The sequence below is a fragment of the Janthinobacterium sp. 78 genome, from assembly GCF_003096775.1.
GTDB lineage: Bacteria > Pseudomonadota > Gammaproteobacteria > Burkholderiales > Burkholderiaceae_D > Janthinobacterium > Janthinobacterium tructae.
In genome coordinates this window covers 4,242,639-4,355,676 of sequence record NZ_QENT01000001.1, presented here as the reverse complement: position 1 = coordinate 4,355,676, position 113,038 = coordinate 4,242,639, and the positions used below count along the sequence as shown (strand labels likewise).

At 62.6% G+C, this 113,038-nt stretch carries 105 protein-coding genes and 4 tRNA genes (1 of these 109 running past the window's edge); 67 read left to right on the top strand and 42 right to left on the bottom strand.

Annotated elements, in window-relative coordinates; genetic code table 11:
* Positions 1-7, bottom strand: the beginning of a protein-coding gene (locus tag C8C92_RS19120) for a MarR family transcriptional regulator (RefSeq protein WP_099763193.1). 497 nt of this gene lie to the left of the window's left edge; the window shows 7 of its 504 coding nt (coding positions 1-7); it begins with the start codon at positions 5-7; the stop codon falls past the left edge of the window.
* Between the two features lie 309 nt (positions 8-316).
* Complete coding sequence (locus C8C92_RS19115; protein ID WP_096236294.1) at positions 317-1,075, bottom strand: DeoR/GlpR family DNA-binding transcription regulator; 759 nt, start codon at positions 1,073-1,075, stop codon at positions 317-319.
* Positions 1,076-1,269: 194 nt separating this feature from the next.
* On the opposite strand from C8C92_RS19115, the gene glpD reads away from it, so the two are divergent.
* The 8 genes from glpD to glpK all read left to right on the top strand — a co-directional run bounded on the left by glpD (position 1,270) and on the right by glpK (position 10,459).
* The gene (gene glpD, locus C8C92_RS19110) at positions 1,270-2,832 is read left to right on the top strand and encodes a glycerol-3-phosphate dehydrogenase (RefSeq protein ID WP_243420285.1); all 1,563 of its coding nucleotides are present in this window, start codon (positions 1,270-1,272) and stop codon (positions 2,830-2,832) included.
* 74 nt (positions 2,833-2,906) lie between these two features.
* On the top strand, positions 2,907-4,001 hold the full coding sequence (locus tag C8C92_RS19105) for an ABC transporter ATP-binding protein (RefSeq protein WP_099763194.1): 1,095 nt from the start codon (positions 2,907-2,909) through the stop codon (positions 3,999-4,001).
* 1 nt (position 4,002) lies between these two features.
* Positions 4,003-5,094: an ABC transporter ATP-binding protein gene (locus C8C92_RS19100; protein WP_116744962.1), complete on the top strand. Its 1,092-nt coding sequence runs from the start codon at positions 4,003-4,005 to the stop codon at positions 5,092-5,094.
* Positions 5,094-5,978, top strand: coding sequence for a sugar ABC transporter permease (locus C8C92_RS19095; protein WP_071076566.1), 885 nt, complete (start codon positions 5,094-5,096; stop codon positions 5,976-5,978). The genes C8C92_RS19100 and C8C92_RS19095 overlap by 1 nt, the downstream gene beginning before the upstream one ends.
* Positions 5,978-6,781, top strand: a complete 804-nt coding sequence (locus tag C8C92_RS19090; protein WP_180288016.1) for a carbohydrate ABC transporter permease — start codon at positions 5,978-5,980, stop codon at positions 6,779-6,781. Before C8C92_RS19095 ends, C8C92_RS19090 begins: the two co-directional genes overlap by 1 nt.
* A gap of 28 nt (positions 6,782-6,809) precedes the next feature.
* Positions 6,810-7,085 carry a DUF2160 domain-containing protein gene (locus tag C8C92_RS19085; RefSeq protein WP_099764528.1) on the top strand — a complete coding sequence of 92 codons (276 nt, stop codon included), beginning with the start codon at positions 6,810-6,812 and terminating at the stop codon, positions 7,083-7,085.
* Positions 7,086-7,157: 72 nt separating this feature from the next.
* Complete coding sequence (locus C8C92_RS19080; RefSeq protein WP_099763197.1) at positions 7,158-8,885, top strand: extracellular solute-binding protein; 1,728 nt, start codon at positions 7,158-7,160, stop codon at positions 8,883-8,885.
* A gap of 80 nt (positions 8,886-8,965) precedes the next feature.
* On the top strand, positions 8,966-10,459 hold the full coding sequence (gene glpK, locus C8C92_RS19075) for a glycerol kinase GlpK (RefSeq protein ID WP_116744961.1): 1,494 nt from the start codon (positions 8,966-8,968) through the stop codon (positions 10,457-10,459).
* A gap of 4 nt (positions 10,460-10,463) precedes the next feature.
* On the opposite strand, the gene C8C92_RS19070 is transcribed toward glpK, so the two are convergent.
* Genes C8C92_RS19070 through C8C92_RS19060 form a run of 3 tightly spaced genes read right to left on the bottom strand, consistent with a single transcriptional unit; the run spans position 10,464 to position 12,082 of the window.
* Positions 10,464-10,826, bottom strand: a complete 363-nt coding sequence (locus tag C8C92_RS19070; protein WP_099763199.1) for a hypothetical protein — start codon at positions 10,824-10,826, stop codon at positions 10,464-10,466.
* Entirely contained in the window at positions 10,823-11,389 is a 567-nt protein-coding gene (locus C8C92_RS19065; RefSeq protein WP_243420284.1) for a YdcF family protein, read from the bottom strand. Before C8C92_RS19065 ends, C8C92_RS19070 begins: the two co-directional genes overlap by 4 nt.
* A gap of 54 nt (positions 11,390-11,443) precedes the next feature.
* Entirely contained in the window at positions 11,444-12,082 is a 639-nt protein-coding gene (locus C8C92_RS19060; RefSeq protein WP_116744960.1) for a cysteine hydrolase family protein, read from the bottom strand.
* Between the two features lie 112 nt (positions 12,083-12,194).
* Here C8C92_RS19060 and C8C92_RS19055 point away from each other — a divergent pair, with 112 nt between their 5' ends.
* Complete coding sequence (locus C8C92_RS19055) at positions 12,195-13,190, top strand: helix-turn-helix domain-containing protein (RefSeq protein ID WP_165829498.1); 996 nt, start codon at positions 12,195-12,197, stop codon at positions 13,188-13,190.
* 2 nt (positions 13,191-13,192) lie between these two features.
* On the opposite strand, the gene C8C92_RS19050 is transcribed toward C8C92_RS19055, so the two are convergent.
* From C8C92_RS19050 to C8C92_RS19030, 5 genes are all read right to left on the bottom strand, one after another.
* A complete protein-coding gene (locus C8C92_RS19050; RefSeq protein WP_116744958.1) occupies positions 13,193-14,584 on the bottom strand; it encodes a chemotaxis protein CheW in 1,392 nt (463 codons plus the stop codon).
* 2 nt (positions 14,585-14,586) lie between these two features.
* Positions 14,587-16,308: a PAS domain-containing methyl-accepting chemotaxis protein gene (locus C8C92_RS19045; RefSeq protein ID WP_165829497.1), complete on the bottom strand. Its 1,722-nt coding sequence runs from the start codon at positions 16,306-16,308 to the stop codon at positions 14,587-14,589.
* A 326-nt stretch (positions 16,309-16,634) separates the two neighbouring features.
* Positions 16,635-17,495: a tetratricopeptide repeat protein gene (locus C8C92_RS19040; protein ID WP_116744957.1), complete on the bottom strand. Its 861-nt coding sequence runs from the start codon at positions 17,493-17,495 to the stop codon at positions 16,635-16,637.
* 77 nt (positions 17,496-17,572) lie between these two features.
* Positions 17,573-17,920 (bottom strand): hypothetical protein, encoded by a 348-nt coding sequence (locus C8C92_RS19035; RefSeq protein ID WP_096236270.1) that lies wholly within the window; start codon positions 17,918-17,920, stop codon positions 17,573-17,575.
* Positions 17,921-18,067: 147 nt separating this feature from the next.
* A complete protein-coding gene (locus C8C92_RS19030; RefSeq protein ID WP_034754979.1) occupies positions 18,068-18,568 on the bottom strand; it encodes an Lrp/AsnC ligand binding domain-containing protein in 501 nt (166 codons plus the stop codon).
* 105 nt (positions 18,569-18,673) lie between these two features.
* On the opposite strand from C8C92_RS19030, the gene C8C92_RS19025 reads away from it, so the two are divergent.
* The 14 genes from C8C92_RS19025 to C8C92_RS18955 all read left to right on the top strand — a co-directional run bounded on the left by C8C92_RS19025 (position 18,674) and on the right by C8C92_RS18955 (position 34,427).
* Positions 18,674-19,963, top strand: coding sequence for a D-amino acid dehydrogenase (locus C8C92_RS19025; protein ID WP_099763206.1), 1,290 nt, complete (start codon positions 18,674-18,676; stop codon positions 19,961-19,963).
* Between the two features lie 13 nt (positions 19,964-19,976).
* Positions 19,977-21,086 carry an alanine racemase gene (alr, locus tag C8C92_RS19020; protein WP_243420283.1) on the top strand — a complete coding sequence of 370 codons (1,110 nt, stop codon included), beginning with the start codon at positions 19,977-19,979 and terminating at the stop codon, positions 21,084-21,086.
* A gap of 206 nt (positions 21,087-21,292) precedes the next feature.
* Positions 21,293-21,850, top strand: a complete 558-nt coding sequence (locus C8C92_RS19015; RefSeq protein WP_116744955.1) for an NAD(P)H-dependent oxidoreductase — start codon at positions 21,293-21,295, stop codon at positions 21,848-21,850.
* A gap of 127 nt (positions 21,851-21,977) precedes the next feature.
* The gene (locus C8C92_RS19010; protein ID WP_116744954.1) at positions 21,978-23,570 is read left to right on the top strand and encodes a sensor domain-containing diguanylate cyclase; all 1,593 of its coding nucleotides are present in this window, start codon (positions 21,978-21,980) and stop codon (positions 23,568-23,570) included.
* Positions 23,571-23,724: 154 nt separating this feature from the next.
* On the top strand, positions 23,725-25,140 hold the full coding sequence (locus C8C92_RS19005) for a cytochrome ubiquinol oxidase subunit I (protein ID WP_116744953.1): 1,416 nt from the start codon (positions 23,725-23,727) through the stop codon (positions 25,138-25,140).
* On the top strand, positions 25,130-26,137 hold the full coding sequence (cydB, locus tag C8C92_RS19000; RefSeq protein WP_116744952.1) for a cytochrome d ubiquinol oxidase subunit II: 1,008 nt from the start codon (positions 25,130-25,132) through the stop codon (positions 26,135-26,137). Before C8C92_RS19005 ends, cydB begins: the two co-directional genes overlap by 11 nt.
* Positions 26,137-26,280 carry a DUF2474 domain-containing protein gene (locus C8C92_RS18995; protein WP_099763212.1) on the top strand — a complete coding sequence of 48 codons (144 nt, stop codon included), beginning with the start codon at positions 26,137-26,139 and terminating at the stop codon, positions 26,278-26,280. Before cydB ends, C8C92_RS18995 begins: the two co-directional genes overlap by 1 nt.
* 559 nt (positions 26,281-26,839) lie before the next feature.
* Entirely contained in the window at positions 26,840-27,262 is a 423-nt protein-coding gene (locus tag C8C92_RS18985; protein ID WP_099763214.1) for a hypothetical protein, read from the top strand.
* Between the two features lie 115 nt (positions 27,263-27,377).
* Entirely contained in the window at positions 27,378-27,716 is a 339-nt protein-coding gene (locus tag C8C92_RS18980; RefSeq protein WP_099763215.1) for a hypothetical protein, read from the top strand.
* A gap of 1 nt (position 27,717) precedes the next feature.
* The gene (locus C8C92_RS18975) at positions 27,718-29,076 is read left to right on the top strand and encodes a TolC family protein (RefSeq protein WP_243420282.1); all 1,359 of its coding nucleotides are present in this window, start codon (positions 27,718-27,720) and stop codon (positions 29,074-29,076) included.
* A gap of 2 nt (positions 29,077-29,078) precedes the next feature.
* Positions 29,079-30,458 carry a copper oxidase gene (locus tag C8C92_RS18970; protein WP_116744950.1) on the top strand — a complete coding sequence of 460 codons (1,380 nt, stop codon included), beginning with the start codon at positions 29,079-29,081 and terminating at the stop codon, positions 30,456-30,458.
* 192 nt (positions 30,459-30,650) lie between these two features.
* On the top strand, positions 30,651-32,306 hold the full coding sequence (locus C8C92_RS28000; RefSeq protein ID WP_116744949.1) for a methyl-accepting chemotaxis protein: 1,656 nt from the start codon (positions 30,651-30,653) through the stop codon (positions 32,304-32,306).
* A 289-nt stretch (positions 32,307-32,595) separates the two neighbouring features.
* Positions 32,596-33,108: a hypothetical protein gene (locus C8C92_RS18960; RefSeq protein ID WP_116744948.1), complete on the top strand. Its 513-nt coding sequence runs from the start codon at positions 32,596-32,598 to the stop codon at positions 33,106-33,108.
* 20 nt (positions 33,109-33,128) lie between these two features.
* Positions 33,129-34,427: an NAD(P)/FAD-dependent oxidoreductase gene (locus C8C92_RS18955; RefSeq protein ID WP_099763219.1), complete on the top strand. Its 1,299-nt coding sequence runs from the start codon at positions 33,129-33,131 to the stop codon at positions 34,425-34,427.
* A gap of 44 nt (positions 34,428-34,471) precedes the next feature.
* Here the strand turns inward: C8C92_RS18955 and C8C92_RS18950 are convergent, their stop codons facing one another.
* Together C8C92_RS18950 and C8C92_RS18945 are read right to left on the bottom strand one after the other, a co-directional pair.
* Entirely contained in the window at positions 34,472-34,987 is a 516-nt protein-coding gene (locus C8C92_RS18950; protein WP_133250799.1) for a DUF6265 family protein, read from the bottom strand.
* A 50-nt stretch (positions 34,988-35,037) separates the two neighbouring features.
* Positions 35,038-35,751 (bottom strand): ATP-binding protein, encoded by a 714-nt coding sequence (locus C8C92_RS18945; RefSeq protein WP_116744946.1) that lies wholly within the window; start codon positions 35,749-35,751, stop codon positions 35,038-35,040.
* 310 nt (positions 35,752-36,061) lie between these two features.
* On the opposite strand from C8C92_RS18945, the gene C8C92_RS18940 reads away from it, so the two are divergent.
* Positions 36,062-36,457: a hypothetical protein gene (locus C8C92_RS18940; RefSeq protein ID WP_116744945.1), complete on the top strand. Its 396-nt coding sequence runs from the start codon at positions 36,062-36,064 to the stop codon at positions 36,455-36,457.
* A gap of 72 nt (positions 36,458-36,529) precedes the next feature.
* Here the strand turns inward: C8C92_RS18940 and C8C92_RS18935 are convergent, their stop codons facing one another.
* Together C8C92_RS18935 and C8C92_RS18930 are read right to left on the bottom strand one after the other, a co-directional pair.
* Positions 36,530-37,513, bottom strand: coding sequence for a diguanylate cyclase (locus C8C92_RS18935; protein WP_096236234.1), 984 nt, complete (start codon positions 37,511-37,513; stop codon positions 36,530-36,532).
* Positions 37,514-37,822: 309 nt separating this feature from the next.
* Positions 37,823-40,303, bottom strand: a complete 2,481-nt coding sequence (locus C8C92_RS18930; RefSeq protein WP_116744944.1) for an ATP-binding protein — start codon at positions 40,301-40,303, stop codon at positions 37,823-37,825.
* 426 nt (positions 40,304-40,729) lie between these two features.
* On the opposite strand from C8C92_RS18930, the gene C8C92_RS18925 reads away from it, so the two are divergent.
* From C8C92_RS18925 to C8C92_RS18910, 4 genes are all read left to right on the top strand, one after another.
* A tRNA-Arg gene (locus C8C92_RS18925) sits at positions 40,730-40,806 on the top strand.
* Between the two features lie 82 nt (positions 40,807-40,888).
* Positions 40,889-40,965: transfer RNA gene (locus C8C92_RS18920), tRNA-Arg, on the top strand.
* A gap of 78 nt (positions 40,966-41,043) precedes the next feature.
* Positions 41,044-41,120: transfer RNA gene (locus tag C8C92_RS18915), tRNA-Arg, on the top strand.
* Between the two features lie 161 nt (positions 41,121-41,281).
* Positions 41,282-41,358: transfer RNA gene (locus C8C92_RS18910), tRNA-Arg, on the top strand.
* Positions 41,359-41,413: 55 nt separating this feature from the next.
* On the opposite strand, the gene C8C92_RS18905 is transcribed toward C8C92_RS18910, so the two are convergent.
* Positions 41,414-42,286 carry an AraC family transcriptional regulator gene (locus C8C92_RS18905; protein ID WP_116744943.1) on the bottom strand — a complete coding sequence of 291 codons (873 nt, stop codon included), beginning with the start codon at positions 42,284-42,286 and terminating at the stop codon, positions 41,414-41,416.
* Positions 42,287-42,401: 115 nt separating this feature from the next.
* Here C8C92_RS18905 and C8C92_RS18900 point away from each other — a divergent pair, with 115 nt between their 5' ends.
* The 7 genes from C8C92_RS18900 to C8C92_RS18870 all read left to right on the top strand — a co-directional run bounded on the left by C8C92_RS18900 (position 42,402) and on the right by C8C92_RS18870 (position 52,051).
* Complete coding sequence (locus C8C92_RS18900) at positions 42,402-43,358, top strand: phytanoyl-CoA dioxygenase family protein (protein WP_116744942.1); 957 nt, start codon at positions 42,402-42,404, stop codon at positions 43,356-43,358.
* Positions 43,359-43,450: 92 nt separating this feature from the next.
* Entirely contained in the window at positions 43,451-44,596 is a 1,146-nt protein-coding gene (locus C8C92_RS18895; protein ID WP_116744941.1) for an alpha-hydroxy acid oxidase, read from the top strand.
* A 141-nt stretch (positions 44,597-44,737) separates the two neighbouring features.
* On the top strand, positions 44,738-45,121 hold the full coding sequence (locus C8C92_RS18890; RefSeq protein WP_099763228.1) for a DUF2946 domain-containing protein: 384 nt from the start codon (positions 44,738-44,740) through the stop codon (positions 45,119-45,121).
* 246 nt (positions 45,122-45,367) lie between these two features.
* Entirely contained in the window at positions 45,368-47,068 is a 1,701-nt protein-coding gene (locus C8C92_RS18885; protein WP_099763229.1) for an MbnP family copper-binding protein, read from the top strand.
* Between the two features lie 118 nt (positions 47,069-47,186).
* Positions 47,187-48,344 carry a methanobactin export MATE transporter MbnM gene (locus C8C92_RS18880; RefSeq protein ID WP_099763230.1) on the top strand — a complete coding sequence of 386 codons (1,158 nt, stop codon included), beginning with the start codon at positions 47,187-47,189 and terminating at the stop codon, positions 48,342-48,344.
* An 11-nt stretch (positions 48,345-48,355) separates the two neighbouring features.
* Entirely contained in the window at positions 48,356-50,557 is a 2,202-nt protein-coding gene (locus C8C92_RS18875; protein WP_116744940.1) for a TonB-dependent receptor plug domain-containing protein, read from the top strand.
* 18 nt (positions 50,558-50,575) lie between these two features.
* Positions 50,576-52,051: a fibronectin type III domain-containing protein gene (locus tag C8C92_RS18870; RefSeq protein WP_116744939.1), complete on the top strand. Its 1,476-nt coding sequence runs from the start codon at positions 50,576-50,578 to the stop codon at positions 52,049-52,051.
* A 29-nt stretch (positions 52,052-52,080) separates the two neighbouring features.
* On the opposite strand, the gene C8C92_RS18865 is transcribed toward C8C92_RS18870, so the two are convergent.
* From C8C92_RS18865 to C8C92_RS18855, 3 genes are read right to left on the bottom strand one after another with little or no spacing between them, the layout of a single operon-like run.
* The gene (locus C8C92_RS18865) at positions 52,081-52,731 is read right to left on the bottom strand and encodes a hypothetical protein (RefSeq protein ID WP_116744938.1); all 651 of its coding nucleotides are present in this window, start codon (positions 52,729-52,731) and stop codon (positions 52,081-52,083) included.
* Positions 52,732-52,740: 9 nt separating this feature from the next.
* Positions 52,741-53,508, bottom strand: a complete 768-nt coding sequence (locus C8C92_RS18860; RefSeq protein ID WP_165829496.1) for a CPBP family intramembrane glutamic endopeptidase — start codon at positions 53,506-53,508, stop codon at positions 52,741-52,743.
* 8 nt (positions 53,509-53,516) lie between these two features.
* Positions 53,517-55,100 (bottom strand): sensor domain-containing diguanylate cyclase, encoded by a 1,584-nt coding sequence (locus tag C8C92_RS18855; protein WP_165829495.1) that lies wholly within the window; start codon positions 55,098-55,100, stop codon positions 53,517-53,519.
* 141 nt (positions 55,101-55,241) lie between these two features.
* On the opposite strand from C8C92_RS18855, the gene C8C92_RS18850 reads away from it, so the two are divergent.
* From C8C92_RS18850 to C8C92_RS18820, 7 genes are all read left to right on the top strand, one after another.
* Positions 55,242-55,805, top strand: a complete 564-nt coding sequence (locus C8C92_RS18850; RefSeq protein ID WP_116744935.1) for a GNAT family N-acetyltransferase — start codon at positions 55,242-55,244, stop codon at positions 55,803-55,805.
* A 20-nt stretch (positions 55,806-55,825) separates the two neighbouring features.
* A complete protein-coding gene (locus C8C92_RS18845; protein ID WP_116744934.1) occupies positions 55,826-56,350 on the top strand; it encodes a GNAT family protein in 525 nt (174 codons plus the stop codon).
* Positions 56,347-57,051 (top strand): response regulator transcription factor, encoded by a 705-nt coding sequence (locus tag C8C92_RS18840; protein WP_099763238.1) that lies wholly within the window; start codon positions 56,347-56,349, stop codon positions 57,049-57,051. The genes C8C92_RS18845 and C8C92_RS18840 overlap by 4 nt, the downstream gene beginning before the upstream one ends.
* Positions 57,044-58,267: a HAMP domain-containing sensor histidine kinase gene (locus tag C8C92_RS18835; RefSeq protein WP_116744933.1), complete on the top strand. Its 1,224-nt coding sequence runs from the start codon at positions 57,044-57,046 to the stop codon at positions 58,265-58,267. The genes C8C92_RS18840 and C8C92_RS18835 overlap by 8 nt, the downstream gene beginning before the upstream one ends.
* 73 nt (positions 58,268-58,340) lie before the next feature.
* On the top strand, positions 58,341-59,216 hold the full coding sequence (locus C8C92_RS18830) for a PHB depolymerase family esterase (protein ID WP_116746032.1): 876 nt from the start codon (positions 58,341-58,343) through the stop codon (positions 59,214-59,216).
* A gap of 70 nt (positions 59,217-59,286) precedes the next feature.
* Positions 59,287-59,790, top strand: coding sequence for a hypothetical protein (locus C8C92_RS18825; protein WP_133250798.1), 504 nt, complete (start codon positions 59,287-59,289; stop codon positions 59,788-59,790).
* Entirely contained in the window at positions 59,787-60,299 is a 513-nt protein-coding gene (locus tag C8C92_RS18820) for a DUF1993 domain-containing protein (RefSeq protein ID WP_243420281.1), read from the top strand. Before C8C92_RS18825 ends, C8C92_RS18820 begins: the two co-directional genes overlap by 4 nt.
* Before the next feature lie 3 nt (positions 60,300-60,302).
* On the opposite strand, the gene C8C92_RS18815 is transcribed toward C8C92_RS18820, so the two are convergent.
* From C8C92_RS18815 to C8C92_RS18805, 3 genes are read right to left on the bottom strand one after another with little or no spacing between them, the layout of a single operon-like run.
* On the bottom strand, positions 60,303-60,758 hold the full coding sequence (locus tag C8C92_RS18815; RefSeq protein ID WP_116744931.1) for a hypothetical protein: 456 nt from the start codon (positions 60,756-60,758) through the stop codon (positions 60,303-60,305).
* Positions 60,755-61,738: a D-2-hydroxyacid dehydrogenase gene (locus tag C8C92_RS18810; RefSeq protein ID WP_116744930.1), complete on the bottom strand. Its 984-nt coding sequence runs from the start codon at positions 61,736-61,738 to the stop codon at positions 60,755-60,757. Before C8C92_RS18810 ends, C8C92_RS18815 begins: the two co-directional genes overlap by 4 nt.
* Entirely contained in the window at positions 61,735-62,694 is a 960-nt protein-coding gene (locus C8C92_RS18805; protein WP_116744929.1) for a LysR family transcriptional regulator, read from the bottom strand. The genes C8C92_RS18810 and C8C92_RS18805 overlap by 4 nt, the downstream gene beginning before the upstream one ends.
* A 175-nt stretch (positions 62,695-62,869) precedes the next feature.
* On the opposite strand from C8C92_RS18805, the gene C8C92_RS27315 reads away from it, so the two are divergent.
* The 6 genes from C8C92_RS27315 to C8C92_RS18775 all read left to right on the top strand — a co-directional run bounded on the left by C8C92_RS27315 (position 62,870) and on the right by C8C92_RS18775 (position 70,890).
* Complete coding sequence (locus tag C8C92_RS27315) at positions 62,870-63,055, top strand: hypothetical protein (RefSeq protein ID WP_133250797.1); 186 nt, start codon at positions 62,870-62,872, stop codon at positions 63,053-63,055.
* On the top strand, positions 63,052-63,912 hold the full coding sequence (locus tag C8C92_RS18800) for an alpha/beta hydrolase (protein ID WP_116744928.1): 861 nt from the start codon (positions 63,052-63,054) through the stop codon (positions 63,910-63,912). The genes C8C92_RS27315 and C8C92_RS18800 overlap by 4 nt, the downstream gene beginning before the upstream one ends.
* 271 nt (positions 63,913-64,183) lie before the next feature.
* Positions 64,184-65,428: an efflux RND transporter periplasmic adaptor subunit gene (locus tag C8C92_RS18795; RefSeq protein ID WP_116744927.1), complete on the top strand. Its 1,245-nt coding sequence runs from the start codon at positions 64,184-64,186 to the stop codon at positions 65,426-65,428.
* A 2-nt stretch (positions 65,429-65,430) separates the two neighbouring features.
* A complete protein-coding gene (locus C8C92_RS18790) occupies positions 65,431-68,628 on the top strand; it encodes an efflux RND transporter permease subunit (RefSeq protein ID WP_116744926.1) in 3,198 nt (1,065 codons plus the stop codon).
* Between the two features lie 44 nt (positions 68,629-68,672).
* Positions 68,673-70,118, top strand: a complete 1,446-nt coding sequence (locus tag C8C92_RS18785; RefSeq protein WP_116746030.1) for an efflux transporter outer membrane subunit — start codon at positions 68,673-68,675, stop codon at positions 70,116-70,118.
* Positions 70,119-70,332: 214 nt separating this feature from the next.
* On the top strand, positions 70,333-70,890 hold the full coding sequence (locus tag C8C92_RS18775) for a fasciclin domain-containing protein (RefSeq protein ID WP_207781023.1): 558 nt from the start codon (positions 70,333-70,335) through the stop codon (positions 70,888-70,890).
* Between the two features lie 60 nt (positions 70,891-70,950).
* Here the strand turns inward: C8C92_RS18775 and C8C92_RS18770 are convergent, their stop codons facing one another.
* The 8 genes from C8C92_RS18770 to C8C92_RS18735 form a co-directional block, all read right to left on the bottom strand.
* On the bottom strand, positions 70,951-71,211 hold the full coding sequence (locus C8C92_RS18770; protein WP_116744924.1) for a hypothetical protein: 261 nt from the start codon (positions 71,209-71,211) through the stop codon (positions 70,951-70,953).
* 42 nt (positions 71,212-71,253) lie between these two features.
* On the bottom strand, positions 71,254-71,613 hold the full coding sequence (locus C8C92_RS18765; protein ID WP_071076628.1) for a hypothetical protein: 360 nt from the start codon (positions 71,611-71,613) through the stop codon (positions 71,254-71,256).
* Between the two features lie 115 nt (positions 71,614-71,728).
* Positions 71,729-72,751 carry a serine hydrolase domain-containing protein gene (locus tag C8C92_RS18760; protein WP_116744923.1) on the bottom strand — a complete coding sequence of 341 codons (1,023 nt, stop codon included), beginning with the start codon at positions 72,749-72,751 and terminating at the stop codon, positions 71,729-71,731.
* Between the two features lie 72 nt (positions 72,752-72,823).
* Complete coding sequence (locus C8C92_RS18755) at positions 72,824-74,056, bottom strand: PepSY-associated TM helix domain-containing protein (protein WP_243420421.1); 1,233 nt, start codon at positions 74,054-74,056, stop codon at positions 72,824-72,826.
* Between the two features lie 15 nt (positions 74,057-74,071).
* A complete protein-coding gene (locus tag C8C92_RS18750; RefSeq protein WP_116744921.1) occupies positions 74,072-76,231 on the bottom strand; it encodes a TonB-dependent siderophore receptor in 2,160 nt (719 codons plus the stop codon).
* Positions 76,232-76,480: 249 nt separating this feature from the next.
* Positions 76,481-76,813 carry a hypothetical protein gene (locus C8C92_RS18745; protein WP_116744920.1) on the bottom strand — a complete coding sequence of 111 codons (333 nt, stop codon included), beginning with the start codon at positions 76,811-76,813 and terminating at the stop codon, positions 76,481-76,483.
* A 41-nt stretch (positions 76,814-76,854) separates the two neighbouring features.
* Complete coding sequence (locus tag C8C92_RS18740; RefSeq protein WP_116744919.1) at positions 76,855-77,199, bottom strand: hypothetical protein; 345 nt, start codon at positions 77,197-77,199, stop codon at positions 76,855-76,857.
* A gap of 221 nt (positions 77,200-77,420) precedes the next feature.
* Positions 77,421-77,750 (bottom strand): hypothetical protein, encoded by a 330-nt coding sequence (locus C8C92_RS18735; protein WP_116744918.1) that lies wholly within the window; start codon positions 77,748-77,750, stop codon positions 77,421-77,423.
* Between the two features lie 120 nt (positions 77,751-77,870).
* Here C8C92_RS18735 and ligD point away from each other — a divergent pair, with 120 nt between their 5' ends.
* Positions 77,871-78,881 carry a non-homologous end-joining DNA ligase gene (ligD, locus tag C8C92_RS18730; protein ID WP_347708475.1) on the top strand — a complete coding sequence of 337 codons (1,011 nt, stop codon included), beginning with the start codon at positions 77,871-77,873 and terminating at the stop codon, positions 78,879-78,881.
* On the opposite strand, the gene C8C92_RS18725 is transcribed toward ligD, so the two are convergent.
* Both C8C92_RS18725 and C8C92_RS18720 read right to left on the bottom strand, forming a co-directional pair.
* Positions 78,865-81,177 (bottom strand): PAS domain S-box protein, encoded by a 2,313-nt coding sequence (locus C8C92_RS18725; RefSeq protein WP_165829494.1) that lies wholly within the window; start codon positions 81,175-81,177, stop codon positions 78,865-78,867. The genes ligD and C8C92_RS18725 overlap by 17 nt on opposite strands.
* Positions 81,178-81,523: 346 nt before the next feature.
* Positions 81,524-82,501: an SDR family oxidoreductase gene (locus C8C92_RS18720; protein WP_116744917.1), complete on the bottom strand. Its 978-nt coding sequence runs from the start codon at positions 82,499-82,501 to the stop codon at positions 81,524-81,526.
* Between the two features lie 125 nt (positions 82,502-82,626).
* Between C8C92_RS18720 and C8C92_RS18715 the strand changes: the two genes are divergently transcribed.
* The 5 genes from C8C92_RS18715 to C8C92_RS27560 all read left to right on the top strand — a co-directional run bounded on the left by C8C92_RS18715 (position 82,627) and on the right by C8C92_RS27560 (position 85,598).
* Positions 82,627-83,196: a TetR/AcrR family transcriptional regulator gene (locus tag C8C92_RS18715; RefSeq protein ID WP_116744916.1), complete on the top strand. Its 570-nt coding sequence runs from the start codon at positions 82,627-82,629 to the stop codon at positions 83,194-83,196.
* A gap of 66 nt (positions 83,197-83,262) precedes the next feature.
* Positions 83,263-84,903 carry a sulfate permease gene (gene sulP / locus C8C92_RS18710; RefSeq protein ID WP_116744915.1) on the top strand — a complete coding sequence of 547 codons (1,641 nt, stop codon included), beginning with the start codon at positions 83,263-83,265 and terminating at the stop codon, positions 84,901-84,903.
* Between the two features lie 2 nt (positions 84,904-84,905).
* Positions 84,906-85,289: an Imm1 family immunity protein gene (locus C8C92_RS18705; protein WP_099763258.1), complete on the top strand. Its 384-nt coding sequence runs from the start codon at positions 84,906-84,908 to the stop codon at positions 85,287-85,289.
* Between the two features lies 1 nt (position 85,290).
* A complete protein-coding gene (locus C8C92_RS27565) occupies positions 85,291-85,428 on the top strand; it encodes a hypothetical protein (RefSeq protein WP_165829493.1) in 138 nt (45 codons plus the stop codon).
* Positions 85,425-85,598, top strand: coding sequence for a hypothetical protein (locus C8C92_RS27560; RefSeq protein ID WP_165829492.1), 174 nt, complete (start codon positions 85,425-85,427; stop codon positions 85,596-85,598). The genes C8C92_RS27565 and C8C92_RS27560 overlap by 4 nt, the downstream gene beginning before the upstream one ends.
* A gap of 4 nt (positions 85,599-85,602) precedes the next feature.
* Here the strand turns inward: C8C92_RS27560 and C8C92_RS18700 are convergent, their stop codons facing one another.
* From C8C92_RS18700 to tssF, 7 genes are all read right to left on the bottom strand, one after another.
* On the bottom strand, positions 85,603-86,082 hold the full coding sequence (locus tag C8C92_RS18700; RefSeq protein ID WP_116744914.1) for a GNAT family N-acetyltransferase: 480 nt from the start codon (positions 86,080-86,082) through the stop codon (positions 85,603-85,605).
* Positions 86,083-86,151: 69 nt separating this feature from the next.
* Positions 86,152-87,279 (bottom strand): T6SS immunity protein Tli4 family protein, encoded by a 1,128-nt coding sequence (locus C8C92_RS27555; protein WP_243420280.1) that lies wholly within the window; start codon positions 87,277-87,279, stop codon positions 86,152-86,154.
* A 3-nt stretch (positions 87,280-87,282) separates the two neighbouring features.
* Positions 87,283-89,136 (bottom strand): hypothetical protein, encoded by a 1,854-nt coding sequence (locus tag C8C92_RS18690; protein WP_116744913.1) that lies wholly within the window; start codon positions 89,134-89,136, stop codon positions 87,283-87,285.
* Positions 89,133-91,727, bottom strand: coding sequence for a type VI secretion system Vgr family protein (locus C8C92_RS18685; protein ID WP_116744912.1), 2,595 nt, complete (start codon positions 91,725-91,727; stop codon positions 89,133-89,135). The genes C8C92_RS18690 and C8C92_RS18685 overlap by 4 nt, the downstream gene beginning before the upstream one ends.
* A gap of 12 nt (positions 91,728-91,739) precedes the next feature.
* Positions 91,740-91,994, bottom strand: a complete 255-nt coding sequence (locus C8C92_RS18680; protein ID WP_116746026.1) for a PAAR domain-containing protein — start codon at positions 91,992-91,994, stop codon at positions 91,740-91,742.
* A gap of 29 nt (positions 91,995-92,023) precedes the next feature.
* The gene (gene tssG / locus C8C92_RS18675; RefSeq protein ID WP_243420420.1) at positions 92,024-93,013 is read right to left on the bottom strand and encodes a type VI secretion system baseplate subunit TssG; all 990 of its coding nucleotides are present in this window, start codon (positions 93,011-93,013) and stop codon (positions 92,024-92,026) included.
* Positions 93,013-94,818 (bottom strand): type VI secretion system baseplate subunit TssF, encoded by a 1,806-nt coding sequence (gene tssF, locus C8C92_RS18670; protein ID WP_116744910.1) that lies wholly within the window; start codon positions 94,816-94,818, stop codon positions 93,013-93,015. Before tssF ends, tssG begins: the two co-directional genes overlap by 1 nt.
* Positions 94,819-94,932: 114 nt before the next feature.
* On the opposite strand from tssF, the gene tssK reads away from it, so the two are divergent.
* From tssK to C8C92_RS18610, 12 genes are all read left to right on the top strand, one after another.
* Entirely contained in the window at positions 94,933-96,339 is a 1,407-nt protein-coding gene (gene tssK / locus C8C92_RS18665) for a type VI secretion system baseplate subunit TssK (RefSeq protein ID WP_347708474.1), read from the top strand.
* Positions 96,340-96,501: 162 nt separating this feature from the next.
* On the top strand, positions 96,502-99,582 hold the full coding sequence (locus C8C92_RS18660; RefSeq protein WP_116744908.1) for a PAS domain-containing hybrid sensor histidine kinase/response regulator: 3,081 nt from the start codon (positions 96,502-96,504) through the stop codon (positions 99,580-99,582).
* Positions 99,579-101,744, top strand: a complete 2,166-nt coding sequence (locus C8C92_RS18655) for an ATP-binding protein (RefSeq protein WP_116744907.1) — start codon at positions 99,579-99,581, stop codon at positions 101,742-101,744. Before C8C92_RS18660 ends, C8C92_RS18655 begins: the two co-directional genes overlap by 4 nt.
* A 174-nt stretch (positions 101,745-101,918) precedes the next feature.
* Positions 101,919-104,129 (top strand): GGDEF domain-containing response regulator, encoded by a 2,211-nt coding sequence (locus C8C92_RS18650; RefSeq protein ID WP_116744906.1) that lies wholly within the window; start codon positions 101,919-101,921, stop codon positions 104,127-104,129.
* 154 nt (positions 104,130-104,283) lie between these two features.
* Entirely contained in the window at positions 104,284-105,126 is an 843-nt protein-coding gene (locus C8C92_RS18645) for an urease accessory protein UreD (RefSeq protein WP_243420279.1), read from the top strand.
* 21 nt (positions 105,127-105,147) lie between these two features.
* On the top strand, positions 105,148-105,450 hold the full coding sequence (locus C8C92_RS18640) for an urease subunit gamma (protein ID WP_034751936.1): 303 nt from the start codon (positions 105,148-105,150) through the stop codon (positions 105,448-105,450).
* Between the two features lie 21 nt (positions 105,451-105,471).
* Positions 105,472-105,801: an urease subunit beta gene (locus C8C92_RS18635; RefSeq protein WP_116744905.1), complete on the top strand. Its 330-nt coding sequence runs from the start codon at positions 105,472-105,474 to the stop codon at positions 105,799-105,801.
* A gap of 1 nt (position 105,802) precedes the next feature.
* On the top strand, positions 105,803-107,503 hold the full coding sequence (gene ureC / locus C8C92_RS18630) for an urease subunit alpha (RefSeq protein ID WP_096236148.1): 1,701 nt from the start codon (positions 105,803-105,805) through the stop codon (positions 107,501-107,503).
* A 13-nt stretch (positions 107,504-107,516) separates the two neighbouring features.
* Positions 107,517-108,041 (top strand): urease accessory protein UreE, encoded by a 525-nt coding sequence (gene ureE / locus C8C92_RS18625; RefSeq protein ID WP_116744904.1) that lies wholly within the window; start codon positions 107,517-107,519, stop codon positions 108,039-108,041.
* Positions 108,041-108,721 (top strand): urease accessory protein UreF, encoded by a 681-nt coding sequence (locus C8C92_RS18620; protein ID WP_116746024.1) that lies wholly within the window; start codon positions 108,041-108,043, stop codon positions 108,719-108,721. The genes ureE and C8C92_RS18620 overlap by 1 nt, the downstream gene beginning before the upstream one ends.
* Before the next feature lie 22 nt (positions 108,722-108,743).
* Positions 108,744-109,382, top strand: coding sequence for an urease accessory protein UreG (gene ureG / locus C8C92_RS18615; RefSeq protein ID WP_096236144.1), 639 nt, complete (start codon positions 108,744-108,746; stop codon positions 109,380-109,382).
* On the top strand, positions 109,379-109,939 hold the full coding sequence (locus C8C92_RS18610) for a HupE/UreJ family protein (protein ID WP_243420278.1): 561 nt from the start codon (positions 109,379-109,381) through the stop codon (positions 109,937-109,939). The genes ureG and C8C92_RS18610 overlap by 4 nt, the downstream gene beginning before the upstream one ends.
* Before the next feature lie 4 nt (positions 109,940-109,943).
* Here C8C92_RS18610 and C8C92_RS18605 read toward each other — a convergent pair whose 3' ends face one another.
* The gene (locus C8C92_RS18605) at positions 109,944-110,555 is read right to left on the bottom strand and encodes a 1-acyl-sn-glycerol-3-phosphate acyltransferase (protein ID WP_116744902.1); all 612 of its coding nucleotides are present in this window, start codon (positions 110,553-110,555) and stop codon (positions 109,944-109,946) included.
* Positions 110,556-110,805: 250 nt separating this feature from the next.
* Between C8C92_RS18605 and C8C92_RS18600 the strand changes: the two genes are divergently transcribed.
* Positions 110,806-111,027, top strand: coding sequence for a hypothetical protein (locus tag C8C92_RS18600; protein WP_099763274.1), 222 nt, complete (start codon positions 110,806-110,808; stop codon positions 111,025-111,027).
* Between the two features lie 48 nt (positions 111,028-111,075).
* On the opposite strand, the gene C8C92_RS18595 is transcribed toward C8C92_RS18600, so the two are convergent.
* The 3 genes from C8C92_RS18595 to C8C92_RS18585 form a co-directional block, all read right to left on the bottom strand.
* Positions 111,076-112,140: an alkene reductase gene (locus C8C92_RS18595; RefSeq protein ID WP_099763275.1), complete on the bottom strand. Its 1,065-nt coding sequence runs from the start codon at positions 112,138-112,140 to the stop codon at positions 111,076-111,078.
* Between the two features lie 56 nt (positions 112,141-112,196).
* Positions 112,197-112,493 (bottom strand): helix-turn-helix transcriptional regulator, encoded by a 297-nt coding sequence (locus tag C8C92_RS18590; RefSeq protein WP_099763276.1) that lies wholly within the window; start codon positions 112,491-112,493, stop codon positions 112,197-112,199.
* A 137-nt stretch (positions 112,494-112,630) separates the two neighbouring features.
* Positions 112,631-112,990 carry a DUF1304 domain-containing protein gene (locus C8C92_RS18585; RefSeq protein ID WP_099764538.1) on the bottom strand — a complete coding sequence of 120 codons (360 nt, stop codon included), beginning with the start codon at positions 112,988-112,990 and terminating at the stop codon, positions 112,631-112,633.
* Positions 112,991-113,038 lie beyond the last annotated feature (48 nt).

Below are 113,038 nucleotides of genomic sequence, written 5' to 3'. Positions count from 1 at the left end.
GGCTCATTTCTTTTCCTTCACTGGGCGGCGTTGTCGGCATGGTTAGGGCCTTGACGCTGGCTGTCGAGTGGTTTGTTTGGGAATAATCATCGTGCTTGAGGTCGTTTTAACACTGTTTTCACAGGAAATCACTGAGCGACAAAGAGTTTTTCCTTATTTCCTTGCTCTGGATAGATAAAAAGCAATATCAAGCGGCTAATCGTATTGCCGGAGAGGAAGATTAAAAAAATAACTCATGTTGCATCAATGGTAACAGCTTTTTTGCCGAATTGATAAATATTTCATATCATTCGCTGCGCTTGCCCCTACCTGCCGCTCAGGCCACCACCACCTTGACGCCCGCGTCGCGCAGGACGTCGGCAAAGCGGGCCGGCGGCGGCGCATCCGTAAACAAGATATCGATTTGCGCCAGATCTGCCAGGCGCACCAGCGCCTTGCGGCCGAATTTATGCTGATCAGCCACCAGCCACACTTCGCGCGACTGCTCGATGATGGCTTGCGCCACCTTCACTTCACGCGCATCGAAGTCGCGCAGGCTGCCGTCTTCGTCGATGCTGGAAATGCCGATGATGCCGATGTCGACCTTGAACTGGCGGATGAAGTCGATGGTGGCTTCACCCACGATGCCACGGTCGCGTCCGCGCACCACACCGCCGGCCACGATGACTTCGCAGGCGCCGTTGTCGGCCAGGATGGCGGCCACGTTCAGGTTGTTCGTCACCACGTGCAAGCCCGTGTGCTGTCCCAGCGCGCGCGCCACTTCTTCGGTGGTGGTGCCGATATTGATCAGGAGCGAGCAGCCATGCGGCACTTGCGCCGCCACGGCGGTGGCGATGCGCCGCTTGGCGTCGCTGTTGAATACCTGGCGCTGGCTGTAATCGATGTTTTCCACGGACGAGGGCAAGCCCACGCCGCCGTGATAGCGGGCCAGCAGGCGCGCTTCTTCCATCTGTTTGACGTCGCGCCGCACGGTTTGCGGCGTGACGTCGAGTTGCTGGGCCAACTCCTCGACCGACATGGTGACTTTCTGGCGCACCACTTCAAGCAAGCGGCGCTGGCGGGGATTCAAATTCATGGGCGTGTCTCTTTAAAATTGCATAAGCGAACAAAATCGAACAAATTTGGGTGAAAACATGTTGCTATGAGTTCGATTTATGGCGTAATCTTATCCATATTGCATTCGTATGACATCCGTATTGATCTTAACCACAGTCGCCGGGTGTGCCTAGTCTTTCTTGGTCGCTTGTCCTTGATAACGATGGAGTCCCGATGGCCTCAATGCAGCAGGGGATCGCCGCAGTGCCGCAGCCGCAGCCGGCGATGGCATGCGACGTGCTGGTAGTGGGCGGCGGCATCAACGGCGCCGGCATCGCGCGCGACGCGGCGGGCCGCGGCTTGTCCGTGGTGCTGTGCGAAAAAGACGACCTGGCCGCCCACACCTCGTCCGCGTCCACCAAGCTGATACACGGCGGCCTGCGCTACCTCGAATACTATGAGTTCGGCCTCGTGCGCAAGGCGCTGATCGAGCGCGAAGTGCTGCTGCGCTCGGCGCCGCACATCATGTGGCCCTTGCGCTTCGTCATGCCGCATGCGCAAGGCCAGCGCCCCGCCTGGCTGATACGCGCCGGCCTGTTTCTCTACGACATGCTGGCGAAGCGCGAAATCCTGCCTGCCTCACAAGGCATCGACCTTGAGCGCCACGCGGCCGGACAACCGTTAAAACCTGAGTTCAAGCGCGGCTTCGTGTATTCCGATGGCTGGGTCGACGATGCGCGCCTGGTGGTGCTGAACGCCATCGACGCGGCGGACAAGGGCGCCACCATTCTGACGCGCACGCGCTGCACGACGCTGGCGCGCGAAGGCGACGCTTGGCTGGCCACCTTGCAGCACGCCAGCGGCCAGCAGACTACCGTGCGCGCGCGCAGCGTCGTCAATGCGGCCGGGCCGTGGACGGCCGAGTTCCTGCAACAGGCGGCGCCCGGCGGACAGGGCCGGCATTTGCGTTTGATCAAGGGCAGCCATATCGTCGTCAAGCGATTGTTCGAGCATGATCATGCGTATATCTTCCAGCATCCGGACGGACGCATCGTGTTTGCCATTCCATACGAGCACGATTTCACCCTGATCGGCACCACCGATCTCGACTACCAGGGCGAGCGCGGCAAGGTGGAAATCGATGACGCGGAAATTCGTTACTTGTGCGAGCTTTCCAGTTACTATTTCAGCAAGCCCATCAATCCTGCCGACGTGGTCTGGACGTATGCGGGCGTGCGCCCGCTGGTGGAAGACGCGGCGGCCGACGCCAAGGCCGTCACGCGCGATTACCGCTTCGAGTTGGACCAGGAGGGCGCGCCGCTGCTGAGTATCTTCGGCGGCAAGATCACCACCTTTCGCAAGCTGGCTGAGGAAGCGCTGGATTTACTGGCGCCCTTGCTGGGCAATACGCGGCCAGCCTGGACGGCCAGCGCCTGCCTGCCCGGCGGCGACGTGTTCGGCAGTACGCCGCAGAACCGGTCCGTGCGCGAATTCGGCCAGTTCGTGCAAGGCTTGCAGCGCGACTATGCGTGGCTGCCGGCGGCGCTGGTGGCGCGCTATGCGCGCGCCTACGGCACGCGCATCCATCTGCTGCTGGCTGGGCGCAAGGATGTGGCGGCCATGGGCGAGGCAATCGCCGCCGGCCTGTACGGGGCGGAAGTCGACTATTTGCGGCGCCATGAATGGGCCGTCAGCGCGGCCGACATCCTGTGGCGGCGCTCCAAGCTGGGCCTGCACCTGCCGCGCGAGACGGCGGGCAGGCTCGACGCCTGGCTGTTGCAGCACCCTTTGCCGTAAGCAGCACATGTTGGCGACCACGCCCCGCAGAGGGTGCCGCGAAGAATAAGAAACCATCACTGGAGGAGACGCGCGTGCAACTGGTACTGGACAAGATCAGCAGGAAGCAGGGGGCTGACGATTATTTATATCCGATGTCGCTGGCGCTGGTGCCGGGCGCCATCAACGTCTTGCTGGGCACCACGCGTGCCGGCAAGACGACCCTGATGCGCGTGATGGCGGGCCTGGACAAGCCCAGCGGGGGCACAGTGACTGCCGATGGCGTCGACGTGACGGGCGTGCCCGTCAGCAAGCGCAATCTGGCCATGGTGTACCAGCAATTCATCAACTATCCGGCCTTTACCGTGTACGACAATATCGCCTCGCCCTTGCGCTTGCGCAAGGTGCCCGAGGAACAGATCCACGCCAAAGTGCTGGCGCTGGCCGAGCGCCTGCATATCACGCCGTATCTGCAGCGCACGCCCGGCGAACTGTCGGGCGGCCAGCAGCAGCGCACGGCGCTGGGGCGCGCGCTGATCAAGGATGCCTCGCTGTTGCTGCTCGACGAGCCACTGGTGAACCTCGACTACAAATTGCGTGAGGAATTGCGCCGCGAGTTGACGGAACTGTTTTCCAGCGGCAGCACGACGGTCGTGTACGCCACCACGGAACCGCTGGAAGCGCTGCAGCTGGGCGGCCACGTGGCCGTGCTGCACGAGGGACGCTTGCTGCAGCAGGGGCCGACCCTGGACGTCTTCAACGCGCCCAATTCCATCGCCGTGGCGCGTACCTTCAGCGATCCGCCCATCAACCTGATTCCCGCCCGCGTCGATGCGCAGGGCGTGGCGCAGGCGGCGGACGGCCTGGCGATACACCTGAGCGGCGCACAGCGTGCCCGCCTGGGCGACAGCACGCAGGTGATTCTCGGCGTACGCGCGCACAGCCTGCATCTGTCTCCCCAGTCCGAGGGCGACGTGGCCATCGCAGCGACGGTGGACCTGGCGGAAATCAGCGGTTCGGAAACCTATGTGCATGCGCGCCGTGGCGACCTGGCCCTGGTGGCGCAACTGGGCGGCGTGCACAACCTGGAGATCGGCAGCGCCTGCACCGTGTATTGCCAGCCGCATGCGCTGCTGATCTTTGCGGATGACGGCGGCCTGCTGTTTGCCCCTGTGCAAGGAGGAGTGTGACATGGCGCGCATCGAACTGGTCGACCTGGCCCACGCCTACAAACCGAACCCCACGGCACCCGCCGACTATGCGCTGCGGCCCATGAGCATGGCGTGGCATGACGGCGGCGCGTACGCCTTGCTGGGGCCGTCCGGCTGCGGCAAGACGACCTTGCTCAACATTATCTCTGGCCTGGTGAAACCGTCGCATGGCAAAGTGCTGTTCGACGGCAAGGATGTGACGCAGCTACCCACGGAAGCTCGGAATATCGCGCAAGTGTTCCAGTTTCCCGTCATCTACGACACCATGACCGTGCACGACAACCTGGCGTTTCCGCTGCGCAATCGCGGCTGGAGAGAAATCGAGGTGAAAAAGCGCGTGCAGCAGGTGGCGCAGATGCTGGAGCTGACAGGTGACTTGAAGTTGCGCGCCAGCGGCTTGTCCGTGGACGCGAAGCAAAAGATTTCGCTGGGAAGGGGGCTCGTGCGTCCCGACGTGGCGGCCGTGCTGTTCGATGAACCGCTGACGGTGATCGACCCGCATTTGAAATGGCTGTTGCGCAGGAAACTCAAGGAAATCCACCACGAACTGAAATTGTCCCTGATCTACGTCACGCACGACCAGGTGGAAGCGCTGACCTTTGCCGACCAGGTAGTCGTCATGACGCAGGGCGAGGTGGTGCAGACGGGCAGCGCGCAAGCGCTGTTCGAGGAGCCGGAACACACGTTTGTCGGCTATTTCATCGGCAACCCGGGCATGAACTTGCTCGATTGTACTCTGGACGATGGCGGGGCGAGGGTGGCGGGCCAGCCGCTGGCCGTGTCCGCCGCCGCCCGCGCGGCGCTGGCTGGCGCGCAAGGCAAGATCACCTTGGGAGTACGGCCGGAATTCGTCGAATGCCTGACAGCGGGCGAGGGTGGGGAGGATACGCTGGACGCCACGGTGACTGCCGTACGCAACATGGGCACGCATTACCTGGCGGAATTTCAGCTGGGCGGCGCCACGGTGGCGGCCAAGCTGCGCGCCATCGACGCCGTGGCGGGGGAGGCTGTACGGCTGCGCTTTCCGCCGCAACGCACCCTTTTCTATGTCAACGATAAGCGGGTGGCTTGATGATACATAATGGTAAGACCGATAACAACCGCCGCGCCTGGCTGTTGATCCTGCCCGTGCTGCTGTGCGTGGCCTTTTCCGCCATCCTGCCGCTGATGACGGTGGTCAATTATTCCGTGCAAGATATCCTGAGTCCCACGCAAAAGGTGTTTGTGGGCACGGAATGGTTCCGCATGGTCATGCTGGATGGCGACTTGCACAGCGCCTTGCTGCGCCAGTTGCTGTTTTCCGGCTCCGTGCTGGCGATCCAGATTCCGCTCGGTATTTTGATTGCCCTGTGCATGCCGGCCGAGGGCTGGAAAGCCTCGCTGGCGCTGGTGCTGATCGCGCTGCCCCTGCTGATACCGTGGAACGTGGTGGGCACCATCTGGCAAATCTTTGGCCGCGGCGACATCGGCCTGATGGGCTACACCCTGAATCAATTGGGTTTTGACTACAATTACAACGGCAACTCGCTCGACGCCTGGCTGACGGTGATGGTGATGGATATCTGGCACTGGACGCCCTTGGTCGTGCTGCTGTGCTATGCGGGTCTGCGCGCCATTCCCGACGCGTATTACCAGGCGGCGCGCATCGACGGCGCTTCGCGCCTGGCCGTGTTCCGCTACATCCAGCTGCCGAAACTGCGCAATGTGCTGATGATAGCTGTCTTGCTGCGCTTCATGGACAGTTTCATGATCTACACGGAACCGTTCGTGCTGACCGGTGGCGGACCGGGCAATGCCACCACCTTTTTGTCGCAATACCTGACGCAAAAGGCCGTGGGCCAGTTCGACCTGGGGCCGGCCTCGGCGTTCTCATTGATTTACTTCCTGATCATCCTGCTGTTCTGCTTTGTGCTGTACACGTGGATGCAGCGCGTCGGCACGGGAGACCAGAAATGATGCACAAGAAAATCAGCGCCATCATCCTGATCGTCTTCCTGCTGGGTTCGCTATTGCCCATCTACTGGATGCTCAACATGTCGCTCAAGACCAACGAGGAAATCGTCGGCGTGCTGAGCCTGTGGCCCGAACACCTGACGTTCGCCAACTACAAGACCATCTTTACGGACCCATCGTGGTACAGCGGCTACATCAATTCCATGATTTACGTGGCGCTGAACATGGTGATGTCGGTCACCGTGGCCTTGCCGGCCGCGTATGCCTTTTCGCGCTATAACTTTGTCGGCGACAAGCATTTGTTCTTCTGGCTGCTGACCAACCGCATGACGCCGCCCGCCGTCTTCCTCGTGCCCTTCTTCCAGCTGTATTCGACGGTGGGCCTGATGGATACGCATCTGGCCGTGGCGCTGGCGCACATGGTCTTCAACGTGCCGCTGGCCGTGTGGATTTTGGAAGGCTTCATGTCCGGCGTGCCGAAGGAAATCGACGAGACGGCGTATATCGACGGCTACAGCTTCCCCCGCTTCTTCATCCGCATCTTCTTGCCGATGATCAAGTCGGGCGTGGGCGTGACGGCCTTCTTCTGTTTCATGTTCAGCTGGGTGGAACTGTTATTGGCGCGCACCTTGACCTCCGTCAACGCCAAGCCGATTGCCGCCACCATGACGCGCACCGTCTCGGCGGCGGGCATGGACTGGGGCGTGCTGGCGGCGGCGGGAGTCTTGACCATCGTGCCCGGTGCGCTGGTGATCTGGTTCGTGCGCCATTACATCGCCAAGGGTTTTGCGATGGGGAGGGTGTGACATGGAAAATACCGATAGCACAACCAGCCTGTTCGGCTGGATGGCCTGGACGCCGGAAGTGGCCATCTTCTTCATCTGCATCGGCTTGATGCTCGCTGGCATGACGGTGTGGCAAATCCGCTCGCCCAGCATCGCGCGCAAGGGCTTCTTGCCCATGCCGACCACGCGCGGCGACCGTTTGTTCATCGGCTTGCTCACGGCCGCGTATGTCAACCTGGCGTGGGCGGGGTTTACGGAAATGCAGCAAGCGATTGGTGCTGCCATCAGTTTTGTGTTGTTGGTAATAGTGATGCGTTGGGGGTGAGCCGGCTTGCCGGTGTTGATGGAGGCCGGACCGTCAGCAGGCGGCCGGCAATACAATAAAAGGAGATTCACGATGAAATTGAAGTTCACGGTCTTCGCGGCGGTGGCCATGCTCGTGTCGAATGCGGCCCTGGCCGACGCCAAACAGGCGCAAACCTGGATCGACAAGGAATTCCAGCCATCCAGCCTGAGCAAGCAGCAACAGCTTGCTGAAATGCAGTGGTTCATCGATGCGGCGGCCAAGCTGAAAGCCAAGGGCATCAAGGAAATTTCCGTGGTCTCGGAAACCATCGACACCCATGTCTACGAATCGAAGACCCTGGCCAAGGCTTTCGAGGAAATCACCGGCATCAAGGTGCGCCACGACATCATCCAGGAAGGCGACGTGGTGGAAAAGCTGCAAACGTCGATGCAGTCCGGCAAGAGCATCTATGACGGCTGGATTTCCGATTCCGACCTGATCGGCACGCATTACCGCTATGGCGCCGTCGAGCCGCTGTCCGACTACATGGCCGCCAAGGGCAAGGAATTCACCAATCCCGGCCTGGATCTGAAAGATTTCATCGGCATCAGCTTTACCACGGCGCCCGATGGCAAGGTGTACCAGTTGCCCGACCAGCAATTTGCCAACCTGTACTGGTTCCGCGCCGACTGGTTCGCGCGCAAGGATTTGCAAGCCAAGTTCAAGGCCAAGTATGGCTACGAGCTGGGCGTGCCGCAGAACTGGTCCGCGTATGAAGACATCGCCGACTTTTTTACCAATGACGTGAAGGAACTGGACGGCAAGAAAGTGTATGGCCACATGGATTACGGCAAGAAAGATCCCTCCTTGGGCTGGCGCTTTACCGATGCCTGGCTGTCGATGGCTGGCGCGGCCGACAAGGGCATCCCGAATGGCTTGCCCGTCGATGAGTGGGGCATCAAGGTGGCGGCCGACAAGTGCACGCCTGTGGGCGCGTCCGTTTCACGCGGCGGCGCCACCAATTCGCCGGCGGCCGTGTATGCGCTGACGAAATACATCGACTGGATGAAGAAATACGCGCCGCCGCAGGCGAACGGCATGAATTTCTCGGAAGCGGGCCCGGTGCCGGCGCAGGGTGAAATTGCCCAGCAAATCTTTTGGTACACGGCGTTTACGGCTGGCATGACAAAACCGGGCTTGCCAGTGGTCAACAAGGACGGCACGCCGAAATGGCGCATGGCGCCATCGCCGCACGGCCCGTACTGGAAAGAGGGCATGCAGAACGGTTACCAGGATGTCGGTTCCTGGTTCCTGTTCAAGTCCACGCCGGACGACCGCAAGGCCGCCGCCTGGCTGTACGCGCAATTCGTTACATCGAAAACCGTGTCGCTGAAGAAATCCATCGTCGGCCTGACCTTCATCCGCGATTCCGACATCCGCCACGATTATTTCACGAAACATGCGAACGAATACGGCGGCTTGATCGAGTTCTACCGCAGCCCTGCCCGCGTGGCGTGGACGCCGACGGGCAACAACGTACCCGACTATCCGAAGCTGGCCCAGCTGTGGTGGAAGAATGTGGCCACGGCCATTACGGCGGAAAAAACGCCGCAGGCCGCCATGGATAACCTGGCCGAGGAAATGGACCAGGTCATGGCGCGCCTGCAGCGGGCCGGCATGAAGGCGTGCGCACCCAAGCTCAATGCCAAGGGCGATCCGAACCAGTATCTGTCGGACCAGCACGCTCCATGGAAAAAGCTGGCGAATGAAAAGCCGAAGGGCGAAACGATTGCCTACGATAAATTATTGCAGGCTTGGAAAGAGGGCAAGGTAAGGTAGTCGTGTAAACTTCTGCTGCCGCTTTCCCGGGGCACGGGCGTTTGCCCGTGCCCCTTCACTGTATCGACGTAGTAGCGACCATGACCAAATACATACTTGCTTTAGACCAGGGCACCACCAGTTCGCGTGCCATCCTGTTTGACCATGCGGGCCGGCCGCACGCCAGCGCGCAGCGCGAATTTCGCCAGATTTTCCCCCAGCCGGGCTGGGTCGAGCATGACGCGAACGAAATCTGGGCCTCGCAAGAGGGCGTGCTGCAGCAGGTGCTGCGCGACAGCGGCGTGGCGGCAAGCGATGTGGCCGCTATCGGCGTGACCAACCAGCGCGAAACGACGGTGCTGTGGGACCGTGCCACGGGCGAGCCCGTCGCCAACGCCATCGTCTGGCAAGACCGGAGAAATGCGGCTTATTGCGAGCAACTGGTCGGGCAGGGCAAGGCGGACCTGATCCAGCAAAAGACGGGCCTGGTGCTGGACGCCTATTTTTCCGCGACTAAATTGAAATGGCTGCTCGACAACGTTCCCGGCGCCCGCGCGCGCGCCGAGCGGGGAGAACTGGCCTTCGGCACCATCGACAGCTGGCTGATCTACAAGATGAGCGGCGCCCACTTGACGGACACGAGCAACGCGGCGCGCACCATGCTGTTCAACATTCATACTTTGCAATGGGACACGGATCTGCTGGCGCTGCTCGACATTCCCGCCTCCCTGCTGCCCGACGTCGTGCCATCGAGCGGCGTGGGCGCGCACACGCACGTTGACCTGCTGGGTATCTCCGTGCCGATCGCCGGCATCGCGGGAGACCAGCAGGCCGCGACGTTCGGCCAAGTGTGTCTGAAGCCGGGCATGGCGAAAAATACCTACGGCACGGGCTGCTTCATGCTGATGAACGTGGGCAAGCGCCCCTTGCCATCGAAAAACCGGCTGTTGACGACGGTGGGCTGGAGCCTGGGCGCGGGCAGCGACAAGACCGATTACTTGCTCGAAGGCAGCGCCTTCATCGCGGGTGCGGCCGTGCAGTGGATGCGCGATGGGCTGGGCATCATCCGCGACTCGTCCGAAGTGGAAGCGCTGGCCACCAGCGTGCCCGATTCGGGCGGCCTGGTCTTCGTGCCCGCGTTCGCGGGACTCGGCGCGCCGTACTGGGACCCGTATGCGCGCGGCACCCTGATCGGCATCACGCGCGGCACGGGCAAGGCGCATATCGCGCGCGCCGCATTGGAGGGCGTGGCTTACCAGAACGTGGACGTCTTGTCCGCCATGCAGGATGACGCGGGCATCGCCTTGAGCGAGCTGCGCGTCGATGGCGGCGCGGCGCGCAACGACATGCTGATGCAGTTCCAGGCCGACATCTTGAATGTGCCCGTGGTGCGTCCCGTGGTGACGGAAACGACGGCCCTGGGCGCCGCCTACCTGGCGGGTCTGGCCGTGGGTTTCTGGGCATCGCAGGAAGAAATCGCCGCCCAGTGGCAGGTGGGACGCCGCTTCGAACCGGCCATGGCCGCCGACGAACGCCTGACGCGGCTGCACAAATGGCAGCGCGCCGTGGAGCGCTCGCGCGACTGGAGCGAGTGACAGCTTACTGGCGTGCCACGGCTTTTAACAGGCGCGGCAGCAGCAGGGCCGCGCCGGTGGCGCACAGGGCGCTGGCGGCGTAGGCCAGGACCGGCGTGATCGACGGCGTGGCAAATGCCAGCGCGAAACTGCCGTACAGCATTACGCCGCACAGCGCACCGGCGCAGGCCGATGGCAGGCGGCCGATTGTTGCATTTCGGCGCTGCGCCACTGCGCCAAAGGCGGCGATGCATATGCCCAGCACCAGCGCGCCAAATAGATACAGGCTGGCAGCGGCGCCGATCGGCTCCGCATCGGTGGCGGCCATCGACGGAACGGCACAGGCCGCTGCCAGGGCAAAACCGGCGGCAAAGAACAGTGGTCTCATCTTCCTTCTTTCAAATAGTAGACGGCATAGCCGACGGTTTCGCGCGGCACGGAATACAGGTCGCGCAGTTCGAAGTAGGGCGCGTGCACCTGGCCGCTGACGGTGATGCCGGCCCGTTCCAGAGCCAGACGGAAGCGCGGTACATGAAAATACTGCGTGGCGACCATGGCCGTCTGCCAGCCGTGCGTGCGCATCAGAACGGTCGCATTGCGCGCCGTGGCTTCCGTGGTCCAGCCTTGATTGTCCTCAATAATGGCGCTGGCCGGTACGCCGCGCGACCGCAGGTAGCGCGCCATGGAAGCGGCCTCGTCGAACCCTTCCTTGCCCGTCGCCCCGCTGACGAGGATGCGCGGCGCCCTGTGTTCGTGGAACTGTTTGAGCGCCACGTCGAGCCGCGCCTGCAGGCGGGGGCTGGGCGTGCCGTCGGGCAGGATGGTATTGCCGGGCACGACGATCACGTCGGCGGGCGCCAGTTTATCGTGCAGGCCAGCCCCTACCAGCGCGGTCGTGGCCAGCAGGAAAACACCCGCAGTCGTTAAGCCCAGCACAGTTATTTTTCGCATCGTTCATCATCGAGTGGGGAATGGACGCATGATACCCGTCCATTCCCGCCTGCGTCAGTTCGCCTGCGCCTTGCGCGCACGCTGGTTCGACAGATAAATATTGTCTATTTCCAGCGGCTTGCCTTCGCGCACGGCATCGAGCCAGGCCTGCGTGCTGGCTACGGCGGCGAAATTCGAGTGGAACACGGTGCTGAAGACACGGTGGATTTCCTCGGCGCTGGCCGTGCCGCCCGCATTCGCGTAGGGCAGGGTGCCGCTGGCATCTTGCAGGAATTCGACTTGCAAGCCGTCGTGTGCGGCGTGGTAGATGGTGGCGGCATCGCAGTTGTGCGTCATGTAGCCGGTCACCGTCAGGGTGTCGATGTTGCGGCTCTCCAGCCAGGCGCGCAAGTCCGTGCCCGCAAAGGCGCTGCCCATGCTCTTGTTGATGCGGTGGTCGGCAGGGAATGCTGAGACGGCCGGATGCAGCTGCCAGCCGTCGCTGCCCCTGGCGAAGATGGGAGAATTTTCCGGCGCATCGTGCTGGACGACGATCACGGGCACGCCGGCGGCGTGGGCGGCGGCCATGGCGGTGACGATATTCGGCAGCGAGATGTCGACGGACGGATATTCGATGGGCATGTCGCCCGTGAAGTATTCATTTTGTACATCGATGACGAGCAGGGCGCGGCGTGGTGCGGTAGTGTTGGACATGCGTGACTCCTGAATGGTTGAAAGAGGAAGGACTTCCCCGATACAGTCATTTTCAAGCTGCGCGTTACAAACAAAAAGTGGCCCGAAGGCCTATCTGCGATAAAATCGGGCCATGCCTACCATTTCCGCTACTTCCGCTCCCTTGCGCATCGCCGTGATCGCCTTCGATGGCATGACGCCATTTCACTTGTCCGTGCCTTGCCTCGTGTTTGGCGCCCAGACGGACGAGGCCGATCTGCCGCCTTTTCACGTGCGCGTGTGTGCCGCCGATCCCGCACCGTTGCGCACGGCGGCCGGCTTTTGCATCACGCCCGAGTGCGGACTGGAGGGGCTGGAGGGCGCCGATATCGTCATCATGCCGGCCTGGCACGACGATTGCCGCGATGCCGCACCGTCGCTGGTCGCGGCGCTGCAGGCGGCCAGCGCGCGCGGCGCGCGCATGGTGGGCCTGTGCCTGGGCGCGTTTCCGCTGGCGCAGGCGGGCTTGTTGGATGGCAAGCGCGCGGCCACGCACTGGGGCATGGCGCAGCAGCTGGCGGCCCGCTATCCCAGGGTCAGGGTGGACCGCGAAGTGCTGTATGTGGACGATGGCGCCGTGCTGACGTCGGCCGGCGTGGCGGCCGGCCTCGATTGCTGTTTGTACCTGCTGCGCCAGCTGGCCGGTGCCGAGGTGGCGAACCGCGTGGCGCGCCGGCTGCTGGTGGCGCCGCACCGCCAGGGTGGGCAGGCGCAATTCATCGAGCGCCCGCTGCCCGTGTCCGGCAGCGAAGGGCGCTTTGCCGAGGTGCTCGCTGGCGTGACGGCCAACCTGGGCCAGGCGCACAGCATCGACGCGCTGGCCGCACGGGCCGCCATGAGCCGGCGCAACTTTACGCGCCATTTCCGCCAGGCCACGGGTACGTCCTTCAAGCAATGGCTGCTGAACCAGCGTCTTGCGCATGCGCAAGGCATGCTGGAAAAAAGCGCAGCCTCGATCGATGTCGTGGCGCAAGAGGCCGGCTTCGGCACGGCGTTGTCGCTGCGCCAGCATTTCCGGGCCAACTTGCAGACGTCGCCGTCGGCGTACCGCAAGCTGTTCCGCGAGAAGCTGGCGTGCGCGGGGTGCTGAGATCAATGCGCAGGGCTTGTGACGCCTGCCAGTTCCTCTGCTTCCCATACCCGGTAGCTGGCTTTTCCTTCCGGTGAATCGAGTGTGATCATCGTCTGCGCTTGCCCGCCGAACTGGCTGAAGCTGGTTTTGCTCGCCGCGTAGGCGGGTACCAGGGTGACGAGATTACGCACCAGCAAGCCAACATGCCGTGCCGCGTGCTCGATGACGACGATGCGCGCCGTTGGCGCACCCTGGGGGCCGAGCGCGATCAATGGCAGCGTGCGTCCTTGCCAGGTAAAGCTGCCAGGCGGCGCGGCCGGGTCGTCGGGCGAGGGGGCTTGCATGTCCGCAGGCAGGGGCAGGATGGTGACGATGGCGGCCATCGGCAATGCCAGTTCTTCGCCCGCATCGCAGACGATGTAGGCATCGCTGCTGCGCCTGTCTTGCGCCAGCGCCTGCACTTGCGCGCGCGTGTCGCGCGAGGTTTGCGGACATAGGGCCAGCAAGGCCGCGTCGTCGAGCAGCAGTTGTGGCGGGCCCGATTCGGCCGTGATGGTGGCGGCCACCAGTGGGTGGCTGCAAGGCCCGTCCGTCGCGTGCAGCAGCTGGCTGCAGGCGATATCGCGCACGGCCAGCGTCTTGTCGATGCGTATCCCCAGGCAGAGGCCGTCGCGTTCCAGCACGGCCAGCAGGGGCGGCGGCGCTGGCGGTGCCGGCAAGGCTCCGTTGAAAACGGCGCCATTGAGGACGTAGACCTGGCGGCCGCGCCAGCCGGCCACACCGGCCAATGGCCCATTCCAGCCGAATGCCGTGTCCATTGGCGGGCAGGGCAGGACTTCGGCTACCAGCGTCGAGGGCAGTGCCAGCACGCGTCCTGCCAGTTCGAACAGGGCCAGCGATATGGCAGGGCCGGCCTGGGCCAGGTCGGGCGGTGCATCGCCCCCTGCTTGCATGCCCGCCGTACGGCTCCAGGCTTGCGCCCGCAGCATCAGGCGCTGCGGCTCCAGCAAGTTCAGCAGTTCATCATCGCCAGCGGATCGCGCGACGTAACGGAAGAAGTGGTCAGGCTCATCGTCGTGGTACACCTGCTCAATGTGCTCAGGATGAATTTTCTGTGCGCTGGAGACGGCATCGACGGCGAGCCCGGCCAGCAGGCCGTCCGTCGCCAGCACCAGCACGTAAGCGCAGGGCGTATCGGCCGCCATGTGGAGCCAGGGGCGCAAGTCGATCAGGGGAATCACCCGGCCCTGATGTGAAAAAACCCCGGCCAGGGCGCCTGTTGCACCCGGCACGGGAAGCACACCGGCGGGACGCGCCAGCGCCTGGTGCACACAGGAAGATGCAATGCCCACCTGCAGCGAGCCTATCCTGACCCGCACGTAATCCTGTGCCGCCGCTAGCGGGGCCGTCATGCTCAGTGCTCCGCAGCGGTGGTCGCTTGCAGCTCGGTCAGCAGTTGCGCCACGTGCCTGCTGGAGTCGACCTGGGCCGCCGTGGCCTGGTCGATCTGGCCGATCGATTGTGTCGTGTTATGGACGGAATCACGGATCTGTTCGAACGATTGGCGCACCTGTTCTGACAGGGTGCCGCTTTGATCGACGCGGCTGATGGTGCTATCGATCAGGCGCGCGATGTTGCGCGCCGCATCGCCGGATTTTTCGGCCAGTTTGCGTACTTCATCCGCCACGACGGCAAAACCGCGACCGTGCTCCCCGGCGCGGGCCGCCTCGACGGCGGCATTGAAGGCCAGCAGGTTGGTCTGGATCGCAATATCGCTGATCGTGCTGACGATTTCATGGACGTCCTGCGACGATTTCTGGATCTCCAGGATGGAATCGATGGATTGGCCCAGCAGTACGCGCCCCTGCCGGGCATGCTGTTCCGTTTGCTGTGCGATGGTGTTCGCATGCGCTGCGCCCTGGCCGATGCTGTCGATGGCGCCGGCGAGCTCCTGCATGGCATCGCCGATGCCGGCGACGCGGCTGCTGACGGTCTGTTCGCGCTCGACCTGCTGCGTGATGTCCATGGCGAATTTGACGACCTTGAAGGCACGGCCGTTGGTGTCGAGAATCGGATTGTAGGTGGCCTGCAGCCAGATGGCGGCGCCATGCTTGGCAAGCCGGTGAAAACGGGCGCTCTTGAATTTGCCTTCGCCGAGATCGGCCCAGAAGTTACGGTAAGCTTCGCTCTGCACCAGCATGTCGTCGCAAAACATGCTGTGGTGCTGTCCCTGCACTTCTTCCAGCGTGTAGCCGACGGCCCGCAGGAAATTGCTGTTGGCCGTCAGGATATTGCCCCGCATGTCGAATTCGATCACCGCTTGCGAGCGGGCGATGGCATCGATCTTGCCGGCCGTCTCGGAGCTGAGGCGCTTGGCGGCGGTGATGTCGGTGGCAAACTTGATCACTTTGAGCGGCCGGCCATCGATATCGAGGATGGGGTTGTAGGACGCCTGTATCCAGACTTCGCGCCCCAGCTTGTCAAGCCTGCGGAACTCGCCGGACTGGAATTGACCGCGTCCCAGGCCTTCCCACAAGTGCCGGTAGCTGCTCGCCTGCACATCTTCCGCAGTGCAGAACATGCGATGGTGCTGGCCGAGCAGTTCCTGCTCCTGATAGCCGAAGGTGCGCAGAAAGTTGTCGTTGGCGCGCAATACGCGGCCCTGCAGATCAAATTCAATCACGGCCTGGACACGTTCAATGGCCTCGATCTTGCCCGAAAAATCCAGGCGCGAGCGCATCTCGGCCGTGATGTCGTCGAAGAGCGCGATGACGTGGTCGGCTTGTCCGCCATCGTGCGACAGCGGGACATAGCGGGCCTGTATCCAGAGTTCCCGTCCTTGCCTGTCCACGCGATGAAAATCGCCGCACTGTGACTGGCCCTCGGCCAGCAGGCGCCAGAATTCCCGCTCCTCCTGCTGCCGTTCGCGCGTGACCGTGCATAGCAACTGGTGGGGCTGGCCCAGCAATTCATCGCGCTGATAGCCGAACAGATCCAGCGCGATCTGGTTGGCGTTGCTCACGCAGCCGTGCAAATCGAATTGCAGCAGGCCTTGCATCTTGCCCAGCGCGGCTGCCAGGCCAACACCATCGATGCCTTGCTTTGCCTGCTCAGCTTCCATCATCGGGTAGTTCATTGCGATCTCCATGTTCTCAGGCCGGCGCGCGCCGGCACAACGGTACGTGACTGTTTGCGTCGCGTGGCAGTCAGGCTTGCCTCGGCATCCGAAAAAACAAATAAATTAAATATGCCTAATTAAACAAATATTCAACAAATTAGTCAAATAGTATTTGAGATTTTTCTCTGCAGGATGCCGAGTTTTTCCTGTTCTCACACCTATGAACGCTGGATGGCTGGATATGTTTCTTTATGGATACAAGTGCGGCTAGCCGTATGGAAGAAACAAATATGGCAAATATGCCAAATAATCTGGCGCTGATGTCGTCAGCCAGGGGAGGGGGCTTAATCCCTGCCGGGCAGGCATGGCGCTGCCGGGTCGCGGCTGCCGTACGGGAGCCGCGCACTGACGGCGATCTGGCGTGCGATGAAGGCGGCCGGCTCGAAGCCGTAGCGTTCCTGGAAGGACACGGTTTCCGCGCTCATCAGTTCCGCATACGTCTGCATCAGGGTCGAGGCGCGAAGGTAGTTGCCTTGCTCCACATAGGTGGCGATGGCGGCCAGCAGCACGGGATAATCGGCATTTTCCTTGCTGCCGCCAAAGTTGAACGACAACTGCCCGCAGGCGCGCCAGATGGGGTCGGGTTCCCCGTCCGGCACTGGCTGCGTGCGCAGCCATTGCAAGGCCTTGAATGGCGGGCCGCCAAAGGACGGTGGCGAGATGATGGCCTGGATGGCCACCTTGACGGCTTCCCCGATTCTTCCCGCGCGCACATACTGGCCATGCAGCAGCGCCAGGGCGTCCGTATATTCGGGCACGAGGGCCAGCGCCGCTTCCAGCAGCGTAATGGCCGCCTCCGGGTTGCGCTGCGCAATCAATTCCTTGGCTTCCAGAAAGGCGGCGCGCGGCGAAGCGGGATCATCGGCCAGCGAGGGCGTGCCGACATATTCGTCCTGCGCGGCTGCATGGGCTTGCAAAAACGCGGCCAGGCTGGAAAAGTGCGGCTGGAGGCGCCACTCGTCGTGCCAGGTCTCGACGACGATCGGTTCGGACGCTTCGCGCCCGATGGGCCAGTACAGGCCGAAGGTGTCGCCATTGCCCAGCGCGCCTTCTGAGAAGGGCGTGAAGCCGAGCGGCGGATACGCTGTCGTGTGTTGCCAGTCCTGGTCTGTCGAGATGTGCGCGAGGCTTGCGGGTAATTGCATGGTGGCACCGGAGTATAAAACGCCAGTGTAGAACAAGAGGGCGCGGCGGGCGCGTCCCCGTGGATTGCTGGCGCGACCTACTTGCGCGGCTCGTGTATCCGGAATTTCCTGACGACACCCGCCTGGTCGAACATGACGGCCACTTCGCGCGTGCCTTTTTCGCCCAGCAGTGGGAGCAGCCGCGTCACCTTGGGCGCTTGCAACTGGTTCTTGTAGACCCATACTTCATAGCCGGGATCGAAGCTGACCACAGTGGCGCTGCCCAGGGCCGCGTCGAGGTCGAGGCGGGTGGTCTTGCCGACCTGGATGTTCTGATAGATGGCGCCATTGTCGGGCGCGCGGTTGACCTTGTATTCACTGGCGGTGCACATGGCCACGGCCAGGCCCGCGAGGCAGGAAGCTGCCAGTTTTATCAATGTGTTCATACGGACTCCCAGTGTGCATCACTGCTTCCAATCTCAGAGGGGACGGGCGTGATGTCAGGAGGGAGTGTGCTTGGGTCGCGCCGAATGTGCTACAAGATTATACAAAGGCGCACAAAATGATGCCTTTGGTGCCGGCTGGTGCTACCTTTAGCGGCTCTGCAGCACGTCGGTCGAGAGTGCCAGGGTTTCCTTGATTTCTTCCATTACCACATAGCTTTTCGATTGCGCGGCGCCGGGCAGCTGCAGCAGCATGTCGCCCAGCAGTTTGCGGTACTCGGCCATTTCATGGATGCGCGCCTTGATCAGGTAATCGAAGTCGCCCGACACCAGATGGCATTCTTGCACTTCGGGAATCTGCAACACTTCGCGGCGGAATTGCTCGAAGGCGGACGCCGACTTTTGATTGAGAGTAATCTCTACGAAGACGAGCAGCTTGGCGCCCAGCGCGGCCGGGTTCACCTTGGCATGGTAGCCCGTGATGACGCCGTCGCGCTCCATGCGCTTGACCCGCTCGATGCAGGGCGTGATCGACAGGCCCACCTGTTCGCCCAGGTCTTTCATCGAGATGCGGCCATCCTGCTGCAGGATGCGCAGGATGTGGCGGTCCAGCTTGTCGAGGCCACGTGCCGATTCTTTAAGGATTCTCATGATTTATTGCTGAATATCTCGATTTATACGTGAACAAATACTGGCTCTTTCCCAATATGATAGCGGTTAATCTGGCAATAGCCTAAAAAATATAATGAGGAAACTATGCGTATCGTGATTCTGGGTAGCGGCGTCATCGGCGTCACCAGTGCTTACTATCTGGCCAAGGCAGGACATGAGGTGACCGTCATCGACCGCCAGCCGGGCCCGGCACTGGAAACCAGCTTCGCGAATGCGGGGCAAATCTCGCCCGGCTACGCTTCGCCATGGGCCGCGCCCGGTATTCCCCTGAAAGCCGTGAAGTGGATGATGCAGCGCCACGCGCCGCTGGCCATCTCGCTCGACGGCAGCGCCGCCCAGCTCAAATGGATGTGGCAGATGTTGCGTAATTGCACACCGGAAGCGTATGCGGTGAACAAGGAACGCATGGTGCGCCTGGCCGAGTACAGCCGCGACTGCTTCAAGGTCTTGCGCGCCGAAGCGGGCATCACGTATGAAGGCCGCCAGCAAGGCACGATGCAATTGTTCCGCACCGAAAAGCAATACAACGACGCCGCCAAGGATATCGAAGTGTTGAAAGACGCGGGCGTGCCGTATGAAGTGCTGCAGCGCAACGAGCTGTCGCGCGCCGAGCCGGCCCTCGAAGCGGTCAAGGATAAACTGTTCGGCGGCTTGCGTCTGCCCAACGATGAAACGGGCGATTGCCAGCTGTTTACTACACGCCTGTCGGAAATGGCCGTGGCGCTGGGCGTGAAGTTCCGCTATGGCGTGTCCATCGACGCGCTGCTGACCCAAGGTGATGAAATTGCTGGCGTGCAATGTGGCGCGGAAGTCGTCAAGGCCGACTCCTACGTGGTGGCCCTCGGTTCCTACTCGACGGGCTTCATGCAGCCGCTGCTCGACATTCCCGTGTATCCATTGAAGGGCTATTCGATCACCGTGCCTATCGTCAATGCGGCCAAGGCGCCCGTGTCGACCATCCTCGATGAAACCTACAAGATTGCCGTGACGCGTTTTGACGACCGCATTCGCGTGGGCGGCATGGCGGAAATCGCCGGCTACAACCTGGACCTGAACCCGCGCCGCCGCGAAACCCTGGAAATGGTCGTCAACGATCTGTTCCCCGGTGGCGGCAACACGGCCGAAGCCACGTTCTGGACGGGGCTGCGCCCGATGACGCCGGATGGCACGCCGATCGTCGGCCGCACGCCGCTGCGCAACCTGTTCCTCAACACGGGCCACGGCACGCTGGGCTGGACCATGTCCTGCGGTTCGGCGCAATTGCTGGCCGACCTGATGTCGTCGAAACAGCCGGCGATTCTGGCCGACGACCTGTCCGTCAGCCGCTACAGCGGCGCGCAGCGCGGCGGCAAACTGCAATACGCGGGAGCCTGAGATGGCGGCCAGCATGCCTGCAAAGGAACGTAGCGGCGCCATCCTGACGGTAGACCTCGATGCCGTGCGCGCCAACTACCGCTTGCTGCGCGACAAGGCGCACCCGGCCGCCTGCTCGGCCGTCGTCAAATCCGACGCATACGGCCTGGGCGCCGCGCAAGTGGGCGCGGCCCTGTATGAAGAGGGTTGCCGCCATTTCTTCGTGGCGCATCTGGAAGAGGGCATCAGCCTGCGCCCGCATGTGGCGCCGGACGCGGCCATCTTCGTGCTGCACGGCCCGCCCGTCGATACGGAAGGCGAATTCACGGCCCATGGCTTGACGCCAGTGCTCAACAGCGAGCCGCAGGTGGCGGGCTGGCGCGCACACGCCAAGGCATTGGGGAAAACCCTGGACGCCATCGTGCAGGTGGACACGGGCATGTCGCGCATGGGCTTGTCGCCGCAGGAAATCGACGCCTGGCTGCTGGATGCCCACTTTCTTGACGGCATCAAGGTGCGCTACATCATGAGCCACCTGGCGTGCGCCGACGAACGCAGCAACCCCATGAATGGCGAGCAGCTGGCCCGTTTCATCGCCATCCGCGCCCGTTTGCCGCAGTACCGCGCCAGCCTGGCCAATTCCTCGGGCATCTTTTTGTCGCCTGACTATCACTTCGACCTGGTGCGCCCCGGTGCGGCCCTGTACGGCATCGCGCCGCAGGGCGGCGAGCCCAACCCGCTGCGCTCCGTGGTGCGGCTGCAAGGCAAGGTCATGCAGACGCGCACGATTGCCGCCGGCGACCACGTGGGCTACAGCCGCCGCTACACGGCCAGCGAGCCGCGCCAGGTGGCAACGATTTCCGTCGGCTATGCCGATGGCTGGCTGCGCAGCATGAGCAACCAGGGCCTGGCCATCGTCGATGGCGTGAAAGTGCCGCAGATCGGCGCCATCTCGATGGATTCCATCACCCTGGACGTCAGCGCCATCGCGCAGGAACGCATCGTGCCGGGCAGCCTGGTCGACCTGATCTGCGCCGAACACCCGGTCGACGCCGTGGCAGCCATGGCCAATACCATCGGCTATGAGGTCTTGACGAACCTGGGCGGACGTTACTATCGCGAATACCAGGGATTGGCACGTTAGCGCACCTGCCAAAACGCCCATGGCGTTGTTGCCTTGCCTTGCCGTACATTCGTACTGTCTTCGGCAAGGCGCCTAGCCCTGAGCATTTTTTCAGGTGCGCTGGTTTCGCACGCTAAGGCAGCGCAAAAACGATGATTGTGTGGCAAGATAGCCCTGCAGTGAAGTTCACTCCAGGGCTATTTTTTTCACCATCATCGGGGATATATATGAGTCAATATCAAGTCGCAATCATCGTCGGCAGCCTGCGCAAGGATTCCTTCAACCGCAAGCTGGCCGACGCCATCATCAAGCTGGCGCCGCCCGAGTTTTCCTTCAAGCATATCGAGATCGGTGACTTGCCGCTGTACAACCAGGATGACGATGGCGCGCAAGCCGAACAGGTGCTGCGCCTCAAATCCGACATTACCGCATCGCAAGCCTTGCTTTTCCTCACCCCCGAATACAACCGCTCCATCCCCGGCGTGCTGAAAAACGCCCTCGACCACGGCTCGCGCCCATACGGCCAGAGCGTGTGGGGCGGCAAGCCGGGCGCTGTGCTGGGCGTTTCCGTGGGCGCCACGGGCACGGCCCTGGCGCAGCAGCATTTGCGCAATGTGCTCGCTTACCTGGACGTGCCGCTGCTGAACCAGCCCGAGATGTTTATCCAGGCCAAGGAAGGCCTGTTCGACGAGCATGGCGGCATCGGTCCGGCCAGCCTGGGCTTTTTCCAGGGCTGGATGCAGCGCTACGCGGACTGGGTACGCAAGCACGCCGTGCATGCCTGAATGGCCCAGGTTTGTCGGGCGGGGGCAAATGGGGCAATAAACCCTTGTCCATGGTGCTTTGTTGCTGTATGGACATGTATAATGGACGTTTTTTTCAGGCGCAATCCTACGCTGCCCCGTCTCTTCCATGCCGCTTCAACCTGTGGCGCAACCTTTGTTGCGCATCAATCTGCGCCGTCTGATCGTGCTGGTGGCGTTTGCCAGCGCCGTCATCTCCCTGGGTAACAGCTTTTATGCCACGTATCAGGTGCAGCGCCAGCTGCTGATCGATACGACCCTGGAGGGTAACTACGCGTATGCGCTGAAGCTGGCCAGCAGCACCGAGAACTTCCTGCTGGCGGCGCGCCAGCAGCTGGCCTACAGCGCCGGCCAGCTGCCCCGGCATTATGCCGACCCTGCCGCCCTCAAGATGGAAGCCGAACGTTTGCGCGGGCAGACCAACACCTTCAATTCCGTCCTGATCGTCGATGCGCAGGGCAAGGTGCTGGGCGTGTCGCCCGAGACGCTGGCCCTGCAGAACAGCCAGCTGGCCTCGGAAGGGGCGAGCCTGGCGCTGCGCGAACGCCGCCCGCTGATCACCCGGCCGTATATGTCGTCGGTGGGCAACCTGGTGGTCTTCATTTCCCATCCGGTGTTCGATCGCGGCGGACGCTATCTGGGCTATGTGGGCGGTTCGATCTATCTGAAGCACAAAAACATCCTGTTCACCTTGCTGGGACAGCATTATTACCGCGATGGTTCGTATTTATATGTGATCGACCAGAGCCGGCGCCTGCTGTACCACCCCGACCCCTCGCGGGTCGGCGAAGTGGCTGGCAAGAATACCGTGATCGACGCCATCCTGCGCCAGGAAAGCGGCAGCGGAAGCACCGTCAACAGCCGGGGCACGGAGATGCTGGCCGGCTATGCCGTGCTGCCGTCAACGGGCTGGGGCATCGTGGCCCAGCGGCCCAAGGCCGCCACTTTGGCGCCGCTGAACCAGCTGATGCTCAACACCCTGTGGCATTCCTTGCCCATTGCCTTGCTCAGCCTGCCGTTCATCTGGTGGCTGGCGCGCCTTATTTCACGGCCCCTGGTGCAGCTGGCCGAAGGCGCCAGCCGCATGGACGCGCCCGGCATGGCCGAGCGCATCGGCGGCATCCGCGCCTGGTATCTGGAATCGGCGCAGATCAAGCGCGCCTTGCTGGTGGGGATGTCCTTGCTGCAGAAAAAGATCGGCAAGCTGAAATTCGACGTGCAGACGGACCCGCTGACGGGCCTGTCGAACCGGCGCGGCATGGCGGCGGCGCTGGATGCCTGGCAGGCCCAGGCGCGGCCGTTTTCCGTCATCGCCATCGATATCGACCATTTCAAGCAAGTCAACGACCGCTGGGGCCATGCCGTGGGCGATGAAGTCATCCTGCACCTGGCGCAACTGATGCGCGCCTGCTCGCGCGATGCCGACGTGCTGTGCCGCAATGGCGGCGATGAATTCATCATGCTGCTGCCCGAGGCCGACCTCGACGTGGCGCTGCAGGTGGCCGAGCGTCTGCGCGCCCGGGTGGCCGCCGCCGCGATCCCCGGCGCCGGTCCCGTCACGGTGTCGCTGGGCGTCGTGTCGTCGGAGCAGGGGGCGGGCAAGGTGCTCGGTGCGGACGCCGTGCTGCTGGCGGCCGATGCGGCCCTGTATGTGGCCAAGGAAAATGGACGCAACCGCGTGGGCCTCGCCGAGCCCGCCTGAGGCGTTTTTGTGCCGGATCAGATTGACCTTGTCATTCGGCAAACGTCAAACTGATCCTATGTTTTCTCTGATTTCTGAGTCTGTTATGTTTTACTCGAAAAGCCTAGAGTGGAGGCCTGGGTAAAACAGACGTCACACGTCGGGAAGGCAACACATGTCAGGGCTCACTGCATTGGAACTGGCGCGCGTCCAGTTCGGCTTCACCATCTCATTCCACATCATTTTTCCTGCCATCACCATCGGCCTGGCCAGTTACCTGACGGTACTGGAGGCGGCGTGGCTGCGCACGCAGGATGGCGTGTACCGCGATCTGTACCACTTCTGGTCGAAGATTTTCGCCGTCAATTTCGGCATGGGCGTCGTTTCCGGCCTCGTCATGGCTTACCAGTTCGGCACCAACTGGAGTTTCTTTTCCGATTTTGCGGGCAGCATCACGGGTCCGCTGCTGGCCTATGAAGTGCTGACCGCCTTCTTCCTGGAAGCGGGCTTCCTCGGCGTGATGCTGTTCGGCTGGTACCGCGTGGGGCCGGGCCTGCACATGTTCGCCACCGCCATGGTGGCGCTGGGCACCTTGATCTCGGCCACCTGGATCATCGCCTCGAACAGCTGGATGCAGACGCCGCAAGGCCATGAAATCATCGACGGCAGGGTCGTGCCCGTGGACTGGCTGGCCGTCATCTTCAATCCTTCGTTCCCCTACCGGCTGCTGCACATGAGCGTGGCGGCCTTTCTCGCCACGGCCTTGCTGGTGGTGGCGTCGGCCGCCTGGCATTTGCTGCGTGGTAACGACAATGCTGCCATCCGCAAGATGATGACGATGGGCTTGTCGATGCTGCTGATCGTCGCGCCCATCCAGGCCGTGATCGGCGACCTGCATGGCTTGAATACGCTGGAGCACCAGCCGGCCAAGCTGGCCGCCATGGAAGGCCACTGGGAAAACAAAGGGGGAGAGGGCACGCCGCTGATCCTGTTCGGCTGGCCCGACATGGAACGCGAGGAAACCCGCTACAAGGTGGAAATCCCGCGCCTGGGCGGCCTGATCCTCGCGCATGACTGGCATGGCACGATTCCCGCCTTGAAAGAATTCGCACCGCGCGACCGGCCCCCTTCCGCCGTCGTGTTCTGGTCTTTCCGCATCATGGCGGGGCTGGGCATGCTGATGATCGCGCTGGGCATCTGGAGTGCGTGGCTGCGCTGGCGCGGCACCCTGTGGCGCTCGCGCCTGTTCCTGCGCTGCGCCCTGTGGATGGGGCCCAGCGGCCTGCTGGCCATGCTGGCCGGCTGGTACACGACCGAGATCGGCCGCCAGCCGTGGACCGTGTACGGCTTGCTGCGCACGCAAGACGCCGTCTCGGCGCACGGCGCCACGCAGCTGGGCATCACCCTGGTACTGTTCATCGTCATTTATTTTGCCGTCTTCGGCACGGGCATCGGCTACCTGCTGCGTTTGATCCGCGTGGGGCCGCAGCCGCATGAAGGCGAGCGCGTCGAGCACGGCGGACCGGGCCAACAACGTACACCCGCGCGGCCCCTATCTGCAGCACAAGGAGGACATTCTCATGGGCATTGATCTGCCACTACTGTGGGCTATTATTATCTTGTTCAGCATCATGATGTATGTGGTGATGGATGGCTTTGACCTGGGCATCGGCATCCTGTATCCGTTTTTCCAGGAGAAGAGCGAGCGCGACGTGATGATGAATACGGTCGCGCCCGTCTGGGATGGCAATGAAACCTGGCTGGTGCTGGGCGGCGCCGGCATGCTGGCAGCCTTTCCGCTCGCCTATTCCGTGGTGCTGAGCGCCTGCTACCTGCCGCTCAGCTTCATGCTGATGGGCCTGATCTTCCGCGGCGTGGCCTTCGAGTTCCGCTTCAAGGCGCGCGAGCATGAGCGCCATGTGTGGGACAAGGCCTTCATCGGCGGCTCGGTGGCGGCCGCCTTTTTCCAGGGCGTGACTCTGGGCGCCTACATCCAGGGCATGCCGGTAGTCCAGCGCAGCTATGTGGGCGGCGCGCTGGACTGGCTCACGCCGTTCTCGCTGTTCACGGGTGTGGGGCTGGTGGTGGCGTATGCCTTGCTGGGCAGCACCTGGCTGATCATGAAGACGGACGGCAGCCTGCAGGCGCGCGCGGGGCGCATCACGCGCACGCTCGTGTGGCTGCTGCTGGGCGTGATTGCCATCATCAGCGCCTGGACGCCGCTGGTCGATCCGGCCATCGCCGCGCGCTGGTTTGCGCTGCCGCAACTGTTCTGGTTTCTGCCCGTGCCGTTGCTGGTATTGGGCGCGGGCTGGCTGCTGCTGCGCGCCGTGCGGCGGGGGCGGCAGACGGCGCCTTTCCTGCTGACCCTGGCGCTGGTCTTTCTCGGCTACAGCGGCCTGGGCATCAGCGTGTGGCCCAACATTATCCCGCCGTCGGTATCGATATGGGAGGCGTCGTCACCGCCGCAAAGCCAGGGTTTTACCCTGGTGGGGGCGCTGTTCATCATCCCCGTTATCCTGATGTATACGGTGTGGTCATATTATGTGTTTCGTGGCAAAGTCCACCCGGAAGATGGCTATCACTGATGAAACAATTTGAACAGGGACAACAATCATGGTGCAAACGACTGGCGTGGCTGGCCGGCATCTGGCTGGCCAGCGTGACCACCCTGGGCCTGGCCGCCTGGGCGATGCGCCTGCTGATGCGGGCGGCGGGGATGGGCAGCTGACAGGCATCCGCTGCGAGGTCGGTGGCCAGTTGCACCCGCTGGCCTTGCTCGGCTGCCGCGAATTCAACTACGGCCAGCGTAGCGCGCTGCCGCTGCAGCCGTTCCGCCTGAGCGTGCCGGAAGCGGCGCTGGCGGGCTTGCTCGACGAGCCGTTCAACAGTTTTATCCAGACTTGCCGCGAAGACGATTTGCAGTACGAGGAAAGCGACTTGCCCGAACTCAAGGAAGCGGGCTACCCGGACATCACGGCGATGCTGGCGGGCCACCGGCCGCTGCTGGCCGATATGTTGGTCGACTTCATGATCGGCGACCTGCTGGCCGCCATCGGGCGCGCCAGCGGCTACCGGCCACCGCGCGCGCGCCATTGGGGTGACGTCGAGGCGGCCGATGGCCGCGCGTATTTCACCATCAATGAAGTGCAAAAAGTGACTTTTTCCGATGGCCAGGCCGTATTCGAAGGGCAGGGATATTATGGCGAGTACGTCATCTGGCTGACGCATGGCTACATGCGCAAATAGGGACTTGACCTTCCTCGCGTGGGAAGGTTTATAGTCCTGCCATGAACCGTGCCTTTTTCCGCTCACTCGCCCGCTCGCTGCTCTGGCTGCTGGCCGTCACCTTGCCCTTGCAGGGCTTTGCGTCGGCCATGCGCAGCTGCTGCGTGGACGAGCTGGCGGCAGCGGTCACGGTTACTGTTGCCGCCGAGGCTATGCAGGCGCCCCAGTGCCATGACATGGGCGACATGCAGATGCAGGGCCAGCCGATGAAGATGGCCATGGACGATGGCGGCGCCACGCATCACGGCCATGATTGCAGTAACCATGGCGCCTGCACTGTGGGTGCCACGGCGCCGCCCGGCATGCCCGCCTTGCACGCCTTGATCCTGCGCGCGCCGCCCCCTGCGCTGGCGCCCGATTCCCTGTTCGCCGGGCATATCCCGCCTGGTCCCGAACGTCCCCCGAGAAGCACGCACTCCGCCTGACCGCCCGTTGAACCTGGCGGTGTGGTCCTTGCACGTCCATCGCGGCTGTGCTCGCCGCGCCTTCACGTTCCACCTGCGCGCCCGCCGCGCCATACCCTGTCATTCAAGGAATACCATGAAACACCTGTTCAGCCTCGTGCTGGCTGTACTGCCGCTGGCTGCCGCAGCGCAGTCCCAGCCCAAGCCCGCCCCGCAAGAAGCGCAAGCATCCGTGCCGGCCACCGCGTACCGCTCCGCCTTCACCGGCTACCGTCCCGCCGCCGAGGAAGACGCCACGCCCGACCAGACCTGGCGCGCCGTCAACGAGAAAGTCGGCAAGGCGGGCGGCCACATGGGCATGATGAAGATGGACGGCCACACGATGCCGATGCAGCATGCCATGCCCAAGCCGGCGGCGAAGCCGGCCGCCCAGCCGGCCCCGCAACACCAGCCACACCAGCATGAAGGACACTGACATGGCCCGTTTCAGACAATCAACTTGTTTCACGCCGCTGGCGCTGGCGGCCGTCCTGCTGCTCAGTGGCTGCGCCAGCTTCAGCCCCGATGGCGGCATGCGGACGGTATCCACGCTGGCCGATGTCCGCACGGGCGCCCCTGCGGCGCTGGCCGGCGAGGGCGGCGAGGAAAAACTGGCCTCCCTGCTGGCCCAGCCCCTGGACGCTGACAGCGCCGTGCGCATCGCCCTGATGAACAACCACGGCATGAAGGTGGCGCTGGCCGAACTGGGCGCGTCCGAGGCGGACCTGGTGCAGGCGGGGCGCTTGCGCAACCCGGGCCTGTCGTTCGGCCGCTCGCACAGCAGCCATGGCAATGAAATCGACCGCAGCGTCAGCTTCGACCTGGCGGGACTGCTGACCATGCCGATGCGCGTGAACATCGAGCGGGGCCGTTTCGAGCAAGCCAAGCTGCAGGCGGCCAGCAGCGCCGTGCAACTGGCGTTTGATACGCGCCGCGCCTATTTCACTGCCGTGGCCGCCGTGCAGACGGAAGCGTTCATGCAGCGCGCGCTGCTGTCGGCCGAAGCGGGCGCCGAACTGGCCACGCGCTTGCGGCAGGCGGGCAACTGGAGCCGTCTCGACCAGGCGCGCCAGCAAGTGTTTTATGCGGATGCCGTCGGCGACCTGGCCCGCGCGCGCCATCAGGCCACCGCCACGCGCGAGCACCTGACGCGCTTGCTGGGCCTGTGGGGCAAGCAGACGGCTTTCACTTTACCGTCGCGCCTGCCCGACTTGCCGGCCCAGGCGGTGGACGCGGGCAATATCGAGGCGCAGGCGATGGAACAGCGCCTCGACGTGCAAAGAGCGAAACTCGACGCGCATGCCACGGCCAGCGCGCTGGGCCTGTCGAAGGTGACGGGTTTCGTCAATGTGCTCGACGTGGGCTATACCAACAAGAGCAGCAGCGAGGCGCCGCGCGAAAACGGCTACGAAGTGTCGCTGGAATTGCCCCTGTTCGACTGGGGTTCGGCGCGCAATGCGAAGGCGCAAGCGCTGTACGAGCAGTCGCTGCAGCGCACGGCGGGCACGGCGGTACGGGCCCGCTCGGAAGTGCGCGAAGCGTATTCCAGCTACCGCACGGCCTACGACCTGGCGCGCCACTACCGCGATGAAGTCGTGCCGCTGCGCAAGACGATCTCGCATGAAGTATTGCTGCGCTACAACGGCATGCTGGCCAGCGTGTTCGAGTTGCTGGCCGACGCGCGCGAACAGGTGAGCAGCGTGAACAGCGCCATCGAGACCCAGCGCGATTTCTGGATCGCCCAAACAACATTGCAGTCGGCCATCAATGGCAGCGGCCCAGCCGAGAAGGAATAATGATGATTACACGTAGGAACTTTTTCATGAATGCGGGCGCCGTCGCCCTGAGTGCGGCGGCCGTCAGCCGAGTCGGTGCGGCCTCGTTGCCGGAAGCCGTCAGCATGGCCGGTGCGGAAACAAAAGCGCCGCCACCGCCGCCGAACGGGCGTCCTTACAACCCCGTCGTCACCCTGAATGGCTGGTCTTTGCCCTGGCGCATGAACAACAACGTCAAGGAATTTCATCTGGTGGCCGAACCCGTCGTGCGCGAACTGGCACCCGGCATGCAAGCGAACCTGTGGGGCTATAACGGCCAGTCGCCGGGCCCCACCATCGAAGTGGTGGAGGGCGACCGCGTGCGCATCTTTGTCACCAACAAATTGCCGGAACACACGAGCGTGCACTGGCATGGCCAGCGCCTGCCCAACGGCATGGATGGCGTCACGGGCCTGACCCAGCCGGGCATTCCTCCCGGCAAGACTTTCGTGTATGAATTTGTCGCCAAGCGGCCCGGCACCTTCATGTACCACCCGCATGCCGATGAAATGACGCAGATGGCCATGGGCATGATGGGCTTCTGGGTGACGCACCCGAAAGACCCGAATTTCATGAAGGTGGACCGCGATTTCGTCTTCCTGCTCAGCAACTACGATATCGATCCGGGCAGCTACACGCCGAAGATCATGACCATGACGGATTTTAATCTGTTCACGTTTAACAGCCGCGTCTTCCCCGGCATCGATCCCATGGTGGTGCGCCAGGGCGACAAGGTGCGCGTGCGCGTGGGTAATCTGACCATGACCAACCACCCGATTCACATGCATGGCCATGAATTCGAGGTGACGGGCACGGATGGCGGCTGGACCCGGCCCGAGTCGCGCTGGCCCGAGGTCACCACGGACGTGGCCGTGGGGCAGATGCGCGCCGTGGAATTTACGGCCACCGACCTGGGCGACTGGGCTTTCCACTGCCACAAGTCGCACCACACGATGAATGCCATGGGGCATGACGTGCCCACCATGATCGGCGTCGACCACCAGGGCGTGGCGGCGAAGATCAACCAGCTCGTGCCCGGCTACATGGTGATGGGCGAGCGGGGCATGGCCGACATGGGCGAGATGCAGATGCCGATCCCCGACAACACCTTGCCGATGATGGCCGGCGACGGCCCGTTCGGCGCCATCGGCATGGGCGGCATGTTTACCACGGTAAAGGTGCGCAAGGACCAGAAGCCGGGCGACTACCGCGATCCGGGCTGGTACAAGCACCCGGCCGGCAGCGTGGCGTGTGAATGGACGGGCGCCTTGCCGGAACCGGTGCGCAGCCAGGGTACAGGCAAGGCGGCGGCGAAGGGCGGCGTCGAGATGACGGTGCGCAAGCCGCTCAGGCACGATCATTAATGTCTTAATAATATTATTATTTTTAATTTAACATTAAGGGCTTGCCTAGCACGGCAAGCCCTGGTGCATGTTGTTATAGATCAAGCTATTGTCGTTTAGTGACAATGCGCGTATTTCTACCCCACTATTTTCTTTATATTCAAGACATTCCGCTGCTTCTTCGAGCACTGGTGGCCGGACTATGGGGGAATCATGTTGAGTCAAATGACGGTGGGCACGCGCCTGATCGCGGCGTTTTTTTGCGTGGCACTGATGGGGGCCATCGTGGCCGGCATCGGCATCTTTAACATGGGCAAGATCGACGCCATGGCCGGTCAGATGTACCACAATGAGTTGCTGGGTCTGTCCCACATCAAGGAAGCCAATATCGCGCTGATCAAGGTGGGCCGCGCGCGCAGTAATTTCTTGCTGGCCACTACCGCCGAGGAGCGCGCCACGCGCCAGGCCGATATCGCCAGATTCATCGCCGCCAGCAAGGACAGCCTGGCCAAGGCGCAGCCGCTGTTTGTCACGCCGGCCGCCAAGGAGCTGTTCGCCCGCTTCGCGGCCGTCGAGACGCAATACATCACCGTCATGACGCAGGCGCTGTCCCTGGCGGGGACCGAGCCGCTGGCCCAGCGCAGCGCCGAGCTTGTCGGCTTGCTGAACCAGACGCGCCAGCATGCGGACGAACTCGACGGCGTGCTCGATAAATTGTCACTGCAGAAGGAAGAACGCGCCAAGGCGGCGGCCGAGCAGGCGTCTGGCGTGTACCAGGCCAGCCGCAGCTTCATGCTCGCGCTGGTGCTGGGCAGCATGGCGGCAGGCCTGGCGCTGGGCGTGCTGATCACGCGCGGATTGACGCGCCAGCTGGGCGGCGAACCGGCGTATGCCGTCAAGATCGCGGGCGCCATCGCCGAGGGCGACCTGAGCGTGGATATCCGCACGGCCAGCCATGACAACACCAGCCTGTTGTTTGCCATGAAAGCCATGCGCGACAAGCTGGTGGGCATCGTCAGCCAGGTGCGTTCGGGCACGGACACCATCCATACGGCCTCCAGTGAAATCGCCCAGGGCAATCTCGACCTGTCGTCACGCACGGAAGAACAGGCCAGTTCGCTGGAAGAGACGGCATCCTCGATGGAGCAGCTGACCTCGGCCGTGCGGCAGAATGCGGACAATGCTCGCCAGGCCAATGCACTGGCCGGCGCCGCTTCCGACGTGGCCGCCAAGGGCGGCGCCGTGGTGGGGCGGGTGGTGCAGACGATGGAATCGATCAATGCCTCCTCGCGCAAGATCGTCGACATCATCAGCGTCATCGACGGCATCGCCTTCCAGACCAACATCCTCGCCTTGAACGCGGCAGTGGAAGCGGCCAGGGCGGGCGAGGAGGGGCGCGGTTTCGCCGTCGTGGCGTCCGAAGTGCGCAACCTGGCGCAGCGATCAAGCCAAGCCGCCAAGGAAATCAAGACCCTCATCGGCGACTCCGTCGAGCAGGTGGAAATCGGTTCCAGGCTCGTGCATGACGCGGGCAAGACGATGGATGAAGTCGTCACCAGCGTGCGCCAGGTGGCCGACATCATGCAGGAAATCACGGCCGCCAGCGCCGAACAGAGCGCCGGCATCGAGCAAGTCAACCAGGCCATCTTGCAAATGGACCAGGTGACGCAGCAGAACGCGGCCCTGGTGGAAGAGGCGGCCGCAGCGGCCGAATCGCTGCAAGACCAGGCGCAGATCCTGACGGACCTGGTGGGCGTGTTCCGCCTGCATGCCCAGGCCGAGCGCATCGCCGTGGCACCGGCCAGCAATGTCACGCCGCTGCGCCGGCCGGCGCCCGCCGCCAGGCAGAGCGTGCGGCGCCTGGCCTGAGCCCGGCTGGCCCGGCGCAATCGGCACGGCGGTGGCAGGCATGTCGCCATGCCATTCCGTGCTTGCTGCACTCGTTGCCTATCCCAGTAGATGAATACAGCCCCAGCTGGCGGCCCTCGGAAGCGGGGACTGCGTTGATCGTCGTCGTCGCGTGGCTCGCCGCGCATTCTCCTCACGCCATGGCGCGCCACGGCGCAGTTTGCCACGGTGTTCCCTATGTGTCCTTGCGAACAAACAGCGTGGCGCACGAGGTCTACAATTACGGCATAACTGATAAAAGGAGTGTCCCATGAAAACCCTGATTCTTGCCGCCGTCTTGCTGTCGGCCGCCACCGCCGCTGTTGCCCAGGTCTCCGTCACCATCGGCCAGCCCGGCTTTTACGGACGCATCGACATCGGCGACTATCCCGCGCCGCAATTGATCTACGCCCAGCCCGTCATCGTGCAGCGCCCGCAATACTATTCGGCCCGCCCCATCTACCTGCGCGTGCCGCCCGGCCATGCGAAACACTGGTCCAAGCACTGCCGCAAGTATAATGCCTGTAACCAAGAGGTCTATTTCGTTCAAGATAGTTGGTATAACAACCAATATGCGCCCCGCTATCGCCAGCAGCATGGCGACCATGGCCGTCCCGGTGGACGTCCGCCGCAACAGCAGCATGGCCGTCCCGATTACAAGGACCGTGATCACCATGACGACAAGCCTGGCAAAGGCCACGGCAATGGCCGTGGCAACGACAAAGGTCACGGTAACGACAAAGGTCACGGCAACGGACACGGCAACCGGGGCAACGACAATTAATTCAGCAAACCGGAGGATCTTTGCATAGTAAAATCGTCATCGTAGGTGGCGGCGCAGGCGGCCTGGAGCTGGCCTGCAAACTCAGCCGCAAGCTCGGCCCCGGCCAGGTAATCCTGGTCGACAGCCGCCTGTACCATATCTGGAAGCCGTCGCTGCATGAGGTGGCGGCCGGCACCCTGGATATACACCAGGAGGGCCTGTCGTACCAGATGCTGGCGCATGACAATGGTTTTACCTATGTCTATGGCCCCCTGATCGCGCTCGACGCCGCGTCGAACAGCCTCACCGTGGGCGCCATCGCCACGGACAAGGATGAACAGCTCTTGCCGCAGCGCACGGTCCACTATGACCAGCTGGTGCTGGCCGTGGGCAGCACCTCGAATTACTTCGGCGTACCCGGCGCCAAGGAAAACACGATTTCCCTGAATGCCACGGAAGACGCCGAACGTTTCCGTCTGACCCTGCTCAAACTGCTGGCCATGGCCGAGCAGCGCCAGGGCGACGCGGGCCATCCCGGTGTCGACATCGTCATCATCGGCGGCGGCGCCACGGGCGTGGAGCTGGCGGCCGAATTGCGCGAAGCGAGCGGCGTGTATGCCGCGTATGGTTTCCAGAATCTCAACGCCATCAAGGATGTCCGCATCACCCTGCTCGAAGGGGCGCCGCGCATCCTCGCACCGCTGCCTGAGCGCGTTTCCATCGCCGCCTCGAAACTGCTGCATCAACATGGCATCAGCGTGGTGACCGATACGCGCGTCACCACGATCGAAGCCGACAAGGTGACGGTGGCCAGCGGCACCAGCTATGCGGCCGACATCTGCGTGTGGGCCGCCGGTATCCGCGCGCCGGAATTCCTGGCCACGTTGGGCTTGCCGACCAACCGCGCCGGCCAGCTGGAAGTGACGGGCATGCTCAATGTGCAGGGCCATGCGAATATCTTCGCGCTCGGCGATTGCGCCGCCTGCATGGGGCCGGACGGCAAGCTGGTGCCGCCACGCGCCCAGGCCGCTCACCAGCAAGCCGATTACCTGCTGAAAACTTTCCTGCTGCAAGCAAAGGGCAAGCCGCCGCAAACGAAACCGTATGAATACCTCGACTATGGTTCGCTCGTGTCGTTCGGCCGCACCACCTCGGTGGGTACCCTGATGGGTTCGCTGAAGGGCCTGAGCTGGTTCGTCGAAGGCTTTGTGGCGCGCATGATGTATGTCAGCCTGCACCTGATGCACCACAACGCCGTGCTGGGCAGTGTGCGCACGGCCGTCATGGCCATGGGCCGCTTCCTGATCAAGCGCAGCACGCCGCAGGTCAAGCTGCATTAAGCCGTTGATATCAAACTCGAAAAGGGGCCTCGCGGCCCCTTTTCTTATTTGCCGCGCGCTACGGGTGCCGCTTCGCAGCGGCCCCGCGTCATGGGGAAATCGATGGTGGTGAGCTTGCCTTTCAAGGTGCCGGTGATGCTGGCATGCAAGATGCGCTCGCTGTCGTGGCGGTAGAGGATGCGGCTGGGGAAGTCATTGTCCAGGTTGGCGAAGATGAATTCATTCGGCTTGTCCTGGCGCAGCAGATTGAAGATCACGGGCGGCTGGCCCGACGGCTGCACGATGTAGGCCAGCTGGCCCGGTTCGGTCAGGCGGATTTGTACGAATTCAAACGCCGTCGTCTTGCCGCCCTTGACGGTGCGGCTGGTGCCGAGGATAGTGCCGCCGGCGGCCGTGCTCCATTGTTCCCCGGAGCCGGGTTCGGAGCCGTCGACGTTCCAGCAGCCGGCCAGCCAGGCCAGCTTGTCCACCGTCTCCGGCGGCGCCACGGTGTTGTCGGCGGCCTGGGCAGTATTCATGGCCAGCAGCGCTGCCAGCATGGTGCTTGCGTATCGTTGCATGCGGTCTCCTGTCGTCGAAGCGTTCAGCGTATGAGGGCGCCTGGCAAGGATTATTCTTTCGGATTAATGCGCGGCAAGACGACGGTCAGGGCCGTGCCGCCTTGCGGGCTGGCTGTCAGGCTCAGGCTGCCTCCCAGGTAATGCACGCGCTCGCGCACGGAGCGCAGGCCGTGCTTGCTCATTTCGACGGGTTCGCTGGCCGGCAGCCCCACGCCGTTATCCTTGACCGTCATCATCAGTGCTTCGTCGTTGTCGTCGATGATGATGTCCACTTCTGTGGCGTTGGCGTGCGTGGCGATGTTGCTGAGCGCTTCTTCCAGGGTGCGCAGCAGGGCCACGCCCACGTTGCGCGGGCAAATCAGTTCATCTTCGGGCAGGCTGCAGCGTACGGCGATCTTGTGCTGGTCGGCAAATTGCGCGGCCAGCTCGCCCAGCGCGACATTGACGCCGAGAAACTCCAGCTTGTCGTTCCACAGTTTCATCTGCATTTGTCGGTTGGTTTCGATCACATTCAGCAGCAATTGCTTCATGGTTGCCGCACGGTCGAGCAAGGCCGCTTCCTGCGGCATTTTTTGCGTCAGCAGCGACAGGTGCATGGTCAGTGCCGTCAGCGAGGAACCGAGGCTGTCGTGCAGCTGGCGCGACAGGGCGCGCCGTTCATTGTCCCAGCTGGTGTTGACATGGCCGAGCAACTCGCTGAGATCGGCGGCGCGTTCCGCATCGGCCTGGGCCGCTTCCTTGTTCGGATCTGTTTGTGCGGACATAGCGCCCCGTGAATGGTGAAAGGTGGACCAAATTCAAGTGGTGGATCATACATGAGGATTTCATCACGGGGCGCATGGATGGAAAATTTCTGTCTTTTCGGCAATTTTTATCTCTTCCCATTATTTTTATATGATAGGCAAGATTATCGTATGCGCCAGGTGGAATTGTTCCCTTCGTTACGTACGGCTGCGCACATACCGGGGCGCCGCGCACTGCCATAGTGGGGCCATGCATTCTCCCCATGCAGCATAGCCGCTCCGCGGCGCAGGGCGCAGCACCGGCCCGCTTATTGAAACGAAAGGACATGCCATGAATATCGATACCATCGTCGACCAGGAATATGCCGACAAAAGCTTCCGCGACATCGTCAATGCGCCCATCAGCGCCCTGCGCGGCGTCAGCGCCAAGGACGCCAAGGCCTTGCAGCAGGCGTTTGGCGTGCACACCGTGCGCGAACTGTCCAACCTCAATTTCGTCAAATGGGCCAGCGCGCTGGCTATCCTGGCCGATGAAGAGGGCATGAGCGGCGAAGAGCGGGCCAAGGAAGAGTTGCTCGACGATGCCGTCGAAATGACGTTCCCCGCCAGCGACCCGATCTCCGTCGATGCCGGCATCACGCGCATCGAAGTGGCGCCGGACACCGTGAATGCGCAAACGGATCACCAGCGTGCGGGCCAGCAAGAAGTGGCGGCTGGCAAGAAATAACGCCTTCGGCCATAAAAAACCGGCTGGCCGTGAGGCCAGCCGGTTTTTTCATGCGCCGCGCGAAAAGCACGTTCAGGCGATCGAGGCGACGCTGCTTTTCTGCATGTTGACCTGCGACGCGATCACTTCGTGGGGCGAGCAGCAAAAGCGGTTCTTGCCGGCGCGCTTGGCTTCATACAGGGCCGTGTCGGCCGCGCCCAGCAGGGATTCGACGGTGCTGGCGTCGTCCGGGTAGATGGCGATGCCGATGCTGGTCGACAGGCGCAAGGTCAGGTCGTTGATGAAATACGGCTCGGAAATGACTTCGATCAGCTTGGCGGCCGGTTCACGCGCATCACCTTTGCCGGCCAGGTTGCCCAGCACGATGACGAATTCGTCGCCGCCGATGCGCGCTACCGTGTCTTCCTTGCGCGACGCGCCCACCAGGCGGGCTGCCACCATTTTCAGGATCTCGTCGCCATAGCCGTGGCCGTAACTGTCGTTGATGGTCTTGAAACCGTCCAGGTCCAGATACAGGATGGCCGACTTGCCGCGGCTGCGGGCCGATTGCTGCAAGGTGTGTTCGATGCGGTCTTCCAGCAGGCGCCGGTTCGGCAAGCCCGTCAGCGGGTCGTGCAGCGCCAGTTCCTGCTGCTGCTTGCTGTATTGCGCCAGTTCCTTGTACAGCAGGCGCACTTCCAGCATGTTGTGGATGCGCTTGTGCACTTCCATCAGGTCGAACGGTTTGCTGATGAAGTCGCGCGCCCCCGCTTCCAGGGCGGCGATCTTGAAACTCGGTTGTGCCGTCAGGGCCAGCACGGGCAGGTAGCCGCCATGCTCGATTTCCTTCAAGCCTTTCATGACCTGGAAACCATTCAGTTCCGGCATTTGCAGATCCAGCAAGATCAGGTCGTAGCAATGCTCCCGGTGCAGGGGGCAGACCTGGGCTGGACGCATGGTGGCCGTGACATTGGTATAGCCGGCATCGCGCAGGATTTCCAGCATCAGGTCGACATTGTCGGGCGAATCGTCGACGACCAAAATTTTGGCTTTCAAAATCTCATCTTGGCTGGGCATGTAGGGTCTCGGTTAATACGGTCTATGCAACGCTGGCTTCTACCGCTGATGATCGGCTGACGGCGGTGGGAAAGATAGTAGCGCCTTGCAACAAGATACGGCGCACAACAGCGCTTGAACTCGCTTCTACCACTGATGGCAGCCAAGGCTGCCGGTCTCCTGCCTGCCGTGCAGGGGGTGCTTCTGCATTTCAGTGTAGCAAACTTCAGCTTAGTTGCTTGTAGGACAGTGCCGCGTCTGGAAGTAGGAAGGCCAACCCATGGAAATAGTCATTTTGTTCTGCAGTATGTATTTCTTTGCATCATCTTTTCAAGGGTGGGCCGTGACGTGCGCCGCGGCCAGTTGCGCCACGGCCGCCAGCAGTTCGACCGGGTCCAGCGGTTTCGAGACCCAGGCCTGGAAGCCGCTGGCCAGTGCCCGCTGGCGATCCTGCGGTTGCGCGAATGCCGTCAGCGCCAGCGCGGGCAGGCGGGCGGCGTCAGGGGAAGCGCGCGCGCGGATTTGCGCCAGCAAGTCGAAACCGTCGGCATCGGGCATGCCGATGTCGCTGACCAGGACATGCGGGCGCACCTGCTCCAGCAGTTGCAGCGCTTGCGCCACGCTGGCGGCGCTGTGCACTTCGGCGTGATTGTCGCGCAGGATGCGTTCCGTCAGTTCGCGCGCATCGGCTTCGTCATCGACCAGCAGCACCCTGACGCCGCGCAAGTCAGGGCTGGCGGACGGGGCATCGCCTGCCTGGCGCGCGGCAGCGGTGGGCACGCCCAGTGGCAGGCGCACGGTAAAGCTGGCGCCCTGCATGTCGCCGGCGCTGCTGGCCGTGACCGTGCCGCCATGCTGTTCCACCAGGTGCTTGACGATCGCCAGTCCCAGCCCCAGGCCGCCATGCCGACGCGTGGTGGAGGCGTCGGCCTGGCGGAAGCGGTCGAATACGTGGGGCAGGAAGTCTTTCTTGATACCCACGCCGTTGTCGGCCACCGTGAGCGCCAGGCGGCTCGCCTCGCGGCGCACGCCGATATCGACCCGTCCCCCTTGCGGCGTGAACTTCAGGGCATTCGACAGCAGGTTCCAGATCACTTGCTGGATACGGCCGGGGTCGCCCATGAACGTGCCCGCATCGCTGGCGATGCTGCTGTGGATGGTGATGTGCTTGGCGTCGGCCGCCGGGCGCAGGGTTTCGATGGCCGAGGCGATGACGCTGGCGGGCGCAAGAGGCTGCAGGTCGAGCAGCACCTTGTCGGAGGTGATGCGGTTCATGTCGAGTAAGTCTTCGATCAGTTGCGCCTGCGCGCGCGCATTGCGTTCGATGCTTTGCAAGCCGCGGTGCAGGTCGGCCTGGTCGCGCGTGCCGCGCCGCAGTACCTGGGCCCAGCCCAGGATGGCCGACAGCGGCGTGCGCAGTTCATGCGACAGGGTGGCGAGAAAATCATCTTTCAGTCGATTCGTGCGCTCGGCCTCGGCGCGCGCCTCGCGTTCGCTGTCGAGCAGCACCTTGCGCTCGTCGGCGGCGCGCGTGGCGGCCGCGTACAGGCGCGTATTGTCGAGCGCGACGGCGGCCTGTGCCGCGATGGCCGAGACGATGCGTTCGCTGCGCGCGCTGAACATGCCCGCCTGCGGATGACCGAGCAGCAAGCGCCCCAGCAACAGGCCCGAGCGCGAGCTGACGGGCAGGCTCAGGCAACTGCGCAACGGCGGCGCGTCATCGGCGCTGGCGTCGGGCGCGGCCAGCAAGTCGTTCTGGCGCATGGCCGGTCCCTGGCGCAGTTCCGCAGCGATGGTGTCGGCCTGGCGCAGGCTGATGCCGTTGACGGCGCGCGCCGCCGGCAGGGCGCCGGGGTGGTCGTGGACATCGCCCGCATCGTCATAATACAAGGCGCCGAAGCGTGCGCCGCTGATGCGCGTGGCCGCATCGACGGTTTCCTGCAGCAGGGCAGGCAAGTCGAGCGTGCCGGCCAGGGCCGCGCCCGTGTTGTTGAGCAATTCCAGTACGCGCGTCTCGTCGCGCAAGGCTTCCTGCGCGCGCTTGACCTGGTCGACGTCGGTGCTCGTGCCAAACCAGCGCAGTAGCTGGCCGCCCCGGTCGCGCACGGGATTGGCGCGCGTCAGGAACCAGCGGTACTGGCCGTCGGCGCCGCGGATGGGGAACTCCATTTCGAACGGCGTGCCATCGCGCAAGGCAGCTTTCCAGCCTTGCAGCATGGGCGGCAGGTAGCGCGCGTCATAGGCGATGCTCCAGCCCTCGCCCGCCATCTGTTCGGCGCGGGTGCCCGTGTAGTCGTGCCAGCGCTGGTTGTACCAGGCGATGGTGCCGTCGAAGCTGGCGATCCAGGCCAGTTGCGGGATGGAGTTGGCCAGCGCGCGCAAGTCTTCTTCGCTGTGGCGCAAGCTTTCCTCGGCCGCCTTGCGCTGGCTGATGTCCTGGATATATGTGGTCAAGCCTTCGCTGGACGGGAAGATGCGCACTTCCAGCCAGCGTCCCAGCGGGGGATACAGCAGCTCGAAACTGCAGCTGTGCTGCTGCGCCATGCTGCGCCGGTACTGCACTTCCAGTTCCGTGCCCTGCAAGTGGGGGCAGGCTTGCCACAGGCTGCTGCCCGCCAGCTGGCTGCCGGGCGGACGCTGCGGCGCGAGCATGTCGGCGCCGCGCGTATTGATGTAGCGGATGGTCCAGTCGTGGTCGAGCAGGCAGAAGCCGTCGGTAATACTCTCCAGCAAGTTGGCCAGGCGCTCGTCTGACAGGCTCAGCGGCGCTGATGAGGGGAGCAGATCTTGCTTGTGGTCATGCTTAGCCATCGGAAATCCTGCAACGGTGAGTCTGCCGCACGGGCTGGTGCCCCGCTGGGCCGCCGTCGCCAAGCTCAGTGAGTGGGTCATGATGGAATAGCCTGCCGTCATGCATGAGCGGAGACACGAGCGCCCCTGTCTGACTGGTATTGTAGCTCCAAGCGGCGCGCCGCCACCGCACGCTTGCGTGCCGCCTGCAGATAGCACTGGACAGACGGGAAGGCAGTCCCTATAATCCCGCTTCTTTCGAGACAGCAACTTCTCGATGCGCTGGATGCCACTGTGAAAGCAGCTGTGTCCATCGATGAAAGGCGTGCGCTTTTCTGCGGTGAAAAGGTGGCTGATGGTGCGAGGCGGTATTCTGCAAAAATCAGCTAAGCGATTGAAAAATCGAACTTTTCAAAGCGAAATGAATACGCTATAATGTTTGCCTGCGCGGCTGTAGCTCAGCTGGATAGAGTACTTGGCTACGAACCAAGGGGTCGTGGGTTCAATTCCTGCCAGCCGCACCAGAATACTGAAAATCAGACTTTGCCTGGTTTTGTTGTAACAAGTTTCACCTCCATGTTGTTAATGGAATGTTGTCGAAGTTTTGCGGCTGTAGCTCAGCTGGATAGAGTACTTGGCTACGAACCAAGGGGTCGTGGGTTCAATTCCTGCCAGCCGCACCAGTATTACAAAAACGCAGTTCGCTGCGTTTTGATGAAAGTTTCAAGCTTCGCGCCGTCCTGCGAAGTGTGTCAGAGTTTGCGGCTGTAGCTCAGCTGGATAGAGTACTTGGCTACGAACCAAGGGGTCGTGGGTTCAATTCCTGCCAGCCGCACCAGTATCAGCAGTAGTGAAAAAAACCCGGAAAGTTCGCTTTCCGGGTTTTTTTTCGTCATGACAGCGGGCGGGCAGCGGCCATGTTGGCGGCCTGGGCAATTGTGAAATATCCGCACTGCGCCCTTTGCCATTCTGCAAAGCCCTGCTATAATCTTGTCTTAGGCGGCTGTAGCTCAGCTGGATAGAGTACTTGGCTACGAACCAAGGGGTCGTGGGTTCAATTCCTGCCAGCCGCACCAGAATATTGGGGGTCAGATTGTAAAATCTGATCCCCTTTTTCGTTGTCCGGACGCTTTATGTCGCCATTCTGGTGGCGTGCCGGTATTGCCGGCGAAACGCGCGCGGCGTGACGTGCCTGGCGGCGCGGAACTGGCGATTGAAATGCGCGAGGTTGCGGTAGCCCGCCTCTTGCGCGATGACGGCGATGGCCAGATTGCTTTCGATTAGCTGTTGGCAGGCGCGGCCGATGCGCAGCCGCGCCAGGTACTCGCCCGGCGTGCAATGCGCGTGGCGCTTGAAGCAGCGGTGGAAGGCGCCCAGCGACAGGGCCGCCCGCTGCGCCAGGCTTTCCAGTGCGATTTCTTCCCGGAAATGCGCGTGCATGAAATCGAACACGCCGGCCATGCGCTTGTGCTGCCCATCGGGCAGCGGCGCCTGCGCCATCGAGGCCAGCGGCCGCGCCCCCGTATCTCCCGCCAGGTCCAGCAGCACGTCGAGCAGCAGCGGCAAGCGCTGCGGCACGGGCAGGGCATTCAGTTGCAGCAGTTTATCTGCGCTGCGCGCGCTCGTGTCCGTTGAAAAATGCAGGGCAGGGCCGGCGCGGGACGCCAGTTGCCGCAAGCTGTGCAACTCGGGAAAACAGGCCGCCAGCTGCTCCACCCATTCCAATGAAAACCACACGACGACGGCCAGCATCGGCTGCGCGCCGTCGATGCGCTCGCTGGCCGACCAGGTGTGCGGCAAATTCGGCCCCAGCAGCACCAGGTCGCCCGGCTCGAAGTCGCCCAGGTGGTCGCCGATGTAGCGTTGTCCCCGCGCATTGACGGTCAGGGTCAGTTCGAACTGCGGGTGGTAATGCCAGATGAAGGGAATGGTGTCGAGTTCGCGCCACAGCAAGCCCCAGGAGTGGCCCGTCGGTATCGTGACTTGTTCGAATAAAGGCGTCATTGTGACGTTTGAAGCGGATGAATGGTCAGGATAGTATCAGTATTGGCCACACGGCGCGCATTTTACGGCGCCGTGCCATCGCACAATCTGTCTCACACCAACACAGGAGACAGCGATGCAAGACAAATATCAATACGGCGAAGACCGTCCCGGCAACCCGTCCGTGGCCTACACGGAACAAACGCAGTTGCGCGACATCGAGAAACAGCTGCCCCTGCGCGTGCTGTCCGACAGCGACTTTTTGCACTGGCAAACCTATGGTTACGTCATCGTCAAGGATGCCGTGTCGCCCGAACAGGTGCGGCGCACGACGGATTTCCTGTGGGAGTTCCAGGGACTGAACCAGCACGATCCTGCCACCTGGAACCGGGACCAGCTGCGCGACCACGCGATGAAGGAACTCAACGGTTCCGGCATGGTCGAGGCCTATCACCACCAGACCCTGTGGGATAACCGCCAGACCCAACGGGTATATGACGCCTTCGTCGACATCTGGGACCGTCAGGATTTGTGGGTGACCATCGACCGCGCCAACCTGAACACGCCGAACCATGGCAAGCGCAAGTTTGGCGGCTTCATCCACTGGGATGCGGATACCACGCTCGACCCGCTGCCCGTCAACGTGCAGGGCGTGCTGGCCCTGTCCGACACCTCGCCCGAGAGCGGCGGTTTCCAGTGCTATCCGGAGCTGTTCAACAACTTGCTGGCGTGGCGCAAGAGCGTGCCGCTTGACCGCAACCCGTGGCAGCCGGACCTGGCGACGGTGCCGTATCCGATGGAATTCATCGCCATGAAAAAAGGCGAGTTGTTGATCTTCAACAGCCTGCTGGCGCACGGCATCCGCCCGAACACGTCCACGGACCAGGTACGCCTGGCGCAATACATTTCCTTCACGCCCGCGCAGGAAGATAATCAAGCCTTGCGCGACTGGAGGGTGCAAAGCTGGCGCGAGCGCAGCGCGCCGCAGGGCTACGCATTCCCCGGCGACCCCGAGGAAAAGGAAAAGCTGCGCTATCCGCAGGCGCGTTTGACTGCGCTGGGCGAGCAGATCCTCGGCGCGCGCGACTGGTAAGCCACGTTCTGTCCGCCAGTCTTGCCTGCCGGATAGACAATTGCGGGCAAATGCACGATCATGGTTCGACTTGCCATCGACCGAGGAAACGCATGAGTATCATCACCTGCATCGAAGACTTGCGCGTGCTGGCCCAGAAACGGGTGCCGCGCATGTTTTACGACTACGCCGATTCCGGTTCCTGGACGGAATCGACGTACCGCGCCAACAACAGCGATTTCGCCAAGATCAAGTTCCGCCAGCGCGTGGCCGTCAACCTGGAAAACCGCAGCCTGGCCTCGACCATGGTCGGACAGCACGTCTCGATGCCGGTGGCCCTGTCGCCCACGGGCTTGACGGGCATGCAGCATGCGGATGGCGAAATTCTCGCCGCCCAGGCCGCTGAAAAATTCGGCGTGCCGTTCACCTTGTCGACCATGAGCATTTGCTCGATCGAAGACGTGGCGGCGAACACGACAAAACCGTTCTGGTTCCAGCTGTACGTGATGAAAGACCGCGAATTCATCAACCGCCTGATCGACCGCGCCAAGGCGGCCAAGTGCGGCGCGCTGGTATTGACGCTGGACTTGCAGGTGCTGGGCCAGCGCCACAAGGACTTGCGCAACGGCCTGTCCGCGCCGCCGAAACTGACCATCGCCAATATCATCAACATGGCCACCAAGCCGCGCTGGGTGGCGGGCATGCTGGGCACAAAGCGGCGCGGCTTCGGCAACATCGTCGGCCACGCCACGTCCGTGTCCGACATGTCGTCGCTGTCGGCCTGGACGCAGCAGCAATTCGACCTGAGCCTGTCGTGGGCGGACGTGGAATGGATCAAGCAGCGTTGGGGCGGCAAACTCATCATCAAGGGCATCATGGACCCGGAGGACGCGCGCCTGGCCGTCAACAGCGGCGCCGACGCGCTGATCGTCTCGAACCACGGCGGGCGCCAGCTCGACGGCGCGCAATCGTCGATCGAAGCCTTGCCCGCCATCGTCGACGCCGTCGGCAGCCAGATCGAAGTGCACATGGATGGCGGCATCCGCTCGGGCCAGGATGTGATCAAGGCCGTGGCGCTGGGCGCGAAAGGCGTGTACATCGGCCGCCCGTTTTTATACGGCCTTGGCGCCATGGGCGGACCGGGCGTGACCAAGTGCCTGGACATCATCCGCAATGAACTCGACTTGACGATGGCCTTTTGCGGCTTGCGCGACTTGCAGCAGGTGGACAAGAAGATTTTGTTGCCGGGGACGTTTTAAGTTTTCAAGTTGAAGCGACCATCTTCCCGGGCGCGGCGCCAGTCGCGTTGCCTGGGCGTACGCGCGCCGGCATGGAAAAATCTTGATTTTCCGTGCTAAAAAAAATAATATTTCCAGGATCTGCTTGTTATAATTCCATCCATGGGGAAATTTTTAAGAAGAAAACGGCTGCAGATCTGGATCGCTTGTCTGGCGATCCTGCTCAATGCGCTCGCACCTTCGATTTCCCACGCCTTGTCCGCCGGGCCATCGAACATGATGGAAATCTGCTCGGCCACGGGAACGACATGGGTTGCCGTCGATCAGGCAGCACCGGACGCGACGGAAAAATCGCCGCTGCACCATCTGGAGCACTGTCCGTTTTGCATGACGCATGCAGATACCTTCGCCTTGCCCTTGCCACTGATGCCATCGTTTGCGCTGGACGGCGGGCATGAGCAGTTTCCGGCACTGTTTTACCATTCTCCCTCCCCCTTGTTCTCCTGGTCCGCGGCCCATCCGCGCGACCCTCCCGCAACCTGCTGATGACCTTTGATGGCCAGCGTTCCCGTATGGTTCGGGCGCGCCGGCATGCCTAGTCGCATCTGCAGCCATCGGCCATGCCGATCGGGTTAACAATCACGATCATTGTCAATTTCCTTGCGCTTGCCATGCTGGCATCCGTGTTTTTTGACGTCATGTCGAAAAACGGCATGTGAAACAGGTTCAGGATTTTCAGATCCGATCTGCGGCCTCAATCCGCCTTTTTAATTGTCTATTTAATATCTATAAATGAAAACATCATTCCAAACCAGCATCACCGCCGGCAGCCTGGTCGCCGCCGCAGTTCTGACCGCTTGTGGGGGCGGCAGCGATGCCACCACGCCGGTTGCCCCGGTGGCTACCACATCCTTGTCGGGCGTGGTTGCCGATGGCTATTTGAGCGGCGTCAAGGTCTATCTGGACCTGAACAACAACGGAATAGGGGATGTGGGCGAGCCTTCGGCCACGACCGATGCCAACGGCGCCTATACGCTGACCGGTATTACGGCCGGTGACGAGAGCAAATATCCGATCGTGGCGGAAGTACCCGCAACGTCCGTCGACCAGGATACCAGTGTCGCTGTAGGCAAACCATTTACGCTCAGTGCACCTGCTGGTGCGTCGTTCGTGAGCCCCATGACAACGCTGGTGCAAGAAAAGGTACGTGCCGGTAATTCGCTTGCACAGGCCGATGCGTCAGTCGTGGCGTCGCTGGGCATCACCACCGTGGGGGTGAGTGCGCTGGAAAACTATGTGCTGAAAAAGGGCACCGCCGCTGACCAGAAGAACGACTATGTCCGCACGCACGAAGCGGCCAGGACCTTGGCCACGGTGTTGAAAGATGGCAAGCAATTAGTCGGTTCGACCACCGCGTCCACCGACAAGGCGACACAAGCTGTCCTGGTACAACAGGCCGAGTCGGTCTTGCTGACGCAAGCCGTCGCCAATGCAGCCACACCGGGAGCCTTGTTTGACCATGGCGCGGTCAGCGCTGCGAGTGTGGCCGGCGTCAGCACCTTGAAGGCGGCAATTGCAGGCAACAAATTGATCGCGGCCAACGCCACCCAGGCAGTCAAGATCAACTTTGATGTGGTCAATGGCGCCACCGCAGTCGGTACCAGCGCTTGCACCACCGACCTGTCATTGGGCTCGGCCAATGCTGGCGCGGGCACGGTGGGAAAAATCAAGGATTTGCGTTTCTATGTTTCCGGCGTCGCGCTGATTGATGCCGCCGGTAACTATGCCCCGCTGGTGCTGACTGAAAACAGCAATCAAGGCCGCAATGTCGCCCTGCTTGACTTTGAAGATGCTAGCGGGGGGTGCAGTGCCGGCTCGACGGCCACCTACACCGCACTGACCGGCAATGTGGCTCCTGGCACTTATGTCGGTATCGCATTCACGCTCGGCGTGCCGGTACTGTCGGCCGATGGCAGCAGCACCGTGGCGCCGCTGAACCATAGCTACGCGGCGCAAGCTTTTGACAATGGCAGCATCAAGGCGACGCCACTTCCGCTGCAAAATGCGGCGATGGGCTGGTCATGGCAAAGTGGCCGTAAATTCACCAAAATTGAATTTACGGCCAATGCGGGATCGGTTAACACCCTTGTCCATCTGGGGTCTACCGGCTGTGTCGGTGATCCGATTCAAGGTCGCATCACCAACTGCTCCAGCCCGAATCGTCCGCATTTCAAATTTGCCAGCTTCAATCCGGCAAACCAAAAAATCGCGCTGGATTTGAGCGCCTTGTTCGCCGGACTCGACCTGAGTACGTCAAAAACCTGGATGTCCGGCAAGCAGGCTGCCACGCCGGCGCTGCCCGCCACGCTCACTCCCGGCCAATTGAGCGGCAACAAGGTCGTTGCCGGTTTCTTCAACAAGTTCCAGCTTGCGGAAACGACCGGCTTGCCCATCAATGACGGTGCTTCTCAGACACTATTTATCGTGAAGTAAACAGTGACTTGGCCCTCATCCTTGTGACGGGTGAGGCTTGTCACCGCCGTACCCGACCGCTGTACGTCTGTCGGGTATGGCGGTGATGACTTGACATCGCCATGCATGGCTACTTGAAATGACATCCACACTCAAAAAATACGTGTTGTTTGCCGTGGCGGCAATCGTGCTGCCGGGCCTGGTTTTTTACTGGGCGCAATCGCGCGCGCCGCACCTTGCAACTTGGCAATGGAACTTGCCGGCACATTTTCCCGTCCCACGCGTGCCTGCGGACAATCTGATGTCGGAAGAAAAATTCCAGCTCGGTCGTCATCTGTTTTATGACAAAAAACTGTCGGGCAAGGGCACGATGGCGTGTGCCTCATGCCATTTCCAGCGCCTGGCCTTTACGGATGGCAAAGCCGTCTCGATAGGCGCAAGCGGGATGCCGACGCTGCGCAGCGCACAGACCCTGGCCAACTCGGCCTACCACCCATTCTTTACCTGGGCCAATTATTCATTGGTCAGCATGGAACACCAGATGATGGTCCCTTTGCTGGGAGAAGATCCCTTGGAAATGGGGGTGAACGATGCCACGCTGGTGCGCATTTTGCAGCGCTTCAACGACGATGACAACGACGTCCAGCGCTTCCAGGCGGCTTTTCCAGGCGAGCCGATTCGACTCGAGCATATCGTCAAGGCGATCGCTGTTTTTCAGCGGGCAATGATTTCTGCAAACAGTAAATATGATCAATATCTGCTGAAAAAAGCAGCGCTCTCGGAACAGGAAGAACGCGGCCGTGTGCTGTTTTTTTCCAACCAGGCGCAATGCTCGCAATGTCATGGCAGTTTCAACTTCAATGACCAGGTCATTTCAGCGGACACCACACACGTGAAGAGGCAGTTCCACAATACGGGACTGTACAACGTGGGTGGCAATGGTGCTTATCCTGCGGGCAATGGCGGCATTGCCGAACTATCCGGCAAACCCGAAGACATGGGCATGTTTCGGGCGGCCAGCCTGAGAAACATCGAAGTCACGGCGCCCTATATGCACGATGGTTCGATTGCTACCCTGGAGCAAGTCCTGGCTGTTTATGCCGCAGGCGGACGCGATATTGCAGACGGTCCGCACCAGGGGGACGGCAGAAAGCACCCCAACAAGGACGTTCGTCTGAACAAGATCACGCTCAGTCGCGCCGAACAGGACGACATCATCGCCTTCCTCAAGACCCTGACCGATACCGAGTTTCTGAGCAATCCCCGGTTCTCGGACCCTTCCAACATGGACATTTAAGCGAAGCGACCATGATCAAATCTTCATTGAACACCATCGCGGCGCTGCTTGCAGCACTGCCGCTGGCGGCCATCGCCCAGGAGGAAAAAATCCTGAATGTGATCGTCCTCACCGCGCCGAGAATCGACCCTCTGGGCGCGACAAAGCCGAGTGCCGCGAGCCAGGACTTGCAACAACTGCGCGCCGCCACCAGCGACAGCGCGCGCCTGTTGCAAAACATTCCCGGCGTAAGCCTTTACGGCGCGGGTGCCATCTCGAGTCTGCCGGCCATTCACGGCCTGGCGGACGACCGGATACGCGTGCAAGTCGATGGCATGGATCTCATGGCGGCTTGCCCGAATCACATGAATTCGGCGCTTTCCTACATCGATCCGAGCAAGGTTGGCAGCATCACCGTGTATGCCGGCATCACGCCGGTCAGCGTCGGCGGCGACAGCATCGGCGGCACGATCCAGGTCAAGTCCGCGCCGCCCGAGTTTGCCGAGGCCGGACAGCCCGCCTTTGCCAAGGGGCAGGCGGGTACTTTTTTTCGCAGCAATGCCAATGCCAAGGGATACAACATCGGCGCCACCTGGGTGGGACATGATGTCAACCTGTCGTATAGCGGCTCCCGCTCGCAAGCAGATAATTACAAGGCTGCAAGGGACTTCAAGGCCGTCACCCGAGGCCGTGAAAACGGTCCCTTAATTCCAGGCAATGTTGTCGGCTCCAGTGCGTATTCCGGATCAAAGAATCAGGAGCTGGCACTGGCACTGCGTCACGAAGAGCATCTGCTTCAGCTGAGCGTGAGCCGGCAGACGGTCGGCTTCGAGGGGTTTCCGAACCAGCGCATGGACATGACAGGCAACCAGAACACGCTGCTGAACCTGCGCTACACGGGGCGCTATCAGTGGGGGGAACTGGAGGCGCGTCTCTACGATCAAGACACCCGGCACAACATGGACATGGGGCCGGACCGCTACGCCTATGGTTATGGGATGCCGATGGACTCCAAGGGGAAAACCCGAGGGGCCACGATCCAGGGCAGCATCCTGTCGTCCGGGCGCGACATTGTTCGACTCGGTGCAGAGTATCAGCAGTACACGCTGTACGACTGGTGGCCGGCGGTCGGCGGCACGATGGGCCCCAATGCCTACTGGAACGTCGACTACGGTCAGCGCAACAAAATAGATGTCTACAGCGAATGGGAAGCGTCCTGGAATACACAATGGCTCAGTCAAATCGGCGTGCGCAGCACCACTGTCAGGACGAATGCGGCCCCGGTGCAGGGCTACGACAACGGTTTGGCCGGTCTGTGGGGCAACGAAGCGGCCGCGTTTAATGCGCTCGATCGCAAGCGTACCGAGCACAACTGGGACCTGAGCGCCATCGCCCGTTACACGCCGGACGCGACGCAACACTACGAGGCGGGCTATGCGCGCAAATCCCGTTCGCCCAGCCTTTACCAGCGCTACCCCTGGTCGACACAGCCGATGGCGGCATTGATGAATAATTTCGTCGGCGATGGCAATGGCTATGTCGGCAATGTCGACCTGCGACCGGAAGTGGCCCACAGCGTCAGCGTCACCGGCAACTGGCAGGGGGCCGACGCGCAGCAATGGGGCTTGACGGCGACCGGCTACGCCACCTACGTACAAGACTACATCGATGCGCGACGCTGCGACTTCAATCAGTGCAGTGCCGCCAACGTGGCCGCCACGACGGGTTTTGTGCTGCTCCAGTATGCCAATCAATCTGCCCGGCTGTACGGCATCGATTTGTCTGCCCATCTGCGACTGGGAAAGACTGCCGCTTTCGGTAGCGTCACAGGGACGGGCTTGCTCAATTACGTGCGGGGCGAGAACCGGACCACGGGCGACGATCTGTACAACATCATGCCGCTCAACGTGAAGTTGGCACTAGTGCAAAGTCTGGGGGCGTGGAGCAATACCGCCGAGTTTCAATGGGTTGCCGCCAAAAAGAACGTGTCGCAGGTGCGCAACGAAATGCGCACGGGCGCGTATGGCTTGCTCAATCTGCGTAGCAGCTACGAATGGCAGCATGCGCGACTCGATATCGGCATCGAAAACGCGCTCGACCGTTTCTACGCGATGCCGCTGGGCGGCGCGTATGTCGGCCAGGGCGCGTCGATGACAAGCAATGGCATCCCATGGGGAGTACCCATTCCCGGCATAGGCCGCTCGATGAATATCGCACTGAACCTGCACTTTTAAAATAGGACATAAAAAATCATGAAAATCACTTGGATCCATTGGCAAAAAATACATCGTGTCATCGTCCTGAGCGCCTTCAGCGGATCGCTGTTGGCCGGCTGTGGCGGCGGTGGTGATGGCCCGGCCATCGAAGCGCGGCCACAGACGCTTCAATTTGTTGGCGCGGCCATCACGCTGCAATTGCCGGGCAGCGCAACCGTCGTGGCAAAGGCCAGTTCCGATCTGCCGATACGCTACAGCAGCACCACGCCCACCGTCTGTTCCGTGGATGGCAGCACCGGTGTCGTGAGCGCGCTCGCCACCGGCGTCTGCAGCATTGCCGCCAATCAATCTGGCAACACCACCTTTGCCCAGGCGCCGCAAGCGATTCAAACCATCCCCGTCGTCGTCAATCCCAGTCAGACCATCCGCTTTGCGGCCGCGCCGGAACTGAGCTGGCTCGGTACCGCCACGGTCTCCGCCGTGGCCAACTCGGGCTTGGCGGTCAGTTTCAACAGCGCCACGCCTTCCGTGTGTGCAGTCAACGAGAAGTCGGGCCTGGTGACCAGCCTGGCGGCAGGCACTTGCACCATCACGGCCGATCAGGCCGGCGATGCCAACTATCACGCGGCGCCGCAGGCGATGCAGAGTCTGCCTGTTTCAGTGCCGTCCGGTATCACTGTGCCGGGTGCGCCTGCCGGAGTGACGGCGACCGTGGCCAACGCCATCAATGAAATCACTGTCAGCATTGGCGCAACGGACAGTGGCGGCAGCCCGATCACCGGCTATACCGTGACCTCCATTCCGGCAGGCATCACCGCGACAGCAAGCACATCGCCGGTGAGCGTCACTTGTCCGAGCACCTGCAGCGGTTACGCCTTCCAGGTGATGGCGAGCAACCGTATCGGTCAGGGCGCGCCGTCTGCCGCGAGCGACGTGCTGACCAACTACAACGTTGTTGAAACGTTCTACGAACCCGATACGCAGCCGCGTGATTCGATCTTCATCGGCTCATTCACTTTCAATTCGACCACCCGAACGGTGCTCAATCTGCATGGCATCCTGAGCGAATCGATGACCGGCAGTCAACTGGCCTACCCGGCGGACAACATGGTCTGGTTGCCGCTGAACAATCAGCTGTCTGCGGTATCGGACGCTGCGCTGGGCGGGGTCCTGGTCACCACCTTTTTGAACAGCAATACCAGCACGTTCTCCAGCATGTCCGGTGGCGATGGGTGGTCACCCCAGGCTGGCGTGGACATCGGTGGTGTGTATGCAGGCTTCCCCAAAGCGGCGCAGAACCCGGGCAATGCCTATGCCATGATCTTCGTCAACACCGACAATCCCTTGGCGCCTCTGACGCCAGCCCAGCTCAACAAGCTGGCGTATGCCGACTGCGCTCCGGGCGGCATGATGGGTGCCGTGTGCATGACCGGAACCACGGTGGCCGGTTATGGCGCTGTTGGCACGATGAGTGGCTATCCGGTATCCCAAAAAATCACCAAAAAACCTTAAGCTGCTGGCGCCAGCACGCTACCTCGCTGTCAATGCGGGGCGATGCGGCTCCAGGTTTCACGGAACGTGGCCGCATCGAGCGGCCGCGCATGCGGGTCGTCGGGCTGGAACAGGCCGCCGATCAGCATATCCTGAATGGCGCCCGTGAAGCCTCCGTACGCGGCGCGGCCCCACTGGCGCCGCGTGTGGGCGAAGACGACGGCATCTTGCTGCGCGGCCAGTTGCGCCAGGGCTTGCCGCAAGGTGGCGGCCGCCTCCGTCCCCATATCCGTGGCGATGGCGCACACCAGGCGCTGGCCGAATTGCAGGGGCTTGCCGGCCCGCCCCAGCAGCGATTCATTGGCCAGCGCGAGGAACACATCGGGCGCCTGGTCGTCTTTTTCGCAGACGGTCCAGGTGGGCGCCCATGCTTCCAGGCTCATGAAGCGGGCCTCGGTCGTCTGCGGTGTGTGCGTCCACTTGGCGTGCGATTTGGCGTCCCAGCCCAGGCGGCCAAAGGGAATCGGCTTGCCCTTGGGATTGTATTGATGGCTGCGCACGCCGGCCTTGCCCCGCGCCTGCGCCATGAGACCATCGAGGCTGGCGGCAAACGGCGCCCATTGCGCCGCCTGCCACAGCGGCGCTGCATCAGGCGCGGCCAGCAGCAGGAACACTTCGTACTCACGTGAAAAAAATGCCATGCACCTTCCTTATCGTTGCAGTTGAGATATGGCCGCCCTCTGGCTGGGGCGCAGCAGGTACACGCCATACAGGCACAGGGGCAGCACGGCCAGCAGGGCGATAGTCGGCAGGATGGACGCGCCATCTTCGGCCGGGTTTGGCAAGGTGGCCGTCACCAGCGCGTAGTCCCACAGTCCATGCACGAGGACCATGGGCCATACCGAGCGGGTGCGCAAGCGGATGGCCGCATAGCCGACGCCCTGCAGGGTGGCGGCGACGGCTTGCCATAGGGCGCCGCTGACGTCGCCCGTGGCCAGGCCGTTGGCCAAGTGGGCCAGGCCGAACAGCGCCGATGACATCAGGACGGCGGGCCAGACGGCGTAGCGGTCCAGCATGCCTTGCAGCAAGATGGCGCGGAACATCAGCTCTTCCGAGATGGCCACCAGCGCCGCATTGCACGCCACGATCAGCAGCACGCGCGGCTGCGGCCAGCCGCCGGCCCAGGCCAGCAGCAACATCAGCAAGGCATACAGCAGCGGTGGCAAGACCAGCCACAGCGTTTTCCATGGCTGCGGCGCACCCAGGCCCGCTTCGCGGCGCCCGCTTGACGCCAGCAGCAGCGCCAGTGCGAACACGGCGGCCAGCGCCCACGACAGGCCGATACGCCCGGTGACGGCTGTGCCCGGCAAGGCGTAGCCGGCCGCTTCCAGCCAGCGGCCTGCCATGCTCAAGCCCAGCCAGATGGCCAGGGCGCCGATGGCGAGCGGCATGGTGAGGTGGATTCTTTTCCTGAACATGGGCGGCCTCATGCTGCTGGCACGCCGCCGCTGACGCGGTTGCGGCCCGTGTTTTTCGACTGGTACAGCAAGGCATCGGCCTGGCGTATCAGCTTGCTGCTATCCGTGCCATGCTCCTGGCCGGACTGGACTGTGGCCGCGCCCAGGCTGACGGTCACGACGCCGTTCGCGCTGGCCGCGTGGGGAATCTGCAGCGCTTCCACGGCGGCCCGGATGGCTTGCGCGACTTTCAGCGCCCCCGCGGCGCCCGTGCCGGGCATGATCACGGCGAATTCTTCGCCGCCGTAGCGCGCCGCCAGGTCTTCGGTCCGGCCGACGCTGCGCGCCACGGCGCCGGAAACTGCCTGCAGGCATTCATCGCCCGCCACGTGGCCATACTGGTCGTTGAATTTCTTGAAGAAATCCACGTCGAGCATGATCAGCGATACTTCGTGCCCGCTGCGCTGGGCGCGCTTCAATTCATGCGCCAGGGTTTCGTCGAAACAGCGGCGGTTGGCCAGTCCCGTCAAGCCGTCTCGCGAGGCCCGCGCCGCCAGATCCGCGTTGGCGCGCTGCAATTGCGTACTGGCCGAGCGCAGGTTCGCCTCGATACGGTCGCGTATGGCAATCTGGCGCATCAGCTTGCGGAACAGGTAGATCAGTGCCGCGCCCGCAACCAGTGACGCCAGCACGATTTGCATGCTCACGCGTTGCCACTCGGCAAAAATATCTTCCTCCGATAGCCCCGCCGCCACGATGACGGGAAAGCGCTGCAGGTGGCGATAGCTGTACAGCCGTTCGATTTCGTCCACCTTCGCCGTCATCATGGCCGTGCCGACCGGTCCTTTTTCGCGGTAGGTGCGCAAGAGTGCGCCCGAAGAAATATCCATGCCGATGACGCCAGGCTGGAATGGCCGGCGGTAGATCAAGGTGCCGTCGTCCAGGGCAAAGAAGGCCGTGCCCGTCTTGCCGAGGTTGAGGCTATCGTAGATGCGTTCGAAGGAGGCAAGTCCCAGGGTGACCAGCACCACGCCGGCAAACGAGCCGTCCGCCAATTCCACCCGGCGCGATACGGGCAAGACCCATTGCCCGCTCGATTTGCTGCGCACGGGCGCGCTGATGCGGCTGCCCAGCTGCGCATGCGTCTTGTGATAAGTAAAGTAGTCACGGTCCGCATTGTTGCCGTCCTGTCCGGCGCCGGACGAGCTGGCCAGCCAGGCTCCGTGGCTGTCGAAAATGAAGACGCCGGCAATTTCCACGATATTTTTCGATAACTGCTGCAGATGCGATTGCAGCCGCTCTCCGGTAGCATCATTATTTCCTTCATTACGGACGTGTTCGGCAATATCTTCCAGCATCGCATCGGCGACTTCCAGTTCCATGTACGCTTGCGTCGCCAGGGCGCGCGCCATGTTTTCTGTCGCCGTGCTGGCCTCGCGCAGGCGCACCGTATGCGAAGACCAGACGATCCAGACAGTCATGCCAAGCAGCATGGCGCACATGCAAAAGAAGGCGATGCTGGCCCAGACGATCACGGGTCGCTTGTGTTTGCTCAAGACCTCGAACTGCGCCGGGACGGCGTCGGTATGTGCTGCTTCTTTTACTGCATGCATAAGCGGATCATGAAGTTGCATCAATGATATGGTCGAAAATATTGCCATACTACATTAAAAAGCAAAGCCACAAAGTTGCCACATCGTTATAGTTGCATGGAATAATAGGCATTGCCCGTCTCAACCTTTGTTTGGAGTTGTATGGCCTACACGAAAATCCTCACCACTGCACGCCTGATCCTGCGCAAGCCGCAGCCATCCGATGAAGCGGCCCAATTCGCCATGCATGCCGACCCCGAAGTGATGCGCTATTTCAGCGAGCCGCCGTGGACCGATGCCAGCCGCGCCACGCGCCAGATTGCCGAAGACATCGCCGCTTTCGAGAAAGAGGAATTCTTCCGCTTTGCCGTCGAGCTGAAGGCGACGGGCGAATACATGGGCAGCTGCAGCCTGTTTTCCGAGCACCGCCAGAACCGGCGTGCCGAAATCGGCTATGCACTGGCGCGCCCGCACTGGGGCAAGGGCTATATGCAGGAAGCCTTGTCGGCACTGCTGGAATACGCCTTCATCGAGCGCGACCTGAACCGTCTGGAAGCCGATATCGATCCGCTCAATACGGCTTCGGCCAGCGCTCTGGAACGCCAGGGTTTCAAGCAGGAAGGTTTCTTGCCCGAACGCTGGATCGTGGGCGGCCACGTCAGCGATACGGCCCTGTACGGCTTGCTGCGGCGCACGTGGGAAGCGCGCCGCAAGGGCGCCGCGTGAGCCGCTGCGGGACGCCGCGATTGCCGCTCACCGATCATCCCCTGGTGACCTTGCGCCACCTGGAGCGTAGCGACGCGCCCGTCTGGTATGCCTACCTGGCCGACCCTGTTGTCGTCGAGCACACGAGCTGGAACTTGCGCAGCATCGACGACTTGCTGCCCCATTTCGATGACTATGCATCGGCCCAGCCGTCCTCGCCCATCCGCCTGGCCGTGGTGCTGCGCGACGGCGGCCAGCTGGTGGGTACCATCGGCTTGAATGCCATTTCCCCGCAGCACCGCACGGCGGAAATCGCCTACGACCTGGCGCCCGCCGTCTGGGGACAGGGCGTGGCCACGGCCATCGTGAACGCTGTCGTGGACTGGGGCTTCCAGCGTCTGGGCTTGCTGCGCATCCAGGCGACCGTACTGGAGAGCAATGCACGTTCGATCCGCGTGCTCGAACGCTGCGCTTTCGAGCGGGAAGGTTATTTGCGCTGTTACCGGCAAATTCGTGGAAGACCCGGCAACTTCTGGCTGTATGCGCGTCTTGCCGGCGTTCCATGAGCAAGCTTCCGCTGAGTATTTTGCTGGTGGAAGACCACCTGGCGATCGCGCGTCAGGTGCTCGACTTCCTCGACGGCTTGGGCTGGCAGACGGACCATGCGGGCACGGGCGCGCTGGCGGTGCAATTGGCCACGCGCAACAATTATGACGTGGTGCTGCTGGACCTGAACCTGCCCGACATCGACGGCTTGCAGGTGTGCCGCGCCATCAAGGCGGGCGCGCCCAGCAATGTGCCGATTCTGATGCTGACGGCGCGCGACGCCTATGAAGACAAGGCGCGCGGCTTTCGCGATGGTGCCGACGATTATTTGACCAAGCCCTTCGACTTGCGCGAACTGGCCTTGCGCTGCGAAGCGCTGGCGCGCCGCCACCAGTTGCACGTGCACCAGGAAATGCGCGTGGGGCCCTTCACCTTGCAGACGCGCGCAGGACGCGCCCTGGTTGGCGATGCGGCGCTGCCGCTGACGCAGACGGGCTTTAAAATCTTGCTGCTGCTGTGCCGTGAACATCCGCACGCCGTGTCGCGCTCGGCCCTGCTGCAGCAGCTGTGGGGCAGCCAGCCGCCCGATAGCGACGCGCTCAAATCGCACATCTACGCGCTGCGCAAGCAGCTGGAGTTGGCAGGCGTGGCGGGCGTGCTGGTGACCATCCCGCAGCTGGGCTACCGCCTTGCCTTCGATGCGGCGCCCTGCGATGGCTAAGTCGATCCGCCGCCAGCTGTTCGCCGCCCTGGCCGGCTTCACTGTCCTGCTGTGCCTGTGCTACACGGGCCTGGCGCTGGTGATCGCGTACGTGACGGAAGACATGCTGGTGCAGCGCCTGCTCGAACGTGAAGCGGCGGCCGTCAGCATGCGCTGGCAGCAGCACGGCAAGCTGACGCCGTCCGGCAGCGACCTCATCACGGTTTATGGCAGCTACCTTGACTTGCCTCAGGCGGTACGTGCGCAAGTGCCGCCGTCCGCCCCACGCGGGGAGGTGTTCACGACGACAGGCCAGCATTATCACGTGCTGGCGCTGGACCACGTTGCCGCTGGCCCGCCGCAGCGCGTGTATCTGCTGGCTGACGTGGCACCCGTGCTGGTGGTGTCGCGCCTGGCGCAGGAAGTGGGCGGTGTCGTCGCTGGCGTGGCGCTGGCGCTGATCGCCCTGGCCCTGCTGCTGGCCTACTGGCTGGCGCGGCGTCTCGTGCGGCCCTTGCAGAGACTGGCCCAGGAAGCGCGCCAGCTGGCGCCCGGCAGCGCCGTGCATTTCAGCGCGCGCGATCGCCCCGACGAGATCGGTTTCCTGGCGCGCCGCCTGGAAACCACCTTTGCCGAACTGCAGGCGGTCTTGCAGCGCGAACAGGCATTTACCCGCGACGTCAGCCACGAACTGCGCACGCCGCTGACCCTGATGCACAACACGCTGGCGCTGGCGACTGCGCAGCCCCTGGGCGGGGAGGAGCAGGCGCAGCTGCAGCAAGCCACGGACGACATGCGCGCCACCATCGACGTGTTGTTCGCGCTGGCACGGGCCGAGCAGTTGCCGGGCGAGGTGGTGGAGTTGCGCGGCTGCATAGAGCAATGCCTGCTGCGCTTGCTGGAAGATTCCACCTGGGATGCTAGTCTGCTGGCGCTGGACTTGCCCGAGCGGCTGGACGTGGTCGGCAACGGGCAGCTGACGATGTTGCTCATCAATAATTGCCTGGCCAATGCCCTGTTCCATGGCGGCCCGGCCTGCCGCATCAGTATTACGTTTGCGCAAGGCTGCCTGAGCATCGGCAATACCGTGCCGGCGGGCCAGCCACGGCGCGTCCACGGTTTTGCGCATGGCCAGAACCTGTTGCTGCGCCTGGCCCAAGCCATGCGCTGGGAGATTGCTTTCCATCCCGGCGAGAGGCAGTACCGTGTCACCATCGTTCCAGCCCGGGCGCAATAAAGTCACCGGATTTCACCGCGATTTCACCGGCGCTTGCGTAAGCTGCAAGCTCTTGATCAACGGAGAAAGCCGCATGAAATTGTTTATCAGCCTGCTGGTGCTGGCGTGCACTGGCATTCCTGTGCTGGCGCAAGTGACCAGCTTCGTTCACAAAGACGAAAAACGCCGCTACATTGTCTATACGCCTGCCGCTTATCAAAGTCAGCCGCAGCAAGCGTTTCCCGTCGTATTCAATTTCCATGGCGGCGGCATGAGCATGGCCGAGCAGATGCTGTACACGCAGATGAACACGGCGGCCGAGCGGCACCGGTTCATCGTTGTGTATCCGCAAGGCATCAAGCAGGACTGGAACGTGGGCTTTGGCATGGATTACCTGGCGGGCACCGATGATGTAGGTTTTACGCAAGCGATGTTGCGTAAACTCAAGCAGGATTACCGCATCGATGACAAGCGCGTGTATGCGACGGGCCTGTCGCGCGGCGGCTTCTTTGCCTTGCGCCTGGCAGCCGAGCTGCCGCAGCAGTTCGCGGCCGTCGCTTCCGTGGGCGCGCCGATGCCCGTGCCCGTCATCACCCACCATACCGTGCCTTCGCCGGTGGGCATGCTGTTGATACAGGGCACGGCCGACCAGGTGGTCTTGTATGGGGGCAATGATGGCGGCTATCTCTCCGCCGAGGACACGTTCGCCTACTGGCGCAAGCAAAACCGCCTCGAAGGCGCCGCGCCAGCGGCGCGCCTGCTGCCCAGCGTGCCAGGTGACGATACGCAAGTGACGCATGTGGAGCAGGGCAATGGCGCGCAGCAGGTGGCCTTGATCACCATCAAGGACGGTGGCCACACGTGGCCCGGCGCCGATGCGTTTAATATCGGCCTGCCCATCGGCAAGACCACGCGCGCCATCGACGCGAATGAGGTGATGTGGGAATTTTTCAGCCGCCATCGCCGTTGACGCCATGCTAGCATGGCGGCCATCGCTGCAGTGCTATGCGGCAAATCAGGGGAGGGGGAGCACGGTGGCAATGTCAGAAGCAGGTATCGCGGCCATGGCCGAGGCAATCTTCGCCAAGCCCGGCGCAGCCGTGGCAGAAGCGTATTCGGCGCCGGAACGGGAAACGCTGCATTTTCATTCGGCCACGGAACTGTGCGCGTATGCGGCCAAACTGGAGGCCGAAGGCGACAGCTGCGTGCTGCTGGCCGTGTATTACCCGGATATGGGCGGACACTTTGCCCCGACCCGTATCGCGCTTGACCCCGCCAAGTGCGATGGTCTCAGCTACCGCTACGTGTGCGAAGGCTGGGGCGTCATCCGCGTGTACCTGCGCTTGTCCGGCGGCAAGGGTCTGGACTCGAACGTGGGCGCCAATTCGCAGAAGCGCGCGGAAAAATGGCAGCGCCACTACCCGGCATTCGGCCCGACCGACGCCTGGGACTGGGACGCCGTGGGCCGCCATGAACGCCGGCTGATCCGCGTGCTGAAGAAGGTTGCGCTCCAGGATGCTACTGCACAGGAGGGCCAGTCATGACGGAGCCGATGCGTATCAACCCCGCCGCCATTTTTTGCCGCTCGCTGGCGCAGCTGTCCGCCATGCTCGACAAGACCGGCACGGCGCCGCAACTGCTGGCGGCGCGTCTGCACCCGGACATGCTGCCGTTCGCCCAGCAGGTGCGCGCGGCCGTGAGCTTTTCGCTGCGCGGCTGCTGCCCGCTGGCGGGTCTGGACGTGGCCGATTTCAGCGCCGCCGCCAGCCTGCAGGAACAGATCGCGCAGACCATGCGCTACCTCAAGGATATTCCCGCCGAACGTTTTGACGGGCCGCCTGAGCGCCTCTGCCGCGACCGCGCCGGCTTTGCCGACATTGCGCTGCCGGCCGATGAATATTTGAATTTATACATCCTGCCGAATTTCTATTTTCACTTCAGCATGGCGTATGCGATCGCGCGCAGCCAAGGTGCCGCCATCGGCAAGGGCGATTTCGACGGTTATCATGCGTATGCGCCGGGTTTCAGCTTTGAACATCCCGCCGCGCCGTAGTTGCTACAAGCCCGCGTCTTTCCACGCAGACAGCCCGAGCCGCTTCAACAGCCGGCCCGACAGCCCGCAGCTCCAGCAACTGATCTGGATTTGCCGCTGCCGCTCCTGGTTCGCATGCCAGGCGTGCTCGGCGTAGTCGAGCAGGGCCTCGCTGAGGGGAGAGTTGTCGGCCACGGGCGGCAGGCGCGACATCAGTTCGAACACGCCGTGGGTCGCTTCCTTGATCTGCAGCAAACCCGCCAGCAAAGCGCGCAGCACGGCGCCGTCGATGTTGCTGCTCGCTTGCGTGTAGCGTTGCTGCCAGCACAGGCCGCGAACGCGCCACAGGGCGAGCAGCGCGGGCACGTCGGCGGACTGCAGTTGCCCGACCAGCTCGTCCGCATCGAGAAACAGGTCGAGGCGCTCGTATTCCTCGTCGTCCCCGCACAGCAGCTCATCGAGTTCCTGCAATACGCTCATGCCACCACGTTCACGGGCGCCCCCCGTTCAAACGCTTCCACGTTGCCGATCAATATGTCGGCCAGCTTCTGCATGGCTTCACCGCTGGCCCAGGCCGTGTGGGGCGTGAGGATGAAGTTGGGCAGGCGCAAACTTAAAAGCGGGTTGTCCGGCAGCGGCGGCTCCTTCGATAACACATCGAAACCGGCGCCAGCGATCACGCCACGGGTCAATGCGTCGGCCAGGGCCGCTTCATCGACCAGGCCGCCTCGCGCCGTATTGATCAGCAGCGATGTGGGCTGCATGCGCGCCAGCTCTTGCGCACCGAGGATATTGCGCGTGGTGTCCGTCAGCGGCAAATGCAGGCTCAGCACGTCGGAAGTGGCCAGCAATTCGTCGAAACTCACCTGCGTCACGCCGTCGTCGTCGATGGGCGAGCGATTGTGCACCTGCACTTGCATGCCGAAGGCGCGCCCCAGCTGGGCCACGGACTTGCCCAGTGCGCCATAACCGAGCAAACCCAGGCGGCTGCCGGCCAGGTCGCGGATCGGGTGGCCGAACAGGCAGAAGCGCTCCGACGCCTGCCACAGGCCTGCTTCCACGTCGGCCCGGTAGGCGACCAGCTGGCGGCGCAGGGCCAGCATCAGTGCCAGCGTGTGCTCGGGCACGGTGGCGCGTGCATAGTCGCGGATATTCGCCACCACGATGCCCCGTTCGCGGCAGGCGGCCAGGTCGAGGATATCCGTGCCGGTGGCGGCCACGGCGATCATTTTTAAATCCGGCAACTGGGCCAGCTCGGCCGCGCGCAGCGGCACCTTGTTCGTGATGGCGATGCTGGCGCCTTGCAGGCGAGCCACCGTCTGTTCGCTGCCCTTGGTGTGCGGATACTCTTCCCAGCTGTGCGCGAAGGCGGGTGGGCGCACAGTGGCGATCAGGCTGTCGCGGTCGAGAAAGACGATGCGGTGCGGGTGCAGGTGCGGCGGTGTGCTTGCTGTAGTCATGGCTGGGCCTCGGTCTGGGCGGCACGCGCGGGAAGATTGCTCTTGCCCTTCAGTTGCGTGGCCGGGTGGTTGGTAAACATGTCGGCGACCCACTCGACAAACACGCGCACCTTGGCGGACAGATGGCGGTTGGGCGGATAGATCACGTGGATGGGCAGCGGGTCGGATTCCCATTCATCGAGCAATTCCACCATTTTGCCCTGTTCTATCAGCGGCGCAAGCATGAAATGCGTCATTTGCACGATACCCAGGCCCGCCAGGCCGGCCGCCGCGTAGGCGTTCGAGTCGTTCAGTGCGATATGGCTGGGCATGGACATCTGGATGCGTTCGCCGGCGCGCGTGAAATCCCATTCAAAGGTCTTGCCCGTCTTGGCGGAGAAAAAATTCACGCCCCGGTGCTGCGCCAGGTCGTTCGGGTGCAGCGGCGTGCCGTAGCGCGCCAGGTAGCCGGGCGCCGCGCAGGTGATGAAATGCAGCACGCCGACCCTGCGCGCGATCAGGTTCAGGTCGCCCAATTCGCCGCCGCGCACGGCGCAGTCGACGCCTTCCTCGATCAGGTCGACGGGCCGGTCGCTGCAACCGAGTTCCAGCGAGATGTCGGGGTAGCGGGCAAAAAAATCGGGCAGGGCGGGGATGATCAGTTCGCTGGCCAGGGCCGTGGGCGCATCCACGCGCAGCCGCCCGCTGGGGCTCAAGCGCGTGCGCGACAGCGATTCCTCGGCCTCGCGCACGTCCGACAGGATGCGCACGCAGCGTTCATAATACGCGGCACCGTCGGAGGTGATGCTGACGTGGCGCGTGGTGCGGTTGAGCAACTTGACCGACAGGCTCGCCTCCAGCGACTGGATCAAGGTCGACACGGTGGCTTTCGGCAACTGCATGTTTTCCGCCGCACGCGTAAAGCCGCCCGCATCGACGACTTGGATGAAAACTTCCATGGCTTGCAGCTTGTTCACTTGATTTCCTATCACTTTAGACGCGATTATTCAGAATCCTGAACAATCAATTCGTCATTGCACTCTTTATCAGATTGTAGATCAAGTCTATAGTTGTTGTACTGCAGCATAAATGTGATGCCGCAGGCAGTACAACAGGAGAAACATCATGGCTTATCGGAATGGAATCTTTGCAGTGCTCGCTCTCGCTATGAGCTCGCTCGCTCTGGCCGCGATGGTATCGACGGATGCGTATTCACTGGCGGCGCAAAGCGAAGCCAGTGCTTACAGCGCCCTGACCCATGAAGTGGGCGGCGTCGCCCTGTTGTGCCTGAACGACACGGTACTCGATGTTGCGGTGCAGCCGGTGCTGGCGCAATGAGCGTTGCCGGTACCGTGGCTGAACTGGCTCCTGGCCAGGCGCTGAAGATACGCGACATCGAAGTGCAGGGCGCGCAGGATGCGCTCGGCGCGCGCGTCTACACGGCTGGCATGCCGGGCGCCAGGCAGTCGAGCCTGATCGTTTTCTTCCATGGTGGCGGCTTCGTCTCCGGCGACCTGGACGATGCGGACGACTTCCTGCGCTGCCTCGTGCTGAGCAACCCGGACCACGTGGTGCTGGCCGCGAACTACACCTTGGCGAAGGTGCGGCCATTCCCCGCCGCCGTGGAAGACGCGCATGCCGTGCTGTTGTGGGCAAAAAAGAACAAGTCCAAGCTGGGCTGGACGGGCAAGCAGATGGTGGTGTCGGGCATCGAAGCGGGCGCCAACCTGGCCGCCGTGTGCGCCATGATGTCGCGCGACCGGGGCGGACCGCCCCTCGCGGGCCAGGTGCTGATCATGCCCATGCTCGACCCCGGCCTGTCGACCTGCTCGATGCGCAGTTTGCCCAGTTGTCCCGACCTGGCGGAAGTGGCTGATCAATGCGCCGCCGCCTACCGCGGCTACCTGCCGAATGCCGCTGACCGTACCCATCCGTACGCGTCGCCATTGCAGTCGAGCCGCCTGAAGAACCTGCCGCCAGCCTTGATCTTGTCCAGCGAAGATGACCCATTGCGCGACGAGGCTGAACAATACGGCAGCAAACTGATCGCCTGCGGCATCAAGACCACCGTGCGCCGCATGGCCGCCGCGCCGCTGCAGGATGCCGGTGCGCGCAATGAGTGCGCCTGCAAGGTGCAGGTATTGAGTGAAATCGCCAGCTTTGTCGCCGGACTGGGGCAGGAGCCCGAGTCATGAGGCCGCCATCTGCGGCACCGCAAAAAAACTTACACTAACTAGTTTACTTTTTGAGTTTCGGTTGCTACACTACGCAGTGTAGTTCCCATCTTGTCTGCGTTGTGCGCTCGCACAGCCAGCTTCGTCGTCCCCGTCCGCTTTTAACCTGCTGGCGGCCTGTTTACCTTTGATCGAGCGCCGTCGGGCGCCATGGCACCACCATTCACTTTTTCAGTTGGGTTGCTTCCTGCCGCCCATACCATTAGAAATTTTCATAAAACAGGGAAATAAAATGAAAAACGTTCAACAATTTTCCACTCTGCTGAAGCCCCTGGCTGCCTCGCTCGCGCTGGCAGGACTGGTGGCCGTGAGCCTGGCCGGCTGCGATTCGGCCAACAGCAAGGTGCCCGACGCGCCAGCAGCCGGCGGCCCGCCCGTCTCGGCCGCTGCCGTCGTTGAAAAACAGATCACGGAAACGCAGGAATTCTCGGGCCGCCTGGAAGCGATCGAGCGCGTGGAAATCCGTTCGAGAGTCGGCGGCTTCATTACCGCCGTCAATTTCAAGCCGGGCAGCGAAGTGAAAAAGGGCGAGGTGCTGTTCGTCATCGATCCGCGTCCTTTCCAGGCCGAAGTGTCGCGCGCCGAAGGCACGGCAGCTTCCGCCCGCGCCAAGGCCGAACTGGCCAAGCTGGAACTGTCGCGCGCTGAAAAACTGCTGGCCGAAAAAGCCATCGCCCAGCGCGAATTCGATGAAAAGGCCTCGGGCTTGAAAGAGCTGGACGCGAACGCCCGCTCGGCGCAAGCCGCGTATGAAGCGGCCAAGCTGAACCTGTCGTACACGCAGGTACAGGCACCGATCAGCGGCCGTGTCAGCAAGGCTGAAATCACCGTCGGCAACCTGATCGACGCTTCCGCCATTTTGACCTCGGTGGTGTCGACGGACCGCATCTACGCCAGCTTCGACGGCGACGAAGATACGTATTTGCGCGTGGCCGGCACGGCGCAAAAGGGCACGCCCGTCACCGTCAAGGTGGGCCTGGCCAACGAAACGGGCTTCCCGCATGAAGGCAAGCTGGAATTCGTCGACAACCAGCTCGACCCGGCCACGGGCAGCGTGCGCATGCGCGCCACCTTCGCCAACGCCGAGCGCCAGCTGGTGCCTGGCCTGTTCGCGCGCATCTTGCTCGACGGTGGCAACGGTCCGCAGGCGCAAAGCACGGCGCTGTTGATCAGCGACCGCGCCGTCGGCACGGACCAAAGCCGCAAATACGTGTACGTGGTGGGCTTGGATAACAAGGCCGAGTACCGCGCCGTCAAGCTGGGCCCGACCTCGGACGGCTTGCGCGTGGTGCGCGAAGGCTTGAAGGCGGGCGAAAAGATCGTCGTCAACGGCTTGCAGCGCGTGCGCCCTGGCGCCCCGGTGACGCCGCAGATGGTGGCCATGGATTTCGATCCGACCGCACCGGTCGCCCCCGCAAAACCTGAAGTAAAAGACGCCAAGATCGCCGCGAAAGCAGCATCGACTTCCAAGGAATAAACATGAATTTTTCCCGCTTTTTCATCGACAAGCCGATTTTCGCGGCGGTGCTGTCGATCGTCATATTCGTGGCCGGGCTGCTGTCGATATTCGGCCTGCCCATCTCCGAATATCCCGACGTCGTGCCGCCGTCCGTGGTGGTGCGCGCGCAATACCCGGGCGCCAACCCGAAAGTGATCGCTGAAACCGTGGCCGCGCCGCTCGAAGAGCAGATCAACGGCGTCGAGAACATGCTCTACATGTCCTCGCAAAACACCTCCGATGGTTCGATGATGCTGACCGTGACCTTCAAGATCGGTACCAACGTCGAGCAGGCCGAGACGCAGGTGCAGAACCGCGTGCAGCGCGCCTTGCCGCGCCTGCCCGAGGAAGTGCGCCAGATCGGCGTGACGACGGTGAAATCGTCGCCGAATCTGACCATGGTGGTGCACCTGGTTTCGCCCAACAAGCGCTATGACGACATGTACCTGCGTAACTACGCGGTGCTGAACGTCAAGGATCAACTGGCCCGTCTGCCCGGCATGGGCGACATCCAGATCTTCGGCGCCGGCGACTATGCCATGCGCATCTGGCTCGACCCGCAAAAGGTAGCGGCGCGCGGCATGACGGCCAATGACGTCGTCGACGCGATTCGCGAGCAGAACGTGCAGGTGGCCGCCGGCGTGATCGGCGCCTCGCCAGCGAAGAACTCGGACTTCCAGCTGACCGTCAATACCCAGGGCCGTCTGCAGACGCCCGAGGAATTCGGCGCCATCATCGTGCGCACGAATGCCGACGGCGCCATCACGCACCTGAAAGACGTGGCGCGCGTGGAAATGGGCGCCAACAGCTATTCGCTGCGTTCGCTGCTGAACAATAATCCGGCCGTCGGCATGGGTATTTTCGAAGCGCCGAATGCCAACGCGCTGCAATTGTCTTCCGACGTGCGTTCCAAGATGGACGAACTGAAAAAAGACTTCCCACAAGGCGTGGAATACCGCATCGAGTACGACCCGACGCAGTTCGTGCGTTCGTCCATCGAAGCCGTGATCCACACTCTGCTCGAAGCGATCGCCCTGGTGGTGCTGGTGGTGATCATCTTCCTGCAAACCTGGCGCGCCTCGATCATTCCGCTGCTGGCCGTTCCCGTGTCGATCGTCGGTACCTTTGCCGTGATGCTGGGCTTTGGCTTCTCGATCAACACCTTGTCGCTGTTCGGCCTCGTGCTGGCCATCGGTATCGTCGTCGATGATGCCATCGTGGTGGTGGAAAACGTCGAGCGCAACATCGAGGAAGGCCTCTCGCCGCGCGACGCCACCATCCAGGCCATGAAAGAGGTCAGCGGTCCTATCGTCGCCATCGCCCTGGTGCTGTGCGCCGTGTTCGTGCCGATCGCCTTCGTACCCGGCCTGTCGGGCGAGTTCTACCGCCAGTTTGCGCTGACCATCGCCATTTCGACGGTGATCTCCGCATTCAGCTCGCTGACCCTGGCGCCCGCCCTGTCGGCCGCGCTGCTGAAACCGCACGATGCGCCGAAAGACGCGCTGACGCGCGGCATGGACATTGTCTTTGGCCGCTTCTTCGCCTGGTTCAACCGCTTCTTCGGCCGCGCTTCGCACCGCTATGAAGCGGGCGTGAAGGGTGTGTTGGGCCGCAAGAGCGCCTCGCTGGGCGTGTATGCGCTGCTGGTCGTTGCCGCCATCTTCACCTTCAAGTCCGTGCCGGCCGGCTTCGTGCCAGCGCAGGACAAGCAGTACCTGGTGGGCTTTGCGCAATTGCCTGACGCCGCTTCGCTTGACCGCACGGAAGATGTCGTGCGCCGCATGTCCGACGTCATCAAATCGGTGCCCGGCGTCGAATCGACCATCGCCTTCCCCGGCCTGTCGATCAACGACTTTACCAATGCGCCGAACGCCGGCATCGTCTTCGCCACCTTGAAGCCGTTCGACGAACGCACTACCAAGGAATTGTCAGGCGGCGCCATCGCGGCCGAGATCAACAAGCGCCTGGGCGGCATCCAGGACGCCTTCATCATGGTCTTCCCGCCACCGCCGGTCAACGGCCTCGGTACCATCGGCGGCTTCAAGATGATGATCGAAGACCGTGGCAACCTCGGTTACGACGCGCTGTACAACGCCACCCAGGCGCTGGCCGCCAAGGCCTACCAGACGCCGGAACTGGCGGGCGTGTTCTCGGGCTACCAGATCAACGTGCCGCAGCTGTTTGCCGACGTCGACCGCGTGAAGGCCAAGCAGATGGGCGTGCCGCTGGCGACCATCTACCAGACCTTGCAGATCAACCTCGGTTCGCTGTACGTGAATGACTTCAACCAGTTTGGCCGCACCTACCAGGTGCGCGTGCAGGCCGATGCCGCGTTCCGTTCGCATGCGCAGGATATCGCGCAGCTGAAGGTGCGTAGTAACAAAGGCGAAATGATCCCGCTGTCGTCGTTGATGCGCGTCAAGGACAGCTATGGTCCGGACCGCGTGCAGCGCTACAACGCGTACGCCGCAGCCGATTTCAATGGCGGCGCCGCCCCTGGCGTATCGAGTGGCCAGGCGCAAGCCGCGCTGGAACGCATCGCCAAGGAAGTGCTGCCGCAAGGGATTTCGTATGAATGGACGGAGCTGACCTACCAGGACATCTTGTCCGGCAATACGATGATCTACGTCTTCCCGCTGTGCGTGCTGCTGGTGTTCCTGGTGCTCGCCGCCCAGTACGAAAGCTGGACATTGCCGCTGGCCGTGATCCTGATCGTGCCGATGTCGATCCTCTGCGCGCTTCTTGGCGTGAAGCTGACCGGCGGCGACAACAATGTGTTTACCCAGATCGCGCTGTTCGTGCTGGTGGGGCTGGCGTCAAAGAATGCGATCCTGATCGTGGAATTTGCCCGCGAACTGGAAGAGCATGGCCGCACTGTCGTGCAAGCGGCGCTGGAAGCGTGCCGTCTGCGTCTGCGTCCGATCCTGATGACGTCGATCGCCTTCATCATGGGTGTGGTGCCCCTGGTGTTCTCGAATGGCGCCGGTTCGGAAATGCGCCATGCGATGGGCGTGGCGGTCTTCGCCGGCATGCTGGGCGTGACTTTCTTCGGCCTGTTCCTGACGCCCGTGTTCTACGTACTGCTGCGCACCCTGGCGCAGCGTTTTGAGAAAAAACCAGCCGCCGCTGTCGCCAAGCCTGTCGCGCCAGCGCTGGATCTGGAAGGAGATATATATTGAAAACCAAGGAAATCATCTGGCGCGTCAAGCCCGTCTTGAGCGCCATGGCTGCAGCAGTCTTGCTGGCCGCCTGCGCGGCGCCGGAGTTCAAGCAGCCGCAGATCGAGACGCCGGCCGCGTTCAAGGAAGCGCAAAGCCTGCCCGCCGTGCAGACGGCGGCCGACGGCACGCGCTGGAAGCAGGGCGTGCCAGCCGAGCGCCAGGCGCGCGGCGAATGGTGGCTGGCGTTTAACGATCCGGCCTTGACTGGCCTGATCAACGAAGCCACGCAGGCCAATGCCAATCTGGCGGTGGCCGCCGCCCGCGTCAAGCAGGCGAGGGCGATTGCCGGCATCGCCGAAGCGGACCGCATCCCGCAAGTGGGCGTGAACGTGGGCGGCCAGCGCAACCGCGCTTCCGCCGTGTCGCTCGGCTTGCCGAACGGCGCGCCGGTAGCGGCGACCAACGTCTACCAGGCCAGCCTGACGGCCAGCTACGAAGTCGATTTGTTCGGCCGCGTGGCATCGAACGTCAGCGCCTCGCGCAGCGATGCGCTGGCCGTGGAAGCGACCTACCGTTCCGTGCTGCTGTCCTTGCAGGCCGACGTGGCGCAGACCTACTTCCAGCTGCGCGCCACGGACGCCGAACTGGCGACATTGGCCCAGACGGTGCGCCTGCGTGAAGAAAGCGTGCATGTGAACCAGCGCCGCTATGACCTGGGCGACATCGGCGAATTCGATCTGTCGCGTGCCCGCACGGAGCTGTCGACGGTACGCGCCGAAGCCATCGGCTTGCAGCGCCAGCGCGCCACCGGCGAGCATGCGCTGGCCGTCCTGCTGGGCAAACCGGCCGCCAGCTTCACGGCGGGCGTCAACCCGCTGCAAGACAGCGGCTTCCTGCCCGTGATCCCGGCCGGCATGCCGTCGTCCCTGCTGGAACGCCGTCCCGACATCGCCTCGGCGCAGCGCACCATGGAAGCGTCGAATGCGCGCATCGGCGTGGCCAAATCGGCCATGTTCCCCGCGTTGACCCTGAACGCTTCCGGCGGCGGCGCGTCCGATACTTTCTCGGATATCTTCAAGTGGAGCAGCCGCTCCTGGCTGCTGGGCGCCCTGATGTCGATGCCGATCATCGACGGCGGACGTAATAAAGCTGCCGTGAGCCGCAGCGAAGCGCAGCTGGAAGAGTCGGTGGCGACGTATCGCCAGAGCGTGCTGGTGGCCTTCGCCGAGGTGGAAGACAATCTGGCCGGCCTGCGCATCCTGTCGGGCCAGACGCAGCAGATCGACGAAGCCGTCGTGTCGGCGCGCCGTTCGGCCGACCTGGCGCAAAAGCTGTACGACGCGGGCCGTTCCAGCTACCTCGATCTGCTCGACGCGCAACGCAACCTGGCGGCCATCGAGCGCAATGCCGTGCAGTTGCGCGGCAACCGCGCCGTCACCACGGTGGCGCTGATTCGCGCCCTGGGCGGCGGCTGGGGCGAGACGGAGCCGCAGGTCGCGGCCAACTAGTTTCCCGGCACCGCGGGCTGGATCAATCCGGCCCGCGGCAAGGGATGCCTATCGGGAACGGCGTCGTGCGCTTGCACGGCGCCGTTTTTTTATAGCTTGCGTAGGTCGGCTTAGCGCGCAGCGCGTAAGCCGACAATCAGTTGAATCCGTTTGCCGACAGACCGCGTAAGTACTCCTGCAATCACGCAAACGCAGTCATCCAGGAGATATCATCATGCGCACCTTCGTTCCCGCAGCATTGTTCCTCACTTCCATGCTGGCCGCCAGCACCTCTTTTTCCGCCGACATGACGACCATGGTCGGTGGCCAGAGCATGTATCCGTCCAGGGACATCGTCGACAACGCCGTCAATTCGGCCGACCACACGACCCTGGTCGCCGCCGTCAAGGCTGCCGGTCTGGTCGATACCCTGAAAGGCAAGGGGCCGTTTACCGTGTTCGCACCGACGAATGCGGCGTTTGGCAAACTGCCGGCCGGCACCGTCGAGACCCTGGTCAAGCCGGAAAGCAAGGCGACGCTGACGAAAATCCTCACCTACCACGTGGTGCCCGGCAAATACGACTTCAAGGCGCTGGCCAGGGAAATCAAGATGCACGACGGGAAAGCCACCTTGCCCACGGCCAGCGGGGGCAAGCTGATGTTCGCCATGAACGGCATGCACAATATCGTGGTGATGGATGAGGGCGGCAACAGCGCCAACATCAGCACCTACGATGTGTACCAGTCGAATGGCGTGATCAATGTGATCGACACGGTACTGATGCCGAAATAAGCGAACACGGACGAAAAAAAGACAGGGAAAACCCTGTCTTTTTCATTTATGCCGCCGTGATTACTTGGCTGGCGCTGCTGCCGCAGCGGAAGCTGCTGGTGCGGCCGGAGCTGCTGGCGTTGCCGGTTCGGCTTTCTTCGCCTTGTGATGCTTGGCTTTCTTGTGCGCCGCCGGCTTGGCTGCCGCCGGTGCTTCGGCCTTGACGACAGGGGCGACGACAGGAATCGGTGCCACTGGCGCGACTGGCGCGACGGCTGGCGTCTGGGCGAAAGCGGCGGTGGCAAACAGGCTGGCGATCAGGGTGGCGATAACTTTTTTCATTTTAAGATCCTTGGTATATGTGGTCAGTCAGGTGTGTCGGAATTACTTGGCAGGAGCCGGAGCTGGTGCAGCGGCGGTGGCCGATGCCAGCTTTTCGTCAGCCTTGGCCTTGGTTTTTTTCGCAGTGTGGTGTGCCTTGGCTTTCGTGGTGGCCGCTTCCGCTTTGGCGCTGGCGACATCCGTTTTCGCGGCGACGACGGCTTTCGCTTCTTTCGCATCCGCTTTGACGACCGCTTGCGCTTCCTTGGCGTCCGCTTTCACGACGGCCTTGGTATGGGCCGCTTCCACTTTGGCGGGAACCGAGGCTGCTGCGGTAGCATGCGCTGCCGGAGCTGCGGGCGTTTGAGCGAAGGCTGCAGTTGCGAACAGGCCGGCGATCAGGGTAGCAATTACTTTTTTCATGGTGCAGTCCTCGGTGGTGGTTTGTCTGGTATGTCTGTTGGTGGCGGGATGATTCCCGTGTCACTGAGCATAAAACGCGCCCCCGGACGCTTGCGTTGACGGTCATTACAAACGCTTACATCTGCGTTGCATCCGCCTTCAGGATGGCTTTGAGGATGTCTTCCGAACGGCGCTGCCCATAACCCTTGCCATACGCGCTCGATGCGATGCTGACCACCATGCGGCGCGCCGGGATCACGTAGATCTTGTTGCCGCCATTGCCTGAGGCGAAATGCACGGCGATCTTTTGTCCTCCGATGTCCTGCGTCTTCGCGTACCAGAAATAGCCATAGCTGTCGGCGTAGCGGTCCACCGTGCCGATGGCCACGCGCGGCGCCAGCGCAGCCTTGATCCATGCTGCACCGATCACCGGCTTGCCATCGACCACGCCGTCGTCGAGCACCATCTGTCCGATCTTTGCCGTGTCGCGCGCGCGCAGCGACAGATTGCCCTGGCCTTTCGGGTGCTTGGCCACGTCGCGGCCCCAGCTCCAGCGCGTGATGCCCAGCGGTGCGAACAGCACCTTGGCGGCGTAGTCTTCCAGGTCGGCGCCGCTGGCGCTTTCCACCACTCTGCCGGCGATGTAGGAACCCAGCGAGTTGTAGCGATAGGTGCTGCCCGGCTTTGTTGCGGCCGGCACGCCGCGCACGAAGGCGGCGGGATCGGGCGCCGCATCGAGCTTGTCTTCATTGCCCGGCGACTGTTCGTCTTCATCAAAGGCGGCCAGGCCCGAACGCATGGTCAGCAAGTCGTCGAGGGCGATTCTGCCCGCCGGGCTGCCAGCCACTTCGGGCCAGTACTCGCCCACCGTTTTTGTTGTCGCCAGCTGGCCCCGCGCCACTGCCGCGCCCAGCAGCAGCGCGGTGATGCTCTTGCCGGCCGAACGGATGTCATGCAGGGTGTCGGCCGTCTCGCCGTTGTAATAGCGTTCGGCCACGATGGCGCCCTCGCGCAGCACGACGACGGCGCGCAAGTCGCCATGGTTGTCGCGGTCCTGGGCTTGCAGGACCTGCTCCAGCGAGGAATGGGGAGTTTCCTGCGCCGGGGCGGCGCAGGACAGGAGGAGGGTGCTCAGGAATGACAGGGGCAGGCGGCGCATGGGCAGCTTTCGTGGCGATGGTCGGATTGCCAGTGTCGCCCGATTGCGCCGCCCTGTGGTGTCTTGCGCCGTCTATTTGCTGAAGTTTGCATGAAGCGGCAGTCCTGCCTTGTCGGCTTGTGCCGTGCGCGCACGGCGCTTGCGCAGCCAGATGATCAATCCCGTCGCACTCAGCATGGCCACCACCAGGCCCATGGCGGAAATCACGATGCGTCCCGGCAGGCCCAGGATGCGGCCCGAATGCAGGGGGAATTGCGCCTGCAGAAAGATGTCGCCCGCGCTGCCCGTGCCGGGCACCACGCCACCGGCCGGCTTGCCGTCGCGGCCATCGAAGTACAGCCAGGCATTGCCCAGGCCTCCATCGCCATGGTCGTTGTCCGCCGCGAAGAAGCCCACGCCATACAGGCCGTAGCTCGATGAGTAAAATACGCCGCCGGCCGGCAGTGTCCAGCCCCGCCTTGCCGCTTCCGTCTTTGCCAGCGCCACTGCCTGTTCGCGCGTCAGCAGCGGCTCGATGGGTTTGTCGGGCGGCTGCGGCGTGCGGCTGTCGAAGGCGTTCGGACTGAGCGTGGAAAACTTCGCCACCAGGGGGCGCATCACCTGGGTTTGCAAATTCATTGACACGGAGGTGATGGCCAGCACCAGCAGCAGCAACCAGACCCACACGCCGCCCGAGCGGTGCAGGTCGAAGTTCAGCCTGTGGCCTCCTTCGCGCCAGCGGAAGGCCAGCGACTTGCGCCAGCTGCGCCAGTTCGGAAACGACAGGTACAGCGCGATGCCGCAGTCAAAGACCCACACGATGCCGATGATGCCCATGAACCAGACGCCCAGTTCGACGCCCCAGCCATCGGGAATGTGCATGGTGTAATGCAGTTTATACAGGAAGGGCAGCAGGTTTTCGCGCGTCAGCGAGACCACGCCCCACTGGCGCGTGCCTTGCATGGTGCCAGTGACGGGATCGACGGCCACCTGGTTGAAGCCCGGCTCAAACGGCTTGCCGGTGGCCGGGTCGGGCCGGCCTTCCACCGAGATCAGCGCCGTGTGGCCAGGCTCGATCGCCGTGAGCGTGTAGTTCACGCGCAGGCGCGGGTCCTGCGCCTCGAGCTGGCGCGCCAGTTCCAGGCCCGATTTTGCGGGTCCCGCATCCGCGCCGCTGGCGCTTTGCGCGTGAAACAGCTGCGGGTTGAGCCAGGCATCGAGCTCGTGATCCCACGAGATGATGGCGCCCGTCAGGCCGGAAATGAACAGGAAAAGCGCCACCGCCAGGCCGAACCAGCGGTGCAGAACGACCATGGGAGGACGCAGTCGCATGGCGGCTCCCTAGTATTTCCAGCTCAGGGTGGCGCTGCCATTGCGGCCGGCCGCGTACAACGACTGGGTCCAGTACAGGCTGGTCAGGTGCTTCTTGTCCGTCACATTGTTCAGGTTCAGCGACAGGCTGACGTTGCGGCTGATGTTGTAGCTGGCCATCAGGCCCAGTTGCGCGTAGGCGCCCTGGTGCAGGGTCGTGCTGTCATCGACCTTGTTGTGGATGGCGTCCTGCCAAGTGAGGCTGGCGCCCACCTTGAGTGCCGGCACCGCCGGCACGTGATAGGTGGTGGCCAGGTGAAACTGCTTGCGCGGGATGAAGGTGCGCGCATCCTGGCCATCGTCTCCCTTGATGCGCAGCTGCGAATAACCGGCGTTCGCCTGCCAGCCTTTCGCCAGCTCGCCGGAGGCATCGAGCTCGAAACCCTGCGATTCCGAATCGACGCCTTTATAGAAGGTCTTGAAGTCGGGCGTGGTACCGGCCGCTTCGGCCACATTCTTCTGGCGCGTCTTGAACAGGGCGCCGGAGAGGTTCAGGCGGCCGTCGAACCATTCGCTTTTCAGGCCTGCTTCCAGGCTCTTGCCGGTGGCGGCGGCCAGGGTCTGGCCCCTGCTGTCGATGCTGCTTTGCGGGTTGAAGATTTCCGTGTAGCTGCCGTAAGCCGACACATGGCGGTCGATGTCATACACCAGGCCCACGTACGGCGTGGTGTCGCTTTGCGACTTGGCCTGACTGACGCCATACGCGCTGCCCGTGCTGTCGGCCTTGACGGTGTTCACGCCTGCCAGCAGCTTGGTATTGTCGGCCAGGTTGAAGCGGGCGGCCAGGTAGGCGTTCTTGCGTTCGTCCTTGTAGGTGCTGCCGTCGGTCGAGGCGTCGAACAGCGGTTCAGGGTAGGAGCCATCGAACGCCGTGCCATTCGGCAGGGCCGTGCCGATGCCGCGGCCATAGTAAGAGACGTCGTCGAGCGTGGACTTCGACCAGGCTAGTCCCATGCTGAGGTCATGCTGGCGCCCGGCCAGCGCGAATTTTCCCGTGGCGGCGACGTCGAGCAGGCGCTGCTTGTTGGTCGAACCATAGCGCGACGGATAGCTGAACAAGCCGTCGCCCGTGGCCTTGTCCGGCGTGCCGTAGACGTAGAACAGTTTTGAATCGGAGGTGGAGCGGTTGTAGGTGGCGGTGGCAGTCACGCGCCAGTCGGCATTGAACTGGTGCGCCAGTTCGGCGAAGGTGCTGTTGTTGAGGATGCTCCAGCGCGACCAGTCGGCCGAAGTCGAGGTGGAAATCGGATAGTCGGTTGGCGTGCCGTCCGTGTAGGCGATGGGCAGGGCGCCCCACATGCCGCCCCTGGCCAGGCTGTTCTGGTAACTGTGGCCCACGGCCAGGCTGGTATCCGGTGTCAGTTTCGCTTCGACGATGGCGTAGGCGACATCCTTGCGCGGCGAGTAGCGGTCCAGATGGGAGTCACCCTCCTCGTGGGCGACGACGACGCGCGCCGCCACTTTGCCATCGGCGCTGAGCGGCGTCGATACATCGGCATCGAGGCGGCGCGTGTTCCAGGAGCCGAGCGTGACGCCGGCGGCAGCGGCCAGGTCCGGGGTGGGGCGTTTGCGCACGAAATTGACGGTGGCCGACGGATTGCCGGTCGAGGAAATCAGGCCGTTCGCGCCGCGCACGATATCGACGCGCTCGAACAGCGCCGTATCGAGGTCGCCCATCACATTGCCGAAGACGAAAGGAATGCCCACGCCGTCGAACTGGAAATTGGTAATGTCATAGCCGCGCGCCGTGTAATAGGTGCGGTCCGTTTCCACCGCTTCCACCGTCACGCCCGTCGTTTGCGCCAGTACCTTGCTGGCGTTATCGAGCCTGAAATCGTCCATTTGCGCGCGCGTGACCACGGAAACCGCCTGCGGCGTCTCGCGCAGCGACAGGTCGAACTTGCTGGCCGAGGTGCTTTTGCGCGCCGTGTAGGCATTCGCGTCGCTGCTGCCCATCACGGTAATGGTTTGCATCACTGGCGCATCATCGCCAGCGTCATCGGCTGGTGCGCTATCGGCGCCATGCGCCATGCCGGCGCCGAGCGCCAGTGAAATGGCCAGGGCCAGCGGGCGCAATGACAGCGCAGTGAGGGTGGACGGTGCGGTGGATGGGGCGGTGCGACCTGGCATTGAAACGGCTCCTGACTCAAGGATGAGAATGAGAATAATTCTCAATTCTATTGGAGTGCATGCCAGGATGGGAGTTTTTTGTGACTGAAAAGCGTTGTTTTTTCACATCTTTACATGGTTTTACTTTGGATATTCCTGGTTGTCATCGTAATTGTCGGTCATGCACATGGCAGCTGGTGCGGGGGGGGGTAGTGCCTTGCGCGAAAAAAAAGACAGCCGAAGCTGTCTTTTTGCTGCAGGCGTCAGCGCTTACTTTGCCGGTGCGGCAGCAACTGCTGCGTCTGCTTTGGCGGCGTCCGCTTTCACTTTGGCTTTGCTGGCCTTGTGGTGGGCCTTGGCCTTGGTGGCTTTGGCATCGGCCTTGGCGCTGGCGACATCGGCTTTCGCATCGGCGACAACAACCGCTTCTTTCGCATCGGCTTTCACGACGGCCTTGGTTTCCTTGGCTTCAGCCTTGGCCACGGCTTTCGTGTGGGCCGCTTCCGCCTTGGCCGGAGCCGGGGCTGCCGGGGCGGCAGGGGTTTGGGCGAAGGCTGCGGTAGCGAACAGGCTGGCGACGAGGGTGGCGATAACTTTTTTCATTGTAGTTTCCTGGCAAGTGGCAAGTGATGGGGTGTCGAGGATTACTTGGCTGCTGCTGGTGCGGCTACCGGAGCTGCTTCGGCGGTGGCCGAAGCCAGTTTTGCATCGGCCTTGGCCTTGGTGTGCTTGGCTTTGTGATGCGCCTTGGCTTTAGTGGCCGTTGCTTCCGTTTTGGCGCTGGCTACTTCCGTCTTGGCGGCGACGACGGCTTTCGCTTCTTTGGCATCGGCTTTCACGACGGCTTGCGCTTCCTTGGCGTCGGCTTTCACGACAGCCTTGGTGTGGGCCGCTTCCACTTTGGCAGGCGCTGCTGGCGCTGCAGGGGACTGGGCAAAGGCAGCGGTAGCGAACAGGCCGGCGATCAGGGTAACAATTGCTTTTTTCATGGTGCAGTCCTCAGTGGTGGTTTGTCTGGTATGTCTGTTGGTGGCGGGATGATTCCCGTGTCACTGAGCATAAAACGCGCCCCGGAAGCTTACCGTTGACCTTGTTTACACTTTCTTACAATCAGGTGTTTTAAAAGACGTTGCTGCATGATGCGGTGTTGAAAATGAAAAAAGACAGCCGAAGCTGTCTTTTTATGTGACGCAAAAGCGCGCGGAACTGATTATTTAGCTGCTGCTGCGGTCGCTTCAGTTTTGGCTTCGTCAGCCTTGGCCTTGGCTTTTTTCGCTTTGTGATGGGCTTTGGCCTTGGTGGCTTTGGCGTCAGCCTTGGCGCTGGCGACATCGGCTTTCGCATCGGCTGCGACGACGGCTTCTTTCGCATCGGCTTTCACGACGGCCTTGGTTTCTTTCGCTTCTGCTTTGGCCACTTCCTTGGTGTGCTTGGCTTCGGCCTTGGGCGGAGCTGCTGGTGCTGGCGTTTGAGCAAAGGCTGCGGTAGCGAACAAGCCGGCGATCAGAGTAGCAGTCAGATTGACAATGCGTTTTTTCATGATGCAGTTCCTCGAGAAGTGGGTGGTAGTTCAGGAGATGCATTTCCCCTGTCACTGAGGCAAAAACGCGCCGTGCGGCAATTGCGTTGACACGCCATTACAAATGCTTACACTTGCCATGTGACCGCCTTGCCGCATGGCCTGTGCGAAGATAAAAAACCGGCCGCCATCGTGCGCGAGCGGGCACAGCGGATCGACAGGGAGAAGACGATGCAGAAGCAAGCCACGCCGGACAGCGTCTTGCCGGCCAGTTTCAAGGTCAGCCATGCGGACCGGGTGATCGACAAGGACAGCGGTGCGCGCAAGATCGATCTGGTGCGCTATTACGCGCTGGTGGGCAAGCTGATGCTCGTGCATTTGCGGGGCCGGCCCGTGTCGCTGGTGCGCGCGCCGGCCGGCGTGGGCGGCGAGCTGTTTTTCCAGAGGCATGCCGATACGTCGGCCATGCCGGGTGTCAAACAGCTCGATGCGCGGCTCGATCCCGAGCATGCCGCCATGCTGGAAGTGGCCAGCGTACAGGGCTTGTTGTCGGCGGCGCAGTGGAATGTGGTGGAGTTTCACACGCAAAACGCGCTGGCCAGCGCCTACGACACGCCGAATCGCCTGGTGTTTGACCTGGACCCGGGCAAGGGCGTGGCCTGGCCCGCGATCCGCGAAGCGGCCGTGCTGCTGCGCGCCTTCCTGACGGAGCTGGGGCTGCCCGCCTGGCTGAAAACCAGCGGCGGCAAGGGCTTGCACGTGGTCGTGCCGATCCGCCCGAAATACGACTGGGACACGGTCAAGGCGTTTTCGCAAGCCATCGTGGCGCACATGGCGCAGCAGATACCGGCGCGTTTTGTCGTCAAGAGCGGTCCCGCCAACCGCGTCGGCAAGATCTTCATCGATTATTTGCGCAACGGACGGGGCGCCACCACCGTGTGCGCGTGGTCGGCCCGCACGCGCTCCGGGCTGGGCATTTCCGTGCCGCTGGCCTGGGAGGAGCTCGACCAGCTGAAGGCGGGCGATCAATGGACGGTGAGCAACGTCCACAGCCGCCTCGACGTGGGCAATGCGCCCTGGGCTGGCTATGCGCGCAGCGCCAGGGGCATCGATGGGGCCATGCAGAAACTGGGTTTTACTGCGCCGGCCTGAGCGGCAGGCTGGCGCGCGCCAGTTGCAGGGCTTCGTCGATGGCAGCGTTGAGCTGGGGAATCTCGACGGGTTTGGTCAGGTAGCGGAAAAAGCCCGCAGCCAGGCCGTGGTGGATGTCGCCCTTCATGGCATTGGCCGTCAGCGCGATGACGGGGATGTGCGCCGTGCGCGGATCGTTGCGCAGGATGCGCTGCGCCTGGTTGCCATTCATGCCGGGCAGGTTGATATCCATCAAGATCACATCGGGGCGGCGCTCCAGCGCCAGCGCAATGCCATGGCGCGCGTCGGTGGCCGAGATCATGCGCAGATGGGGCAGGAAGCTGATGATGTCTTCCACCAGCCGCAGGCTGGCCGGATTGTCTTCCACGTACAGTAGCAGGGCCTGGCCGCCGGCATCGTCGGCGGCGTCGCCAGCAGGTTCGGCCAGCCCCGCCGTGTCCAGCGGCATCCTGGCGGGCGGCGCGGCCATGGTGTCGAGTTCGATCCAGAAGACGCTGCCCACGCCGACGCAGCTGTGCACGCCCATGGCCCCGCCCATCAGCTCGATCAGGCGCTTGGTGACGACCAGGCCGATGCCCGTGCCTTCCTCACTGCCCGCCTCCTGGCCCAGCCGGTTAAACGGCTGGAACAGTTCGGCCATCTGCGCGTCGTCCAGGCCCTTGCCCGTGTCGCGGATGGCGATGCGCACGCGCTGCAGCCCGGGCTGCGAGATTTCCAGCTCCACCTTGCCGGCCGGGCGGTTGTACTTGATGGCGTTCGATAGCAGGTTCAGCAGCACTTGCTTGAGGCGCGTATGGTCGGCCTTGACGGTCAGCGGCTCGCAGACCGAAAAGACCATTTCGAGCTGGCGCTGCTGCGCCTGTTCTTCCACCATCACGCGCACTTCCTCGATCAGCGCGGGCAGCGCGACCGCCTCGATTGACAGGCTCAGGCTGCCTGACTCGATCTTCGCCAGGTCGAGGATTTCATTGATCAAGGTGAGCAGGTGGCGGCCCGAGGTGACGATGTTTTGCACGAATGCGCGCTTTTGCAGCACGGTCGCAGGCAGCGACTCGTTTGCCAGCAGCTGGGCAAAGCCGAGGATGGCATTGAGCGGCGTGCGCAATTCGTGCGACATGCTGGTGAGAAAGCGGTCCTTTGCCTGGCTGGCCCGCTGCAGTTCGATTTTCTGTTCATTGAGCGTGTGTTCGATGCGCTTGCGCTCGGTGATGTCGCGGATGGCTGACGACACCAGCACGCCTTCGTCCGTTTCCAGCGGCGACAGGCTGATTTCGACGGGAAACTCTGTGCCGTCGCGGCGCAAGCCATACAGTTCCAGGCCCGCGCCCATGGAGCGGGCGCGCGGCGCCGTGGAAAAGGCTTGCCGGTGTTGCGGATGATCATGCGCGTAGCGGGCCGGGATCAGCACTTCCACATTGCGTCCCAGCAGTTCCGCGCGCGAATAGCCGAACAGGCGTTCCGTTTGCGAGTTGACGAGCACGATCTCGCCATCGCCATTGACGATGACGATGGCGTCCGGCGCCGATTCGAGCAAGCCGCGAAACTTCTGCTCGGCCCGGCGCCGGTCGCTGACGTCGCGGATGGCGCTGATGACGAAGGTACCGATCTCCGTCTGGATGGGTGAGAGACTGATTTCGACGGGGAACTCGACGTTGTCCTTGCGTAAGCCCAGCAATTCCAGGTCGGCGCCCATGGTGCGCGTACGGGGCTGGTCGAAATAGCGCGCGCGGTGTCCCACGTGCGCGTGGCGCAGGCGTTGCGGTAACAGGGTATCGATTTGCCTGCCACTCAATTCGCCTTCCGCATAGCCGAACAGGCGCTGCGCCTGCTGGTTGGCCAGCACGATGGCGCCGGTGGCATTGACCATGATGACGCTGTCCGGCGTCGATTCGAACAGCACCCGGTAGCGCACGTCGACAAACTGGGCGTCGCGCGCCGCCTTCAGCACGGTCGTGTCCTTCATGGTGGAAATCAGGTAGCAGGGGGCATCCGGCGTGGCGCGTGCGGCCTGGCAGGCCACATCGACGTAGATGAGTTCGCCATCCTTGCGCCGCCGCAGCGATTCGCGGTCATAGCTGCCCTGCAGCGCCAGCTTCTCGTCGATCAGCGGGGCAGCTTCGGCCTGTCCCGGCAGCGAGATCAGTTCCCACAGCGTGCGGCCCAGCGCCTCATCGCTGGCATAGCCGAAGATGCGCTGCGCGCCGATCGTCCAGCGCACGACGACATGCTCTTCATTCGTGATGACAACGCCACCAGGGGCGCCACTGAGGATAAGCTGATCTAACTCGGCATCCATTGTTTTCCCGCACGCATGACAGGGCTTGCCGGACGGCAGGCTGTGTGCATACGCTAGCGAGAAGCTTGATCAAAGTCAACGAATTTATGATTGAAGAGCATCCCGGGCGGGGTGATGGTCCTGGTCTGTTTCGCCTTGACTTTTTTTTGACCAGCACCAGCACGTCTTCGCGATAGCTGTCGTGGTATTGCCCGGGTTCCCATGTTTCGCTCATGCCCTGCTCATGCCCGTCGCGAGAGCACGATGGCGTCGCTGACGCGGACGGGCGCGCACAAATGCCGCTTGGTGCGCATGACTACGCTGGCGATACCCACCTTGTTGGCCTTTCCACCGTGCGCGTGCCAGCTTAGTCCCCCACCGTGCCGGTGACGGGCAGGACGATGCCCGTGATGTAGCTGGAACAGGCGGGCGAGGCCAGGAAGACGTAGGCGGGCGACAGTTCCTCGGGCTGGGCCGGGCGGCGCATGTCCGTGTCGGCACCGAATTTCGCGATGTCTTCGGGCGTCTTGTCGGCCGGGTTGAGCGGCGTCCAGACGGGCCCCGGTGCGATGGCGTTGACGCGGATGCCCTTGTCGAGCAGGTTGCCGGCCAGCGCCATGGTGAACGCATGGATGGCGCCCTTGGTGGTGGAATAATCGAGCAAGTGCCTGGAACCATGCAAACCCGTCACGGACCCCGTGTTGATGATGGCCGCGCCGCGCTGCAGATGGGGCAACACGGCCTTGGCCATGTGAAAGTAACCGTAGACATTGGTTTTCATGCTGAGGTCGAAGCGCTCCTCGCTCAGGTCCAGCAAGGACTCCGCGTGTTCCTGGAAGGCGGCGTTGTTGACCAGTATGTCGATGTGCGTGAACCGTTCCAGTACCTGGTTGACGGCTTGCTGGCAAAAGCCCTGCTCGCGCACGTCGCCGGGTATCAACAGGCAGCTCTGGCCTTCCGCTTCCACATAGCGCTTCGTTTCATTGGCGTCCGCATGTTCGTTCAGGTAAATGATGACGACATCGGCCCCTTCGCGCGCATACAGCACGGCCACCGCGCGGCCGATGCCCGAATCGCCGCCCGTGATGATGGCCACCATGCCGGCCAGCTTGCCGCTGCCGCAGTAGTCGGGCGCCAGGAAGCGCGGTTTCAATGATATCTGCGCTTCGCTGCCGGGCTTGGCCAGGTGCTGGGCGGGCAGGGGAGGAGCAGGCTGGTTGCGGCTGCCCGTTTGCACGGGAGGCTTGCTGTCCCGCTTGCTTTTTGCTGCGGCGTCGCGGCCATCCTGCTCCTGCTGGATGGCGCGCTGCAAGCTACCGGCGGACTGGTCCTTGTTCTCGTTCATGCTGGCCTCCGTGTAAACGAAACTCCAGTATCGGCGCGGCACCCGCATCGAACGGTGCGCTTGCTAACAGAGTGGCGCAAACGGGTGTAAAATTAGATGATGATTAACATCATAGTGAGGGCAGCATGAAAGTGAGCAGGGAACAGGCAGCGCTGAACCGCGAGCGCATCGTGGACGTGGCGGCCAGATTGTTCCGCGAGAAGGGTTACGACGGCATCGGCGTGGCCGACCTGATGAAGAATGCGGGCCTCACGCATGGCGGCTTCTATGGCCATTTCGCGTCCAAGGAAGACTTGATGATCGAAGCGTGCCAGCATGCCTTGAACAAGTCGCTGGAAGGCTGGCGGGCGAAGGTCGCCAGCGACCCGCAGCGGGCGCTGCCGGCCATTATCGAGAACTATCTGACCACCAGGCACCGCGACCAGCCCGGCGGCGGCTGTCCGGCGGCGGCCATGGGCGTCGATGCGGCGCGCATGTCGCCTGGCGCGCGTCCCGCGTTTACGCAAGCCACGCAGCAGCAGTTCGCCTTGCTGCAGGGGTTGTTGCCCGACGGCGCACCGGAAGAGCAGCGCCAGCAGGCGATCGCCACGTTTGCGGCCATGGTGGGCGCCATGGTGCTGGCCCGTTCCGTCGATGACGAGGCCCTGTCGGCGGAAATCCTCGAGGCCGTGAAGGCGCAATTGCTGCCAGACTGAACATATCCCCCTGTCAGCCGGCCGCGTCGCATGATAGGCTTCGGTTTTCAGATTTCGGGATCATACATGCTGCTCTGGCTCAGGCAATACCGGCGTCCTCTGTTGGCCGGAGACATCACCGCCGGTATAGTCGTCGCCATGATGATGGTGCCGCAGGGCATGGCCTACGCGCTGGTGGCCGGCTTGCCGCCCGTGGTGGGCATTTATGCCAGCATCTTGCCGCCCGTGCTGTACGCCTTGTTCGGCAGCAGCATGACGCAATCGGTGGGCCCCATGGCCATCGTCTCGCTGATGACGGCCGCCGCCCTGGCGCCGCTGGCCGACCCCGGCTCCTCCTTGTATATCGTCCTGGCGGCCCAGCTGGCCTTCATCAGCGGCCTGGTCCTGCTGCTGTGCGGCGTGCTGCGCCTGGGCTTCATGGCCAGCTTTTTGTCGCGTCCCGTGATCAGCGGCTTCAGCAATGGCGCCGCGATCCTGATCATCTGGGGGCAGATCACGCCTTTGTTGGGCGCCAGCCTTCCCCACTGGCACACGCCCAGCCTCGTGCTTGGGTTGTCCGGCCTGCTGTTCCTGTGGCTGGCCAAGCGCTACGCGTCGCGCCTGCTGCAGCGCTGCGGCTTGAACAAGGTGGCGGCCGACGTGGGCGCGCGCCTGGCGCCGATGGCGCTGGTGCTGGCCGGCATCGCGCTGGTCGCCTACGGCGGCCTGGAAGCGATGGGCGTGCAGACGACGGGCCACGTGCCCAGCGGCTTGCCGGGCCTGAACCTGGCCACCTCCGGCGCCCATTGGCGCACCTTGCTGTCGCCGGCGCTCTTGATCGCCTTCATCATCTTTTTGATGAGCATGTCCGCCGCCCAGACCCTGGCGCAAAAGCGCGGTGAAAAATTGCATACGAACCGCGAACTGCTGGGCCTGGGCGCGGCCAACGTGGCCAGCGCGCTGTCGGGCGGCTTTCCCGTCACCGGTTCCATCTCGCGCTCGGCCGTCAATTTCCAGGCGGGCGCCAACACGCCGCTGGCCAGCATCATCACGGCGGGCTTGCTGGCGTTGGCGCTGGTGGCGCCGACGGGCTGGCTGGCCCTGCTGCCGCTGCCGGTCCTGGCCGCCACCATCATCTTTGCCGTCAGCAGCCTGCTGGACTGGGATACCTTGAAACTGTCGTGGCGCTACGACCGCAGCGATGCGCTGGCCCTGCTGGCGACCACGGCCGGCGTGCTGGTGCTGGGCGTGGAAGCGGGTGTGGTGATCGGCGTGCTGCTGTCGATGGGCACCCTGATCTGGCGCGCCAGCCGCCCGCACATCGCCGTGTTGGGGCGCATCCCGAATAGCGAACACTTCCGTAACGTGGAGCGTTACGAGGCGCAAACCCTGCCCGACGTCTTGCTGTTGCGCATCGATGCGGGCCTGTTCTTCGGCAATGTGGAGGCCGTCACCGAGCGCGTGGAAGACGAATTGCGCGGACACCCGACGGCGCGCCACCTGGTGCTGGTGCTGTCGGCCGTTAACCAGATCGACAGCACGGCCTTGCTGGGCTTGATCGAACTCAACAGCGCGTTGATCAAGCGCGGCATCAGCCTGAACCTGGCCGAAGTGAAGGGCCCCGTGATGGACCGCTTGCGCCAGAGCAGTTTATTGAAAGACCTGAGCGGCAAGCTGTACCTGAGCACGGCGCTGGCGACGGCCGACTTAAGTGGAGAAAATGCGTGAACATGGAACTGAATCTGCATGGCGAGGCGAGCGCTGTTGACAGCATCGCTGCGCTGGAACAGGCGCTGACCGACGCGCGTGCGCTGGCGCAGTGCGAGCTGTGGCTGACCCTGGCGACGGATGCGGAGCAGGGGCCGGCCCTGTGCATGCTGCGCAATGGCGGCAATGCCTGGCTGATGTATCTGTCAGGGCAGGACGACCTGAGTTTTCACTCGCTGGGCGACGAGGAGGCAGACGGCGTTTGCAGCTACCTGTTGTCGAATGGCCAGGTAGATGAGTATCCGGAGGCCTGGTGCGTGGAGGTGGAACATTGCCAGCGTGCCTTTGTTGCGTTTTTCAAAACAGGCGGCGCGCAGCCGGCCGGCATCGCGTGGGAAGCGGATTGAGATGCTGCAAACCACGCAAACCACGCAAACCATCCTCGCCGACATCGACAGGGACTTGCTGGCCGCGCTGGACGCCCTCGATATGGTGACGGGCTGGTGCACGCCGCAGCTGCGGGTTTGGGACGAACAAGTCATATGAATCATCAAGACGAACGCCTGGACGCCTGGTACGACGGCTCGGCCATCTGCCTGATCGCCATGGGTGAGCACGGCGACCCGCTGGACCTGGCCGACGACGAAGTGCGCGCGCTGATCGCGAAACTGCAGCAATGCCTGGCCGAGTCCGAAGCTGCGGCGACAGACGATTGACGGCTCAGGCGGCCGCCAGCACCTTTTTCATCGCCACGCTGGCCAGGCTGATGCCGCTGGGATGCGCATACGCTTCCTCGCGCAAGGCAACAAAACCGGCGGCGCGGTAAAACGGCACGGCATTGAGGGACGCGGACAAATGCAGGCGGACTATGCCGCGCTGGCGCGCCAGCTGCTCCAGCGCCGCCAGCAGGCGCTTGCCGATGCCCAGGCCCGCAAGAGCCGGATCGACGAATACAGCATCGACTTCCTGCTTGTCCGCGTCCAGCATGGCGTAGCCGGCAATGATATCTCCCTGCAGCGCCACGATGCCGCCACCGGCAACCAGCATGGCGGCATACGCGTCCGGCACGGGAGAGGCCGTCCACACGGCGATCTGTTCCGGTGCATAGTGCGTGGCACAACCGACGCGCACGGCCACCGTGCGCAGGGCCCACAGGGCGTCGATGTCAAAGGGCAGGGCGGGGCGCAGGGTGATGGGCATGGACGCTTTCGGAAAAAACTCATGCTAGCGCAATGGCTGGCATGGCGCCAGCATGAGCTTATCCAGCCGTCACTGCGCCGGCTTGTCCGGATCGAAGTAATACGAACCCTGCGGCGCACCCGGCACTTTCACCCGGAACTTCAAGCCGGACAGCAGCTTGTCCCACAAGGCAATGGCCTCTTCGTCCGTCAGCGACGCGGCTTCGGCGGCACCGACCATGTTGTGGGCGACTTTGGTGTACATGGATGCTTCCAATACCGCTGGATAGGCGATATCGCGCGGCGTACCCACCAGCGTCCATTCGAAATCGTGCACGCCATCGGTACGCCGTATCAACGATTCCTCGCCATGCCAGTGCTGCACGTCACGCTTGCCCTCGCGTAGCAGAGTACGAGGAGGGTAGTTCTTGCCTTGCTGGTCTTTTGCTTCCTGGATGCGAGCAAGTAATGATAATTTCCCACGTACTTTTGCATCGTATTCAGCAGGAGGATAGTCACCGTATGCATTTTTATTCGCAGTGATGGAAAAAGTCACGTCTGGAAAGCTGGGGAAATACAAGCCTGCATCCGCCATTTCCTGACTATCATATTTGTTGTCGCTCATGAAACCATTTTTGACGCAATAACCAGGTTCCTTGGGAACTTCATTTTCATCGCGCAGACGTAAATTATTAGCGCGGACCATTTGATTTCGTTTTGAGTCTGCTATTGTTTCCCCTTTTCTTGTTGACCCATCAAGAATAAATATATAGTTTCCTTTTATGATGTATGTCTTGAATATTAAACGGTCATCTTCCTTGGAAAATTTCCCATCATAATATTGAAGTTGCCAGCTATTTTCTACTGGACCTTTTTCATTGTATATAATTTCAGAGTTTGGGTCATTTTTTCTTATTTTTTCAATTTCTTCTTCAATGCGTTCGTTTTTTTCTGTTATTCCGCCTGGTATGCTCTTGATTTCCGAAAGAATTGTTGTTCCTCCTGATATGAGTTGTGCTTCTTGCGGAACCTCCAGGGCATAGCGCCCGAAGCATACAATTTTTGTTTTTAAAAAGAGAACTTCCAGACGTTTGCTAAGTTTGACATTTCCAAGCATTATGGTCTCCTTGTCTGCATTTTTTTTCGCGTGGGCGGATAGGAAAGCCATCGCAATAACTGTGATCGTGAGGAAAATTATTTTCTTTATCTTATTATTCATGGCTTAATCCCATTTTGCCGTCTTGGCAATTTGTACGATGGAATACAGCATGGATGCCATTACATTTGTATCGGCATAGCTGTTCTGGTGGTCATAACCGTTCGCTTCCGCCATGCCATGTATGAACAGTGTGCCTGTGATGTGCCGTGCAGAACGGTCTGACGGTACCGTCCCATCACCGCGTGCACTGGCTGACTGTAGCTTTAATTTTAAGTTTTTCCCTCCGGCTTGAACGAGGAGTTGTCCCTTGCTATCATCTTCAAGTAATTTCCATTTTTCAGGTAGCGGCTCAAATTTATTCCATGGATCGTTAGATCCACTGTGAAGACCGTCAATTAATTTAAATACGACGTCGCCGTAACTTAAAAAATTTCGGGAAGCGCAATAGCTTGCATAAGTGTTTGGGTGGAAAATTTTCTCTATGGACGATAGAAATTTTGAGGCGTATGTTATTCTCTCCATTGTTCTTTCTATACCCCCACCTTTTTCATAAGGGAGGTCTGCGGGGTTTACCCATTTCGGATTGATTAGCCTCCACCACGCATTGGCTGGTTGAAGGTAAATGCTTTCCAGTGCGGTGGCCTTATCGCGAGGCCAGCTCCATAAAACTTTATCCTGTGCATCTACAATTTTCAGCCAATTCTGGCCATATGCCGCACCTGGCAACATTTCCAGTGGCGCTGGTGCGTTTGCCAGAATGGCGGTGGCATGTACGCCATTGATGCCTAGAATGCTGGCCTCTATTTCGGCAATGGAACCTTCTCTTTCCTGAAAGCCAAAACGCATGCGTTTATACGCCCCTGCGGCTCCAATGGTGGGCATGACGTTGTGATAAATGCCGAGGATTTTTACATCTTTATCGTCTAGCATCTTTCCATAGCTAGGGTGTATCAATGCACGGGCCAGCAAGCCCCCCATGCTATGCGTGACGATGATGACTTCGTTACATTTGAATCCGCGTTTTTTGTAGCCTTTGACAAGGCCGCGTAGTCGTTCTGCAATCGTGACGGCAGATTCACCATTGCTCTTGATAAAGTTGTAGCCCATCGCATGCACTGGATACCAACAGGGAGAAATTTTCTTTAAATCGCTGACGGTCATGGCTTTGCCAGATGACGCGCCAAAATTTGTTGGATCTTGCAAAAGCAGTGCGCCAAGGCCACTCGTTTGACGCCAGAGAGGATGTGGCTTACCGTCGGAAATCATATTATTGAGATGCAATTCGGCTGCCCGCAACATTGTTCCGTACGCACCAGCAAATAACACTTCACTCCATCCTCGCCAACGGGCTATTTGTGCTGGGCTTTGATACGAACAGGCTTTACCTTGATTCGGACGTGTTGTTGTCGCGATCCTGTTGGTTCCCATTAAAGGAGGAATGGGTGTAAAACTGTCTGGCACATTTTGATGCCGTGCATCTGCAGCCTTGGTTTCCGCGCCATCTGGGTCAAAACGACTGTTGCTTTCGGTGTAATGGTAGTACTCGACTTCGGTTTCAGCGGGATCAAACACCAGCTGACGCTGCCGTGGCGACGCATCTTTGAACCAGCCACCCAAGCCATTGTTTGTGAGGACAGCGGCCTTGCCTCCCGCCCCCATCATATCGTCTGGCCGCCAGGCCCGATTGTCTGGACGGCGCAATTCTTCCTGGCGAACCTTGCTCATCCGTAGATTGCTACCCATCACGCCTGGCAGGAAAATGACAGGAATGACCTTGCCTGGCGGTAGGGTGGCGTCATGTCGCGCGGTATCTTTTGTTTCCGTCATCGAAACGGCGAGTTCCGCCCAGCCTCCCACGCCTTGACCAAACTTCGCAGGATGATTGCCGCGGTTATTCAAGTCATCACATTTGCTCATGGCAGTTCTCCCTTATAGCGAATGATGTAACTATCCATGCCGGTGGATTTTTGTAGTTGCGTGGAACCGTCTTCCGCGCTTTTTCCGGCGATGTTGCCGTCATCACGCAGGAGTTCAAAAGCAACGCCAACGGCTGGCGTATCGTCGGCATTCACCAACAAGACCTCCTGATCAAAACTGCTGTGTGGCCTCTCATTAAATTCCTGCGACACGCTCTTCGGCGCCAGGGTTTCCAGGTTGCCGTTGAAGAGCACCGGGGATGAGGTGAAGAACTGCACCTTGTCGCTGATTTCCAGCATGTGGTTGGCGCCGTGCAGGCGTATGCCTTTCTTGCCCTTGATGTTGACCCAGTCCGCTTCGCTGATCAGCGACAAGACTTTCCGGGCGAGGATTTCCACCTCGTCGCTGTGCGCTTCGATGGACACCTTGCCGCTGGCGGCGATCAGTTTCATGCCGGCCTTGTGCACGAACAGGCTGAAGCTCCTGGCGATGCTGGCAAACATGCTGTCGCCGCTGGCGAGTGAAATATGCTTGCTGCTGCTGAGCGCCACATGCTCGCTGGCGGCCAGGTGGATGGATTGGGCCGTGCTCAGTTCGATGCCGGCCGGGCTGGCCAGCACCAGATGTGGTTCGGACAGTTCCGGGAAATCGCCGCCGGCACCCTTGATGGCGGCGTTTTGCCGCTGAATGGAATCGGCGACGGCGCCCTGTTGTGCGGCGCTGTCTTGCGCGCCCGCGTCGACAGCCATGCCAGCCAGTCCCTCTTGCAGTTGGCGCGCCTGCGCCAGGCGAGCTTGTGTTTCGTCGAGCTGTTTGACTGATCCCGTTCCTGTTGATGTTTCTGTGGAAATCAGCATGCCTTTGGCGGCACGCAGGGCGCCCCAGGCGTTGCTGGCCAATTCAAAGCCCACGCCGCGCGCCTCCTTGCGGCCGGCGTTGTCGTCGATGCGGGTGATGTTGCCCAACGAAAGCCGGCTATCCTGGTGTTCGCTGCGCAGCTGTGCCTGTATCGCCCCCTTGGTATCGTCGAGTACCAGGTGGTTGGCGCTGCGGGCGCCCAGTTCGCGGCTGCGCAAGCCGGACAGGGCGCGTTGCTGTGGCAATTGCCATGGCGGCGGATTGGCGCTGTTGTAGACCACGCCGATGACGATGGGATGGTCGATATTGCCGTCCTGGAATTGCACGACGACTTCCTGGCCTACACGGGGCAAGGCGATTTGCCCCATTTGCGGGCCCGCCATCGGCATCATGACTCGTATCCATGGCGAGCTGCGCTCATCGAATGTACCCAGGCGGTCCCAGTGAAATTGCAGGCGGATGCGTCCCAGGGCATCGGTGTGGATTTCCTCCCCGGCCGGCCCGACCACCAGCGCCGTCTGCACGCCGGCAACGATGCATGGCGTGCTGTTGTAGCCACGGCCCGGCCGCCAGCGGATGTCGCGGCGCACGCACATCATATTGTTGACATAGTGGGAGGGGGCGTTCGGGCCGACTTGATAATTATTGCTGGCGCTATGCAGCACTGACAGGATCAGGTATTCGCGTTCGGCGATGCTGTCAGGGCGCTCCTGGCCAGGCTGGTAGCGTTTTTCTTCGGCGCTGAAATGGCCATCGAGCCGGAAGCAAAGGCCGGGCTGTGCGCTACGGTGATTGCCGGCCGCCTCGAAATACTGGCGCAAATGGTCGCTTTCTTCCATGCGGCGTTGTGCCAGAGCTTCCCCATCATCGACATTCTTATAGCCGTAGGCGCCCGTGTTTTCGTACAGTTCGTGGGCAAATACATCACCCTGGCGGTTCAGGGAGTAGCCGCTGGCAAGGCGGGGCTGCGGATTTTTATAGTCGAAACTGGCCAAGGTCAGCTGTCCGGAGCCGATCCGGCGCACGGCTTGCCACTGTTGCAGGCCATCGTCTTCCATGGAACCCGACTCGGAGTGGAAACGCATGGCGCCGTCGCCCGATAGCGTGGCGATCATGTCCGACAGGGTGCTGTTGTCTGCGAGCCACAGCGTATGCCCATCGGCGCGGTGCTCGTACCAGTAATGCCAGCCCAGCGCTTCCCAGCGCCGGTGCAGGTGGTTGTAGTCGGTTTCATTGTGCTGGTTGGCGCAGGTGAGCTGTGGATCGTCGCCATGGATGCTGGTTTTCCAGTCGCGCTGCCCGTAGTGCGCAAACGTTGTTTCGGTCAGCTGCATCACGCTTTGGCCATGAAAGGAGACGTTGTCCTGGCGCAGCCGGGCAAAGGCCAGCCATGGTTGCAGCACCATGCGGTACCACGCAAAGCCACCATCGGCGCGCAGCAGGCAAAACTCGCCCACATAGCCGTTAAAGTAGCGCAGCGTGCCATCGTCGCGCAGCATGGAAATGCTCACCATGCGGCCCATCATGGCCTTGAGCGCAATATGCGCGTCATCGGACAGCAATTCGGCTTCGAAACGGAAGTCGCGCGATACCTCTTCCCTTGCAGTGAGCGAATTGACCAGCAGGATGGCGCCGGCTGGCCCATCTTCATGGGGGAACTCGATCTTCAGCAGGCGCCGCTCTTGCGCGGCGAGGTCGAAGGCCGATAGTGCCGCCTGGATGCTTGCATGCATGGCCTGCCTCCGTTATAGCGATGTGATCAGGTGGGCGCCGCAGGCGGTGGTATCGCCGTCATAGGCGTACGGCTTGCCCATGTGTTTTGCGCCGGCGCCGTCCGGCGTGATGGGAAAGCTGCCCTTGCACTTGGGGCAGAAGGTGGTGTCATCGGCCAGCGCCGCCGTCTTTCCCATCACGGTGGTGCCGGATGATGCGCTGGTGACCTTGCCGCCGTGATCGGTTGCGTCTCCGAGCCGGATGACGCCGCGTCCCGCATGTTGCATGCTTGCCTCGCTTTCCAGGGAAGAATTGCTCAAGCCAGTTGCAGCAGATAACGCACTTCGGCGCCGCCTGCCTTGCCTTGTGCGGTCTGCAAGAACGTCGTCCAGCCAAGGCGCCGTCTTTCTGACGGGTTGGCGCTCAGGAGCAGGGGGGTAATGCATGGCGGACTCAATATCAGCCGCACTTCATATTGCAAGTCCGGCACGCCAAACAGCGCCAGCATCTTTGCCAGTGCCGCCGCACCTGCGCTGCGCTGCAGGAAGCGTTGCAGGCCAGCGGCATCCAGCGGGCCGATATGCAGGCAGACGCGCATGTCGTGGCGCCACAGCCGCAGGCCCAGCGTTGCGCCGCGCGCCAGCGTAAAGTTGACGCTGCCTAGCAGGCTGCGCCGGTTTTTTTCCAGATAGTCCCAGCCACCGACAAATTGTTGCAAGGTGACGGCTACGCCGCAGTATTCGGCCAGCACGCGGCCAACCGCTTGCGCGGAGACGGGGCGGCAGCGCAGCAGACCCGCGTACCAGGCCGCGACGTCCTGCGTCACGGCATCCGGTTCGGCCCTCGACGGCAGCGCAGTGCGCCGCACGCCGCCCAGTGCCAGCAGCAAAGGCAATTGTGCATCGCTTGCCTGGGTCTGCAGCGTCGATTCCAGCCGATACTTTTCCCACGCCTGGTAATACAGCGCGACCATGCGGTGCGAAAAAATATCGAGAAAGGCCGAGACGCCGGCATCCTTGCTCGACAAGCGGTAGGCGGCGATGCGCTCCGAGTGATGCAAGGGCAAGGTGCCGCCGACGCCCAGAAAACGCATGAACGTCGGTATCAGGGCCAGTTGTTCATGCTCGTCGAGCGAGAGCTGTTCGATTTCACTGGCGGGAAAACTTAACGACAAGCTGTTTTTGAAGCGCAATACCTGGCTGAAGGCTTGCACATGGGACACGTTCTGGCTGCGTAGCCAGCACAGCAGAATACGCACCGCCTGGATGAACTGGTAGCGGTATGGCTCGACCAGCAAGTGGTGCATCACACCAGATTCTGCAGTCCGCTTCTTGGTTTGCATCGGATCAGCTCCTCTCCGCTTTGCAGTGACAGCACCACCAGTTCGATGAAACTGTTGATTTGCACATACAGCCCAAGGAAGTGATCGATCACTTGCACAAACAAGTGCATGCCGCTGCCGACGAACGCTTCCTCGTCCAGCGTGATGCGCACCTCCACGCCATGCGCCAGCGAGGTGCCGCGCTTGTGCCGCAGCCATGTCGTGGTCGGCGAGTGCGCCAGCGCGGCGATGCCGCCGATCTGGCGTTGCGAGCTTGCCGATTGGGACTGGTCGTACAGCGTCAGCATTTCGCGCAGCGCCGGCAGGCCCTCCTGGACCAGCGCGTGATGATTCAGCGCCAGGTGCGAAATGAGGCGCCAGTGCAGGCCCGCGCCCGGCGAAAAGCGTCGCGGCTGGCTGGGGCGTCGCAGCATGTGCAGCATGGGCCCGCCGCCGCACGGTTGCAAGTCTCCTTGCGGCTGGCCGTATTTGAGCGCAAGGGGAAGATCGCGGTTGCTGCACGTCAGCGACAGCGACAAGCTGGCCTTTTCATGGATCAAGGGATTGAAGCCGCTATCGACCAGCGTGATTCTCTTTTCGTGACCGGGGCTTTTGATGGCCAAAGCCGTATCGTGGCGCATGACCCAGTAATGGCCCTGTTGCGCCGCCCCCTCGCCATGGCGCAGGCTGTACAGCGGGCGAAATTCGGTCAGCGTGCTTTCGCCTCCCCGTTGACGCAACAAACGCACCGCATCGACGGAGACGACTTCATAGCCATGCGCGTGGGTAGCATGGGCCAGCACGGAATAGTCGGTTTTCTGCCGGGTGACGGAAATCGGCACGCCTTCCTGGCGAAAAAGATTGACCGCCGGACTGCAGCCCAGCCTCAAGTTGTCGCTGGAAATGCTGGACAACATGCGCGCCGTCGCGGAATCGGGCCGCAAACCGGCCATGCACAGATGCAGGGTAAAGCACCGGCAAGCAGGCGGCAGGGCCGCACTCAGCGCCGCCATATCGATGTCAAAGAAATTGAATTTTTCCGGATACGCAAAATACTCGCTCAGCACGCGGTAGGCGGGCTGCGAGCGCGCACCGAAAGGTAGCAAGCCATCCGTGTCGGCGAAGCCGACGGGCGTCACAGGCACGGCGGGCAAGGCCATCCATTGCAGCGCGTCGATCGATACAAAAGCGCAGACGGTATGCATGAACAAGGCATCGCGCAATGCGGCGGAAAAAGACGCTTCGCCATCGATGAAAACGCGCAGCGACGCGGGCGCCGCGTCGAGTTGCCGGATGCCGATGTTCAGCGAGGAAGTTGCCGATGCAGGCAGGCGTACGCCTGGCGGCGCCTTGATCATGGCATCGAAAGCTGCACTTTCCAGTGCCGTTGTTCCTGTCGTCATGTCGTAGACGGTCTTGAAACGGCAGCGCACGCCGCGCACGGGCGTTGCGTCCATTTCGCTGCCGGCCGGCAGGTGCAATATGCCCGCGCCGGCCGCCGGGGCGGGCTGGTGCACGATGCTGCACGATGGAAAGGGCCGCAGATAATGCGGGAACAGGGCTTCGAACAAGGCTTCGGTAAATTGCGGATAGTCGTCATCGAGCCGTTTTGAGAGGCGTGCCGCCAGCATGGCTACCGATTCGATCAAGTGTTCGACGTGCGGATCTTCGCAAGCTTCGCCGGACATGTGCAATTTGCCGGCGATTCTCGGATAGCGCTCGGCAAACTCACGGCTATGTCGCCGCAGCATCACCAGCTCGCGTTCGAAATACGGCAGCAAGTCCTCCATCTCTCTTTCCCTGTGTCTTTGCGGCGGAATGGCCAGTATCCGAGCGTTTTCTCAAAGGCAAATTGCGTTTGCGCAAATAATTGAACAGGGTGCTGCGCAACATCAAGGACTTCCATGCTGGCAACATCAGACTGGCTAGGCAGCAAGATTCCAACGGTCATCATGGAGAACGCAATGACACTGCCATCCAAACTACTGTGGTCCGAAGGCCTGGCCATCGGCCCCCAGCACTTCCAGCAGCTGGACCGCTACCATGAAGCGCGCCTGCAACGTCTGGCCTCGTTGATTAATCCCCATTTATGGGGCGTGCATGGCGTCAGCTGGAATGCGGATGCACTGGCCAACAATAGCTTGCGGGCGGACGCCATGTCGCTCGTCTTTCAGGATGGCGAGTTGTTTGAGGCGCCGCTTGGCGATGTATTGCCCAGTGCCGTTGACCTGTCCAAGCTGCCGGCCAGCGAACATAGCTTTACTTTTTATGCCGCGCTACCCGCGCTGCAGGCACATGGCGGCAATGTCAGTTCTGCAGGCGCGCGCTATGTCCAGGCCGATATCGAAACCCCGGATCTGTACAGCGAGGCAGTCAGCATCGAGGTGGCTTACCTGAAAAAACGCGTGTACATGCTGTCGCAACTGGAGCCCCTGAATGATTACCTTGCCATCCCGGTGATTCGTCTGCACCGTGCCGGCAACGGCGGCTTCGAAGTCGATACTTCCTTCATTCCACCTGGCCTGACCGTCAGCGCCGAGCCTTCGCTGCAGAAAATGCTCGAGTCGCTGATCGATCGCATGGGCGCGAAAATTGAAGCGCTGTACAGCCGCCACCGCCAGCCCGGTAACCATACGGTGGAATTTCATGGCGGCGATGTTTCCTCGTTCTGGATGCTCAATACATTGAGCACGGCCAGCGCCACGCTCAGTCATTGCGCCAGTTACCGGCGCCACCATCCCGTGTATTTGTTTGAGAAATTGATGGCATTGGCCGGTGGCTTGATGACGTTTTCGAAAAAATACACGCTGAGCGATTTGCCGGCTTATTCTCACGATGACGCGGCGCCCGGTTTCGGCAAACTCGATGGCATCATTCGCGACCTGATCGATACGGTACTCCTGTCGCGCTACTTCCCGATTGCGCTGTCCAACGACGCGCAACAAAACACCCACTATCACGGCTTGCTCGATGCCAAGCGGATTGACCGCCAGACCGAACTCTGTCTTGCGGTAAACGCCGATATGCCGGCGCTGGAACTGGTCGCCACGGTGCCGTTGCAGTTCAAGATTTCATCTCCGGACAATATCGACCTGTTACTGGGCCGGGCACTTCCTGGTGCCGAGTTGCGTCATATGGCCCAGGTTCCTGCCGAAGTGCCGGTGCGGCCCAACACGTACTATTTTTCGATCGATAACAAGGGCAGTATTTATGACAGCATGATCAAGGCCCAGGCGATTGCGATTTATGTGCCGTCCGGCATAAAAGGGCTGAAGCTGGAATTGTTCGGTATCAGCGGCACCGCGGCGTAACGATGTTTGGTGTGGCGAGCGGGTGGATTGTCAAAAGATTGCCCTAAGGAATAGACTTGCCCCTGCAGTTGACGTTATCATGTTTTTGTAAGTGTCGGTGGCTGATCAGTCATCGCATGGGTGAAACATGGTGACAGGCGGGAGTGAGCATGGGCATGGCGAATGATGCGTGATCTGCCGGGCGGCTTGCGGCCGGGCGGTGGGCAGGGCAGGGCAGCGGTGCGCCGCTGCTGCCGCGCATTGCTGCTGGCGTTGTGTGTCGCCGCGCCCTGCGCCGCCTTGCCGGCAGCGGCGCCCAGCGTCGCGCCGCCGCACCAGGGCCAGCGCGTGCTGTTCCTTAACGCTTACGACTATGGCCGCGCTGGCGTGGAATCGTACACGCGCACCTATGTGACCGCGATGGTCGCCGCGGGCCTGGCCAGCGAAGACATCATGGTCGAGCACCTGAACCTGAATACCCAGGGCGACCCGGCGCTGCGCAACGAGATGCGTGATTTGTTGCTTTTGAGATACACCAAGATGATGGGGCGCAAGGCAGACCTGATCATCGCCATGCAGCAGCCCGCGCTCGATTTTTTGCTGTCGGACCTGGCGCCGCTGGCGCGTGGCGTGCCCGTGCTGGCGATTAACACCTCGGGCAAGGCCTTGCCGCCCGGCAGTCCGGCTGCCATCTGGCAGCAAAAGGCGAATGTCGATTTTCCCGGCACGCTGGCGCAAGCCATGGCGCTGTTCCCGGAAACCAAGACCATCGTCATGGCCGTCGGCACCAGCGAGGCCGATCAGGCCTTGAAGCGCAGCATGCAGCAGGCGGCGCTGGCGTGGCAGGGCAAGGTGGCCATGCGCTACCTCGATGACCTGACCCTGGAGCAGATGCGCGCGACGGTGGCGCACTTGCCCGCCGATACCGTGCTGGTGGCGGGCAATGTCAACCGCGACGTGGCGGGCATCATCGTTACGCCCGTGCCGTTTTCCGTGCAACTGGCGCGGCTGGCGAATGTGCCCACCTTTGGCATGTACAACGCGACGGTCGGCAAGGGCATCCTGGGTGGCTCCATCCTGCACATCGAACAGGCTGCGCAGCAGGTGGCGCAGATGTCGCTGGCTGTGCTGGCGGGCAAGGCGCCCGCCGCGCCGGGCGCCTTGCTGCCGCCGGCCCGCCCAATACCCATGTACGACTGGGAACAGCTGCAGCGCTGGGATGCCGACATCAGCCGCCTGCCGCCGCACACGCTGTTCTTCAACCGGCCGCCGCAACTGTGGCACGAGCACCGCGTTGCCGTGCTGCTGGTGGGCGGCGTTTTTATCGTGATGGCCGGCTTGCTGAGCGCCTTGCTGCTGCAGCGGCGGCGCCTGCGGCGCGCCGAGAGCGAGGCGCGCGAGAGCGAGCAGCGCTTCCGCATCCTGGTCGAGCATGCGCCGGAAGCCATCCTGGTGTACGACCTGGACCTTGACCGCTTCGTCGACGCCAACAGCAGCGCGCAGCGCATGCTGGGCCTGTCGCGCGAAGCGCTGCTGGCACGCGGGCCGTTCGACCTGTATACCGGCAAGCAGCCCGATGGCTTGCCGCTGGGGCTGATGATGGAAGAGCATCTGCGCCGCGCCATGCTGGGCGAGCCTGTCCTGGTGGAGCGCAATGTGCGGCGTGCCGACGGTAGCGTTTTTCCCTGCGAGGTGCGGCTGGTCAAATTGCCCATGGAAGGGCGGCGCCTGGTGCGCAGCGGCATCGTCGACATTTCCGAGCGCAAGCACAGCGAGCAGGAATTGCTTGGCTACCGCGACCACCTGGAAGAACTGGTGCAGCAGCGCACGGCGGCGCTGTCGGTGGCCGTCACCGAGGCCGAATCGGCGAATCGCGCGAAAAGCGTCTTCCTGGCCAACATGAGCCACGAATTGCGCACACCGTTGAATTCCGTGATCGGTTTTTCGCAGATGATGGCCGATTCGAGCAGCATGTTCGAGGAAGAAAAGCATAACCTGGCCATCATCAATCGCGCCGGCCATCATTTGCTGACCTTGATCAACGACATCCTCGAATTGTCGAAAATCGAAGCGGGCCGCATGCAGCTGCAGACGGGACCCGTGGACTTGAATGGCTTGCTCGACGAGGTGCTCGAGATGGTGCGCATGCGTTCGAGCGACCAGGGCATCGCGCTGCAGCTCGAACGTGCCGGCGTGCCGCTGCTGGTGCGCCTCGATGGCGCCAAGCTGCGCCAGGTGCTGCTCAATTTGCTGTCGAACGCGCTCAAGTTCATCGAGCAGGGCAGCGTGACCCTGTCGCTGGCGTGCCAGGCGGCAGAAGGTGGGCAGATGGCGCTGGCCTTTGCCGTGCGCGATACGGGCAGCGGCATCGCGCAAGCGGATCTGGAGCGCATCTTTGAACCGTTCGTGCAGGCCGACAGCGCCGTGGCGCAGGCCGGCACGGGGCTGGGGCTGACCATTTCGCGCGAATTCGTGCGCCTGATGGGCGGCGAGCTGCGCGTCGACTCCACCTTGGGCGCCGGCTCCGTATTCCGTTTCGACCTGCGCGCGCCGGTGCTGCAGCAGCCGGCCATCGCGGCGCTGGCACCGGGCCGCGTGGCGCGCCTGCCGCCGGCCCAGCGCGGGCGCATGGTGCTGCTGGTCGATGATGACGACAACTGCCGCAAGCTGCTGGCCGGCTTGCTGGCGCCGCTGGGTTTCCAGCTGCAGGAAGCGGCGGGCGGCGCGCAGGCGCAAGCCATGCTGGCGGCGCAGCGCTATGACATGGTGCTCAGTGACTGGCGCATGCCGGACATGGATGGTCTGGCGCTGACGCGCTGGCTGCGCGCGCAGCCGGCGCTGGTGCAGCCGCGCCTGGTGATCATGACCGCCTCCGCCTTCGAAGAAGAAAAGCAGGAGGCGCTGGCGGCCGGCGCCGACGGCTTCCTGCGCAAGCCGATCGAGCAGGAACACCTGTTCGCCATGCTGGAGCAGCAACTGGGCGTGCGCTTCCAGCGCACCGCCGCCGCGCCGCCGCGCGTGCCGGCGCCCGCCTTTGACTTGCAGCAGGCGCTGGGCCAGCTGGGCGCGGCCGAACGGCAGGCGCTGCTCGAATCCGTGCAAGCCCTCGATTTGCGGCGCAGCGCCATCGTGCTGGCCGGTGTGGCGACCGGCCTGCCGCAGCTGTCCGCGCACATCGCCGCCATGCTGGAACAGCACCAGTACCAGCCGCTGTGCGCCTTGCTGGCGCAGCTGGCCAGCGAACCGCAGGGCGAAGACGCATGACTTTTCACTTACCCAAGGGCTGGCACCTGGGCAGCGTATCCATCGTGCTGGCCGTCAGCGTGGCGCTGACCTGTGTCGTCACCGCGCTGCTGCTGGTGTTTGCCGTGCTGTTTTACCAGTCCGAACGCGAGCAGCACTGGCAGCAGCTGCATCGCAGCCTGGCCGTCAGCGCGGACCAGCTGGCCGTTGCCATCGAACTGCCCTTGTGGAACCTGGATGAAAAGCAGATGCAGGCCATCATGCGCAGCATGCTGGGCAAGCGCGAACTGGTGGCCAGCTCCCTCACGCCGGGCATCGGCAAGGAGGCCCTGGTCTTGCGCCGCACTGCGGACGGCGCCATCGACAGCCTTGCCGCGCTATCGGTCGAAGCGGACTGGCTGGTGCAGCGGCGCTCCGTGACGGCAGGCGGACAAGTCATCGGCAGCGTTGCCGTGTATGCCACGCCGGCCCTGCTGCACGCGCAGCTGCGCCAGCGCGCGCTGGGCATCGGCGCCATGATCGTGGCGCTCGACGTGATCCTCGTGGCCTGCATCTGGCTGCTCCTGTGGTGTCTGATGCTCAAACCGTTGAAGGCGATCGGCCAGTACGCGGCAGGCGTCAAGGCGGGGCAGGGCGAAGCGTTTGGCACGCCGCCGAAAGCGTGGTTTCTGGGTGAGTTGCGCACCCTGTACCGCTCCATCCGCGACATGGTGGCGCTGCTCGACAGCCGTTACCGCGCCCTGCAGCGCAGCGAGGAGCGCGTGCAGATGGCGACGGGCGCGGCCAGCATCGGCATCTGGGACTGGAACGTCAGCAGCGATGCATTGCAGTGGGATGAACAGATGTACGCGCAGTTCAAGGCCGATGCGGCCAGCACCGTGTCGCCGGCGGCGATCTGGCGCGCGGCGCTGATGCCGGACGACGTGCCGGCGGCCAAGGAGGCCCTGCGCGCCGCGCTGGGCGCCGGCCAGGCGTTCACGCACGAGTACCGCATCTTGTGGCCCGATGGCGCCATCCGCTACATCAAGGCCGATGCCGTGATCTTCCGCGACGGGCGCGGCTTGCCCATGCGCCTGGTGGGCTCCAACTACGATATCACGGCGCACCGCGAGGCCGAACTGGAACTGCTGCGCCACCGCCACCACCTGGAAGAACTGGTGGCCGAGCGCACGAGCGCCCTGTCGGTGGCCGTCAGCCAGGCGCAGGCGGCGAACCGCGCCAAGAGCACCTTCCTGGCGAACATGAGCCATGAACTGCGCACGCCCTTGAATTCCGTGATCGGCTTTTCGCGCCTGATGGCCGCCTCGCCCAACATGCAGGACGATGAAAAGCGCAACCTGGCCATCATCCACCGCTCCGGCAATCATTTGCTCACCCTGATCAATGAAATCCTCGAACTGTCGAAGGGCGAGGCGGGGCGCTTGCAGGCGCAGGCGACCGTGGTGGCGCTGGCGCCCCTGTTGCAGGAAGTGATGGACATGCTGGGCATGCGCGCCGAGCAGCAGGGGCTGGCCCTGCGCCTCGATTGCGCGGACCTGCCGGCGGCGGTGCTGCTCGATGCGACGCGCTTGCGCCAGGTGCTGCTGAACCTGATGTCGAATGCCGTCAAGTTCGCCGGCGGCGGCGAGATCACCTTGCGCGTGCGCGGCGAGCTGCTTGATGACGCCACGTGGCGCCTGTCGTTCGCCGTCAGCGACACGGGTATCGGCATCGCGCTGGAAGACCAGCAGCGCATTTTTGAGCCCTTCGTGCAGGCCGACAGCGCGGGGCCGAAGGATGGCACTGGCCTGGGCCTGGCGATCTCGCGCGAATTCGTGCAGTTGATGAAAGGCGAACTGACGCTGGAGTCCACACCGGGGCAGGGCGCCACCTTCCGTTTCAGCATCCCCGCGCAGGCGGCGCAGGCGCCAGCGCAGGCATCCGCGCCGCCGGCCATGCCGGCGCAGGCGGCAGTGCCGCCGGCACTGCAGGCGCAAGACTTGCTGCTGCTGGCCGGGGAAGAGCGCGCCGCCTTGCTGGTGGCGCTGCGCGAATTGAACCTGGCCAGGGTGGCGCAGCTGCTGGCGGCCCTGCCGGCGTCGGCGGCGCCGTTGCTGGCGCCGCTGCAGGCCATGCTCGAGCAGCACCAGTACCGTCAGCTGTGCGTCTTGCTGGAGAGCGAGGGCGCGCTGGCACATACCTGAAAGTGTGGGCTGACAACATCGGATTCGATGAAAAGACGGACTAAGTATCGTGGATGGATGGTGCCAAATTGCAATAAAGATTATGATGATAGTACGTAGTTCATCGCAAAGAAATGTCTTGTCCAGCGTGGCAATCGAGCGCCGCGCCTCATCCAAAGCTGAGAGAACTGCTACATGCACCGCGATTTTTCGGAAGTGAATTCGAAGGGCGAAGTACTGATCGTTGAAGATACGCCGGCTTCGCTGAAGTTGTTGAGCGATTTGCTGGGCGGCGCCGGCTATGCGGTGCGCCAGGCGCCGAACGGTGAACTGGCTCTGTGGACGGCCCAGGCGCGCCCGCCGGAGCTGATCCTGCTCGACGTGCGCATGCCGGGCCTCGACGGCTTTGAAGTCTGCCGCCGCCTGAAGGAGATACCGTCCCTGCGCCAGGTGCCGGTGATCTTCCTGTCGGCCCAGTACGATACGGACGACAAGGTGCGCGGCTTTGCGCTGGGCGCCGTCGATTTCATCGCCAAGCCCTTCCAGGCCGAGGAAATCCTCGCCCGTACCGACGCGCACGTGCGCCTGGCGCGGGCGCAGCTGCAGCTGGCGCAGGAGCGCGCCAACCTGGAGCGGCGCGTGGCCGAACGCACGGCGGAACTGGAACAGGTGGCCAGCACCCTGGCGCGCGAAGTGCAGATCCGCCGCGCCAATGAAGAATTGCTGCGCCTGTCCGGCCAGGTCTTCGAAGCCACCCAGGACGCCATTTTGATCACCGATCCGGCCGGCACCATCGTCACCGCCAATCCCGCCTTTACACGCATCACCGGCTACGCGGCGCAAGACGTGGTGGGCACCGACATCATGCGCTTGCATGCCGAATACACGGGCGAAGCGGTGCTGCTGGCCTTGCGCCAGGGCTTGCGCAGCAGCGGCTGCTGGTCGGGCGAAGTGCAAACGCGGCGCAAGAGCGGCGACACCTATCCCTGTCTGCTCAGTGCCTCCACCGTGCACGGGGATGACGGCGCCGTCGTCAATTACATCGGTGTCTTCCTCGACATCAGCGAACGCAAGGCCGAGCAGCATCTGATCGATTTCCTGTCCTACCACGACGCGCTGACCGGCTTGCCGAACCGCGTGCTGCTGCGCGAGCGCTTCGAACAGACGCGCGCCAACGCCGTGCGCGACGGCCAGCAGGTGGTGCTGATGTGCCTGGACTTGGACCGCTTCAAGAACATCAACGATTCGCACGGCCAGGCCGTGGGCGACAAGGCGCTGCAAGTGGTGGCGCGTTTTCTGTCCGGCTGCGTGCGCGAGGGCGACACCGTGGTGCGCCAGGGCGGCGACGAATTCCAGATCCTGCTGCAGGACGATGTCCTGCTGGGGCGTACCCTGGGGCTGGCGCAAACCATCCTGGCCGGCTTGCGCGAAGAGCTCAATGTCGGTGGCGAACGCCTGGCGCTGACCACCAGCATCGGCATCGCCATGTGCCCGGCCGACGGCGACAGCCTCGACGACGTGCTGCGCCACGCCGACACGGCCCTGGTGCGCGCCAAGGAAATGGGACGCGACCATTACGCCTTCTTCACGGAGCGCATGGGCAGCGATATCCGCGCCCGCCTGGCCATGCAGCAGCAGCTGCGCGGCGCCATCTGCCGCGATGAATTCGCAGTGCACTACCAGCCGCAGATGTGCTTGCGCACGGGCGCCTTGCTGGGCGCGGAAGCCCTGCTGCGCTGGGAGAACCCGGTGCTGGGCAAGGTGTCGCCGGGCCTCTTCATCGCGCTGGCCGAAGAATACGGCTTGATCACGGCCATCGGCGAATGGGTGCTCGAAAGCGTCTGCGCGCAGATCCGCGCCTGGCACGACGCAGGCCTGGGCAGCATCAAGGTGGCCGTCAATCTGTCTGGCAAACAGTTCGCGCAGGACCGCACGGTGCCGTTCGTCGAGGCGGTATTGCGTAAATACGCCATCGCGCCCGCCTGCCTGGGTATCGAGATCACGGAAAGCACGGTGATGGGCGACCCGGACAAGGCGGTGGCGGCGCTGACGCGCCTGAAGGATATCGGCGTGGGCATTTCCCTCGACGACTTCGGCACCGGCTATTCCAGCCTGGGCTACCTGAAGCGTTTTCCCATCGACGTGCTGAAGATCGACAAATCTTTCGTCGACGACGTCACCACCAGCAGCAGCGACGCGGCCATCGCCCGTTCCGTCATCTCGCTGGCACACAACCTGGACATGCGCGTCATCGCCGAAGGTGTGGAAACGCGCGAACAGGTAGACTTCCTGACGGAACACGGCTGCGACGAAATGCAGGGTTATTATTTCAGCCGGCCCCTGGCGGCCGCACCATTCACGGCCTTGCTGCGTGAACGGCGCACCCTGGCCGTGGCCTCAACATAAACGCTGCGGTGCGGCCGATGCACCATTCCGGTGCGTCCGTAGCAGCGCGGTGCAGGATACTCACTTTTCCTTCCTCTGACGCTGGCACATATCCTGCTTAGGTAATCGCTTATTTACGCGATTGCCCCGCATGCCAGACAGGTCCCATCCAGCCATGCCTTCACAGCCCAGCGCACACGGCGCCTGGCAGGCGCATTTGCGCCTCGGTTTTGCGCTGCACGATGGCGTCAGCCGCCTGGTCGAGCGCACGCACTGCGGCCCTTTACGCGTGCAAAAGCCCCTGTACCCGGAAGGCGATGCCGTCTGCCACGCCATCATCATCCATCCGCCAGGCGGCGTGCTGGGCGGCGACCAGCTGGCCGTCGACGCCACGGTGGGCGCAGGCGCACACGCCTTGCTCACGTCACCGGGCGCTGCCAAGTGGTACCGCGCCAACGGCCACGTCTCGGGTCAGCACATCGTGCTGCGCGCCGGTAGCGGCGCCGCCATCGAGTGGCTGCCGCAGGAAAGCATTTTCTTCGACCAGGCGTGCGTGCGCCTGCGCCATGAGGTGGAACTGGCGGTCGACGCCAGCTACATCGGCTGCGACATCGTCTGCCTGGGCCGCAGCGCCTCGGGCGAAATTTTCAACACAGGCAGCATCAGCCAGCAGGTGCAGATCCGCCGTGGCGGCAAGCTGCTGTGGTGGGAGCAGGGCGTGCTGGCGGGAGGCGGCGTGCTGATGGCCAGTCCCCTGGGGCTGGCCGGCCACACGGTATGCGCCACCCTGATCGCCGTCGGCACACCCGTTTCTTCATCCGTACTGGCGGCCGTGCGCGAGATCGCCGTGCCGGCCGGCGCCGTGTTTGGCGCCACGCACATGAAAGCGCTGGTGGTGGTGCGCCTGCTGTGCGGCGACAGCGAGGCGGCGCGCCGGATCATGCTGGCCGCCTGGCTTCTGCTGCGCCCCGCCATGCTGGGGCGCGACGCCGTCGTGCCCCGCATCTGGAACACTTGAACAGGAAAGACAAGGAAAACCATGGACCTGACTCCCCGCGAAAAAGACAAGCTGCTCATTTTTACGGCCGCGCTGCTGGCCGAACGGCGCCTGGCGCGTGGCTTGAAATTGAATTATCCGGAAGCGGTGGCCCTGATCAGCGCCGCCATCATGGAAGGCGCGCGCGATGGCAAGTCGGTGGCGCAGCTGATGTCGGACGGTACCAAGATACTCTCGCGCGCCGACGTCATGGACGGCATCGCCGAGATGATCCCCGATATCCAGGTGGAAGCGACCTTCCCCGATGGCAGCAAGCTGGTGACCGTGCACCATCCGATACCGTAGTTTTTTGAGAAGGAGCCCCTCATGACCCCAGGCGAATACAAATTGGAAGAAGGCGAAATCAGCCTCAATGCGGGCCGCACCACGGCCACCGTGGTGGTGGCCAACCGCGGCGACCGGCCGATCCAGGTGGGCTCGCACTTTCACTTTTTTGAAGTCAATCCGGCGCTGGCCTTCGAGCGCTGGCGCGCCTACGGCATGCGCCTCAATATCACCGCCGGCACGGCCGTGCGCTTCGAACCTGGCCAGCAACGCACGGTGGAGCTGGTGGCGCTGGCGGGCGAACGCAAGGTCTACGGCTTCAATGGCGCAGTGATGGGCGACCTGCAAGACACTCCATCGGGAAAGGATTGAGATGGCCAGCATTCCCCGCAGCGCGTATGCCGAAATGTTCGGCCCCACCAAGGGCGACCGCATCCGCCTGGCCGACACGGAACTGTTCATCGAGATCGAGCATGACTATGCGATCTACGGCGAAGAGGTGAAATTCGGCGGCGGCAAGGTGATCCGCGACGGCATGGGCCAGTCGCAGCGCTGTGCGGCCGAGGTGATGGATACCGTCATCACGAATGCCGTCATCCTCGACCACTGGGGTATCGTGAAAGCCGACATCGGCCTGAAAAATGGCCTGATCTTCGGCATCGGCAAGGCGGGCAACCCGGACATCCAGCCCGGCGTGACCTTGCCCATCGGCGGCGCGACGGAAATCATCGCCGGCGAAGGCCTGATCGTCACGGCCGGCGGCGTCGACACGCACATCCACTTCATCTGTCCGCAGCAGATCGAGGAAGCGTTGATGAGCGGCGTGACCACCATGCTGGGCGGCGGCACGGGACCGGCCGTGGGCACCGCCGCCACCACCTGCACGCCGGGACCGTGGCATTTGCACGCCATGCTGGCGGCCGCCGACGCCTTCCCGATGAACCTGGGCTTCATGGGGAAAGGTAACGTCAGCCTGCCGCTGCCGCTGGAAGAGCAGGTGCGCGCCGGCGCCATCGGCCTGAAACTGCACGAGGACTGGGGCAGCACGCCGGCCGCCATCGACAATTGTCTGTCCGTGGCCGACCGCATGGACGTGCAGGTGGCGCTGCACAGCGATACCCTGAATGAGGGCGGCTTCCTGGAGCACACCCTGGCCGCCTTCAAGGACCGCACCATCCACACCTTTCACACGGAAGGGGCAGGCGGCGGCCATGCGCCCGACATCATCGCCGCCGTGGGCCAGGCCAACGTACTGCCGTCGTCGACCAACCCGACGCGCCCGTTTACCGTCAACACGCTCGACGAGCACCTGGACATGCTGATGGTGTGCCACCACCTGGACCCGGCGATTGCCGAAGACGTGGCGTTTGCCGAGTCGCGCATCCGCCGCGAAACCATCGCCGCCGAAGATATTTTGCACGACATTGGCGCCATTTCCATGATGTCGTCCGACTCGCAAGCCATGGGGCGTGTCGGTGAAGTGATCATGCGCACCTGGCAGACGGCGCACAAGATGAAGGTGCAGCGGGGGCCGCTGGCGCCCGACACGGCGCGCAGCGACAATTTCCGCGCCAAGCGCTACATCGCCAAGTACACGATCAACCCGGCCATCACGCATGGCATTGCGCACGTGGTGGGTTCCATCGAGGCGGGCAAGATCGCCGACCTCGTGCTGTGGAAGCCGGCGTTTTTCGGCGTCAAGCCATCGATGATTTTAAAGGGCGGCATGATCGCCGCCGCGCAGATGGGCGACCCGAACGCCTCGATTCCCACGCCGCAGCCCGTGCATTACCGCATGATGTTCGGCGCCTTCGGCGGCGGCTTGAAAAAGTCGTTCACGTTTGTGTCGCAGGCGGCCTATGACCTCGATATCGGGCATCAGCTGAAACTGAACAAATCCGTCATCGCCGTGAAAAACATGCGCGGCTTGCGCAAGCACGACATGATTCATAACAGCGCCACGCCGCACATGGAAGTGGACCCGGAAACCTACGCCGTGCGCGCCGACGGCCAGCTGCTGGTGTGCGAGGCAGCCGCCGTGCTGCCCATGGCGCAGCGCTATTTTCTATTTTAAGCGGGAGACAAGCATGCTCACATTGCATACCAAGCTGGGAGCGGACGACGACCGCATCCCGTTCGCCCAACTGGTGCTGCCCTACGACCAGCGCGAAAAATGCCGGCTGCGCGCCGTGCTGTCGAATGGCGACGAGGTGGCCGTGTTCACCGTGCGCGGCACGGTGCTGCGCGACGGCGAGCGCATGACGGGACCGGAAGGGCGGGTGGTGCAGATCGTCGCCGCGCGCGAGCCGACCTACCTGGTGCATTGCGCGGACGCGCACACCCTGCTGCGCTGCGCTTTCCACCTGGGGAATCGCCACACGCAGGCGCAGGTGGGCGACGGCTTTCTGCGCATCCGCAAAGACCCCGTTTTAAAAGAGATGCTGCAAGGCTTGCAGGCGAGCGTGACGGAGGAAAGCGCGCCGTTCGAACCGGAGGCGGGCGCGTATGGCGGCGGCCATGGCCACCACGACGGCCACGGCCAGCACTTGCTGGCGCCCGTGCCGCTGCGGCAGAAAATACACCGTCCCGGCGATGTGCCAGGCGCTGCATGATGCAGGCCTCGGCCCTGCTGCATCTGCTGCAGTTCGCCAGCCCGGCCTTGCCGATCGGCGCCTACAGCTATTCGCAGGGGCTGGAAGCGGCGCTCGAATCTGGCCTGGTGCATGACGCGGGCACGGCGCGCGCGTGGATCGCCGAGCATCTGGCGCACGTGGTGGCGCGCTGGGAGGCGCCGCTGTGCTGGCGCTTGATGCAGGCCTTTGAAGAGCAGGATTTGTGCGCCGTGCAGCGCTGGAGCGAGCGTTTCATCGCCTCGCGCGACACGGCGGAATTTCGCGCCGAAACCATCCAGATGGGGTATTCCTTGACCAAATTGCTGGCCGAACTGGGCGTGGCCGACGGCGTGCTGATCGACATGCTGCAGGGGCAGCCGGAAGTGGCCCTGCCCACGGCGTATGCCTGCGCCGTGGCGGCGCTGGCGATTCCCCGCGAAGAGGCGCTGCTGGCCATGCTGTTCGCCTGGGCGGAAAACCAGGTGCTCGTCTGCGTGAAATCCGTGCCGCTGGGGCAGGTGGCGGGCCAGCGTTTGCTGCTGTCGCTGCGCCCGGACCTGGAAGCGGCGGCGCTGACGGCGCAAACCTTGCAAGACGACGAGATGGGCAACTGGACACCCGGCCTGTCGCTGCTGTCGATGCGGCACGAAGTGCAGTACAGCCGCCTGTACCGTTCCTGAACTATTCAATGAGAGAGCAAACATGACATCGATTACCTCCAATCCCCTGCGCGTAGGCATCGGCGGCCCGGTCGGCTCGGGCAAGACGGCCCTGTGCGAAATGCTGTGCAAGGGCATGCGCGAGCGCTACGACATGGCCGTCATCACGAACGACATCTACACCAAGGAAGACATGGAAATCCTGCTGCGCGCCGATGCCTTGCCGGCCGAGCGCCTGATGGGCGTGGAGACGGGCGGCTGCCCGCACACGGCGATTCGCGAAGATGCGTCGATCAATCTGGAAGCGATCGCGCGCATGCAGGCAGATTTTCCGCATCTTGACTTGATCCTGGTCGAATCGGGCGGCGATAACCTGGCCGCCACCTTCAGTCCGGAACTGTCGGACCTGACGATTTACGTGATCGACGTGGCAGGTGGTGAAAAAATCCCGCGCAAGGGCGGGCCCGGCATCACGCGCTCCGATTTGCTCATTATCAACAAGACGGACCTGGCGCCGTATGTGGGCGCCAACCTCGACGTGATGGCGCAGGACGCCAAGCGCATGCGCGGCGAGCGCCCCTTCGTGTTTACCAACTTGCGCAGCGGCGACGGCGTGCAGGTGGTCATCGATTTTATTCGCGAGCAAGGTTTGCTCGATCAACCAGGCAAGGAGCTGCAATGAGCGCAAGACTGATGACAAAAACGGCCGCCGTGGCGGCGCTGTGCCTGCTGGCCTTACCGGCGATGGCCCACCCCGGCCATGGCGACAGCGTCGGCTTCCTGGCAGGCTTCGCCCATCCGTTCACGGGTATCGACCACTTGCTGGCCATGCTGGGCGTGGGCCTCTGGGGCGGCCAGCAGCGCCGCAGCCTGGCCCAGAGCGCCACTTTCCTCGGCATGATGCTGCTCGGCGCGCTGGCCGGCATGGTGGGCTTGACGGTGCCCGGTCTGGAAACGGGCATCGCCGCCACAGTGGCGCTGGTGGGGCTGGCCATCGCGCTGGCGCTGGCTTTGCCGAACTGGCTCGGCATGCTGCTCGTGGGGGTGTTTGCGCTGGCGCATGGCAATGCGCATGGCCAGGAATTGCCGGCTGCCTCGGCCGCGTGCGGCTTCCTGCTCGCTTCGGCCATGCTGCTGTGCGCGGGACGTTTCATCGGTCAGGTGCTGGCCGAGCGCATGCTGCGCGTGGCCGGCGTGGCCTTGACGGCCGCCGGCGTGGTGTTGATGGGAGTTGCTTGATCGTTTAAGCGCCGGGGCGCTTGTCGGATAGGACGATGGGCGCCGCCTTTTCCGGGTGCAAGCCCTGGTGGCCCGCATACACGGCGGCAATCGCGGCCATGTCGGCCTCCTTGTCGCCCGTCAAGTAGATATGGTCGACGACGCCCAGCACCTTGTTCGGGTAGTCGATATACACCAGCAACAGCGGCACCTTGGCAGCCAGAGCCAGGTGATAAAAGCCGCTTTTCCAGTTCGGACGGTAACTGCGTGTCGCTTCCGGCGTGATGGCCAGCCAGTACCAGTCGGCGGCCAGCATGCGCTCTGCCTGACGGCCAATCGTGCCGCTGGTGGTGCTGCGGTCGACGGGTTCGCCGCCCAGGTAGCGCAGCACCTTGCCCATCGGGCCGCGGAACAGGGAATCCTTGGCCAGCCAGCGGAACGGCAGCGACAGCGCCCATTTGCCGAACAGGCCCACCATGAAATCCCAGTTCGACGTGTGCGGGTAGACGACGACGATGCCGCGCGGCCCCGGCAGGGGACGAAAGCGCATGCGCCAGCCAAACAGCCGCAGCACGCGCAACGCGCCGCGCTGGTACCAGGTCGGCAAGTCGCCCGCTTGTACAAATAAATCGTCCATTGATACCCTTCAGTGACACTGTTTTTAATCGGATGGCGCTGCTGGCCATTTTCCTTGAAGCAAAAATTCTGCGCAGGCATTCTATACGGGGCTGGCGGTGGCGACAAGCAGCCGAGGCCGCTATTCATGCGGTGTCGGGCCGGCCGTTGCTGCTATTTTAACGATGCTTTGCCACTGTGGCGGGCACTAAATGCACACAATGTGGTCAAAACTTGATGCAGCATTGATCCACCCGACAGGGAGCCATGGCATGAAAAACAGTATCGAGGATGTACGTGGGGAGCATGTCCGAACGGACAAAGTGATGGCCGAGCTCGTCGAGCGGGGCGTGGCGTTTCATCACGCCCTGGGCCGGACGGTGGCGACAGCCTACTTGCGTGAGCACGCTGTGCCGGCCGAGGTGATACGTCGCGTTTTCAGCAGCGTGCAGGCGCGCCGTCCGGCGCGGCCGGCACGGCGCCGATGGCGCTGAGGGGAAGGCAACAGCGACGAGTGCCGCTGCTGTTGTCCGGAGTGTTGTTTAAGCCAGTGCCGCCAGCGCCGGGTAGTCCGTGTAGCCGGCCGCATCGGGTGCGTACAGCGTAGCCGGGTTCAGGGGATTCAAGGGCGCATCGCTGTGCAGGCGGATGGGCAGGTCGGGGTTGGCGATGAACCACAGGCCGAAGGCGACGGCATCGGCTTCGCCCTTGGCCAGCAAGGCTTCGGCCGCCGCCTTGTCCATTTTCTCATTGGCAATGTACACGCCGCCGAACTCCTGCTTCAGGTACGGGCCCAGGCGGTCTTCACCGAGCGCTTCGCGCGCGCAGATGAAGGCGATGCCGCGCTTGCCCAGTTCGCGTGCCACATAGCCGAAGGTGGCGCGCGGGTCGGAGTCGCCCATGTCGTGCGCATCGCGGCGTGGCGCCAAATGCATGCCCACCTTGTCGGCGCCCCATACCTCGATGCACGCATCCGTCACTTCCAGCATCAGGCGGGCACGGTTTTCAATCGAACCGCCGTAGTTGTCGGTGCGCAAGTTGGTGCTGTCTTGCAGGAACTGGTCGAGCAAATAGCCATTCGCGCCGTGGATTTCCACGCCGTCGAAGCCGGCTTTTTTCGCATTCTCGGCGCCCAGGCGGTAAGCCGCCACGATGCCGGGAATTTCTTGCGTATCAAGCGCGCGCGGCGTGACGAATTCCTGTTGCGGGCGCAGCAGGCTGACATGGCCGGCCGGCTTGACGGCGCTGGGCGCCACGGGCAGGTCGCCGTCGAGGAAGACGGGCGCGGAAATGCGGCCCACATGCCATAGTTGCAGCACGATCAGGCCGCCCGCGTCATGCACGGCCTTGGTAATGTGTTTCCAGCCTTCCACCTGTTCTGCGGACCAGATGCCCGGCGTGTCCGCATAGCCCACGCCTTGCGGCGTGACGGCCGTCGCTTCCGAGATGATCATGCCGGCCGAAGCGCGCTGCGTGTAGTACTCGGCCATCAGGGCGTTGGGCACGCGGCCCGGATTGCCGGCGCGCGAACGCGTCAGCGGCGCCATGATGATGCGGTTTTTCAGTTGCAGGCTGCCAATGGTGATGGGGTCGAATAAAGTTGCCATGATTGCTATCTTTCCTGTCGAGAGTGCCGCGGACGGCGATATGGGTGGGGCTACGGTTACAAACCTTGCTGCATGTGTTCCAGAAAAGCCTGGAGGGTGGCTTCGTTACGCTTAAAAAAGCTCCATTGGCCAACTTTCCTGGCTGAAATCAAATCGGCCTTTTGCAAGGTGGCCAGGTGGGCCGAGACCGTCGATTGCGACAGGCCCAGCTTGCGGCCTATCAGTCCGGCACAGACGCCGAAGTCGAGCGGATGCTCTTGCTCGGCGAAATGCTGCTGCGGCTCCTTCAGCCATTGCAGGATCTGTCGCCGCACGGGATTGGCCAGCGCCTTGTGGATGGCGTCGATGTCCATGGTGTTTCTCCTGATCGATGTTCGTCTGTAGACGATATATGGTTCGTCTTTTGTGAATTTCAATATCGTTATTTTACGATATAAGGAAAAAACCTGCTGGCGGCGTGGATTTTTCAAGCAGGGCCGCCCGGCAGGAATCAGGCGAAGTGGAACAGCAGCAGGGCGATGACGGCGGGCACCGTTTGCAGGTAGAGGATGCGCGTCATGACGGTCACTGCGCCCCACACGCCGGCCACGGCGATGCAGGCCAGGCCGAAGACGGTGAACGCATGGGCGATGGCCGCGTCCGGGTGAAAAAAGCCCAGCGCCAGCGCGGCGACGAGAAAACCGTTGTAGCAACCCTGGTTCGACATGGCGGCACGCACGATCTCCGCCTTTTCCTTCGACAGGCCAAACACCTTGCGTCCGCGCGCATCGAACAGCACGGTTTCCAGCAGCACGATGTAGACGTGCAGCAGCAGGATGAGGGCGGTAAGGATTTGGGCCAGAAGCAGCATCATTGTTCCCGAGAGTGAGTGGATGCAGCGATTATGCTGCCATCAGCA

What these genes read in the sequence shown, in the direction of transcription:
- C8C92_RS18785 (WP_116746030.1), top strand. Translation starts at nt 68,673, where the DNA reads ATGGCTGCAGCAGTCTTGCTGGCCGCCTGCGCGGCGCCGGAGTTCAAG.
- C8C92_RS18950 (WP_133250799.1), bottom strand. Translation starts at nt 34,987, where the DNA reads ATGCAACGATACGCAAGCACCATGCTGGCAGCGCTGCTGGCCATGAAT.
- C8C92_RS18595 (WP_099763275.1), bottom strand. Translation starts at nt 112,140, where the DNA reads ATGGCAACTTTATTCGACCCCATCACCATTGGCAGCCTGCAACTGAAA.
- C8C92_RS19080 (WP_099763197.1), top strand. Translation starts at nt 7,158, where the DNA reads ATGAAATTGAAGTTCACGGTCTTCGCGGCGGTGGCCATGCTCGTGTCG.
- C8C92_RS18970 (WP_116744950.1), top strand. Translation starts at nt 29,079, where the DNA reads ATGATTACACGTAGGAACTTTTTCATGAATGCGGGCGCCGTCGCCCTG.
- sulP (WP_116744915.1), top strand. Translation starts at nt 83,263, where the DNA reads ATGCTGCTCTGGCTCAGGCAATACCGGCGTCCTCTGTTGGCCGGAGAC.
- C8C92_RS18650 (WP_116744906.1), top strand. Translation starts at nt 101,919, where the DNA reads ATGCACCGCGATTTTTCGGAAGTGAATTCGAAGGGCGAAGTACTGATC.
- C8C92_RS18880 (WP_099763230.1), top strand. Translation starts at nt 47,187, where the DNA reads ATGACATCCACACTCAAAAAATACGTGTTGTTTGCCGTGGCGGCAATC.
- C8C92_RS18985 (WP_099763214.1), top strand. Translation starts at nt 26,840, where the DNA reads ATGAACCGTGCCTTTTTCCGCTCACTCGCCCGCTCGCTGCTCTGGCTG.
- C8C92_RS18690 (WP_116744913.1), bottom strand. Translation starts at nt 89,136, where the DNA reads ATGAGCAAATGTGATGACTTGAATAACCGCGGCAATCATCCTGCGAAG.
- C8C92_RS18820 (WP_243420281.1), top strand. Translation starts at nt 59,787, where the DNA reads ATGACGGAGCCGATGCGTATCAACCCCGCCGCCATTTTTTGCCGCTCG.
- tssF (WP_116744910.1), bottom strand. Translation starts at nt 94,818, where the DNA reads ATGGAGGACTTGCTGCCGTATTTCGAACGCGAGCTGGTGATGCTGCGG.
- C8C92_RS19030 (WP_034754979.1), bottom strand. Translation starts at nt 18,568, where the DNA reads ATGAGAATCCTTAAAGAATCGGCACGTGGCCTCGACAAGCTGGACCGC.
- C8C92_RS18860 (WP_165829496.1), bottom strand. Translation starts at nt 53,508, where the DNA reads ATGTTCAGGAAAAGAATCCACCTCACCATGCCGCTCGCCATCGGCGCC.
- C8C92_RS19010 (WP_116744954.1), top strand. Translation starts at nt 21,978, where the DNA reads ATGCCGCTTCAACCTGTGGCGCAACCTTTGTTGCGCATCAATCTGCGC.
- C8C92_RS18770 (WP_116744924.1), bottom strand. Translation starts at nt 71,211, where the DNA reads ATGAAAAAAGTTATCGCCACCCTGATCGCCAGCCTGTTTGCCACCGCC.
- C8C92_RS18685 (WP_116744912.1), bottom strand. Translation starts at nt 91,727, where the DNA reads ATGCATGCAAGCATCCAGGCGGCACTATCGGCCTTCGACCTCGCCGCG.
- C8C92_RS18855 (WP_165829495.1), bottom strand. Translation starts at nt 55,100, where the DNA reads ATGCATGCAGTAAAAGAAGCAGCACATACCGACGCCGTCCCGGCGCAG.
- C8C92_RS18660 (WP_116744908.1), top strand. Translation starts at nt 96,502, where the DNA reads ATGATGCGTGATCTGCCGGGCGGCTTGCGGCCGGGCGGTGGGCAGGGC.
- ureG (WP_096236144.1), top strand. Translation starts at nt 108,744, where the DNA reads ATGACATCGATTACCTCCAATCCCCTGCGCGTAGGCATCGGCGGCCCG.
- C8C92_RS18875 (WP_116744940.1), top strand. Translation starts at nt 48,356, where the DNA reads ATGATCAAATCTTCATTGAACACCATCGCGGCGCTGCTTGCAGCACTG.
- C8C92_RS18935 (WP_096236234.1), bottom strand. Translation starts at nt 37,513, where the DNA reads ATGCCCAGCCAAGATGAGATTTTGAAAGCCAAAATTTTGGTCGTCGAC.
- C8C92_RS18635 (WP_116744905.1), top strand. Translation starts at nt 105,472, where the DNA reads ATGACCCCAGGCGAATACAAATTGGAAGAAGGCGAAATCAGCCTCAAT.
- C8C92_RS18850 (WP_116744935.1), top strand. Translation starts at nt 55,242, where the DNA reads ATGGCCTACACGAAAATCCTCACCACTGCACGCCTGATCCTGCGCAAG.
- C8C92_RS18700 (WP_116744914.1), bottom strand. Translation starts at nt 86,082, where the DNA reads ATGCCCATCACCCTGCGCCCCGCCCTGCCCTTTGACATCGACGCCCTG.
- C8C92_RS28000 (WP_116744949.1), top strand. Translation starts at nt 30,651, where the DNA reads ATGTTGAGTCAAATGACGGTGGGCACGCGCCTGATCGCGGCGTTTTTT.
- C8C92_RS18765 (WP_071076628.1), bottom strand. Translation starts at nt 71,613, where the DNA reads ATGAAAAAAGTAATTGCTACCCTGATCGCCGGCCTGTTCGCAACTGCA.
- C8C92_RS18885 (WP_099763229.1), top strand. Translation starts at nt 45,368, where the DNA reads ATGAAAACATCATTCCAAACCAGCATCACCGCCGGCAGCCTGGTCGCC.
- C8C92_RS19065 (WP_243420284.1), bottom strand. Translation starts at nt 11,389, where the DNA reads ATGCGAAAAATAACTGTGCTGGGCTTAACGACTGCGGGTGTTTTCCTG.
- C8C92_RS18600 (WP_099763274.1), top strand. Translation starts at nt 110,806, where the DNA reads ATGAAAAACAGTATCGAGGATGTACGTGGGGAGCATGTCCGAACGGAC.
- ureE (WP_116744904.1), top strand. Translation starts at nt 107,517, where the DNA reads ATGCTCACATTGCATACCAAGCTGGGAGCGGACGACGACCGCATCCCG.
- cydB (WP_116744952.1), top strand. Translation starts at nt 25,130, where the DNA reads ATGGGCATTGATCTGCCACTACTGTGGGCTATTATTATCTTGTTCAGC.
- C8C92_RS18745 (WP_116744920.1), bottom strand. Translation starts at nt 76,813, where the DNA reads ATGAAAAAAGTTATCGCCACCCTCGTCGCCAGCCTGTTCGCTACCGCA.
- C8C92_RS18840 (WP_099763238.1), top strand. Translation starts at nt 56,347, where the DNA reads ATGAGCAAGCTTCCGCTGAGTATTTTGCTGGTGGAAGACCACCTGGCG.
- C8C92_RS18610 (WP_243420278.1), top strand. Translation starts at nt 109,379, where the DNA reads ATGAGCGCAAGACTGATGACAAAAACGGCCGCCGTGGCGGCGCTGTGC.
- C8C92_RS27560 (WP_165829492.1), top strand. Translation starts at nt 85,425, where the DNA reads ATGAATCATCAAGACGAACGCCTGGACGCCTGGTACGACGGCTCGGCC.
- glpD (WP_243420285.1), top strand. Translation starts at nt 1,270, where the DNA reads ATGGCCTCAATGCAGCAGGGGATCGCCGCAGTGCCGCAGCCGCAGCCG.
- C8C92_RS18790 (WP_116744926.1), top strand. Translation starts at nt 65,431, where the DNA reads ATGAATTTTTCCCGCTTTTTCATCGACAAGCCGATTTTCGCGGCGGTG.
- C8C92_RS18815 (WP_116744931.1), bottom strand. Translation starts at nt 60,758, where the DNA reads ATGAGCGTATTGCAGGAACTCGATGAGCTGCTGTGCGGGGACGACGAG.
- C8C92_RS18865 (WP_116744938.1), bottom strand. Translation starts at nt 52,731, where the DNA reads ATGGCATTTTTTTCACGTGAGTACGAAGTGTTCCTGCTGCTGGCCGCG.
- C8C92_RS18760 (WP_116744923.1), bottom strand. Translation starts at nt 72,751, where the DNA reads ATGCGCCGCCTGCCCCTGTCATTCCTGAGCACCCTCCTCCTGTCCTGC.
- C8C92_RS18715 (WP_116744916.1), top strand. Translation starts at nt 82,627, where the DNA reads ATGAAAGTGAGCAGGGAACAGGCAGCGCTGAACCGCGAGCGCATCGTG.
- C8C92_RS27565 (WP_165829493.1), top strand. Translation starts at nt 85,291, where the DNA reads ATGCTGCAAACCACGCAAACCACGCAAACCATCCTCGCCGACATCGAC.
- alr (WP_243420283.1), top strand. Translation starts at nt 19,977, where the DNA reads ATGCCTGCAAAGGAACGTAGCGGCGCCATCCTGACGGTAGACCTCGAT.
- C8C92_RS18835 (WP_116744933.1), top strand. Translation starts at nt 57,044, where the DNA reads ATGGCTAAGTCGATCCGCCGCCAGCTGTTCGCCGCCCTGGCCGGCTTC.
- C8C92_RS18620 (WP_116746024.1), top strand. Translation starts at nt 108,041, where the DNA reads ATGCAGGCCTCGGCCCTGCTGCATCTGCTGCAGTTCGCCAGCCCGGCC.
- C8C92_RS18705 (WP_099763258.1), top strand. Translation starts at nt 84,906, where the DNA reads ATGGAACTGAATCTGCATGGCGAGGCGAGCGCTGTTGACAGCATCGCT.
- C8C92_RS18605 (WP_116744902.1), bottom strand. Translation starts at nt 110,555, where the DNA reads ATGGACGATTTATTTGTACAAGCGGGCGACTTGCCGACCTGGTACCAG.
- C8C92_RS18830 (WP_116746032.1), top strand. Translation starts at nt 58,341, where the DNA reads ATGAAATTGTTTATCAGCCTGCTGGTGCTGGCGTGCACTGGCATTCCT.
- C8C92_RS19035 (WP_096236270.1), bottom strand. Translation starts at nt 17,920, where the DNA reads ATGAACACATTGATAAAACTGGCAGCTTCCTGCCTCGCGGGCCTGGCC.
- C8C92_RS19050 (WP_116744958.1), bottom strand. Translation starts at nt 14,584, where the DNA reads ATGACGGCCCCGCTAGCGGCGGCACAGGATTACGTGCGGGTCAGGATA.
- C8C92_RS27555 (WP_243420280.1), bottom strand. Translation starts at nt 87,279, where the DNA reads ATGAATAATAAGATAAAGAAAATAATTTTCCTCACGATCACAGTTATT.
- C8C92_RS19025 (WP_099763206.1), top strand. Translation starts at nt 18,674, where the DNA reads ATGCGTATCGTGATTCTGGGTAGCGGCGTCATCGGCGTCACCAGTGCT.
- C8C92_RS19015 (WP_116744955.1), top strand. Translation starts at nt 21,293, where the DNA reads ATGAGTCAATATCAAGTCGCAATCATCGTCGGCAGCCTGCGCAAGGAT.
- C8C92_RS18640 (WP_034751936.1), top strand. Translation starts at nt 105,148, where the DNA reads ATGGACCTGACTCCCCGCGAAAAAGACAAGCTGCTCATTTTTACGGCC.
- C8C92_RS19090 (WP_180288016.1), top strand. Translation starts at nt 5,978, where the DNA reads ATGCACAAGAAAATCAGCGCCATCATCCTGATCGTCTTCCTGCTGGGT.
- C8C92_RS18735 (WP_116744918.1), bottom strand. Translation starts at nt 77,750, where the DNA reads ATGAAAAAACGCATTGTCAATCTGACTGCTACTCTGATCGCCGGCTTG.
- C8C92_RS18980 (WP_099763215.1), top strand. Translation starts at nt 27,378, where the DNA reads ATGAAACACCTGTTCAGCCTCGTGCTGGCTGTACTGCCGCTGGCTGCC.
- ureC (WP_096236148.1), top strand. Translation starts at nt 105,803, where the DNA reads ATGGCCAGCATTCCCCGCAGCGCGTATGCCGAAATGTTCGGCCCCACC.
- C8C92_RS18975 (WP_243420282.1), top strand. Translation starts at nt 27,718, where the DNA reads ATGGCCCGTTTCAGACAATCAACTTGTTTCACGCCGCTGGCGCTGGCG.
- C8C92_RS18800 (WP_116744928.1), top strand. Translation starts at nt 63,052, where the DNA reads ATGAGCGTTGCCGGTACCGTGGCTGAACTGGCTCCTGGCCAGGCGCTG.
- C8C92_RS18825 (WP_133250798.1), top strand. Translation starts at nt 59,287, where the DNA reads ATGTCAGAAGCAGGTATCGCGGCCATGGCCGAGGCAATCTTCGCCAAG.
- C8C92_RS18720 (WP_116744917.1), bottom strand. Translation starts at nt 82,501, where the DNA reads ATGAACGAGAACAAGGACCAGTCCGCCGGTAGCTTGCAGCGCGCCATC.
- C8C92_RS19070 (WP_099763199.1), bottom strand. Translation starts at nt 10,826, where the DNA reads ATGAGACCACTGTTCTTTGCCGCCGGTTTTGCCCTGGCAGCGGCCTGT.
- C8C92_RS19005 (WP_116744953.1), top strand. Translation starts at nt 23,725, where the DNA reads ATGTCAGGGCTCACTGCATTGGAACTGGCGCGCGTCCAGTTCGGCTTC.
- tssK (WP_347708474.1), top strand. Translation starts at nt 94,933, where the DNA reads ATGCTGGCAACATCAGACTGGCTAGGCAGCAAGATTCCAACGGTCATC.
- C8C92_RS19060 (WP_116744960.1), bottom strand. Translation starts at nt 12,082, where the DNA reads ATGTCCAACACTACCGCACCACGCCGCGCCCTGCTCGTCATCGATGTA.
- C8C92_RS19040 (WP_116744957.1), bottom strand. Translation starts at nt 17,495, where the DNA reads ATGCAATTACCCGCAAGCCTCGCGCACATCTCGACAGACCAGGACTGG.
- C8C92_RS18905 (WP_116744943.1), bottom strand. Translation starts at nt 42,286, where the DNA reads ATGACGCCTTTATTCGAACAAGTCACGATACCGACGGGCCACTCCTGG.
- C8C92_RS18585 (WP_099764538.1), bottom strand. Translation starts at nt 112,990, where the DNA reads ATGCTGCTTCTGGCCCAAATCCTTACCGCCCTCATCCTGCTGCTGCAC.
- C8C92_RS18590 (WP_099763276.1), bottom strand. Translation starts at nt 112,493, where the DNA reads ATGGACATCGACGCCATCCACAAGGCGCTGGCCAATCCCGTGCGGCGA.
- C8C92_RS18680 (WP_116746026.1), bottom strand. Translation starts at nt 91,994, where the DNA reads ATGCAACATGCGGGACGCGGCGTCATCCGGCTCGGAGACGCAACCGAT.
- C8C92_RS18895 (WP_116744941.1), top strand. Translation starts at nt 43,451, where the DNA reads ATGAGTATCATCACCTGCATCGAAGACTTGCGCGTGCTGGCCCAGAAA.
- C8C92_RS18795 (WP_116744927.1), top strand. Translation starts at nt 64,184, where the DNA reads ATGAAAAACGTTCAACAATTTTCCACTCTGCTGAAGCCCCTGGCTGCC.
- C8C92_RS18655 (WP_116744907.1), top strand. Translation starts at nt 99,579, where the DNA reads ATGACTTTTCACTTACCCAAGGGCTGGCACCTGGGCAGCGTATCCATC.
- C8C92_RS18930 (WP_116744944.1), bottom strand. Translation starts at nt 40,303, where the DNA reads ATGGCTAAGCATGACCACAAGCAAGATCTGCTCCCCTCATCAGCGCCG.
- C8C92_RS18900 (WP_116744942.1), top strand. Translation starts at nt 42,402, where the DNA reads ATGCAAGACAAATATCAATACGGCGAAGACCGTCCCGGCAACCCGTCC.
- C8C92_RS18945 (WP_116744946.1), bottom strand. Translation starts at nt 35,751, where the DNA reads ATGTCCGCACAAACAGATCCGAACAAGGAAGCGGCCCAGGCCGATGCG.
- C8C92_RS18940 (WP_116744945.1), top strand. Translation starts at nt 36,062, where the DNA reads ATGAATATCGATACCATCGTCGACCAGGAATATGCCGACAAAAGCTTC.
- C8C92_RS18750 (WP_116744921.1), bottom strand. Translation starts at nt 76,231, where the DNA reads ATGCCAGGTCGCACCGCCCCATCCACCGCACCGTCCACCCTCACTGCG.
- C8C92_RS18775 (WP_207781023.1), top strand. Translation starts at nt 70,333, where the DNA reads ATGCGCACCTTCGTTCCCGCAGCATTGTTCCTCACTTCCATGCTGGCC.
- C8C92_RS18995 (WP_099763212.1), top strand. Translation starts at nt 26,137, where the DNA reads ATGAAACAATTTGAACAGGGACAACAATCATGGTGCAAACGACTGGCG.
- tssG (WP_243420420.1), bottom strand. Translation starts at nt 93,013, where the DNA reads ATGCACCACTTGCTGGTCGAGCCATACCGCTACCAGTTCATCCAGGCG.
- C8C92_RS19045 (WP_165829497.1), bottom strand. Translation starts at nt 16,308, where the DNA reads ATGAACTACCCGATGATGGAAGCTGAGCAGGCAAAGCAAGGCATCGAT.
- C8C92_RS18810 (WP_116744930.1), bottom strand. Translation starts at nt 61,738, where the DNA reads ATGACTACAGCAAGCACACCGCCGCACCTGCACCCGCACCGCATCGTC.
- C8C92_RS18890 (WP_099763228.1), top strand. Translation starts at nt 44,738, where the DNA reads ATGGGGAAATTTTTAAGAAGAAAACGGCTGCAGATCTGGATCGCTTGT.
- C8C92_RS19095 (WP_071076566.1), top strand. Translation starts at nt 5,094, where the DNA reads ATGATACATAATGGTAAGACCGATAACAACCGCCGCGCCTGGCTGTTG.
- C8C92_RS18645 (WP_243420279.1), top strand. Translation starts at nt 104,284, where the DNA reads ATGCCTTCACAGCCCAGCGCACACGGCGCCTGGCAGGCGCATTTGCGC.
- C8C92_RS19055 (WP_165829498.1), top strand. Translation starts at nt 12,195, where the DNA reads ATGCCTACCATTTCCGCTACTTCCGCTCCCTTGCGCATCGCCGTGATC.
- C8C92_RS18870 (WP_116744939.1), top strand. Translation starts at nt 50,576, where the DNA reads ATGAAAATCACTTGGATCCATTGGCAAAAAATACATCGTGTCATCGTC.
- glpK (WP_116744961.1), top strand. Translation starts at nt 8,966, where the DNA reads ATGACCAAATACATACTTGCTTTAGACCAGGGCACCACCAGTTCGCGT.
- C8C92_RS18960 (WP_116744948.1), top strand. Translation starts at nt 32,596, where the DNA reads ATGAAAACCCTGATTCTTGCCGCCGTCTTGCTGTCGGCCGCCACCGCC.
- C8C92_RS19100 (WP_116744962.1), top strand. Translation starts at nt 4,003, where the DNA reads ATGGCGCGCATCGAACTGGTCGACCTGGCCCACGCCTACAAACCGAAC.
- C8C92_RS18740 (WP_116744919.1), bottom strand. Translation starts at nt 77,199, where the DNA reads ATGAAAAAAGCAATTGTTACCCTGATCGCCGGCCTGTTCGCTACCGCT.
- C8C92_RS19115 (WP_096236294.1), bottom strand. Translation starts at nt 1,075, where the DNA reads ATGAATTTGAATCCCCGCCAGCGCCGCTTGCTTGAAGTGGTGCGCCAG.
- C8C92_RS18725 (WP_165829494.1), bottom strand. Translation starts at nt 81,177, where the DNA reads ATGGATGCCGAGTTAGATCAGCTTATCCTCAGTGGCGCCCCTGGTGGC.